111 protein-coding genes (2 of these 111 cut by a window edge) are annotated in these 110786 nt (G+C 68.8%); 66 read left to right on the top strand and 45 right to left on the bottom strand.

Going from position 1 to position 110786, the window contains the following annotated elements; genetic code table 11:
* Positions 1–223: the end of a hydroxymethylglutaryl-CoA lyase gene (locus tag EL288_RS13705; protein WP_003810801.1), read on the top strand. It extends 704 nt beyond the left edge of the window; only the last 223 of its 927 coding nucleotides appear in the window; the start codon falls outside the window, past its left edge; it ends in the stop codon at positions 221–223.
* A 12-nt stretch (positions 224–235) separates the two neighbouring features.
* Positions 236–1234, top strand: coding sequence for a Bug family tripartite tricarboxylate transporter substrate binding protein (locus tag EL288_RS13700; protein WP_003810803.1), 999 nt, complete (start codon positions 236–238; stop codon positions 1232–1234).
* A gap of 21 nt (positions 1235–1255) precedes the next feature.
* On the opposite strand, the gene EL288_RS13695 is transcribed toward EL288_RS13700, so the two are convergent.
* Positions 1256–1480: a hypothetical protein gene (locus EL288_RS13695; RefSeq protein ID WP_003810805.1), complete on the bottom strand. Its 225-nt coding sequence runs from the start codon at positions 1478–1480 to the stop codon at positions 1256–1258.
* 252 nt (positions 1481–1732) lie between these two features.
* Here EL288_RS13695 and EL288_RS13690 point away from each other — a divergent pair, with 252 nt between their 5' ends.
* The gene (locus EL288_RS13690) at positions 1733–2464 is read left to right on the top strand and encodes an META and DUF4377 domain-containing protein (RefSeq protein ID WP_003810807.1); all 732 of its coding nucleotides are present in this window, start codon (positions 1733–1735) and stop codon (positions 2462–2464) included.
* A 39-nt stretch (positions 2465–2503) separates the two neighbouring features.
* On the opposite strand, the gene EL288_RS13685 is transcribed toward EL288_RS13690, so the two are convergent.
* The 4 genes from EL288_RS13685 to EL288_RS13670 all read right to left on the bottom strand — a co-directional run bounded on the left by EL288_RS13685 (position 2504) and on the right by EL288_RS13670 (position 5730).
* On the bottom strand, positions 2504–4078 hold the full coding sequence (locus EL288_RS13685; protein ID WP_003810809.1) for an amino acid permease: 1575 nt from the start codon (positions 4076–4078) through the stop codon (positions 2504–2506).
* Positions 4079–4233: 155 nt separating this feature from the next.
* Positions 4234–4677, bottom strand: coding sequence for a DoxX family protein (locus tag EL288_RS13680; RefSeq protein WP_033458753.1), 444 nt, complete (start codon positions 4675–4677; stop codon positions 4234–4236).
* A 234-nt stretch (positions 4678–4911) separates the two neighbouring features.
* Positions 4912–5148, bottom strand: a complete 237-nt coding sequence (locus tag EL288_RS13675) for a hypothetical protein (protein ID WP_223851083.1) — start codon at positions 5146–5148, stop codon at positions 4912–4914.
* Between the two features lie 243 nt (positions 5149–5391).
* Positions 5392–5730 (bottom strand): tRNA-binding protein, encoded by a 339-nt coding sequence (locus EL288_RS13670; RefSeq protein WP_003810814.1) that lies wholly within the window; start codon positions 5728–5730, stop codon positions 5392–5394.
* A gap of 449 nt (positions 5731–6179) precedes the next feature.
* Here EL288_RS13670 and EL288_RS13665 point away from each other — a divergent pair, with 449 nt between their 5' ends.
* From EL288_RS13665 to EL288_RS13650, 4 genes are all read left to right on the top strand, one after another.
* On the top strand, positions 6180–7691 hold the full coding sequence (locus EL288_RS13665) for an EAL domain-containing protein (RefSeq protein ID WP_225665774.1): 1512 nt from the start codon (positions 6180–6182) through the stop codon (positions 7689–7691).
* A gap of 159 nt (positions 7692–7850) precedes the next feature.
* Positions 7851–9509, top strand: a complete 1659-nt coding sequence (locus EL288_RS13660; protein WP_003810818.1) for a methyl-accepting chemotaxis protein — start codon at positions 7851–7853, stop codon at positions 9507–9509.
* Between the two features lie 438 nt (positions 9510–9947).
* Entirely contained in the window at positions 9948–11285 is a 1338-nt protein-coding gene (locus EL288_RS13655) for a GGDEF domain-containing protein (protein WP_225665789.1), read from the top strand.
* 67 nt (positions 11286–11352) lie between these two features.
* On the top strand, positions 11353–12324 hold the full coding sequence (locus EL288_RS13650) for an arsenic resistance protein (RefSeq protein WP_003810823.1): 972 nt from the start codon (positions 11353–11355) through the stop codon (positions 12322–12324).
* 12 nt (positions 12325–12336) lie between these two features.
* On the opposite strand, the gene EL288_RS13645 is transcribed toward EL288_RS13650, so the two are convergent.
* Both EL288_RS13645 and EL288_RS13640 read right to left on the bottom strand, forming a co-directional pair.
* Positions 12337–12612 (bottom strand): hypothetical protein, encoded by a 276-nt coding sequence (locus EL288_RS13645; protein WP_223851080.1) that lies wholly within the window; start codon positions 12610–12612, stop codon positions 12337–12339.
* A complete protein-coding gene (locus tag EL288_RS13640) occupies positions 12609–12992 on the bottom strand; it encodes a hypothetical protein (protein WP_033453087.1) in 384 nt (127 codons plus the stop codon). The genes EL288_RS13645 and EL288_RS13640 overlap by 4 nt, the downstream gene beginning before the upstream one ends.
* Before the next feature lie 149 nt (positions 12993–13141).
* Here EL288_RS13640 and EL288_RS13635 point away from each other — a divergent pair, with 149 nt between their 5' ends.
* Together EL288_RS13635 and EL288_RS13630 are read left to right on the top strand one after the other, a co-directional pair.
* Complete coding sequence (locus tag EL288_RS13635; protein WP_126438273.1) at positions 13142–13390, top strand: hypothetical protein; 249 nt, start codon at positions 13142–13144, stop codon at positions 13388–13390.
* A gap of 54 nt (positions 13391–13444) precedes the next feature.
* Positions 13445–15031: a BB3111 family autotransporter gene (locus EL288_RS13630; protein ID WP_126621973.1), complete on the top strand. Its 1587-nt coding sequence runs from the start codon at positions 13445–13447 to the stop codon at positions 15029–15031.
* A gap of 96 nt (positions 15032–15127) precedes the next feature.
* On the opposite strand, the gene EL288_RS24455 is transcribed toward EL288_RS13630, so the two are convergent.
* Entirely contained in the window at positions 15128–15595 is a 468-nt protein-coding gene (locus tag EL288_RS24455) for a hypothetical protein (RefSeq protein WP_232018729.1), read from the bottom strand.
* Between EL288_RS24455 and EL288_RS13625 the strand changes: the two genes are divergently transcribed.
* From EL288_RS13625 to EL288_RS13600, 6 genes are all read left to right on the top strand, one after another.
* Positions 15576–17444: an autotransporter outer membrane beta-barrel domain-containing protein gene (locus EL288_RS13625; RefSeq protein WP_231844148.1), complete on the top strand. Its 1869-nt coding sequence runs from the start codon at positions 15576–15578 to the stop codon at positions 17442–17444. The two genes, EL288_RS24455 and EL288_RS13625, sit on opposite strands and share 20 nt — an antisense overlap.
* A gap of 293 nt (positions 17445–17737) precedes the next feature.
* The gene (locus EL288_RS13620) at positions 17738–17959 is read left to right on the top strand and encodes a hypothetical protein (RefSeq protein WP_003810829.1); all 222 of its coding nucleotides are present in this window, start codon (positions 17738–17740) and stop codon (positions 17957–17959) included.
* 159 nt (positions 17960–18118) lie between these two features.
* The gene (locus tag EL288_RS13615; protein ID WP_003810832.1) at positions 18119–18331 is read left to right on the top strand and encodes a hypothetical protein; all 213 of its coding nucleotides are present in this window, start codon (positions 18119–18121) and stop codon (positions 18329–18331) included.
* 119 nt (positions 18332–18450) lie between these two features.
* A complete protein-coding gene (locus EL288_RS13610) occupies positions 18451–19569 on the top strand; it encodes an AGE family epimerase/isomerase (protein ID WP_010926733.1) in 1119 nt (372 codons plus the stop codon).
* Between the two features lie 96 nt (positions 19570–19665).
* Complete coding sequence (locus EL288_RS13605; protein WP_003810837.1) at positions 19666–19881, top strand: hypothetical protein; 216 nt, start codon at positions 19666–19668, stop codon at positions 19879–19881.
* Positions 19882–20074: 193 nt separating this feature from the next.
* Positions 20075–20326 carry a hypothetical protein gene (locus EL288_RS13600; protein WP_003810839.1) on the top strand — a complete coding sequence of 84 codons (252 nt, stop codon included), beginning with the start codon at positions 20075–20077 and terminating at the stop codon, positions 20324–20326.
* Between the two features lie 9 nt (positions 20327–20335).
* Here EL288_RS13600 and EL288_RS13595 read toward each other — a convergent pair whose 3' ends face one another.
* Positions 20336–20719: a Rieske (2Fe-2S) protein gene (locus tag EL288_RS13595; RefSeq protein WP_003810840.1), complete on the bottom strand. Its 384-nt coding sequence runs from the start codon at positions 20717–20719 to the stop codon at positions 20336–20338.
* A 54-nt stretch (positions 20720–20773) separates the two neighbouring features.
* Positions 20774–22591 carry an ABCB family ABC transporter ATP-binding protein/permease gene (locus tag EL288_RS13590; RefSeq protein ID WP_080561928.1) on the bottom strand — a complete coding sequence of 606 codons (1818 nt, stop codon included), beginning with the start codon at positions 22589–22591 and terminating at the stop codon, positions 20774–20776.
* Between the two features lie 146 nt (positions 22592–22737).
* Here EL288_RS13590 and EL288_RS13585 point away from each other — a divergent pair, with 146 nt between their 5' ends.
* Both EL288_RS13585 and EL288_RS13580 read left to right on the top strand, forming a co-directional pair.
* On the top strand, positions 22738–23565 hold the full coding sequence (locus EL288_RS13585; protein WP_010930068.1) for an aldo/keto reductase: 828 nt from the start codon (positions 22738–22740) through the stop codon (positions 23563–23565).
* A gap of 46 nt (positions 23566–23611) precedes the next feature.
* Positions 23612–24592 (top strand): aldo/keto reductase, encoded by a 981-nt coding sequence (locus tag EL288_RS13580; protein ID WP_003810847.1) that lies wholly within the window; start codon positions 23612–23614, stop codon positions 24590–24592.
* Here the strand turns inward: EL288_RS13580 and EL288_RS13575 are convergent.
* Positions 24589–24801, bottom strand: coding sequence for a hypothetical protein (locus tag EL288_RS13575; protein WP_003810850.1), 213 nt, complete (start codon positions 24799–24801; stop codon positions 24589–24591). The genes EL288_RS13580 and EL288_RS13575 overlap by 4 nt on opposite strands.
* On the bottom strand, positions 24798–25979 hold the full coding sequence (locus EL288_RS13570) for a PepSY-associated TM helix domain-containing protein (protein WP_003810851.1): 1182 nt from the start codon (positions 25977–25979) through the stop codon (positions 24798–24800). The genes EL288_RS13575 and EL288_RS13570 overlap by 4 nt, the downstream gene beginning before the upstream one ends.
* Before the next feature lie 163 nt (positions 25980–26142).
* Between EL288_RS13570 and EL288_RS13565 the strand changes: the two genes are divergently transcribed.
* A complete protein-coding gene (locus tag EL288_RS13565) occupies positions 26143–26877 on the top strand; it encodes a metallophosphoesterase (RefSeq protein WP_003810854.1) in 735 nt (244 codons plus the stop codon).
* 1 nt (position 26878) lies between these two features.
* Here the strand turns inward: EL288_RS13565 and EL288_RS13560 are convergent, their stop codons facing one another.
* The gene (locus EL288_RS13560; protein WP_003810856.1) at positions 26879–29491 is read right to left on the bottom strand and encodes a penicillin-binding protein 1A; all 2613 of its coding nucleotides are present in this window, start codon (positions 29489–29491) and stop codon (positions 26879–26881) included.
* A gap of 135 nt (positions 29492–29626) precedes the next feature.
* The gene (locus EL288_RS13555; protein ID WP_003810859.1) at positions 29627–31540 is read right to left on the bottom strand and encodes a S9 family peptidase; all 1914 of its coding nucleotides are present in this window, start codon (positions 31538–31540) and stop codon (positions 29627–29629) included.
* A 159-nt stretch (positions 31541–31699) separates the two neighbouring features.
* Between EL288_RS13555 and EL288_RS13550 the strand changes: the two genes are divergently transcribed.
* Positions 31700–32152, top strand: a complete 453-nt coding sequence (locus EL288_RS13550) for a BPTD_2524 family lipoprotein (RefSeq protein ID WP_003810861.1) — start codon at positions 31700–31702, stop codon at positions 32150–32152.
* Positions 32153–32154: 2 nt separating this feature from the next.
* Here EL288_RS13550 and EL288_RS13545 read toward each other — a convergent pair whose 3' ends face one another.
* A complete protein-coding gene (locus EL288_RS13545) occupies positions 32155–32565 on the bottom strand; it encodes a PaaI family thioesterase (RefSeq protein WP_003810864.1) in 411 nt (136 codons plus the stop codon).
* A 97-nt stretch (positions 32566–32662) separates the two neighbouring features.
* On the opposite strand from EL288_RS13545, the gene dinB reads away from it, so the two are divergent.
* Positions 32663–33748: a DNA polymerase IV gene (gene dinB, locus EL288_RS13540; protein ID WP_003810865.1), complete on the top strand. Its 1086-nt coding sequence runs from the start codon at positions 32663–32665 to the stop codon at positions 33746–33748.
* A gap of 23 nt (positions 33749–33771) precedes the next feature.
* Here dinB and EL288_RS13535 read toward each other — a convergent pair whose 3' ends face one another.
* A complete protein-coding gene (locus EL288_RS13535) occupies positions 33772–34236 on the bottom strand; it encodes a GatB/YqeY domain-containing protein (RefSeq protein ID WP_003810867.1) in 465 nt (154 codons plus the stop codon).
* 146 nt (positions 34237–34382) lie between these two features.
* Here EL288_RS13535 and hmpA point away from each other — a divergent pair, with 146 nt between their 5' ends.
* The 3 genes from hmpA (at position 34383) to EL288_RS13520 (ending at position 37480) form a co-directional block, all read left to right on the top strand.
* A complete protein-coding gene (gene hmpA, locus EL288_RS13530; protein ID WP_010930799.1) occupies positions 34383–35591 on the top strand; it encodes an NO-inducible flavohemoprotein in 1209 nt (402 codons plus the stop codon).
* A 43-nt stretch (positions 35592–35634) separates the two neighbouring features.
* On the top strand, positions 35635–36072 hold the full coding sequence (locus EL288_RS13525; protein WP_010930798.1) for an Rrf2 family transcriptional regulator: 438 nt from the start codon (positions 35635–35637) through the stop codon (positions 36070–36072).
* A gap of 118 nt (positions 36073–36190) precedes the next feature.
* On the top strand, positions 36191–37480 hold the full coding sequence (locus tag EL288_RS13520; RefSeq protein WP_003810872.1) for a D-amino acid dehydrogenase: 1290 nt from the start codon (positions 36191–36193) through the stop codon (positions 37478–37480).
* A gap of 64 nt (positions 37481–37544) precedes the next feature.
* Here EL288_RS13520 and EL288_RS13515 read toward each other — a convergent pair whose 3' ends face one another.
* The 3 genes from EL288_RS13515 to imuA are packed head-to-tail and all read right to left on the bottom strand — an operon-like array spanning position 37545 to position 42821.
* The gene (locus tag EL288_RS13515) at positions 37545–40703 is read right to left on the bottom strand and encodes an error-prone DNA polymerase (RefSeq protein WP_126621971.1); all 3159 of its coding nucleotides are present in this window, start codon (positions 40701–40703) and stop codon (positions 37545–37547) included.
* Between the two features lie 8 nt (positions 40704–40711).
* Entirely contained in the window at positions 40712–42097 is a 1386-nt protein-coding gene (locus EL288_RS13510; protein WP_010928130.1) for a Y-family DNA polymerase, read from the bottom strand.
* A 16-nt stretch (positions 42098–42113) separates the two neighbouring features.
* On the bottom strand, positions 42114–42821 hold the full coding sequence (imuA, locus tag EL288_RS13505) for a translesion DNA synthesis-associated protein ImuA (RefSeq protein WP_003810879.1): 708 nt from the start codon (positions 42819–42821) through the stop codon (positions 42114–42116).
* 110 nt (positions 42822–42931) lie between these two features.
* On the opposite strand from imuA, the gene ypfH reads away from it, so the two are divergent.
* Complete coding sequence (ypfH, locus tag EL288_RS13500) at positions 42932–43636, top strand: esterase (RefSeq protein WP_003810880.1); 705 nt, start codon at positions 42932–42934, stop codon at positions 43634–43636.
* Positions 43637–43642: 6 nt separating this feature from the next.
* On the opposite strand, the gene EL288_RS13495 is transcribed toward ypfH, so the two are convergent.
* From EL288_RS13495 to EL288_RS13470, 6 genes are all read right to left on the bottom strand, one after another.
* Positions 43643–45064 (bottom strand): efflux transporter outer membrane subunit, encoded by a 1422-nt coding sequence (locus EL288_RS13495; protein ID WP_003810882.1) that lies wholly within the window; start codon positions 45062–45064, stop codon positions 43643–43645.
* Positions 45065–45091: 27 nt separating this feature from the next.
* Positions 45092–45985: an efflux RND transporter periplasmic adaptor subunit gene (locus tag EL288_RS13490; protein WP_126621970.1), complete on the bottom strand. Its 894-nt coding sequence runs from the start codon at positions 45983–45985 to the stop codon at positions 45092–45094.
* 4 nt (positions 45986–45989) lie between these two features.
* Entirely contained in the window at positions 45990–46202 is a 213-nt protein-coding gene (locus EL288_RS13485) for a DUF1656 domain-containing protein (protein WP_003810887.1), read from the bottom strand.
* The gene (locus EL288_RS13480) at positions 46199–48244 is read right to left on the bottom strand and encodes an FUSC family protein (protein WP_010926730.1); all 2046 of its coding nucleotides are present in this window, start codon (positions 48242–48244) and stop codon (positions 46199–46201) included. Before EL288_RS13480 ends, EL288_RS13485 begins: the two co-directional genes overlap by 4 nt.
* A complete protein-coding gene (locus EL288_RS13475; RefSeq protein WP_003810890.1) occupies positions 48241–48714 on the bottom strand; it encodes a MarR family winged helix-turn-helix transcriptional regulator in 474 nt (157 codons plus the stop codon). The genes EL288_RS13480 and EL288_RS13475 overlap by 4 nt, the downstream gene beginning before the upstream one ends.
* Positions 48715–48962: 248 nt before the next feature.
* Entirely contained in the window at positions 48963–49583 is a 621-nt protein-coding gene (locus EL288_RS13470) for a helix-turn-helix domain-containing protein (RefSeq protein ID WP_003816586.1), read from the bottom strand.
* 135 nt (positions 49584–49718) lie between these two features.
* Here EL288_RS13470 and EL288_RS13465 point away from each other — a divergent pair, with 135 nt between their 5' ends.
* Positions 49719–50519: an aldolase gene (locus EL288_RS13465; protein WP_076879805.1), complete on the top strand. Its 801-nt coding sequence runs from the start codon at positions 49719–49721 to the stop codon at positions 50517–50519.
* A gap of 54 nt (positions 50520–50573) precedes the next feature.
* Positions 50574–51665, top strand: a complete 1092-nt coding sequence (locus tag EL288_RS13460) for a TRAP transporter substrate-binding protein (protein WP_003810897.1) — start codon at positions 50574–50576, stop codon at positions 51663–51665.
* A 21-nt stretch (positions 51666–51686) separates the two neighbouring features.
* On the opposite strand, the gene queD is transcribed toward EL288_RS13460, so the two are convergent.
* Together queD and queE are read right to left on the bottom strand one after the other, a co-directional pair.
* On the bottom strand, positions 51687–52130 hold the full coding sequence (gene queD, locus EL288_RS13455) for a 6-carboxytetrahydropterin synthase QueD (RefSeq protein ID WP_003810899.1): 444 nt from the start codon (positions 52128–52130) through the stop codon (positions 51687–51689).
* Positions 52131–52158: 28 nt separating this feature from the next.
* Positions 52159–52791, bottom strand: coding sequence for a 7-carboxy-7-deazaguanine synthase (gene queE / locus EL288_RS13450; RefSeq protein ID WP_033471992.1), 633 nt, complete (start codon positions 52789–52791; stop codon positions 52159–52161).
* Positions 52792–52901: 110 nt separating this feature from the next.
* Here queE and arfB point away from each other — a divergent pair, with 110 nt between their 5' ends.
* The 3 genes from arfB to EL288_RS13435 all read left to right on the top strand — a co-directional run bounded on the left by arfB (position 52902) and on the right by EL288_RS13435 (position 54484).
* Positions 52902–53318, top strand: a complete 417-nt coding sequence (gene arfB, locus EL288_RS13445; RefSeq protein ID WP_003810909.1) for an alternative ribosome rescue aminoacyl-tRNA hydrolase ArfB — start codon at positions 52902–52904, stop codon at positions 53316–53318.
* Entirely contained in the window at positions 53311–54003 is a 693-nt protein-coding gene (locus EL288_RS13440) for a DUF2238 domain-containing protein (RefSeq protein WP_003816581.1), read from the top strand. The genes arfB and EL288_RS13440 overlap by 8 nt, the downstream gene beginning before the upstream one ends.
* Positions 54004–54109: 106 nt before the next feature.
* Positions 54110–54484: an MAPEG family protein gene (locus EL288_RS13435; protein ID WP_010928900.1), complete on the top strand. Its 375-nt coding sequence runs from the start codon at positions 54110–54112 to the stop codon at positions 54482–54484.
* Positions 54485–54663: 179 nt separating this feature from the next.
* Here the strand turns inward: EL288_RS13435 and EL288_RS13430 are convergent, their stop codons facing one another.
* Positions 54664–55473, bottom strand: coding sequence for an IclR family transcriptional regulator (locus EL288_RS13430; RefSeq protein ID WP_014905911.1), 810 nt, complete (start codon positions 55471–55473; stop codon positions 54664–54666).
* A 95-nt stretch (positions 55474–55568) separates the two neighbouring features.
* Between EL288_RS13430 and EL288_RS13425 the strand changes: the two genes are divergently transcribed.
* Entirely contained in the window at positions 55569–56513 is a 945-nt protein-coding gene (locus tag EL288_RS13425; protein ID WP_003810917.1) for a dihydrodipicolinate synthase family protein, read from the top strand.
* Between the two features lie 47 nt (positions 56514–56560).
* Positions 56561–57523: a Bug family tripartite tricarboxylate transporter substrate binding protein gene (locus EL288_RS13420; protein ID WP_033446816.1), complete on the top strand. Its 963-nt coding sequence runs from the start codon at positions 56561–56563 to the stop codon at positions 57521–57523.
* A gap of 90 nt (positions 57524–57613) precedes the next feature.
* Here the strand turns inward: EL288_RS13420 and EL288_RS13415 are convergent, their stop codons facing one another.
* Complete coding sequence (locus EL288_RS13415) at positions 57614–58051, bottom strand: carboxypeptidase-like regulatory domain-containing protein (protein ID WP_003810921.1); 438 nt, start codon at positions 58049–58051, stop codon at positions 57614–57616.
* Positions 58052–58109: 58 nt separating this feature from the next.
* Entirely contained in the window at positions 58110–58913 is an 804-nt protein-coding gene (locus EL288_RS13410) for an NRDE family protein (protein WP_033446814.1), read from the bottom strand.
* Between the two features lie 159 nt (positions 58914–59072).
* Between EL288_RS13410 and EL288_RS13405 the strand changes: the two genes are divergently transcribed.
* From EL288_RS13405 to EL288_RS13385, 5 genes are all read left to right on the top strand, one after another.
* Complete coding sequence (locus EL288_RS13405; RefSeq protein WP_003810926.1) at positions 59073–59765, top strand: type 1 glutamine amidotransferase domain-containing protein; 693 nt, start codon at positions 59073–59075, stop codon at positions 59763–59765.
* Positions 59766–60014: 249 nt separating this feature from the next.
* Entirely contained in the window at positions 60015–60875 is an 861-nt protein-coding gene (locus EL288_RS13400) for an amidohydrolase family protein (RefSeq protein ID WP_003810928.1), read from the top strand.
* Between the two features lie 32 nt (positions 60876–60907).
* Complete coding sequence (locus EL288_RS13395; protein WP_003810930.1) at positions 60908–62290, top strand: FAD-dependent oxidoreductase; 1383 nt, start codon at positions 60908–60910, stop codon at positions 62288–62290.
* Positions 62287–63306, top strand: a complete 1020-nt coding sequence (locus tag EL288_RS13390; protein ID WP_010926728.1) for a tripartite tricarboxylate transporter substrate binding protein — start codon at positions 62287–62289, stop codon at positions 63304–63306. Before EL288_RS13395 ends, EL288_RS13390 begins: the two co-directional genes overlap by 4 nt.
* On the top strand, positions 63303–64172 hold the full coding sequence (locus EL288_RS13385) for an SDR family oxidoreductase (RefSeq protein ID WP_003810933.1): 870 nt from the start codon (positions 63303–63305) through the stop codon (positions 64170–64172). Before EL288_RS13390 ends, EL288_RS13385 begins: the two co-directional genes overlap by 4 nt.
* Positions 64173–64179: 7 nt before the next feature.
* Here EL288_RS13385 and EL288_RS13380 read toward each other — a convergent pair whose 3' ends face one another.
* The 3 genes from EL288_RS13380 to EL288_RS13370 form a co-directional block, all read right to left on the bottom strand.
* The gene (locus tag EL288_RS13380; RefSeq protein WP_003810935.1) at positions 64180–64920 is read right to left on the bottom strand and encodes an IclR family transcriptional regulator; all 741 of its coding nucleotides are present in this window, start codon (positions 64918–64920) and stop codon (positions 64180–64182) included.
* A gap of 80 nt (positions 64921–65000) precedes the next feature.
* A complete protein-coding gene (locus EL288_RS13375) occupies positions 65001–66605 on the bottom strand; it encodes a glycerol-3-phosphate dehydrogenase/oxidase (RefSeq protein ID WP_126621969.1) in 1605 nt (534 codons plus the stop codon).
* Positions 66606–66644: 39 nt separating this feature from the next.
* The gene (locus EL288_RS13370) at positions 66645–67433 is read right to left on the bottom strand and encodes a DeoR/GlpR family DNA-binding transcription regulator (RefSeq protein WP_033446819.1); all 789 of its coding nucleotides are present in this window, start codon (positions 67431–67433) and stop codon (positions 66645–66647) included.
* A gap of 125 nt (positions 67434–67558) precedes the next feature.
* On the opposite strand from EL288_RS13370, the gene EL288_RS13365 reads away from it, so the two are divergent.
* From EL288_RS13365 to EL288_RS13340, 6 genes are all read left to right on the top strand, one after another.
* Positions 67559–68641: an ABC transporter ATP-binding protein gene (locus tag EL288_RS13365; RefSeq protein ID WP_010926726.1), complete on the top strand. Its 1083-nt coding sequence runs from the start codon at positions 67559–67561 to the stop codon at positions 68639–68641.
* Complete coding sequence (locus tag EL288_RS13360) at positions 68641–69729, top strand: ABC transporter ATP-binding protein (RefSeq protein WP_003810943.1); 1089 nt, start codon at positions 68641–68643, stop codon at positions 69727–69729. The genes EL288_RS13365 and EL288_RS13360 overlap by 1 nt, the downstream gene beginning before the upstream one ends.
* Positions 69726–70616, top strand: a complete 891-nt coding sequence (locus EL288_RS13355) for a carbohydrate ABC transporter permease (RefSeq protein WP_126621968.1) — start codon at positions 69726–69728, stop codon at positions 70614–70616. The genes EL288_RS13360 and EL288_RS13355 overlap by 4 nt, the downstream gene beginning before the upstream one ends.
* On the top strand, positions 70609–71421 hold the full coding sequence (locus EL288_RS13350) for a carbohydrate ABC transporter permease (RefSeq protein ID WP_003810948.1): 813 nt from the start codon (positions 70609–70611) through the stop codon (positions 71419–71421). The genes EL288_RS13355 and EL288_RS13350 overlap by 8 nt, the downstream gene beginning before the upstream one ends.
* 12 nt (positions 71422–71433) lie before the next feature.
* Complete coding sequence (locus EL288_RS13345; protein ID WP_126621967.1) at positions 71434–71742, top strand: DUF2160 domain-containing protein; 309 nt, start codon at positions 71434–71436, stop codon at positions 71740–71742.
* 117 nt (positions 71743–71859) lie between these two features.
* Positions 71860–73590 carry an ABC transporter substrate-binding protein gene (locus EL288_RS13340; RefSeq protein ID WP_003810951.1) on the top strand — a complete coding sequence of 577 codons (1731 nt, stop codon included), beginning with the start codon at positions 71860–71862 and terminating at the stop codon, positions 73588–73590.
* Position 73591: 1 nt separating this feature from the next.
* Here the strand turns inward: EL288_RS13340 and EL288_RS13335 are convergent, their stop codons facing one another.
* The 3 genes from EL288_RS13335 to EL288_RS13325 all read right to left on the bottom strand — a co-directional run bounded on the left by EL288_RS13335 (position 73592) and on the right by EL288_RS13325 (position 76118).
* A complete protein-coding gene (locus EL288_RS13335) occupies positions 73592–74737 on the bottom strand; it encodes a lipoprotein (protein WP_003810953.1) in 1146 nt (381 codons plus the stop codon).
* Between the two features lie 128 nt (positions 74738–74865).
* Positions 74866–75534 (bottom strand): DUF502 domain-containing protein, encoded by a 669-nt coding sequence (locus EL288_RS13330; protein ID WP_033446889.1) that lies wholly within the window; start codon positions 75532–75534, stop codon positions 74866–74868.
* A 116-nt stretch (positions 75535–75650) separates the two neighbouring features.
* Positions 75651–76118, bottom strand: coding sequence for a winged helix-turn-helix transcriptional regulator (locus tag EL288_RS13325; protein ID WP_003810957.1), 468 nt, complete (start codon positions 76116–76118; stop codon positions 75651–75653).
* 135 nt (positions 76119–76253) lie between these two features.
* On the opposite strand from EL288_RS13325, the gene EL288_RS13320 reads away from it, so the two are divergent.
* The 3 genes from EL288_RS13320 (at position 76254) to EL288_RS13310 (ending at position 81386) form a co-directional block, all read left to right on the top strand.
* Positions 76254–77558, top strand: coding sequence for a D-amino acid dehydrogenase (locus tag EL288_RS13320; RefSeq protein WP_003810959.1), 1305 nt, complete (start codon positions 76254–76256; stop codon positions 77556–77558).
* Between the two features lie 76 nt (positions 77559–77634).
* On the top strand, positions 77635–78756 hold the full coding sequence (locus tag EL288_RS13315) for a metallophosphoesterase family protein (protein ID WP_010926724.1): 1122 nt from the start codon (positions 77635–77637) through the stop codon (positions 78754–78756).
* The gene (locus tag EL288_RS13310) at positions 78753–81386 is read left to right on the top strand and encodes an AAA family ATPase (RefSeq protein WP_126621966.1); all 2634 of its coding nucleotides are present in this window, start codon (positions 78753–78755) and stop codon (positions 81384–81386) included. Before EL288_RS13315 ends, EL288_RS13310 begins: the two co-directional genes overlap by 4 nt.
* A 69-nt stretch (positions 81387–81455) precedes the next feature.
* Here the strand turns inward: EL288_RS13310 and EL288_RS13305 are convergent, their stop codons facing one another.
* Complete coding sequence (locus EL288_RS13305; protein ID WP_033456636.1) at positions 81456–82439, bottom strand: Bug family tripartite tricarboxylate transporter substrate binding protein; 984 nt, start codon at positions 82437–82439, stop codon at positions 81456–81458.
* Positions 82440–82861: 422 nt separating this feature from the next.
* Here EL288_RS13305 and EL288_RS13300 point away from each other — a divergent pair, with 422 nt between their 5' ends.
* From EL288_RS13300 to EL288_RS13255, 10 genes are all read left to right on the top strand, one after another.
* On the top strand, positions 82862–85795 hold the full coding sequence (locus tag EL288_RS13300; protein WP_003810967.1) for a monovalent cation/H+ antiporter subunit A: 2934 nt from the start codon (positions 82862–82864) through the stop codon (positions 85793–85795).
* Positions 85795–86139, top strand: coding sequence for a Na+/H+ antiporter subunit C (locus tag EL288_RS13295; protein ID WP_003810969.1), 345 nt, complete (start codon positions 85795–85797; stop codon positions 86137–86139). Before EL288_RS13300 ends, EL288_RS13295 begins: the two co-directional genes overlap by 1 nt.
* The gene (locus EL288_RS13290; RefSeq protein WP_003810971.1) at positions 86136–87764 is read left to right on the top strand and encodes a monovalent cation/H+ antiporter subunit D; all 1629 of its coding nucleotides are present in this window, start codon (positions 86136–86138) and stop codon (positions 87762–87764) included. Before EL288_RS13295 ends, EL288_RS13290 begins: the two co-directional genes overlap by 4 nt.
* Positions 87761–88240, top strand: coding sequence for a Na+/H+ antiporter subunit E (locus EL288_RS13285; RefSeq protein ID WP_003810973.1), 480 nt, complete (start codon positions 87761–87763; stop codon positions 88238–88240). Before EL288_RS13290 ends, EL288_RS13285 begins: the two co-directional genes overlap by 4 nt.
* Entirely contained in the window at positions 88237–88521 is a 285-nt protein-coding gene (locus EL288_RS13280; protein ID WP_003810975.1) for a K+/H+ antiporter subunit F, read from the top strand. The genes EL288_RS13285 and EL288_RS13280 overlap by 4 nt, the downstream gene beginning before the upstream one ends.
* Positions 88518–88844 carry a monovalent cation/H(+) antiporter subunit G gene (gene mnhG, locus EL288_RS13275; protein ID WP_003810977.1) on the top strand — a complete coding sequence of 109 codons (327 nt, stop codon included), beginning with the start codon at positions 88518–88520 and terminating at the stop codon, positions 88842–88844. Before EL288_RS13280 ends, mnhG begins: the two co-directional genes overlap by 4 nt.
* A gap of 100 nt (positions 88845–88944) precedes the next feature.
* Positions 88945–89499, top strand: a complete 555-nt coding sequence (locus EL288_RS13270; protein ID WP_010928886.1) for a hypothetical protein — start codon at positions 88945–88947, stop codon at positions 89497–89499.
* 97 nt (positions 89500–89596) lie between these two features.
* Positions 89597–90445 (top strand): haloacid dehalogenase-like hydrolase, encoded by an 849-nt coding sequence (locus EL288_RS13265; RefSeq protein WP_003810982.1) that lies wholly within the window; start codon positions 89597–89599, stop codon positions 90443–90445.
* Complete coding sequence (tadA, locus tag EL288_RS13260; protein ID WP_003810985.1) at positions 90438–90944, top strand: tRNA adenosine(34) deaminase TadA; 507 nt, start codon at positions 90438–90440, stop codon at positions 90942–90944. Before EL288_RS13265 ends, tadA begins: the two co-directional genes overlap by 8 nt.
* Positions 90941–91942 carry an LD-carboxypeptidase gene (locus EL288_RS13255; RefSeq protein WP_003810987.1) on the top strand — a complete coding sequence of 334 codons (1002 nt, stop codon included), beginning with the start codon at positions 90941–90943 and terminating at the stop codon, positions 91940–91942. The genes tadA and EL288_RS13255 overlap by 4 nt, the downstream gene beginning before the upstream one ends.
* 12 nt (positions 91943–91954) lie before the next feature.
* On the opposite strand, the gene EL288_RS13250 is transcribed toward EL288_RS13255, so the two are convergent.
* From EL288_RS13250 to EL288_RS13235, 4 genes are all read right to left on the bottom strand, one after another.
* Complete coding sequence (locus EL288_RS13250; RefSeq protein WP_003810989.1) at positions 91955–92749, bottom strand: enoyl-CoA hydratase/isomerase family protein; 795 nt, start codon at positions 92747–92749, stop codon at positions 91955–91957.
* Between the two features lie 48 nt (positions 92750–92797).
* Positions 92798–94699, bottom strand: coding sequence for a TRAP transporter large permease (locus EL288_RS13245; protein ID WP_003810990.1), 1902 nt, complete (start codon positions 94697–94699; stop codon positions 92798–92800).
* Positions 94696–95319, bottom strand: a complete 624-nt coding sequence (locus tag EL288_RS13240) for a TRAP transporter small permease subunit (protein WP_003810992.1) — start codon at positions 95317–95319, stop codon at positions 94696–94698. Before EL288_RS13240 ends, EL288_RS13245 begins: the two co-directional genes overlap by 4 nt.
* A gap of 126 nt (positions 95320–95445) precedes the next feature.
* Positions 95446–96570, bottom strand: coding sequence for a TRAP transporter substrate-binding protein (locus tag EL288_RS13235; protein WP_003810994.1), 1125 nt, complete (start codon positions 96568–96570; stop codon positions 95446–95448).
* Between the two features lie 379 nt (positions 96571–96949).
* Between EL288_RS13235 and EL288_RS13230 the strand changes: the two genes are divergently transcribed.
* The 6 genes from EL288_RS13230 to EL288_RS13205 all read left to right on the top strand — a co-directional run bounded on the left by EL288_RS13230 (position 96950) and on the right by EL288_RS13205 (position 102848).
* Positions 96950–98554, top strand: coding sequence for an ABC-F family ATPase (locus tag EL288_RS13230; protein ID WP_033447525.1), 1605 nt, complete (start codon positions 96950–96952; stop codon positions 98552–98554).
* Between the two features lie 154 nt (positions 98555–98708).
* Positions 98709–99485, top strand: a complete 777-nt coding sequence (locus tag EL288_RS13225) for an ABC transporter ATP-binding protein (RefSeq protein ID WP_003810999.1) — start codon at positions 98709–98711, stop codon at positions 99483–99485.
* An 84-nt stretch (positions 99486–99569) separates the two neighbouring features.
* Entirely contained in the window at positions 99570–100568 is a 999-nt protein-coding gene (locus tag EL288_RS13220; protein ID WP_003811001.1) for an ABC transporter substrate-binding protein, read from the top strand.
* Positions 100565–101338: an ABC transporter permease gene (locus EL288_RS13215; protein WP_003811003.1), complete on the top strand. Its 774-nt coding sequence runs from the start codon at positions 100565–100567 to the stop codon at positions 101336–101338. Before EL288_RS13220 ends, EL288_RS13215 begins: the two co-directional genes overlap by 4 nt.
* Before the next feature lie 27 nt (positions 101339–101365).
* Positions 101366–102223 (top strand): type 2 periplasmic-binding domain-containing protein, encoded by an 858-nt coding sequence (locus tag EL288_RS13210; RefSeq protein ID WP_010926720.1) that lies wholly within the window; start codon positions 101366–101368, stop codon positions 102221–102223.
* Positions 102224–102260: 37 nt separating this feature from the next.
* Positions 102261–102848 carry an IMPACT family protein gene (locus EL288_RS13205; protein ID WP_003811006.1) on the top strand — a complete coding sequence of 196 codons (588 nt, stop codon included), beginning with the start codon at positions 102261–102263 and terminating at the stop codon, positions 102846–102848.
* Between the two features lie 18 nt (positions 102849–102866).
* Here EL288_RS13205 and EL288_RS13200 read toward each other — a convergent pair whose 3' ends face one another.
* The 3 genes from EL288_RS13200 to EL288_RS13190 all read right to left on the bottom strand — a co-directional run bounded on the left by EL288_RS13200 (position 102867) and on the right by EL288_RS13190 (position 105909).
* On the bottom strand, positions 102867–103250 hold the full coding sequence (locus tag EL288_RS13200; RefSeq protein WP_010926719.1) for a thioredoxin family protein: 384 nt from the start codon (positions 103248–103250) through the stop codon (positions 102867–102869).
* A 135-nt stretch (positions 103251–103385) separates the two neighbouring features.
* Positions 103386–104411: an LLM class flavin-dependent oxidoreductase gene (locus EL288_RS13195; protein ID WP_003811009.1), complete on the bottom strand. Its 1026-nt coding sequence runs from the start codon at positions 104409–104411 to the stop codon at positions 103386–103388.
* A gap of 205 nt (positions 104412–104616) precedes the next feature.
* Positions 104617–105909: an NCS2 family permease gene (locus EL288_RS13190; RefSeq protein ID WP_003811011.1), complete on the bottom strand. Its 1293-nt coding sequence runs from the start codon at positions 105907–105909 to the stop codon at positions 104617–104619.
* A 134-nt stretch (positions 105910–106043) separates the two neighbouring features.
* Here EL288_RS13190 and tsaD point away from each other — a divergent pair, with 134 nt between their 5' ends.
* The gene (gene tsaD / locus EL288_RS13185) at positions 106044–107084 is read left to right on the top strand and encodes a tRNA (adenosine(37)-N6)-threonylcarbamoyltransferase complex transferase subunit TsaD (protein ID WP_003811013.1); all 1041 of its coding nucleotides are present in this window, start codon (positions 106044–106046) and stop codon (positions 107082–107084) included.
* A 44-nt stretch (positions 107085–107128) separates the two neighbouring features.
* Here the strand turns inward: tsaD and plsY are convergent, their stop codons facing one another.
* Entirely contained in the window at positions 107129–107776 is a 648-nt protein-coding gene (plsY, locus tag EL288_RS13180; protein ID WP_003811015.1) for a glycerol-3-phosphate 1-O-acyltransferase PlsY, read from the bottom strand.
* A gap of 125 nt (positions 107777–107901) precedes the next feature.
* Between plsY and surE the strand changes: the two genes are divergently transcribed.
* The 4 genes in view from surE to EL288_RS13160 are tightly spaced (at most 17 nt apart) and all read left to right on the top strand, a layout consistent with a single transcriptional unit that may run on beyond the window.
* Positions 107902–108660 carry a 5'/3'-nucleotidase SurE gene (gene surE, locus EL288_RS13175; protein WP_003811017.1) on the top strand — a complete coding sequence of 253 codons (759 nt, stop codon included), beginning with the start codon at positions 107902–107904 and terminating at the stop codon, positions 108658–108660.
* The gene (locus tag EL288_RS13170) at positions 108645–109424 is read left to right on the top strand and encodes a protein-L-isoaspartate(D-aspartate) O-methyltransferase (RefSeq protein ID WP_010928874.1); all 780 of its coding nucleotides are present in this window, start codon (positions 108645–108647) and stop codon (positions 109422–109424) included. The genes surE and EL288_RS13170 overlap by 16 nt, the downstream gene beginning before the upstream one ends.
* Before the next feature lie 17 nt (positions 109425–109441).
* Positions 109442–110323, top strand: a complete 882-nt coding sequence (locus EL288_RS13165; RefSeq protein ID WP_033451096.1) for a peptidoglycan DD-metalloendopeptidase family protein — start codon at positions 109442–109444, stop codon at positions 110321–110323.
* Positions 110320–110786, top strand: partial view of a 3'-5' exonuclease gene (locus EL288_RS13160; RefSeq protein WP_010926717.1) — the 5' portion only. 313 nt of this gene lie beyond the right edge of the window; 467 of the gene's 780 nt are visible here — the first part of the coding sequence; the start codon lies at positions 110320–110322; the stop codon falls past the right edge of the window. Before EL288_RS13165 ends, EL288_RS13160 begins: the two co-directional genes overlap by 4 nt.

Raw genomic sequence — 110786 nt, 5'->3', positions numbered from 1 at the left:
TATCGGCGGCTGCCCGTTCGCGCCGGGCGCGGCGGGCAACCTGGCCACCGAGGATCTGGTGCTGATGGCCGAGCGCAGCGGCTTTGCGTCGGGGATTTCGCTCGACGGCCTGCTGCGCGCGGTCGATGCCGCACAGGCGCAATTGCAGCGTCCGCTGGGCGGGCGCTCGATGGCGTGGCTGCGGCGCCAGGCAGGCAGTGCGGTTCGAGTCCAACAACCATAAAGGGAGACATCGATGCTAGGGAAATCTGCAGGCAGGTGGAGCTTGGGGCGCGTAGCCGGCGCGGCAATGCTGTGCGCGGCATGGGGCTGGAGCGCCGCGGCCGGCGCCGAAGCCTATCCGGACAAGCCGATCAGGCTCATCGTGCCGTTCGCGCCCGGCGGGGTCACGGACACCGGCGCGCGCGTGGTGGCCGACAAGCTGGGCCAGCGCCTGGGACAACAGGTGGTGGTGGACAACCGGCCGGGCGCATCGGGCAACATCGGCACGCAGATGGCGGCGCGCGCCGCGCCCGACGGCTATACGCTGGTGGTCGGGTTCGACGGCACGCTGGTCATCAATCCGCACATCTACCGCGACCTGCCGTTCGACCCGGTGCAGGACTTCGCGCCGGTCAGCAAGATCGGCGACGCCGTGCTCATCATCGTCACCAACCCCAAGGTGCCGGCGAAGAACCTGCAGGACCTGCTGGCCTATTCCAAGTCGCTGCCGGCCGGCGTGTCGTACGGCAGCGCCGGCATCGGCAGCACGCCGCACCTGGCCGGCGAGCTGCTGAAGATGCGCACCGGCGCCAATTTCGTCCACGTGCCCTACAAGGGCGGCGGGCAGGCCATGGCCGACCTGGTCGGCGGCACGCTGCCCATGCTGTACACGGCCGTGGCCGGGGCGTACCCGTTCATCCAGAAAGGCCAGGTCCAGGCCATCGCGGTATCGAGCCGGCAGCGCCTGGCCTCGCTGCCCGACGTGCCGACCGTGGCCGAGTCCGGCGCGCCGGGGTTCGAGTCCAGTTCCTGGATCGGCATCCTGGCGCCCAAGGGTACGCCGCAGCCCATCGTCGACAAGCTGCAGCGCGAACTGCACGCGGTGGTCAGCGAGCCGCAGACGCGCGAGCGCCTCGCCGCGCTGGGCATTTCCGCCTCGGGCAACACGCCGGCCGAGTTCGGGCAGGAAATCCAGGCCGATCTGCAACGCTATGGCGAGATCGTGCGGGCGGCGCAGATACGGGTGGACTAGCCAATGGGGCGGGCGCAGCGTCTAGGGGCGCATGCGCTTGAGGGCCTGGACCAGGCGCGTGCCCCACCACGCCAGGTCGTCGAACAGTAGCGCCAGGCACAGGACGATGCCGCCCACCATCGCGCCGTAGAGCAGGGCGTGGCCCCAGGACGGGGCCGCCTGGCGCAGCCAGCCCGCCACCAGCGCGGAGGCGAGGAAGGCAAGGACGAAGGCGCAACGCCAGAATGTCGATCGGAACCGGCTCATGCGCCTAGCATAGCCGCAAACGGGGCCCGCGACGGCGGGCCGCCTGCTCACCGCGACACGCAATGAAAGATCGTGTGACAAGTGCGGGTCAGGCCCCCGGGTAGAATCAGTCGCGTCCACAGCCCGTGTGCCACGGGCTGTCCCCATGTTCACGATCCGGAAGCCATGAAGCGTATTCTTGCCCTATCCGCGTTGGCAGTGCTGCTGCAAGCCTGCTCGTCGTCCCCAACCGCATCCGGAGATCCAGCCACGATGCCTGCCCGCTCATCCACGGCGGCCGCCCAGCCGGCCACGCTGACCACGCACACCTGGCGGCTGGCCGCGGCGGTCGACCGGCAGGGCCAGCCCATCGCGCCGCTGCAGATCGGCCTGGAGCGGCCGCTGCGCCTGGCCTTCTCCGAGCGCGCCATCAACATCAGCGGTGGCTGCAACGCGCAGTTCGGCGGCTACACGTACGGCAAGGGCCGGCTCGAGATCGCCAACCTGGCCGCCACGATGAAGGCATGCGAGGCCGGCTTGATGGCGCTCGATGCCGCGGTTGGCGAACGCCTGAAGGGCAGCCTGCGCGCGACCCTGGGCGAGCAGGCCGGGCAGCCCCGGCTGGTGCTGGTGGCGGACAACGGCGATACGCTCAGCTTCGACGGCGAGCCCACGCCCGAGACCCTGTACGGCAGCAAGGGCGAGACCGTGTTCCTGGAGGTGGCCGCGCAGCGCGTGCAGTGCAGCCATCCCATGATCCCCCAGCATCGCTGCCTGCAGGTGCGCGAGCGCCGCTACGATGCGGCGGGCCTGCAACTGCCCGCGCAGGACGACTGGCATCCGCTGTACCAGTCGGTGCAGGGCTACGAGCACCGCGACGGGGTGCGCACGGTGCTGCGCACCAAGCGCTACGAATGGAAGAACCCGCCCGCCGACGCGCCGTCCACGGTGTATGTGCTGGACATGGTGGTCGAGCAGGAGATGGCGCCTGGCGGCAAGCGCTAGCGCCAGGCCGGCGCGGGCCCGCCGGGCGGCCCGCGCGGCCTAGCGGCGGGGCTCGGCGCAGTCGCCGCTGAGCATGGCGTTCAACTCGCGGTTGCGCATGCGCAGGTCGGGGAACTGCATGTCGCGGTAGCGCACGAAGCGCGAGCCGCGCACCAGGCGATAGCCCGCCCAGATCGCCAGGAACAGCGGAATGCCGACATAGGTGGCGGCCGCGCCGGTCCAGTCGATGCGGTCCTGCAGGAAGGCGTGGTAGTTCTGGCCCAGCGTGATGACCAGGCACAGGACGAACGCGAACAGCGGGCCGAACGGGAAGAAGGGCGAGACATACGGCAGGTCAGCCAGGTTGTTGCCCTGGGCGACATAGCCGCGGCGAAACCGGTAGTGGCTGATGGCGATGCCCAGCCAGGCGATGAATCCGGTCATGCCCGAGGTGTTCAGCAGCCAGATGTACACCGCCTTGGGGCTGAACAGGAACGACAGAAAACACAGCGCGGCGACCGCGGTGGTGGCCAGCAGCGCCCACAGGGGCACGCCGCTGCGCGACAGGCGGCCGAAGCGCGCCGGCGCCTTGCCGTCGCGGGCCAGGCTGTACAGCATGCGGGTGGCGGCGTACATGCCGGAATTGCCTGCCGACAGCACCGACGTCAGCACCACCGCATTCATGATGGAGGCGGCCGCCAGCAGGCCGGCGCGCTCGAAGATCAGCGCAAACGGGCTGACGCTGACGTCGGACACCTCGTTGCGCAGCAATTGCGGATCGGTATAGGGAATCAGCAGGCCGATGACGGCGATGGCCAGCACGTAGAAGAGCAGGATGCGCCAGAACACCTGGCGCACGGCGCGCGGCAGGTTGCGGGCCGGGTCCTTGGATTCGCCGGCGGCGATGCCGATCAGCTCGGTGCCCTGGAACGAAAAGCCCACTACCATGGCCACGCCGATCAGCGCGGCGAATCCGCCGGCGAATGGCGCGTCGTCCAGGGTCCAGTAGGCCAGGCCGCCGTGCTCGCCGCCGCGGATGATGCCCAGCAGCATCAGCACGCCCATGGCAATGAACGCCAGCACCGCGATCACCTTGATCAGCGCGAACCAGAACTCGGCCTCGCCGAAGCCGCGCGCCGACAGGGCGTTCAGCCCGACGATCAGCGCCAGGAAGGCGGCGCTCCAGAGCACGCCGGGCATTTCGGGAAACCAATAGGCCATGACCAGCTGCGCGGCAACCAGGTCCACCGCGACGGTCACGGCCCAGTTGTACCAATAGTTCCAGCCCAGCGCGAAGCCGAAGCCTTCGTCGACATACTTGGCGCCGTAGGTGGAGAACGAGCCCGCCACCGGCATGCTGGCCGCCAGTTCGCCCAGGCTGGTCATCAGGAAGTACACCATGATGCCGACCAGCAAGTAGGCCAGCAGGGCGCCGCCCGGGCCGGCCTGGGCGATGGTGGCGCCCGAGGCGACGAACAGGCCGGTGCCGATCGAGCCGCCGACCGCGATCATGGTCAGGTGGCGCGCCGACAGGGTGCGGCGCAGGCTCGTCGGTTCGGGCAGGCGCGTGGCGGGCCGGGCGTCATGGCGGTGGCCGTTCGCCGGGCTGGGGACGACGTGGTCCGGTGGAGCCATTGTGTTTCCTTTGCGTCATGGGCGCGCGCCTGGCTTGTGGCCCGGGCGCCCTTCGAGAATTCCAGGCAGCCGGCGAGCATAACGCAAAGCGGCCCCTCTCCGCGAACCGAAAAGGGGCCAGATGAGGGCGCGTGGCCCGGGCGCGTCGCGCCGTGTCAGCGCGACAGCCAGCGCAAGGCGGCAGGCAGGCGCGGCAGCAGCAGGCGGTCGAGCGACCAGCGGCCGCCTCCCGACAGCACGAAGGACAGGCAGATGAAGGTCCACATGGCGGGGAACTCCCAGCCGCCGCCGGGGTTGGCCCAGGTGAAGCCGAGGTGCTGGTGGTTGCCGATGAACAGCGCGATCACCAGGTACGCCGCCGTGCCGGCCGCCGCGACCCGGGTGAACAGGCCGAATGTGAAACCGATGAAGGCGGCGAACTCGCACAGGCCGGCAAGCAGCAGCATGGACTGCGGGTTGGCGGTGACGGTAGAGAAATAGTGCAGGACGTCGGCGTATGCCTGCGCGCCAAGCAAGCCGAACTTCTCGGCGAAGTGATGGGTGAAGTCCAGTCCGATATAGACACGTATCAGTGTGAGCTGAATTTCTCTGGCCGGCATCAGGTGCTCCTCCCGGGCCGGAACGCCATCCGGCCGCGTATGGTTTTCAGGAGGCGCCATTATCGGCATCGCGCGGCGGGTGTATACGGGCTTGCCGGGGTATCGGAAAGAACCTTCGTAACCAAAGCGCCGCCTGACTCGTGGGTTCCTCATGGCGACGGCATGGGCGAGGGGGCGCAACGTGGCGGCGCAGGCGCATGCCCCGGGGGCCTGTCCGGCCGCGCCGGCGCCGGATCAGTCCTCGGCGGGCGGGATGGGCGCGGGCCGTGGCACGGCCACGCGTTGCCGGCTTTCCTGGATGCGCGCGGCCAGATGCGCCAGCAGGGCGGCGGACGTAGGCGGCCTGGCGGCCTGGGCCTCGTACCAGGCGGCCGCGAGGGCCGCGCACGTGGCTTCCTTGTTGCCGGTACGGATTGCCCACCGCCGTGCGATGGCGCAGGCCTGTTCGATGCTGCCGATGATTCTTTCCATGTGTGCCACCGCCTTGCTGGTCGAGCGCGCCGCGCAGCACACTTATATTCTCATCGCGGCCGCACGGGGATAGGGCGCAGGCGTAGTTGCGCAGGCACGACAGGGCGCGCGGACACGGCGGCGGTATGCGCCGGCCGCTCACGCGCGCGGGCGCGCGCTGGCGGGCTGGTCGTCATTCCGATGGACGAGGGGGGCGTGCTTATGGACGATGGCGCGGCAGCCGGAACCGTCGCGCGCGGCGGCCTAGAGCAGCTTGGTGCCCAGCGGGACGTCGCGGTCGGGCACGCACAGCGCGACTTCGCCCTGCGCGTTATGGAAGCCGGTGACCAGGCATTCCGACTGCAGCGGGCCGATCTGCTTCTTCGGAAAATTGACCACGGCGACCACCAGTCTGCCCAGCAGCGTCTCGGGCTGATAGAGGTGCGTGACCTGCGCGCTGGACTTCTTCACGCCGATCTCGGCGCCGAAGTCCACGTGCAGGATATAGGCCGGCTTGCGGGCCTCGGGAAACGGCAAGGCCTGCACGATGCGGCCGACCCGCAGTTCGACCTTGGCGAAATCCGTCCAGTCTATGAGTTGCATTGTTGGTTCGATCCGTTGCTAGTAGGCGGGCGCTGATCTTAACGCGCGCTGCCGCGCCGGCGCGCGCTATATTGCTTCACCATCCTTGACATGGCCCGGGCAGGACGCGAGGCCCCGTATCCACGGGATCGCGCGCATCGATGGCCGGGCCGCGGCCGCCGCGGCGGCAGGCCGGATATCCGATCGATCTTGACTATTCTTGGCAAATCAACGACGGTTATGGGCGCTTGAAACGAAGCGCATCTTCACCAGTGCCGCAACGCGTGCGAGGAACGGCGATACCCTCGGTGCGCAGTCGCGTTCGCGGGCGGGAAGATCAGCATAATACGAACCGGCGCCGTCAGCGATGCCAGGCGCAGCAGTGCGACTCAGCTTTGGGACAAACGATGTACTTTCCCTTGCGCAAGGCCTTGTTAACCGGGTTATGGACTGCTGCCGCGTTGGGCGCGGTGATCGGACCAAGTCTGCTCGCCGTGGACATGGTGCGCGAGTACGGGCTGCGGCAACAGCGCGAGCAGGCCCAGGTCCTGGCGCAACGGTTGCTGGGCCGCATCGGCCTGACCGCCGACCGCCTGCTGCGCATCCATCGCGAGCTGGTGCACACCGGTGGCTCCAGCCCTTGCGCGCCTTACTCCACCTACCTGATGCAGCAGCAGGTGCTGCGTTTTCCGGATGTGCGCGCCGTCGCCTACGTGGAAGAGGGCCGCGTGCTCTGTTCCTCGCTGGGCGACACGGTGACCGGCGTCGATCTGGGGCCGAGCGATTTCACCACCGGCAACCGTATCTCGGTGTGGAACTCGGCCGTGTTGCCGGCCGCGCCCGAGACGCCGTTCAGGGTGTTCGCCAAGGAAGGCTACGCCATCATCATGGAGCGCGAAAGCACCAACCAGCTCGGTGGCGCGGTGCCGCAAGCGATGGCCGCGGTCTCGTTCTCGGGGACGCCCGACGATGCCATCGTATGGGGCGAACTGCCGCGCGCATGGTTCAAGCGGGCGCGCGAGAGCAACGCGTTCGTCGACGACAAATACGTTGTTGCGGTGCAGCGTTCCACCGCCCAAGGGCTGGTGGCGCTGGGCGCGGTGGCCTCCTCGCAGGGCGCAGAGGCCTTGCAGCGGCTGGCCATCCTGCTGGTGCCGCTGAGCGCGGCGGCCGGGCTGGGCCTGCTGGTCGGGGCCGTGATCCTGGCGCGCAGGCAGTTCAGCCTGCCTCAGCTGATCCGCTCCGGGCTGCGGCGCAACGAGTTCTACATGGTCTACCAGCCCATGGTCGAAGTGGGCACCGGCCGCTGCGTGGGGGCGGAAGCCTTGATCCGCTGGAGGCGCCGCAACGGCGACCTGATCGCGCCCGACGTGTTCATCGACGAGGCCGAGCGCGTGGGGCTGATCGGCAAGATCACCGAGCGGGTATTCGAATTGGTGTCGAGCGATGTGCAGCGCTGGCGCGGCCGCCTGGGCGATCTCTACATCAGCATCAATGTATCGGCGGCCGACATGGCCTCGGGCGCGGCCGAGCGCCTGCTGAGCGAAATGTTCGCGCGCACGGGGCTGACGCCGTCGCAGGTGGTGGTCGAGCTGACCGAACGGGCGCTGCTGCACTCCGACGAGGCGGTGGCGGCGATCAAGATCATACGCAAGATGGGGGTACGGGTCGCCATCGACGACTTCGGCACCGGCTATTCCAGCCTGGCGTATCTCACCTCGTTCGAGGTCGATGGCCTGAAGATAGACAAGCGCTTCGTCGACGCCATCGGGCGCGATGCGCCCAGCAGCAGCGTGTCGGTGCACATCATCGAAATGGCCAAGTCGCTGGGCCTGCGCGTGGTCGCCGAGGGCGTCGAGACCGCCGGGCAGCAGCGCTTCCTGAGCGAGCATGGGGTCGACTATGCGCAGGGCTGGCTGTTCGGGCGTCCCATGCCGCTCAACGAGCTGCTGGCGATGGCGCGCCGGCCGCCGCCCGGCTAGGCAAAACGAAGCATCATCCTCCCGCGCGCGGGCGGCAGATATCGGGATAAGTGGCCATGCGTGGCATCTGATCCTCGAATTGGCCCCAGGCGGCGCCGATACACTGGGCCCAGACAAAGAGCAGCCGGGTGCCGGACCACCCGCCACGAGGGGGATGCCATGCGCAGGAATTTGCCCGTCACCGGGCACGAGTTCGTATTGCAGGATGACCAGTATCTCATTTCCAAGACGGACTTGAAGGGGCGCATCACCTACTGCAACCCGGCCTTTATCGCCATCAGCGGATTCTCGCGCGAAGAGCTGCTGGGCCAGCCGCATAACATCGTTCGCCACCCGGACATGCCCGAAGACGTGTTCGCGGACATGTGGGCCACGCTGCAGGCGCGCAAGCCCTGGCTGGCGGTGGTGAAGAACCGGCACAAGTCCGGCGGCTTCTACTGGGTGCTCGCCAACGCGATGCCCGTGATCGAGGCGGGCAACGTGACGGGCTATGCCTCGGTGCGGGTCAAGGCCACGCAGGCGCAGATCGAGGCCGCCGAGCACTTCTATGCCCAGGTGGAAAGCGGCCGGATGGGCGGCCATGGATTGCGCCACGGTCAACGCGTGCCGCGCGGCTGGCGGCGCGCCGCCCGCGCGCTGGCGTTTCCGTTGCGCAAGGGCGTGCGGCCTGCCTTGCTGCGGCTGGCGGCCGCCATGTGCGGCCTGGCGGCCATTCCCACCTACTTCGCCATCGGCGCCATGCCGCCGGAGGCCGCGCCGTATGGCTGGGGCGCCTATGCGCTGGGTGCGCTGGGCGCGGTGCTGGCCGCGATGGCGCTGGGCGGCCGGTTCGGCAGGCAACTGCGCAATGCCGAGGAGGTGGCGCGCCAGATCGCGGCCGGCAACCTGGTCAACGAGGTGGACTCGGGCGTCGGCGGCGAGATGCGCAATCTCTATTTCTACCTGGACATCATGCGCAAGAGCCTGATCGGCATCTCCACCGAGGTCATCGGCAAGACGTCCGAGCATGTGCATACCATCTCGCGCCTGCGCGAGGACAGCCAGGGCCTGGCCGCGCGCACCGAGGCGCAGTCGGCGGCGCTGCAGGACACCGCCAGCAGCGTGGAGCAACTGGCCGAGACAGTCACCCGCAACGCCGAAAGCGCCGGGGTGGCGGCCCGGCTGACCCAGGAAAGCAGCGAGGTGGCCGCGCAAGGCGGCGCCGTGGTCGGCGAACTGGTGGCGACCATGCAGGGGCTGGACGCGAGTTCGCGCAAGATGGCCGAGATCGTATCCGTGATCGAAGGGATTGCCTTCCAGACCAATATCCTGGCGCTGAACGCCGCCGTCGAGGCGGCGCGGGCCGGCGAGCAGGGCAAGGGCTTCGCGGTCGTCGCGGCCGAGGTCCGCAGCCTGGCGCAGCGCACCGCTCAGGCCGCCAAGGAAGTCAAAGTGCTGATCGACGATTCGGTGGGGCGCATGTCCACCGGCTCGGCCCAGGCGGGCCGGGCGGGCGAGACGATGCGCGAGCTGGTGCAGTCGGTCGAGCGCGTGACCGCCTTGATGGCCGAGATTTCCACCGCCTCGGGCGAGCAATCGACCGGCGTGGCGCAGATCAGTTCCGCCGTGCACCGCATGGAGGAGGTGGTGCAGCAGAACGTCTCCATGGTGGGCGAACTGACCCACGTCGCCGAGCACCTGGGCCAGGAGTCGGGGTCGCTGGTCGAGGCCATCGGCGTATTCCGCACCCCCGGCGCGGGCGCGCGCGCGATCGGCATGCCGGAGCAGGCGCCACGGCGCGCGCCTGCGCGCACCCTGTTGCTGGCCGAGCACCCCTGAGCCTGCCGGCGCCTCGCGCGCCGGATCTGCGCTTGCCTCCACACGCGGGCAGGGCACTCATGCCCGCCCGCGTTTTGCCGTGCCCGCCGGGGAATAAATCGCCCTGAATGTAACAATTTGCGTAATATATCGCGGCAATTGCTGGCAATTTCCGCCTCCGAGGGCGTCTGGTCGGGGCTCTCTGGCGTGGCTTTGCCAAAATTGACAATACCAAATTGTTCATACTCGTATACTTTAGTTACTGCAGCTTCGGGCCGGCCATCAACCCCGCCGTCCGGAGCCGCGGCAATGACCGGGGGACGTTGCGCCACCGGGAACGTCAGGCCTTCTTTCCGAGCACCTTGCAATATGGCCATATCCGATGCGAATCGCGGCGGCGCGCCAGGCGCTGCGCCGGGTCCCGACCCGGCTCATATCCTGCATGAACTCGCCGGATTGATGGCCATTTCTCCGGGGCGGGACTTCCTGGACGAGCTGGTCAACCGCGCCGTCCAGCGCCTGGGCGTGGACTATGCGTGGGTGGTGTTGCATGGCGCCAAGGGCGAGCATGCCAGGACCGTGCTCAGCGCCAACTGCCGCATGCGCTGGAACGGGGCGGAGAGCTACCTTGCCACGGGCCAGAGCGCGCTGGCCGGCGTGCTGTCGCACGCCACGCAATATGTGTGCGCGCGGGACCTGGAGCGGCACGTGCCGGGCGACCTGGCGCTGCGGCGCCTGGGCGCGCAGGCCTGCGTGGCGCATGCCTTGCGCGACGAGTCGGGATTGCAGCGTGGGCATGTCGCGTTCGTGTTCAGCGAGCCGCTTGCCGACCCGGCCATCTATGTGAGCGCGCTGAGCGCCTGCGCGACGTTCACCGAGCGGGCCGTGCTCGCGCTGGACGCCGAGCGCAAGGCGCGCCAGGAAGCGCTGCAGCTTGCCAGCCGCTACCAGGCCTTGTTCGAGAAGGCGCCGGTGCTGATCAATGCCTTCGACGCGCGCGGCAAGTGCATCCTGTGGAACCTCGAGTGCGAGCGCAAGTTCGGCTGGTCGATGGAGGAAGTCAACAACCATCCCGAGCCGCTGGCGCTGTTCTACCCTGATCCGCAGACGCGCGCGCGCGTGGTGGCCTCGGTCAGCCAGGCGCCGGGCCGAGCCTTCGAGGAATGGCATCCGGTCACCCGCGCCGGCAAGGTGCTGTCCACGCTGTGGTCCAACATCGTGCTGGAGTCCGGCACGGTCGTGAACATCGGGTTGGACATTACCGAACGCAAGCGCGCCGAACTGGCGCTGACCCGGCTGGCCACGATAGACAGCCTCACCGATTGCTGGAACCGCGCCGAGATATTGAAGATCCTGCGCCAGGAAATCACGCGGCTGCGCCAGCATCCCGACCAGCCGCTGGCCGTGGTGATGCTCGACCTGGATCACTTCAAGCAGCTCAACGATCTCCACGGCCATCTGGTCGGCGACGCGGCGTTGCGCTATTTCAGCGACCAGTTGCGCTCGAACCTGCGCGGCACGGATTTCGTCGGCCGCATCGGCGGGGAAGAGTTCCTGGCGCTGTTGCCGGGCTGCGACGGCGACGCCGCGCTGGCCATGGCCGACCGGTTGCGGGCGGCGCTGCGCAACGACCCGTTCACCACCGAAGGCCAGGCCGCGCCCTTGTCGGTCAGCGTGGGCATTGCGTTCGCGACGCCGGAAGACACCGCGGTGTCCGACGTCATGCGGCGCGCCGACACCGCGCTGTACGAGGCCAAGCGGCGCGGCCGCGACCGCGCCGTCGTCTACTTCGGCTGACCGGCCCGCCGCGCGCGCCGGCGCCGTCTGCTATAAGGCAGGACGGCACATATCGGTGGAAGGCATCATGCAGCGCTTGCAGGCGTCGCTCGAACGACGGCAGGTCGGTATCTATTTCGCGGCGATGGCGCTGGGCGCCGTGCTGGCCTGGCACCGGCCCGGCCTGCAGGTGGGCGAGGCCACGCTCAATCTCATGCTGGCCGGCATGCTGTTGGCGACCTTCATGCAGGTGCCGCTGGCCGGCTGGCGCGCCACGCTGCCCGGCATGCGGTTCCTGGGGGTGCTGCTGAGCGTGAACTTCGTGCTCGTGCCGGCCCTGGTCTGGGGCCTGGCCGCGCTGTTGCCGGCCGACCCCATGATCCGCCTGGCGGTCCTGCTGGTGCTGCTCGCGCCCTGCATCGATTATGTCGTGACGTTCGCGCAATTGGGCCGTGCCGACGCCCGGGCCCTGCTGGCGGCCACTCCGGTGCTGCTGTGCGGGCAGATGCTGCTGCTGCCGCTCTACCTGAACGTCATGCTGGGCAGCGATGCGGCCGCGCTGATTCGTCCCGGTCCGTTCGTGCAGGCCTTTGTCTGGCTGATTGCCTTGCCATTGGCGGCTGCAACGGGCGTGCAGTGGGCGGCCGCGCGGTCGGCAGCCTGGCGCGGCGCGGCCAGCGTGGTCGGGCTGTTGCCGGTGCCAGCGACCGCGCTGGTGCTGGCGACCATCGTGGCCGCTGTCGCACCGCGCATGGCGCTGGCCGGCGAGGCCGTATCGCGGGTCGTCCCGGTGTATCTGCTGTTCGCCGTCATTGCGCCGGCCGCGGGCTGGCTGGCCGCGCGCCGCGCCCGTCTGGCGGCGCCACAGGCGCGCGCGGTCGCGTTCAGCGCCGGTACGCGCAATTCGCTGGTGGTGCTGCCGCTGGCCCTGGCGGTGCCCGGCGGTGTGCCGCTGTTGCCCGCGCTGATCGTGGCGCAGACGCTGGTCGAACTGTGCGCCGAGCTGCTCTATGTCCGGGTGCTTGGCCGGGCGGGCAAGGACCGCGCCGGCGAGGGCTGAGGCGCGCGCGGATCAGGACCGCAGCGTGCTGTCGGGCACCACGTGTGCGACCGTGCCGTCCGGCAATTCGTAGGTCTGCTCGTCGATACAGCGCACCACGCCGCCGCCGGCCAGCCGGCAATAGATGTAGTCGATGCCGCCGACCAGATCCGGATGGCCGCCTTCGATGCGATGGCGCTCGACGCGATACAGCCTGCCTTGGGCGTCCTGCACCAGCAGGTCGGCCAGGCGCCGGCCGACGCGGTTGCTGGTGTTGCCTTCGGGAAGAATGGCGCACAGCAGGTTCATAGACTGGTATGGAACGTCTTTTGCAGGCATTCGCCGATGATGCGCTGCTTGGTTCGGGCGATGGCGGCGGGGGTGGCGTCGCGGGCGGCGGCATCGCCATCGTGCGCGGGCGTGGACTGAAAGTCGCCGATGCGGATGTTGGCTTCGTATTCGCAGCGCGCGCGCGCTGCCGCTTCCTTGGAGTAGTGGCCGTCGGCGCGGCTGGTCGAGGTGGAGGAACAGGCTGTGCAAGCCATCACGGCGAGAGCGCACAGGATGCGTGGCAGGATAGGCATGGCGATCACCAGGTGGGCGAGAGGCCATGGCAGTGTCCCACCGCGGTTGCGCCACGCACTATCGACCATATGGCCGAAATCGGTCCTATCGTCCGAATGGTCCATGCCGCGCCTGCGGCCAGGCATAAAAAAAATCCCGGCGCCCCTCGGCCGGGATATCAACTTCGCTGTAGGAATGTGCCAGCCTGGCAAACGGGCGAGGCAAGGTCAGCCAGACGAGTACTAGCGCAGTGTAGACGTTCGGCAGGGATGTCGTGATCAGTCCTTTTGTGAATTTCCTGTATGAATTTGAACATCATCGAGTGTCATTTCTCTTTCATTTGCAGGATATCTGCCGCGACGCGTTGATCGCGGAAGGCGACTACGTACGGTCAGGCCGAGAGCTGCTGGCCTGTCGCCGCGAGCCAGGCGAGACTGGTGCGGCCCGTCAATCCAACATCTTCTTCGTGCTGCGCCGCCGCCGGGGCGCCGGCATGATGACGCAGCCTCGATATCCCGCATGAATCGCCCCGCATCGCTCGACTTGTCTTCCCGCTTCGTGCCGCGCGCCGGAAGCTGTGCCATCAACGGATGGCGCATGTTTCCGTAGGCGTGCCGGCCCGCAAGTGTGCGGGCCTGGAGTGCCTTGTTCATTGAGGCGTCGATCGTTCATGAGTCCGTTTCACCATGCGCCGCGCCGCCGCGCCGCGCACATCCAGGTATTGCTGTTGAGTATGAGCGCATTGCTGTGGCTGCCTGCGGCCCAGGCTCAATACTGGTCACCCGGCGCGCAGGCGGGGCCCCACAATGTGGGGACCGACGGCGTTTTCGACGAAGACGAAGAACCCGGCCCGCGGCCTCCCTTGCCGAAGGAAGACCTGGAGGCCCTGGAGGACTTGTTCGGTTCGGGCGACACGCCGCCCGAGCCGCCGCCAGCGCCGCCGTCGCCCGGGCCCATGGCGCCGAACGTGCCTGAAGACGCGTCGCCGCACCTGCCCGATCACGCCGGCGGCGATGCCATGCCTCCTGCATCGCCGCCCGCGCCACCCGAGGCGCGACCCAAGCAGCCCGAGGCGCGACCCGAAGCCTTGCCCGAAGCGCCGCCGCAGGCGCAACCCGAAGCGCCGCCGCAAGCGCAACCTGAGGCGCCGCCTGTCGTGCCGCCACCGGCCGAGCCGCCGGCAGCTCGACCGCCGGCCGTTCCACCTGCGCGGCCGGCCGGCGACGCGGTGTACCTGCCTGGTACGCATACCTTGAGCAATCCGGCCAACGCGGCGGTGGGCACGGCCAGCGCCGCGCAAGGTTTGTGGCAGGCCGAGATGAACGCGCTGGGCAAGCGCATGGGCGAGCTGCGCCTGACGCCCGCGGCGGGCGGGGTGTGGGGGCGGGCCTTCACGCAGCGCCAGAAGCTGGACAACGGGGTGGCGCGGGAGTTTCGCCAGACGGTGGGCGGCTTCGAGGTGGGCGCGGACACGGCGCTGGCGGCGGCCGACGGGCGCTGGCACATCGGCGCGGTGGCTGGCTACAGCCACGGCAAGCTGAAGTTCGGCCGCAGCGGCACGGGCGAGGGCGACAGCGTGCACGTGGGCGCTTACGCGACCTACATCGAGGATGGCGGGTTCTATATGGATGGCATCGTGCGGGTGGCGCGCTATGCGCACGAGTTCAAGGCGCCCGATGCCAAGGGCCGGCGCGTGCGGGGCAAGTACCGGGCCAATGGCGTGGGCGCGTCGCTGGAGCTGGGCAAGCGCTTCACGTGGGCCGGCGCCTGGTACGTGGAGCCGCAGCTGGAGATGGCGGTGTTCCATGCGCAAGGCGGCAGCTACCGCGCGGGGCAGGACTTGCGCGTCAAGGACAACGGCCTGACCTCGTTGCTGGGCCGGGTGGGCCTGCACGTGGGGCGGCAGTTCGACCTGGGCGATGGCCGCGTGGTGCAGCCGTACGCGAAGCTGAGCTGGCTGCAGGAGTTCGACGGCAAGAACACGGTGCGCACCAACGGCGTGCGGCACAAGAGCCGTCTGGACGGCGGTCGCGCCGAGCTGGACCTGGGCGTGGCTGCGCAGCTGGGCAAGCACGGCAGCCTGTACGGCTCGTACGAGTACGCCAAGGGCAGCCGCCAGACCATGCCGTGGACCTTCCACATCGGCTACCGCTACACCTGGTAGCGGAGATGCGGCGCCTGTCCCGGCAGGCACAGGCACAGGCGCCGGAGTTTTCTGCGCGGCGATTGGCGCGCCCGGTGCGTGATGGGTTGGTTTCGCTCAAGTGCTTGGGGCTATTCCGATTTTCGGAAAGAAAACACAACAGCCTTTCAAGGCATTGCCGGTGGTTTGTCGAAGAGAAGCAAAAGACACTGGCCCATGGTGCAAGCGGCTCGATTTTCCCGGTGTCTCGTGGCGCTTGTCCAATCCATCATTTTGTCGCTTGAGCGTTGTGCCTTCGCGCAACTGCAGGTCAACCATGACATCAAAAAACATGATTTCTCTTACACGCGATCGAACCATGAAACGCGGCGCCGTTGCTTCGCGGCGTGTCCGTGGCGTCTTGGCTGCCAAGTCCTTGCCGGCCCTCGAGCTTGCGCTGGCCAGTGCGGGCCTATGGGTTGCTGCGCCCTCTCTGGCGCAGGGCATTGATCTGAGTCCGTCTGCCTGGGTCGTCGACGAATCTCCGCTGACGGACGAAGAGTTGGCGGCGGTATTGCCGACCGGCATGACCTTGGAAGAGTTCAAGAGGGGTATGGAAGCCTGGGCTCCTGGCAGCGTCGCATCGTTGCAGCCTTCGGCGCCCAAGAACGGGGCTGCGGGGGCAGTTGGTGGTGAGCATGGTCATTCATCGGATTCCCCCAAGGTCAATGTGCCGTCTTCCGAACCGTCTGTCGGCGATGCGTCAGTTGGGGGGGGGGGGGGGGGCTCCAATTCTCGACATGAAAATGGCGATGGCGGCGTAGGAAATGGGAAGGGTGGGGCTGGGGGTTCTGCTTCGGGTCCCGGCGCCGTTGCCGGGACTGCGCCCGGCGGGGCAAAACATTCCGATTCCGGCCCGTCGGCTGGCGCTCCCGTTTCGCCCGGCGTTGCGCCGGGTCCTGGGGCGGGCGTAGCGTCCGGGATGGGGGCGTCGGGGAGCGCGGGTGAAGCGCATTCTCCGCCGGACAAAAAGGTGCCGGCAGAGGGAGGCCAAGGGAAAGGCCCGGGAGCTGGGACTGGCGGGGCCGGTGGGTCGCCAGTGCCTGGCAGTGGCGGCGGCGGTAGCGTGCCATCGGGAGCGGCCGGCGGTGACAGTCCTCCCAAACCTCCTTCGACCGGGGGCAAGCCCGGTGGCGGTGATCAGCCGCCGCAGAAAGGCGAAGGCAACGCGAATGGACAAGCGCCCGATGGCGGGATGGATCCCGTGCCTCCTCGGGATGGCGATGCAGGGGCGAAGCCGCCCGGTAGCGGCGCAGATCCGGATCGCCCCGAGGGGGGCGGCGGCGACGGCGCGGTTCCGAACCTGCCCGAGGCCGGCGGTAATGGCCCTCGGCCGCCCGCAGGCAACGACGACGCGGGCCCGCGACCGCCGCAGGGCGGCGACGGGAACGACGCGCCGGCAGTGCCTCCCGCGCCGCCGGCTCCTCCCGCACCGCCGGCGCCGCCCGCGGGCAACGGTGTCTATGACCCGGGTACGCATACCTTGACCACGCCGGCCTCTGCGGCGGTGAGCCTGGCCAGCAGTTCGCATGGCGTCTGGCAGGCCGAGATGAACGCGCTGAGCAAGCGCATGGGCGAGTTGCGCCTGACGCCGGTTGCGGGCGGCGTATGGGGCCGCGCTTTTGGCCGGCGCCAGGATGTCGATAACCGCGTGGCGCGCGAGTTCCGCCAGACCATCAGCGGTTTCGAACTGGGCGCCGATACCGCCTTGCCGGTGGCCGACGGGCGCTGGCACGTGGGCGCGGTGGCTGGCTACACCAACGGCCGCATCAAGTTCGACCGGGGCGGCACGGGCGATGACGACAGCGTGCACGTGGGCGCTTACGCCACCTACATCGAGGACGGCGGTTTCTACATGGATGGCATCGTGCGGGTCAGCCGCATTCGCCACGCGTTCAAGGTGGACGACGCCAAGGGCCGGCGCGTGCGCGGCCAGTACCGCGGCAATGGCGTGGGCGCGTCGCTGGAACTGGGCAAGCGCTTCACGTGGCCCGGCGCCTGGTACGTGGAGCCGCAGCTGGAGGTGGCCGCCTTCCATGCGCAAGGGGCCGACTACACCGCCAGCAACGGCCTGCGCATCAAGGACGACGGCACGAACTCCATGCTGGGCCGCCTGGGCCTGCACGTGGGGCGGCAGTTCGACCTGGGCGATGGCCGCGTGGTGCAGCCCTACATGAAGCTGAGCTGGGTGCAGGAGTTCGACGGCAAGGGCACGGTGCGCACCAACGACATCCGGCACAAGGTGCGGCTCGATGGCGGGCGCGCCGAACTGGCCGTGGGGGTGGCCTCGCAGCTGGGCAAGCACGGCAGCCTGTTCGGCTCGTACGAGTACGCCAAGGGCAGCCGCCAGACCATGCCGTGGACCTTCCACATCGGCTATCGCTACGCCTGGTAGCGCATCGTATGGCGGGGGTGCCTGTCCCGGCGGGGCCGGCACCCTTGCCGCACCAGGGACAGGCGGCGCAAGCACCGCGCAAATGGAAGAACGCCCCAGCTCGCGGATGAGTCTGGGGCGTTCTTGCCGGCCTTCGCACGCATGGGTGTCAGAAGACCTGGCAAGTTCAATGTAGTGCCGGCGGGCAGGCGCCGCAAGCGCAAAATTGTTTCCGTGGCATCCAGGGGAAAATCACAGCTAGCCAACGGCTACCCACGTGATATCGTTCGCGCATCAAGGTAACGTAGGCGCAAGTGGGTGACGTGATGCAGCGAGGCGAATTGGCATATTGGTTGAACGTCGTGGCCGAGAACGGCGAGCCGGGCGCGCCGCAGATACCGGTGCCGGAGCAGTTCGTGACGGCATTGACCACGCTGCGCTGCATCGAACGCAATGCACAAGGCCAACTGGTTGTAACCGAAAAGGGGCGCCTGGCCTTGCATATGGAGGAGCCTGGGGCCCTGCATCGCCAATAACAGTTTCTTTTCCCGCGAATTGTTGCAGGACACGCATGAGTGAGATGGAACTTGTGCGTGGCAGCATAGTCCAATTACCAGAAGCGGGATTAGCACCACCCGCCGACGTCGCGCGTTGCAGCCGCACGCGTTTTGCAAGTAACGGACTGGGAGGGCGCCATGCAGCATCGTGACCAGGAAGTACTGATCGACGTTTCGACGGCCGCCATGGATACTGGCGGGTACGGCGTGCTGTTGACGGTGACTGCCGAAGGCGGCACCGAAGTCGATGCAGCGTTTTCTTATCTTGGAACCTGCGCCTCGCTGGATGAGGCGCGCGATCGGGCGGAGGCGTTCGCGCAGGATTGGCTGCGCGAGAACATCTACCGCTGACCGGCGCGGGAGCGCCGGCAATGGCAGGGCAAAAGGCGCTTGGGCGGTGGCTGCGGCGATTTGGGTTATCGTCGCGGTTGCGCCACCTGGAGCGCCTTTTGCATGCGCGTCGTACTCCCATGTCAGCCGCCTCTTTCCACACTGATCTGCCTGCTCTCGTGGCGCAGTTGCGCCAGCATTTCAATACCGTCATCGTGCCGCTCTGGCTCGGGCGCGGCTTCGACGCCGGCCTGGGCCTGCCTTGCGAGGCGCTCGACGCCCATGGCGCGCCGCTGCCCGCGCAGCGCTATCGCGCCATGGCGTGCGCGCGCCAGCTGTATGTGTTTTCCCGTACCGACGGCGCGGCCGCCGCGGCGCATGCCGAGCGGCTGTTCTCGTCGCTGTTGCGGTATTTCCAGAACGCCGCGCACGGCGGCTGGCGCCATAGCGTCGATGCGCAGGGGCAGCCGCTTGACGACACGCAGGACCTCTACACGCATGCCTTTGTCGTGTTCGCCTGCGCGGCGTATTTCGCCCGCACGCGCGATGCGCGGGCGCGCAAGACCCTGCTGGCCACCGTCGACGTCATCGAGCAGCGTTTCCGTACCCGCCAGGGTCTCTATGTGGCGGCCCTGTCGGCCGATTGGGCGCAGGTCGTGCGCGGCCCGGCGCAGAATCCGGTCATGCACCTGACCGAAGCCTATCTGGCCGCCGCGGGCGTGGTCGAGCCGGCGTGGTTTGCGCAGACGCTGGGACGCCTGACGCAGGACGTCGCGTCGACGTTTCTGTACGCGCCACGGCTGTGCATCGCCGAAGAGCCGCTGGACCAGCCGCCGCGGTTCGAGCCCGGCCACCAGTTCGAGTGGTACTCGCTGCTGCATGGCGCGCCGGACCTGTTCGGCGACCTCGAACTGGGCAGCGCCTTGCAGCGGGGTTGCGCCTGGGTGCGGCAACATGGCGTGGACGCGCACAGCCATGGCGTGGCGGCGGTGCTCGACGAGTCGGGCGCCGTGCGCGACGCCACCCAGCGCATCTGGGCCCAGACGGAGTACGCCCGCTACCTGGCCCTGAGCGGGCAGTGGCCCGAGCTGGCCACGCAACTACGCGCGTTCCAGGCGCGCTTCCTGCATCAGGACGGCTGGCACGAGTGCCTGGACGCCCAGGGCAATGTGAGCCGCGCCGACATGCCGTCCACCACGCCTTACCACCTGGCCACGTGTTACGCCGCGCTGGAGGATGCGCTGGCCGGGCAGGGATGAATCTTCCGCTCCGGCAGCAGTCGCATAAAGTTACGCCAGCAACGTGATTCGCCGAAATCCTTTACAATTTGGCTACCAAATGTGTAGGAGTGGGCGATGAGCGTCATGTGCCCGGCATGCCAGGCCATCAATGCAGGCTCGTCCGGCGTCGAACCGCATCCGCGGTTGGGCCACCAGGGTTTCACGAATCCCAGCCAGAAGGGGCGCGAGGCCAACCGCGAAGACCATTTCCGTTGCATCGAGTGTGGCGCCAAGTGGTTGAGGGAGACCGATCGCTGGGGCGTGGACCTCGGATTCAGACTGGCGCCTTGAGGGGCGCGCGACGGGCAGCCGGCAGGCTGCCCGTTTGCATTTCGCCCGGCCGCCGCGTGCCGTGCGGCCAGCGCACCGGGATCGCCGACGGCGCTGTTCGAGGCGCGGTTGCTGGCGCGCCGGCTTAAGTTCCGGGCGTAGCCTGCCGTAATGGGGGTACCGCGGCGAGCGCCGCCAATCAGGCCAGGGCGCCATGGTTCAGAAGGTCCTCAACGGTTTCGCCGTCGTGGCGTTCGCCACCCAGCCCGAGCACGGCATGCCGCCGCGCGCGTTCATCCAGACCGCGCCCATGGACGGGGCCGGGCAGGCCGAGCCGCAGGTGTTCGAGATTTTCCTGGCGCGGCGCTTTCGCAGCGCGGTGGAGGCCATGTCGGCGGCGCGCAACGCGCTGGATCGGGTGGTATCGGTAGACCAGGACGGCGTACCGGCGCCGCTGCCGGACTGAAGCAATGCGCTAGCCGCGCGGCTGGATCTTGCCGCTGGGCAGCCAGTACACCGCCATGCCACCGGCATCCGGCCGCTCGTCGACCTGCAAGGCCGTCAGGCGGCCGTTCCTGCACGGGCCGCCGATACAGAGGCCGGTGTCCGGTTCGTAGGTGGCGCCATGGCGCGCGCACATGATGAGATCGCCCGCGCGCGTGAAAAAACTGTTCTCCCAGTCCAGCTCGACGCCGACGTGCGCGCAGCGGTTCAGATAGCCGTAGACCTGGCCGCGGTAGCGCACGAAGAACGCGCTGGCCTGGCCGGCGCCATCGGTGACCGGGACTTTCACGCCCAGGCCGCCGTCGACCAGGTCGGCGGCGGCGCAGACGCGTACGGCGGGCGTGGAATCAGTCACGGCGGGGGCAAGGGGCGGCGAAAGCGCGCATCTTGGGCGTCGCGGGGGCGCTTGTCAATCGTCCAGGGCCACGGCGGCCGGACGGGTGGCTTCCTGCTGGCGCGCCCACATGCCGGCGTAGATGCCGCCCTGGGCCAGCAGTGCCTGGTGGCGGCCGCGCTCGACCACGCGGCCATCGCCCAGCACGATGATTTCATCGGCGTCGGCAATGGTGGAGAGGCGATGGGCGATGATCAGGGTGGAGCGGCCCTGGCTGACCTCGCGCAGGTTGGCCTGGATTTCGCGTTCGGTATGCGTGTCCAGGGCGCTGGTCGCTTCGTCGAACAGGAAGATGGATGGGTTCTTGAGCAGCGTGCGGGCGATGGCCACGCGCTGCTTTTCGCCGCCCGACAGTTTCAGGCCGCGTTCGCCCACCATGGTGCGGTAGCCGTCGGGCATGGCCATGATCAGGTCATGGATGTGGGCCAGCCGCGCCGCCGCCTGGACTTCGCCGTCGCTCGCGCCGGGCCGGCCATAGGCGATGTTGTAGTGGATAGTGTCGTTGAACAGGACGGTGTCCTGCGGCACGACGCCGATGGCCGCGCGCAGGCTGGCCTGGGTCACGCCGCGCACGTCCTGGCCGTCGACCAGGATGGCGCCGCGGTCGGCATCGTAGAAGCGAAACAGCAGGCGCGCCAGCGTCGACTTGCCGGCCCCTGAGGTGCCGACCACGGCCACGGTCTTGCCGGCCGGGATGCGGAAACTGACGCCCTTGAGTATGGGGCGGCGCGGGTCGTAGCCGAAATACACGTCGCGGAATTCCACCGCGCCGCCTTCCAGCCGCAGGGCGAGCGCGCCGGGCGGGTCGGCGATCTCGCGCCCTTCGCCGAGCAGTTCGAACATGCGCTCCATGTCGATGAGGGCCTGCTTGATTTCGCGGTAGATGAAGCCGAAGAAGCTGAGCGGATCGTACAGCTGCAGCAGATAGGTATTGACCAGCACGAAATCGCCCAGGGTGTAGCGCCCCTGCGCGATGCCGCGGGCGGCCATCCACATGACCAGCGTCAGGCCGGCCGAGATGATCACGGCCTGGCCGATGTTGAGAATGGACAGGCTGACCTGGCTGCGTACCGCGGCGCGTTCGTAGCGGCGCAGCGAGGCGTCGTAGCGTTGCGCCTCGTGCTCTTCGTTGCCGAAATACTTGACGGTCTCGTAGTTCAGCAGGCTTTCGACCGCCTTGGTATTGGCCTCGGAGTCGGTCTCGTTCATCTGGCGGCGAAAGCGCGTGCGCCATTCCGTGACCACCAGCGTGTAGGCCAGGTACAGGGTGACCGTCGCGCCGGTGGCCAGGGCAAGCCAGCCGTCGAACATTTTCCACAGCACCGCACAGACCAGGCCGATTTCGAACAGCGTGGGCAGCACGTTGAACAGCAGGAAGGTCAGCAGGGTCTGGATGCCCTTGGTGCCGCGCTCGATGGCGCGCGTCAGGCCGCCGGTCTGGCGCGCCAGGTGAAAGCGCAGCGCCAGCGCGTGCAGGTGCCGGAAGATCTGCAGGCCCACCGCGCGGATGGCGTGCTGGCCGACGCGGGCGAACACGGCGTCGCGCAGCTCGGAAAACAGCAGCGACAGCACCCGTGCGGCGCCGTAGGCCAGGATCAGCCCCAGCGGCACCGTGACGGCGCCGGGCGCGCCGCCGCCGAGCTGGTCGACCGCCGACTTGTAAAGAATAGGTACATAGACGACGGCCGCCTTGGCCGCCAACAGGCACAGAATGGCGATGACGACCCGGGCCTTCAGGCCGGGGCGGTCGGCGGGCCAGAGAAAGGGCGCCAGCGTGCGCAGGGTGTCCAGGCTGTTACGCCCGGCAGGCGTCGGAGAGGGGGAGGGCATCAAGGGCAGGGGCGCCGGTCTGGGAAACCGGGCCGGAAACAGGCTTTCACATTGGCATTATGGGCCACGGGGTTATCATCCGCGAGAATGTCCTGCAAGAGTGTCGGATTTTTCATCCCGTCAGATTCGTCAACACCAGGGAGGGTTTTATGGCGCAAGTACCGGTACTGAAGCTGAACGACGGTAATGCAATGCCCCAGCTGGGCCTGGGGGTGTGGCAGGTTCCCAACGACCAGGCGGCCGCCAGCGTCAAGGCCGCATTGGCGGCCGGCTACCGCTCGATCGACACGGCTGCCATCTATGGCAACGAGGCCGGCGTGGGCGAGGGGCTGCGCGCTGCGGGGGTAGCCCGCAAGGATTTGTTCGTCACCACCAAGCTGTGGAACGACCGGCATGGCTACGACGAGGCGCAGCGCGCCATGGACGAGAGCCTGCGCAAGCTGGGCCTGGCCTATGTCGACCTGTTCCTGATCCACTGGCCGGTGGCCGGCAGCGACAAGTTCGTCGATGCCTGGCGCGCCATGGTGGCGATGAAGGAGGACGGGCGCGCCCGCTCGATCGGCGTGTCCAATTTCACGATCGCCAATCTGCGGCGCCTGGTCGACGAGACCGGCGTGGTGCCGGCGGTCAACCAGGTCGAACTGCATCCGGGGTTCGCCCAGCGCGAGCTGCGCGCCTTCCATGCCGAACAGGGCATCGCCACCGAATCCTGGAGCCCGCTGGGCCAGGGCGCCGTCATGCACGACGCGACGCTGGCCGGGATCGCCGCGCGCCACGGCAAGTCGGCGGCGCAGGTGACGCTGCGCTGGCATCTGCAGAATGGCCTGATCGTGATTCCCAAGTCGGTGACGCCGGCGCGCATCCAGGCCAACATCGACGTATTCGACTTCGAATTGTCGGCCGACGAGATGGCCGATATCGACGCCTTGCCGGAAGGCCCGCGGCTCGGACCCGACCCCGCCACCTTCACCGGCTGATACCCGCGGCGCCGCCCCAGGGGGGCGGCCAAGGAGCTTGGAGACCATGGAATACGTACGACTGGGCAGCACCGGACTGAAGGTGTCGCGCCTGTGCCTGGGATGCATGACCTACGGCGAGCCGGCGCGCGGCAACCACGCCTGGACGCTGGACGAGACGCAGAGCCGGCCGTTCTTTCGGCAGGCGCTGGATGCCGGCATCAATTTCTTCGATACCGCCAACAGCTACTCGGACGGCACCAGCGAGGAATTCCTGGGACGCGCCTTGCGCGAGTACGTGCCGCGCGACGAGGTGGTGGTGGCGACCAAGGTGTTCTTCCCCTTGCGCAAGGAACCCAACAGCGGCGGGTTGTCGCGCAAGGCCATCATGCGCGAGATCGACGCCAGCCTGCGGCGGCTCGGTACCGACTACGTGGACCTGTACCAGATTCACCGCTGGGACTACGACACGCCCATCGAGGAGACGCTGCAGGCGCTGCATGATGTGGTCAAGGCCGGCAAGGCGCGCTACATCGGCGCTTCCTCGATGCATGCCTGGCAGTTCGCCAAGGCGCTGTACCTGGCCGACCGGCATGGCTGGACGCGTTTTTCCACCATGCAGAACCACTACAACCTGCTGTACCGCGAGGAAGAGCGCGAGATGCTCAAGCTGTGCCGCGCCGAGGGCGTGGGCGTGCTGCCGTGGAGTCCGCTGGCGCGCGGGCGCCTGACGCGCGACTGGGCCGAGGGCAGCGCGCGCGCCGACACCGACGATGTGCTCAAGCGGCTGTACAGCGCCACCGAGCAGGCCGATCGCGGCGTCATCGACGCGGTGGGCGAGGTGGCGGCGCAGCGCGGCGTCTCGCGCGCGCAGGTGGCCATGGCCTGGCTGCTGCGTCAGCCGGCGGTGACCGCGCCCATCGTGGGGGCGAGCAAGCCGCGCCACCTGGAGGACGCGGTGGCGGCGCTGGCCCTGCGCCTGACCGACGAGGAGGCCGCGCGCCTGGAAGCGGCCTATGCGCCGCATCCGGTGGCCGGATTCGCCTAGCCGCCGCGGCGCGGGCCGGGCGCGGGACGGCGTTCGCGCGGGACGATCCAGAAGCGCGCGATCACCACCAGCAGCCAGGCCAGCGCCAGCCACGAGGCCCAGTGCCACACGCCGGTGCCCAGCAGGGCGGCGAGCAGCCCGAACACGCTGAGCGCGCCCAGCACGATGGGCATGCCCCAGACGAAATAGAAATGCTGGCGCGGCGTCATGCGGGCGTCCTTTGCGGTTCGGCTGCCTGCTGGTGGCGGCGCACCAGCTCGGCCACGCGTGCGTCGGTGGCCTTGCGGCGCGCCAGCCACAGGTAGAGGCCGCTGCCCAGCACCACGATGGTGATCAGGTCGAGCAGGGCCCAGATGATTTTCAGCGGCATGCCGCCGTAATCGCCGAAATGCAGCGGGCGCGACAGTTCCAGGACGGTGAGGTACCACGGCATTCTGGCGACGGCGGCCAGCTCGCCGGTCTTGCCGTCGACCAGCACCGGCGTGTTCAGCTTGGAGGTCAGCGGCGTATTGCCCTTGAGCCAGACGATGTAGTGCTGCGGGCTGCCGAAGGCATTGCCGGGATACGAGATGCCGGTCAGGGCGCGGTCGGGCACGGCCGCCAAGGCCGTGTCGGCGGCGCGCTGCGGCGCCGACAGCTCGGCCGGCCGCGGGACGGGCTTGCCTTGGTAAGGAGCCGTCATGGCCTGCAGTTCGGTCTGCTGCCAGAGGCGGAACAGCGGCGTGGACAACTCGTTGATGACGCCGGTCAGGCCGACGACGAAGGCCCAGACCAGGGTGACGATGCCCAGCAGGTTGTGCAGGTCCAGCCACTTCAGGCGGTTGGAGCGCGAGGCGCGCACCGTGCCGAAATCCAGCTTCTTCATGAACGGACCGTACAGCACCACGCCCGAGACGATGGCGATGACGAACAGCAGGCCCATCAGGCCGAGAAACAGCTCGCCGGCCAGCCCGGCGTAGAGGTCCACGTGCAGCGCCAGCATGATGCCCATGAAGCTGAAGCGGTCGGCCGAATACTTGGGGCCGTCGTGCAGGATGTCGCCGGTGCGGGCGTCCACGCGCACCGCGTGGCCGGCCTCGACCGCCTGGCCCAGCTTGGGCGTGAAGCCGACATAGACCTGGGGTTCCTCGTCATCCAGGAAAACGTAGTCGATGTATTCGTCGGGGTAGAGCGCATGGGCGCGGGCGACGATGGTGTCGAGGCTGGCGTCGGGCGTGCCCTCGGCCACCTGCGCCACGGGCTTGCCCTCGTCGAGCAGGTGCTCGATCTCGTGGTGGAAGACCAGGGGCAGGCCGGTGATGCAGATGATCAGCAGGAAAAGCGTACAGACCAGGCTGGTCCATTTATGGACCAGGTACCAAGTCTTGATGGTCGACGCTGTACTCATGGAATAGTGGAAGTAGGTCTAAAAGCGGAAAAGTATCACGAATAATATTTATTCTCATCAGTTTTTTGTAAGCTGGGCATGCGCGCCCGCGCCGGCCGGCCCGCCGCCATCCGGGTTACAGTGACCGTACCGCTTTTTTCCAGGGATCCGGCCCTGGCTTGCGATGGCCCCGAACCTGCAGTACCCCGCTTTCCTGCGCCTGCCGCGCAACCCCGCCGGACGCGACTTCGCCGTGGGCGATATCCATGGCCATTTCTCCCGCCTCGAGCAGGCGCTGGACGAATGCGGCTTCGATCCGCGGCGCGACCGCCTGTTCTCGGTGGGAGACCTGATAGACCGGGGGCCGGACAGCGAGGCCGCGGTGCAATGGCTGGCGCATCCGTGGTTCTACGCCGTGCAGGGCAACCACGAGGACTATGCCATCCGCCATGTGCGCACCGGCCTGGTCGACCAGGACAATTGGCGCAGCTATGGCGGCGGCTGGTTTCTCGATGCCGCGCCCGAGCGCCAGCGCGCCTGGGCCGGCGCGTTCGCGGCCTTGCCGGTGGTGATCGAGGTGGCGACGCAGGCCGGCCCGGTGGGCTTGCTGCACGCCGATTGCCCGGTGCGGGACTGGAGCCGGCTCGAGTATTTCCTGCAGGCGCGGCCCAAGCGGGCGCGCTCGGTCTGCCAGTGGTCGCGCGAGCGGCTGGCCAGCGGCGACGCGCGCGGCGTGGACGGCATCCGCGCCGTGGTGGCGGGCCATACGCCGGTCAGCGAGCCCGTGGTGCTGGGCAATGTCTATCACATCGACACCCAGGGCTGGCGTCCGCATGGCTATTTCACCTTGCTCGACCTCTCTACGCTGAGCGCCTGGCCGCGCCCGGCGCAGGCCGGCGCGCCGGCCGCGCGCGGCTGAGCTAGAGCGGCGTGGCGCCGACCCTGCCCGGCAGGGTGACGGGCTGGGCCGAGGCGCCGCCGTGCGCGGGCGCGGCAGGCGGTGCGGAGGCGGCCGCGGGCGGCGCGCCCAGCGGCAGGCTGGCCGGCGTGGCCTGCCCGTCGGGCAGGTCGGCGCGGGGCACCGGAATCGGTGGAATGGGAGGTTGCCCGCCCGACGAGGAGCCGGCGGGCGGCTGCCCGGGCTGCTGCACGCGCGCGGGCGCGCCGTCGCTGGGGCGCATGTTGTTCAGGAAGTCGGTCAGCTCGTCGCCGCTGGACAGATCCAGCGCGGCCACGGCCTGCCCGGGCGGGAATTCGCTGAAGTAGTACTCGCCGTTGTCGACGATCAGGCCCTGGGGCCGCGGCGCGCGCGGCGCCTGGGGCGTGCCCTTGAGCGTGGGCTGTTCGTAGTCGAGCCAGGTGGACAGCGCCAGCCCGCTGCCGAATTCGTTGGTGCCCAGCGAGCGGGGCTGGTCGAACCCCATCCAGACCGTGGTGGTCTGCTGCGCGGTGTAGCCGGAGAACCAGACATCGACCGCGTCGTTGGTGGTGCCGGTCTTGCCCGCGATGTCGTTGCGCTTGAGCGTGCGGTAGACGCGCGCGGCCGTGCCCTTGGTGGTGGTGTCGTGCATGATGTCGTCGATCACCCAGGCCGTGCGCGGGTCGATGGCGCGCGCGGTTTCGTCGCCGGCCTTGACCGGCGTGGTCTGCATCAGGACCTTGCCGGAACGGTCGGTGACGCGGTCGATCAGGTAGGGGGTGACGCGATAGCCGCCGTTGGCGAACACGCTGTAGGCGTTGGCGACCTGCAGCGGGGTGGCGCCGCCGGCGCCCAGCGCCAGCGGCAGCACGGCGGGCCAGCGCGCCTGCTCGAAGCCGAAGCGGGTGAGGTAGTCGCGCGCGTACTCGGGGCCGATGGCCTGCAGGATGCGGATCGACACCATGTTCTTGGACCGGTACAGCCCTTCGCGCAAGGTGAGCATGGGCTCGTAGCGGTTGCCGTCGTTCTTGGGCTGCCAGGCGCGCGAGCCGGTCTGCTCGGCGGTCAGCATGAAGGGCTGGTCGTTGACCTGGGTGGCCGGGGTCATGCCGCGCTCGAGCGCGGCGGCATAGACGAACGGCTTGATGGTGGAGCCGGGCTGGCGCCACGCCTGGGTGACGCGGTTGAACGAGCCGCGGTGGAAGTCGAAGCCGCCTATCATGGCGCTGATCGCGCCGTCGGCCGGCGACATCGATACCAGGGCCGCCTGCAGCGCGGGCATGTTGATGATTTCCCAGGTGTCGCCGTTCTTGTGCAGGTACACCACCGAGCCGCGCCGGATGCGCAGCGCATCCTTGGCGTTGGGGGCCAGCGCGCGGGCCACGATGGCCAGCGCTTTCTTGTCGTCGACGGTGACGATGTCGGTGGCGGTGCGGGCCACGGTCACCGAGGTGGGGCTGGCCGACAGCACCACGCCGGCCAGCAGGTCGTCGCTGTCGGGCGCCTGGTCCTGCACGCTGTCGAGGATTTCGTCGAAGGCCTGGGCGTCTTGTTCGATGCCGTCGGGCAGGTCGATCTGCGCCTGCGGGCCGGGATAGGGCGCGCGCCGGGTGTAGTCGAGCACGCCCGCGCGCACCGCGCGATAGGCGGCCTGCTGGGCCTTGGAATCGATAGTGGTGTAGACGTCGATGCCGTGCGTATAGGCGCCGTCCTGGTAGATGCTGTACATCAGCTGGCGCACCAGCTCGGCGGGATACTCGCCGTGGATGGCGAAGCCATGCGCCGGGCCGCCCTCGCTGCCGCGCAGGACGATGGTCTGCGCGCGCGCCTCTTGCACCTGCTCGGGCGTCAGGTAGCCCAGCGTCTGCATGCGGCCCAGCACATATTGCTGGCGCGCGGTGGCGCGCGGCAGGCTGGCCAGCGGGTTGGCGCGCGAGGGCGCCTTGGGAATGCCGGCCAGCATGGCGGCCTCGGCCGGGGTGACCTCCGACAGCGGCTTGCCGAAATAGGTGCGCGACGCGGCGGCAAAGCCGTATGAGCGGTGGCCCAGGTAGATCTGGTTCATGTAGAGCTCGAGGATCTGGTCCTTGGTGAGCTCGGCTTCTATCTTGTAGGTGAGCAGCAGTTCATAGAACTTGCGCGAGTACGTCTTTTCGGAGGACAGGTAGAAGTTGCGCGCCACCTGCATGGTGATGGTGCTGCCGCCCTGGCTCTTGGACAGCTTGACCATGTTGGTCAGCACGGCGCGCGCCACGCCCATCCAGTCCACCCCGCCATGCTGGTAGAAGCGGTCATCCTCGGCGGCCAGCACGGCCTGCTTCATGACCTGCGGGATTTCGTCGGCGCGCAACACGTTGCGGTGTTCTTCGCCGAACTCGCCGATCAGCACGCCATCGGCGGTATAGACGCGCAAGGGCACGCGCGGCCGGTAGTCGGTCATGGCGTGCAGCTCGGGCAGGCTGGGCCAGGCCAGCGCCAGGGCCAGCCCCAGCGCCAGCGCGCCCGCGGCGCCCAGGCCGGCCACGGCCACGCCCGCTTTGATCAACAGGGATTTGCGAAACAGCCGCGGCCCGCCGGGCGGGGGCGGCTTGGTGGATTGCGAAGACGTATTCATCGGTGCCGATTCTAGGGCAGAACACCATAGACCGGCATCTGGGGGAATTGGTTTCCGTAACCAAACGTGCACGGCGCCGCGCCGGCGTAATGCGGGACGGATCGGACCGATCCCCCGCCGGGGCGGGGGCCGGACTCAGGGCTTGAGGTGCTCGGTGAAGAATTTTTCCATGGCGGCGTAGAACTCGAACTTGTTCTCGTCGTTGTGGAAGCCATGGCCTTCGTTGTCCTTGACCATGTACTCGACCTCGACGCCGCGCTGGCGCAGCGCCTGGACGACCTGGTCGCTCTCGGCCTTGTTGACGCGCGGGTCCTTGGCGCCCTGGGCGATGAACAGCGGCGTCTTGATGCGGTCGACGTGCAGCGCGGGCGAGGTGGCTTCCAGGCGCGCCTTGTCGCGCACCGGGTCGCCCACCATGTCCTGCATCTTGGCCAGCAGCGGCTTCCAGTAGGGCGGTATGGTGTTCATGAAGGTGAACAGGTTGGATACCCCCACGTAGTCGACCGCGGCCGCGTACAGGTCGGGCGTGAAGGCGACGCCGGCCAGCGTGGCGTAGCCGCCATAGCTGCCGCCGTAGATGCCGATGCGCCGCGGGTCGGCGATGCCCTGGTCGATCAGCCATTGCACCCCGTCGGTGATGTCGTCCTGCATCTTCAGGCCCCATTGGCCGAAGCCGGCTTCCCAGAACTTGCGGCCGTAGCCGGTCGAGCCGCGGAAGTTCATCTGCAGTACGCAGAAGCCGCGGTTGGCCAGGAACTGCACTTCCGGGTTGTAGCCCCAGCCGTCGCGCGCCCAGGGCCCGCCGTGCGGGTTGACGATGCAGGCCAGGTTCCTGGGCGCGCGTCCGGCCGGCAGGGTGAGATAGCCGTGGATGGTCAGGCCGTCGCGGCTCTGGTAGCTGACGGGCCGCACCGGCGCCATGTCGGCCTCGGGAATGGCGGGATTGATGTCGGCCAGCTTGTGCAGGCTGTCGCGCCGCGCGTCGTACAGATAGCGCGACCCCGGCGTGCGGTCGTTGTAGGCGGCCACGATGAAGGTGTCCTCGTCGCGGTTCCAGCCCTGCAGCGCGAAGTCGTAGCCGGGCAGGGCGCGCGCCAGCCGGGCGTACAGGGCTTCGGTCTCGGCGTCGAAAAACCGGTGGCGCGGCTTGTCGGTCTGGTAGGAGGCGACGGTCAGCACCTTGCGCTTGCGCGAATAGCCGGCCGCGTCGAGGTCCACCTCGTCCGGTTCGAATACGGGTTGCTCCACGTCGGGCGTGGCCGGGTCGATGACCACCAGGGCCAGCTTGTCGCGGCCGCGGTTGCTCAGGGCGTACAGCTTCCTGTCGTCGAAGGTGAAGAAGGCCGGGCTGACGCTCACGCGGTAGTCGGTGGTGATGAGCGGGCGAAACGGCGCGGCCTCGTCGTCGCGGTAGAGCAGGGTGGTGTTCAGGCCGTCGCTGGTGATGGCGGCGCGCACCTTGCCGGCATGGTCGGTCTGCCAGCCCACCACGTTGCCCGGGTTCTGCGCGACCAGTTCGGCCGCCCCGGTGCGCACATTGACGCGGTAGACATCGAACACCTGCGGGTCGCGCCGGTTGTGGCTGATCAGCACGTGGTCGGGGTCGTCGGGCAGGTCGTCCTCGATCGAGGCGCGCACCCCCTCGTAGGGGGTGAGGTCGGCGACCTGGCCGGTGCGCGCGTTGACGGCCAGGACGTGGAAATTCTCGTCGCCGCCGAAGTCTTTCTGGTAGAGCACGGTGTCGTCGCCCTTCCAGAAGAAATTGCTGATATCGCGCGCGGTTTCGCTGGTCAGCTTGCGCGGCTCGCCGGCCGGCACGCCGTCGGCCAGCGCCTGCACGTAGATGTTCATGCGCGGCGGCTGGCCGTCGATGCTGACCGGCTGCATGAAGCCCAGCGTCTTGCCGTCGTCGGCCAGGCGGAAGTAGCCGCGCTCGGGGTTGCGGAAGAAGTCCTTGAGCGGATAGGCGCGCGGGGGCTGGGCGGCCGCGCCCAGCGTGGTGCCGATCAGGCCGGCGGCCAGGACGGTGCGCTTGATGAGGGTGAGCAAGGGGAACCTCCGGAGAATGCGGGCGCGGCGCGGCCGCGCGATACGGCGTTGGGCGTGCCGCCGGCGCCGGCGACCGTGTCGATCATGCCACAGGCGCGCCGGCAGTGTCGAACGGCCCCGATATGCGGGATAATCGCGCCCATGTCATCGGGAGAAATCATGCGCATTGCACGGATTGCCGCGGTTGCGGGGGTGGTGGGGCTGGCTGGCTGCTCGGTGGGCACCGCGCCAGGGGCCGGCGCCGTGTCGGGCAACTACAAGCTGCAGACCAACTATCAGGACGCCTATCGCTACGCGACGGTGCAGGCCGAGCGCTGCCTGGTGGGCCAGGGCGGCTACCGGGTGGTGGGCGAACTCGACGACAACGCGCGCACCGGCCTGGTGCGGGTCGTGGCGCCGTTCTTCGACGGCGAGATGGCGCGCGTGGAGATCGGCGCCATCGATGCGCACAGCTCCAACGTCTATATCGGCATGTGGGGCAAGAGCATCTGGAATACCGACGCGCTGCGCGCCATGCGCGAAGCGGTCGTGTACGGAGTGCCGTCCTGCGTGGCCTATATGCCGGGCGATCCGGCGCCGACCGAGGAAGTCTGGCGCCTGCCCAACCGCTAGGCTCAGTCGCCGCCGGGGCGGCGCTGGATGATCTTGAACGTGGCGGTGGCCTTGGCCACCAGTTCACCGGCGCTGTCGCGGATCTCTCCTTCGCAGAAGGCGATCGACGCGCCGCGGCGCAGGCAGCGCGTTTCGATGACCAGGTCGCCGCGCCCCGGGGACATGAAGCTGGTGTTCATGTCGATGGTGGCCACGCCGACTTCGGGGGTGTCGCCGCGGATGGCGGCGCCCAGGGTGAAATCCAGCACGCTCATCAGCGTGCCGCCGTGGATGTCGCCGCGGCTGTTGACCAGGTCGGCGCGCGCCGGCAGCCGGGTGCGGGCGGTGCCGTTGCCCGAGTGCTCGGGAACCACCCCGAGCAACTGCATGAAGGGAATGGTCAGGCCGAAAAAGTCGGTGTGTGGTGTCGACATGATGGGTAGCTGTTGCGTGACAGATCTGTGGTGAAGGTAAGAGGCGGGCCATAATATCGCTTTTTCCGGCCGCGGCAGGCGGCGACGCTTTTCAGTCATGTCCCAGCTCCAGCGCAAAATCGTGCACATCGACATGGATGCGTTCTATGCGTCGGTCGAGCAGCGCGACAATCCGGCATTGCGCGGCCTTCCGGTCGTGGTGGCCTGGACCGGGCCGCGCTCGGTCGTGTGCGCGGCCTCGTACGAGGCGCGGCGCTATGGCGTGCATTCGGCGATGGCGGCGGCGCGCGCTCAGCGGCTCTGTCCGGACGCGGTCTACGTTCCCCCCGATTTCAATCGCTACCGCGAGGTGTCGCGCCAGGTGCGCGCCATTTTCGCGCGCCACACCGACCTGATCGAGCCGCTCTCGCTGGACGAGGCCTATCTGGACGTGACGTGCAACAAGCTGGGCCTGGCCTCGGCCACCGAGGTGGCGCAGATCATCCGGCGCCAGATACGCGAGGAGACCGGCCTGACCGCCTCGGCGGGCGTGGCGCCCAACAAATTCCTGGCCAAGATCGCCTCCGACTGGAACAAGCCCGACGGCCTGTTCGTGATCAAGCCCTCGCGCGTGCTGGACTTCCTGCAACCCTTGCCGGTGCGCAAGGTGCCGGGCGTGGGCAAGGTCATGCAGGCGCGCCTGGAGCAACTGGGCATCCAGACGGTGGGCGACCTGAGCCGCCATTCGGTGGCCGAGCTGGAGCAGCGTTTCGGGCGCTATGGCGTGCGCCTGTACGAGCTGGCGCGCGGCATCGACGAGCGCGCGGTGCAGGCGGACCAGCCGGCGCAGCAGGTTTCGGCCGAGACGACGTTCGACACCGACCTGGCGCTGGAGGCGCTGGGCGAGGCGCTGGAGCGGCTGGCGGCCAAGGTATGGGAGCAGGGCGCGAAGAAAGGGCGCATCGGGCGCACCACGGTGTTGAAGCTGAAGACCGACCGCTTCCGCATCCTGACGCGCAGCCTGACGCTGATGCAGCCGCCGGGCTCGGCGGCGGAGCTGGCGGCGATCGCGCGCCAGCTTTGTACCCGCGTGGACCTGCCGGCGCACACGCGCTACCGGCTGGTCGGGGTGGGGATGAGCAATTTCCCCGACGCGCAGGCCGAGGCGCCGCGCCAGGCGGAGCTGTTCGGCGACGCCTTCTAGTCGACCAAGACCGGACGCGCTCCCTAGGGGAGCAGGCGCGCCTTGACCTGCTGCGACAGCGCGGCCATGTCGGCGCGGCCGGCCAGCTTCTGCTTCAGGATGGCCATGACCTTGCCCATGGCGGGCGCGCCCGTGACGCCTTGCGCGCTGACTTCGGCCAGCGCGGCATCGACGGCGGCGGCCACTTCCTCGGGCGCGGCCGCCTGGGGCAGGAATTCCTGCAGCACGGCCAGCTCGGCTTTCTCGTGTTCGGCGGTTTCGGTGCGTCCGGCCTGCTCGAACGCGGCGATCGATTCGCGCCGCTGCTTGACCTGCTTCTCGATGACGGCGGTGATTTCCGCGTCGCTCAGTTCGCGGCGCTCGTCGACTTCGCGCTGCTTGATGGCGGCCAGCAGAAAGCGCAGCGTGGCCAGGCGATCGGTGGCCTTGGCGCGCATGGCGTCCTTGACCGAGTCGGACAGGCGGGCTTTGAGCGTATCGTGGCTCATGACGGAATCCTTGGATAGGTGACGGCAAACCGCTATTTTCGCCGCCCGGGGGCGGGGCCGCAAACGGCGCGCGATACGGGCCTTTTAAAAGATGTAGAATAAATGCATGTTTTAATTTTTCGCAGCCACATCGAAGGAACCGCAGTATGTTGAGCCCCGAAGTCCGCGCGCTGGTCAAGGCCACCGCGCCCGTCCTGAAAGAACACGGCGAGGCGCTGACGCGCCATTTCTATACGCGCATGCTGGGCGGCAACCCAGAGTTGCGCCAGCTGTTCAACCAAGGCCACCAGCAAAGCGGCCAGCAGCAGCAGGCGCTGGCCGCCGCGGTGGCGGCCTATGCCGAGCATATCGACGATCCCTCGGTCCTGCTGCAGGTGGTCGAGCGCATCGCCCACAAGCACGTCAGCCTGGGCGTGCGCGCGGAACACTACGCCATCGTCGGCAAGCATTTGCTGGCCTCGATCCGCGAGGTGCTGGGCGAAGCGGCCACCGACGAACTGATCGACGCCTGGGCGGCCGCCTATGGCCAGCTGGCCGATCTGCTGATCGGACGCGAGCGCGCGCTGTACGCCGCCGCTGCTTCCCGCGACGGCGGCTGGACCGGCTGGCGCGCCTTCAAGGTGGTGCGCAAGACGCCGGAAAGCGCCGAGATCACCTCGTTCTACCTGGCGCCGGCCGACGGCGGCGCCACTCCCGACTACCTGCCGGGCCAATACGTATCGGTGCGGGTCTACGTGCCCGAGCTGGGCCTGATGCAGCCGCGCCAGTACAGCCTGTCCGAGGCGCCGGGCATGCCGGGGCAACTGCGCATTTCGGTCAAGCGCGAGGCCGGCTCGCCCGCCGGCATGGTGTCGGGCACGCTGCACAATCGCATCAACGAGGGCGATGTGCTGGACGTGTCGCCGCCGCAGGGCGATTTCACGCTGGACGCCGAGGACGGCCGGCCGGTGGTGCTGCTCAGCGGCGGGGTGGGGCTGACGCCGATGGTGTCCATGCTCAACCACCTGACGGCGCGCGACGACGGCCGGCAGATCCGCTTCGTGCATGCCTGCCGCGAGGCCGGCGTGCATGCGATGAAGGAACATATCAACGCGCTGGCCGCCAAGCGGCCGAATGTGCGCAAGGCGGTGTTCTACGAGCGCGTGGGCGCGGACGACCGGCGCGGCGTCGACTACGACTACGAAGGCCGGGTCGATCTGCATGCGATCCGCGACGAGGTGATCCTGCCCGACGCGGACTACTACCTGTGCGGTCCGTTGCCCTTCATGCAGGCGCAACGGCGCGCCCTGGCCGACCTGGGCGTGGCCGAGCACCGCATCCATGCCGAAGTGTTCGGCACCGGCGGCGTGGCATAGCGGTGTATGCTTGCCGCGTTCCGCCGCCCATCCCGCGCCAGCCATGCAACTGAACCGTTTCACTGACTTCGGCCTGCGCGTCATGATGTACCTGACGCAATGCCGCGACCGCACCGTACCCGTGACGATTCCCGAAATCGCCGCGCGGTTCGAGATTTCGCGCAACCATCTGGTCAAGGTCGTGCATTTCCTGTCGCAGCAGGGCTGGATCGTGGCGACGCGGGGCAAGGGCGGCGGACTGCGGCTGGCGCGCGACGCGGTCGAGTACCGCATCGGCGAACTGGTGCGCGTGCTCGAAGACCAGGGGGCGCTGGTCAATTGCGCCCAGCCTCCCTGTGTGCTCAATGGCGCCTGCCGCCTCAGCGGTGCGCTGGCCGAGAGCCTGCAGGCGTTCTACCGCACGCTGGACGGCTATACGCTGGACGACCTGGTGCGCGCGCCCACGGCCCTGGCCATCGTGCGCCTGCACCGGGCCGCGTAGGTCCGGCCGCGCCGGCGGCGGCCAACCTTAGGTTATGGCCGCTGTCCGGATTGCTATTTGGCGCGGCGCGCGCCGCTATCCCACAATGACGCCTGGATGATTTCTTGCGGGATATGACATGCGCGTCTGCGTCGTTGGCGCCGGTGTGGTGGGGGTGACGTCGGCCTATTTCCTGGCGCGCCAGGGGCATGAGGTGGTGCTGGTCGACAGCCATGCGCAGCCGGCCGAGGCGTCGAGCTACGCCAACGGCGGGCAGCTCAGCTACAGCTATGTGGCGCCGCTGGCCGGCCCCGGCGTGCTGCCCAGCGTGCCGGGCTGGCTGCTGCGCAGCGATTCGCCGCTGCGCTTGCGGCCCAGGCTCGATCCGCATCAGTGGCGCTGGTGCCTGCAGTTCGCGCTGGCCTGCCGCGCTTCGGTGGCCGAGCGTTCGACCGCCCAGCTGCAGACGCTGTCCTACCTCAGCCGCGACGTCATGGACGGCCTGCTGGCGCAGGAGGAACTCGAATTCGGCCATGTGCGCAACGGCAAGCTGATCGCCTATCGGGACCATGCCTTGCTGGAGAAGGCCCGTCGGCTGGTGGCCTACCAGGCTTCGCTGGGCGCCGAGCAGCAGGTGCTCGATGCCGCGCAGACGCTGGCGCTGGAGCCGGCCCTGGCCGGGCTGGGCGCCAGCCTGGCCGGCGCCGTCTACACCCCGAGCGAAGAGGCCGGCGATTGCCGCCAGTTCACCGAGGCGCTGTTCGCACGCCTGCAGCAGCTGGACAACGTGCAGTGCCTGATGTCCAACCCGGTGCGCGGACTGTGGCGCGAAGGGCGGCGCATCGTGGCGGTGCAGGCCGCGCAGGGCGATATCGGCGTGGACGCGGTGGTGCTGGCCACCGGCGTGGGCACGCGCGCCTTGCTCAAGCCGCTGGGCCAGGACGTGCCGCTGTATCCGCTCAAGGGCTACAGCCTGAGCGTGCCGCTGCCCGTCGGCGATACGACGGCGCCCGCCATCAGCGTGACCGATTACGAACGGCGCATCGTCTACGCGCGCATCGGCCGCGTGCTGCGCATCGCCGCCATGGTGGATATCGGCGGCGCCGACGCCGCCATCGAGCCCGCGCGCATCGACCTGCTCAAGCGCCAGGTGGCCGAGGCGTTCCCGCAGCTGGACCTGAGCCAGGCCGTGGCCTGGGCGGGCCTGCGGCCGGCCACGCCGACCGGCAAGCCGCTGATCGGCGCCAGCCGCGCGGCCGACAACCTGTGGCTGAATATCGGCCAGGGCGCGCTGGGTTTCACGCTGGCCTGCGGCAGCGCGGCGCTGCTGACCGCGCAGATGTCGGGCCTGGAACTGCCCATCGACGCCACGCCGTTCGAACCCCACCTTCGGCGTGCCTGTCCCCGCACGGGGACAGGCACCCGCTGAATCTGGGCGTGCCTGCATTGCACGGGGACAGGCACCCCACCGGCACCTGCTGCGTTTTCCGCGTTCAGTGGAAGTTGCGGCTGGCGGCGGCCAGGCCGTCCTGGCTGAGCTGGCCCAGCAGGCTGCTCAGGTCCACCAGGCGCTGCGCCACCAGGTGGCGCACGCCATCGACGCTCTGCCAGGTGCCGTAGATGCCCAATAGCGTGGCGTCCAGCAGTTCGCGGCGCTGCCGTTCGATCAGCTCGGGACGCACCACGGCATTGATGGGGCCGGTTTCGTCTTCGAGCGTGACAAAGATGGTGCCCTTGGCGGTCTGCGGCCGCTGGCGCACCGTGACGATGCCGCAGGCGCGCGCCAGCCGGCGATTGGGGTAGGTATTGAGGACCGCGGCGGTCTGGAAATTGCGCGCGGCCAGTTGCGGCCGCAGCAGCGCAAGCGGATGGCGGCCCAGGGTCAGCCCGACGCTGCGGTAGTCGGCGGCGACGGTCTGGCCTTCGGACGGCGCCGGCAGCGCGGGCGTTTCGGTTTCGACGATCACGGCTTCGCGCAGCAGGTCGCGGCTTTGTGCGCTGGCGGCCGCTTGCCAGCTGGCCAGGCGGCGATGGCCGGCCAGGGTGCGCAAGGCATCGGCGGCGGCCAGTGCGTCGAGCGCCTGGCGCGGCAGCCCGGCGCGGCGCGCCATGTCGGCGGTATCGGCGAAGGGCCGGCGCACGCGCGCCTGTTCGATGGCGCGCGCGCTGTCCTCGCGCAGCCCCTTGACCAGGTTCAGGCCCAAGCGCACGGCGGGCCGCGCCGCGCCGGGCGCGTCCTGCAGGCTGGCCTCCCAGCCGCTGTACAGCACATCGGCCGGCAGCACCCGCACGCCATGGCGGCGGGCGTCCTGCACCAGCTGGGCCGGCGCGTAGAACCCCATGGGCTGAGAATTCAGCAGGGCCGCGAGGAAGGCCTCCGGTTCATGGCATTTGAGCCAGGAGCTGGCATAGGCCAGCAGCGCGAAGCTGGCGGCATGGCTTTCGGGAAAACCGTATTCGCCAAAGCCTTCGATCTGGCGAAACAGGGCCTGCGCGAAGTCGGCCGTATAGTTGCGTGCCAGCAGGCCGCCCACCAGCTGGGCGCGGAACTTGTCGACGCCGCCCTTGCGCCGCCAGGCCGCCATCGAGCGGCGCAGCGCGTCGGCCTCGCCGGGGGTAAAACCGGCGGCGTCGACCGCGATCTGCATGACCTGCTCCTGGAAGATCGGCACGCCGAGCGTGCGCGCCAGCGCCTTGCGCACCGCCGGCCCGGGGTAGGTGATGTCTTCGCGCCCCTGGCGCCGCCGCAGGTAGGGGTGCACCATGCCGCCCTGGATCGGGCCGGGCCGCACGATGGCCACCTGCACCACCAGGTCGTAGTATTGGCGCGGCCGCAGGCGCGGCAGCATGCTCATCTGCGCGCGCGACTCGATCTGGAACACGCCTATCGTGTCGGCCGCGCAGATCATGTCGTAGGTGGCGTCGTCGTCGGGCGGAATCTCGTGCAGCGCCAGCGGCCGGCCACGCCGCTGGCCGGCCAGCGCCAGCGCGCGGCGCAGCACCGACAGCATGCCCAGCGCCAGCACGTCCACCTTCAGCAGCCGCAGCGCGTCGAGATCGTCCTTGTCCCATTGCACCACGCTGCGCCCGGGCATGGCGGCGTTTTCGATCGGCACCAGGCGCGACAGCTTGCCGCGCGAGATCACGAAGCCGCCGGGATGCTGCGACAGGTGGCGCGGAAAACCCATCAGCGTTTCGGCCAGCTCGGCCCATTGGCGCGCCACCCGCGAGGCCGGATCCAGGCCGCAGGCGGCGAGCGAGCGCAGCATTTCCTTCTTGCCGTCCCACCATTGGTGCGCCCGCGCCACGGCGTCGATGATGCCGTTGTCCACGCCGAGCGCGCGCCCGGTATCGCGCAGCACGCTGCGCGGCCGGTACGAGATGACCACGGCGGTCAGGGCGGCGCGCTGGCGGCCGTATTTCTCGTAGATGTACTGGATGACTTCCTCGCGCCGCTGGTGTTCGAAGTCGACGTCGATATCGGGCGGTTCGTTGCGCTCCTTGCTGATGAAGCGCTCGAACAGCGTGTTGCCGCGCGCGGGATCGACCGCGGTGATGCCCAGGCAATAACAGACCGCCGAGTTGGCCGCCGAGCCGCGGCCCTGGCACAGGATGCCTTGCGAGCGGGCGTAGCCGACGATGTCGTAGACCGTGAGGAAATAGGCCTCGTAGCGCAGTTCGTTGATCAGGGCGAGCTCTTTTTCGACCTGGGCGGCGACCGCCGGCGTCATGCCCTCGGGAAAGCGTTGCCGGGCGCCCAGGTAAGTCTGCTGGCGCAGGTAGGAGGCGGGCGTATGGCCGGCGGGCACGATTTCGTCGGGGTATTCGTATTGCAATTCGTCCAGCGAGAAGGTGCAGCGCCGTGCGATGGCCAGCGTCTGGGCCAGGGCCTGGGCCGGATAGAGGCTGGCCAGGCGCAGGCGCGAGCGCAGGTGGCGTTCGGCGTTGGCGGCCAGGTCATAGCCGCACTGGCCGACGCTGCGCCCGGTGCGGATGGCCGCCAGCGTGTCGTGCAGGGGCTTGCGCGAACGGCGGTGCATCTGCGCCTGGCCCAGTGCGACGATGGGCAGGCCGCTGGCGTGGGCGGCGTGCTCGACGGCGGCGCGGTGCAGGTCGTCGCGGCAATGGTGCAGCAGGGTCAGGCCGATCCAGGCGCGGCCGGGGCATTGCGCGGCCAGCCAGCGCGCTTGTTCGGCCAGGCGTTCGGCGGCCAGGCCGGGCAGCGGCGCCAGGATGGCCAGGCAGTCGGGCATGCCGCGCAGATGCGCGTTGTCGCCGGCGGGCGCTTCGATGTCGGCCGGCGTCAGCAGGTACTGGCCCTTGGCGGCGCGGCCGCGCCCCAGCGTGATCAGTTCGGCCAGGTTGCCGTAGCCTTCGCGGTTCTGCGCCAGCAGGGTCAGGTCCAGCGGCGGCGCGTCGGCACCGGCCTGCAGGGTGAAGCTGCTGCCGATGATGAGCGGCAGTTTCTGTTCGCGCGCCTCGACGTGGGCGCGCACCACGCCGGCCAGCGAACATTCGTCGGTCAGGGCCAGCGCGGCGTAGCCGAGTTCGCCCGCCCGCGTGACCAGTTCCTCGGGATGCGAGGCGCCCTGCAGGAACGAGAAGTTCGATTGGCAATGCAGTTCGGCGTAGCCGGGCAGGATGGCGGACATGGCGCTTCTCAGGCAAACAGGCCGTGCAGGAACCAGCGCGCCTGGCGGGCGTCGCGTTCCCGGTACAGCCAATAGCGCGCCCCGGCGGCGTCCTCGGCCACGAAGTAGTCGCGCACGGTCAGGGCGGCGTCCCACCAGCCGCTTTCGATGCGTTCGGGGCCGCGCACCAGGCGCAGCGCCTGGCCGTTATAGGTGGGGCGGTGCTGCTGGATGCTCAGGGGCAGGGCGGGAGACAGCAGCCAGAAGGGGCGCTCCAGCCGCTCGGGCTGGTCCGCGGCGGGGTCCGCCGGGGGCGGGTCGTGCGCGGCCTGCCAGCGATTGGCCTGTTCGGGGCGGTGATCGGCCGCCGGCCGGGCGCGCCGCACCCGTTCGCGGCCCAGGCGGGCGCCCAGCAGGTCGAGCAGGCGGGCATGATCGGCCGGCGTGCCGCCGGGCTCGGGAAACAGGCAGGTGCTGGCGGCCGGTTGGGGCACGGTGTCGGGCGCGTGCAGGCCGACGGCGATGGCCGGCGCGGGCAGGACCAGGCGCCCCAGCCGCTCGCGCAGCAGGCCGAGCAGATGGTGCGCCTGCCAGGCCGGCTGGGCCAGTGCCAGCGTCAGTTCGGTGGGCGCGCAGGCGTGCCGGCCGCGCTCGTGGTCCAGGCGCAGCACGATGCGCTCGACCGCCCGCTGGTGCGCCGCCAGCCAGCCGCCGAGCTGTTCGCACAGGCGTTGCGCGACATGCAGCAGGGCAGGCGCGTGTTCGACATAGTCCGTCAGTTCGATGCGGCGCGTGAAGCTGGCGGGCGGCTGGACCCAGGCATGGGCCTGGGCGGCCTGGCCATAGGCGGCGTCCAGCGCGCGCAGCAGTTCGACGCCGCCGCGCCGCTGCAGGCCGCCGCGCGGCAGGGCGCGCAACTGGCCCAGCGTCTGGCAGCCGATATCGTGCAGCCAGTCCAGCCGCGCCTGGGCCTGTGGCAGCAGCGCGGGCGGCAGGCGGTCGAGGCGGCGCGCCAGCGTGGCGTCGCGCAGGACGCGGCGCGGCGCGCCGCGGGCGGGGTCGCGCGCCAGCAGCCAGGCGCCGGCCGCATGCGGCGCCATGCCCAGGCTGGCATCCAGGCCGAGCGTGCGCAAGGTGGCGGCGATACGCCGGTGCAGGGCGCGCGGGCCGCCAAAGACCTGCAGGCTGGCGCCGACGTCCAGCAGCACGCCGTCTTTGGCCAGGGCCACCTGCGGGGTGTATTGCAGCAGCGCCAGCGCGGCATCCTGCCGGGCCTGCGCTTCGGCCGCCGGCGAGCGTTCCAGCAGGACGGCCTGCGGGGCAATGGCCAGCGCGCCGGCGCGCCGCATGCCGGGCCGGATGCCGGCCAGGCGCGCGGCGGGCGAGCAGGCGCCCACGCATTCGCGCTCGAGCACGGCGCACGCGTCCTGGTCACGAGACCAGTGCGGGCGTACGGCGTCCAGCGACAGGCTGCGCAGGAAGACGGCGATCCAGAGGCGCATGGGGAGCGGGAAAAACGGACAGGCCGGCGCCGGCTTCGAGGCCGACATGGACAGGGTGCTCGCAGGCGGGGCCGCGGCGCTTGACGATGCGTATCGACAGGCCGCCAGGCGCCGGCGCCAGCGCCAGGCGCAGCACGGCCGGCGAAGCGTGCTGTTCGGCGGCGGCCGGGCGCAGGGCCACGAACAGCGCATCGCCGCCCTGGGCGGCCAGGTGCAGGCGGCGCAGCGATTCGGGGCGTACCTGCGGCAGCCAGCACAGCAGGGCGGCGCAACTGCCGGCCTTGAGGATCTGCTCGGCCGCCCACAAGGCGTCGGCGGGCCGTTCGGGCGCCACCCACAGCAGCTGGCGCGGATCCAGCCGCCAGCTTGCCCAGCTGGCGATATGCGGCGCATGCGGCGGCTGCACCAGCGCGATGGCGCGGCGGGCCTCCAGTTGGGCCAGGGCGGGGCGCAGCAGGCGGATCTCGCCGCTGCCCGGCTGGGGCAGCAGCAGTTCGACCAGGGCGCCCAGCGGCCAGCCGCCGCCGGGCAATTGTGCCGACAGGTCGGCGTAGCCGGTGGGCAGTTTGCGCGTCGGGCCATGCGCCAGTTGCGTGGCGCGCCAGAGGGCGGGATGGATGCGTTCGGGGGCCAGCATGGTCAATCTCTATTTCACTGTATAAATATACAGTATTTTCCTGATTGCCAGGAGCCGGCGCGCTATAGAATGGAAAATTCCAGGGCCTGGCGGCCCGCCTGGAGTCGTGCATGGTGTCGAGCGCTTCCATCGAAATTCTGCCCAATCCCGATATTCCCGTTCGGCAGCTGTTCATCCTGCTGCATGGCGCCGGCGGCGCGCCGGATGACATGGCCGCGCTGGCCCGGGCGCTGCGCGCCGCCTTCCCCGCTTCGGCGGTGATGATTCCCGAAGGCTTCGAGCCCTGCGACGGCGGGCCGCGCGGACGGCAGTGGTTCGCGCTGCAAGGGATCACCGACGAGAACCGTCCCGAACGGGTGGCGCGGGCCATGCCGGCGCTGTTCGATTATGTCCGGGCCGCGCAGCAGCGCCTGGGCCTGCTGCAGTCCGATACGGCGCTGGCCGGCTTCTCGCAGGGCGCGATCATGGCGCTGGAGGCCGTGATCGCGCACGACGGGCTGGCCGGGCGGGTGCTGGCGTTCTCGGGCCGCTACGCGCAACTGCCGCGCAGCGCGCCGCAGTACACCACCATTCATCTCCTGCACGGCGCGGCCGACGCGGTCATGAGCGTGGCGCATGCGCAGGCCGCCCAGGAACGCCTGGACGCCCTGCATGGCGATTCGACCATCGACGTGGCCACGCAGGTGGGCCATCAATTGCATCCTGCCCTGATCCAGCGCGCCATCGTGCGCCTGCAGACCTGCGTGCCGCTGCGCAGCTGGGAAGAGGCGCTGGGCCTGAAGCAGGCTCCGCCCGACGGCTCCACGCTGCACTGAACGCGTTCATTCCCAGCCGCCGCCCAGCGCCAGGAACACGGCGATCTGGTCGCCGGCCAGTTGCGCCTGCGAGGCCGCCAGCGCGCTTTCGTTGCCGGCCAGCGTGCGCTCGGCATCGAGCACGGTCAGGTAATCGGTCTTGCCCAGCCGGAACAGCTGGCGGGCCTGCGCGGCGGCCTGCGCGCCTTGTTCGCGCGCGGCGCGCAGCGCGGCGTCGCGGTCGAGCTGGCGCGCATAGGTGACCAGCGCGCTTTCCGTTTCGCGCAAGGCATTGAGCACGGTGGCGTCGAAACGCGCCAGCGCGCCCTTGGTCGAGGCCTCGGCCTGGGCGATGCGCGCCTGGGCGGCGCCGGTGTCGGGCAGGGTCCAGCTGATCAGCGGGCCGACGCTCCAGCTGAAGGTGCCCGGCTCGCCGAACAGCGCGGCGGGACCGGCCGAGGCGCCGGACAGACCCAGCGAAATCTTCGGATAGAGATCGGCGGTGGCCACGCCGATGCGGGCGGTGGCGGCGGCCAGGCTGCGTTCGGCCTGGCGGATGTCGGGCCGGCGGCGCAGCAGCGCCGCGCCGTCGCCCACCGGAATGGCCTGGGCCAGCCGCGGCGGGCGGACACAGGCCAGCAGGCTTTGCGGCAATTCGGCCGGGGCGTGGCCGGTCAGCGCCGCCAGGCGGTACAGCGCGGTGCGCTGGCCTGCCTGGAAGGGCGGCAGTTCGGCCTGCAGTTGTTCGAGCTGGCTGCGCGCGCGCGCGACGTCCAGCGTGGTGCCGCGGCCGGCGGCCAGCAGGCGCTGCACGGCATCGACCGATTGCTGCTGCACCTGCACCGAGTGGCGCGCCGAGTCCAGTTGCATGCCGGCGGCGCACAGGTCGGCATAGGCGCGCGCGGTTTCGGCGGCCACCGTCACGCGCGCGGCGTCATAGGCCGCCTGGGCGGCCTGGGCGTCGTCCTGCGCGGCCTCGATGGCCCGGCGGATCTGGCCGAACAGGTCCAGCTGGTACGACACGCCCAGTCCGCCCGAGTACGACCAGCTGTCCTGCGGGCGCAGGCCGGGTTGCAGCTCCTGCACGCCCGAGGCATGGCCGAAGGCCGGCGCCGCGCTCACATCCACCGTGGGCTGCTGGCGCGCCTGGGCCTGGCGCGTGACGGCCTGGGCGCGCTCCAGGTTGGCGGCGGCGACGCGCAGGTCGGCGTTGGCCGCCAGCGCCTGCTCGACCAGGCTGTCGAGCTGTCTGTCCTGGTACAGGCGCCACCAGTGCGGCGGCAGTTCGTCCTGGCGGTAGACCGCCTGCTCGCGCGCCTGCACGAACGGCGCGGCGGCGGCCGGACGCTTGGCCGCCGCCTGCTCGGGCAGGCGATAGTCGGGACCGACGGCGGCGCAGCCGGCCAGCGCCAGGGCCGGGATCAGCGGCAGGAGAGAGCGTATGGACATGACAGCAACGATGCGAAAAAAGCGGAATCAGGATGGGCGGGGGCCGGCTTGGTCGATGGCGACGGTGGCGGTCTGGCCGGCCACCAGCCGCACGCCGGCGGGCACCTGGTCGATCCGTACGCGCACCGGGATGCGCTGGGCCAGCCGCACCCAGTTGAAGGTCGGATTGACGTTGGGCAGCAGATTGGCGCCGGTGCTGCGGTCGCGGTCGGCGATGCCCAGCGCGATGCTCTCGACATGGCCGTGGATCGCGCGCGAATCGCCCATCAGCGTGACGGTGACGCCATCGCCTTCATGGATGCGCGCCAGCTTGGTTTCCTCGAAATAGCCTTCGACGTAGAACGAGCCGGCGTCGACCAGCGCCATCACGGGCTTGCCGGCGCTGGCGTAGGAGCCGGCGCGCAGGTCCAGGTTGGTGATCCGTCCGGCCACGCCCGCCACCACGCGGCTGCGCGCCAGGTTGAGCCGGGCGGTGTCCAGCTGCACTTCGGCCTGCGCGCGCGCGGCCTCGATCTGCTGCAGGCGCGCCTGGCTCTGTTCGAGCGCTTCGGCGGCCACCAGCTGGCCCAGGGCGCGATTGCGCTTGACGTCGCGCAGCGCCTGCTCGTGCGCCACCTGCTGCGCGCGCAGCGCCGCCTGCGCCTGGTCGCAGGCCAGCTGGAAGCGCGCCCGGTCGATCTCGAACAGGACGTCGCCGGCCTGCACGTCCTGGTTGTCGCGCACCGGTACGGCGGTCACCAGCCCCGAGACGTCGGGGGCAACCTGCACCACATAGGCCTTGACCCGGCCGTCGCGCGTCCAGGGTTCGAGTTCGTAATGCGCCCATAGCTGCCAGCCGGCATACACGGCAGCGGCCACGACGACAGCGGTGACGGCGAATTTGCCGAGCGCGGCGGCACGCAGCGATTGCGGGAATTTCATCTTCTTATCTCTGGAAAATATGCGGGGAAATCAGCGAGGCGCCATACAGCAGCACGATGAACAGCGCCAGGTCGAACAAGGCCGGATGCCACACCAGCCGGTAGAAGCCGATGCGTGCCAGCGCGCGCCGCGCGATCCAGGCCACGCCCAGCGTCAGCACGCCCAGCACCAGCAGCCAGGGGAAATAGACGCCGTACAGATTGAATTCGCCGATCATGATGCAGGGGACTCCACGTCGCGGCCCGGACGGTAGGCGGCGGCCTCGGGAAAGAACGCGCGGCGCAGCCCGACCAGCGCCACCACGGCGCGTTCGCGCGCCGCATGCGCGACCGGCGTGTTGCTGACGCTGTACAGGGCCCGGTCTATGGTTTGCAGCAGTTCGGCCGGCCGCTCGCCGCCGAGGCGGCCCGGGCGCTTGCGGAACAGGCCGGCCAGCGTGCGCAGCACCGGCTGGATGGCCGGATCGGCCATGGGCAGGTGGCGGCGGGCGCGCTGCAGTTCCGCGATGTCCTTGCCGACTCGCAGGTCCTGCAGCGCGTCGTCGGCCAGTTGGTCGTCGCGCCGCTTGCTCAGCGCCAGCCGCGGCTGCAGCAGGCCGATGCGGTCGAGCATGCGGGCGGTGAAATCGAGGCGGGCCGGCGCGCGGCCCGCGCCGGCCAGCGCGGCCAGCTCCTTCCAGTTGGCGGCCTGGATGCGGCGCGCGCTCCATTCGGCGCTGACGGTGCGGAACACCGCCGCGATGATGGCCGCCACGGCCACGCCGATGATCTGCGCCACGATCGTATCGACGAACGACACCAGGTCGGCCGCGTGCGTGTCCTGCAGCGCCAGCGTGCCCGACAGGCCGAAGAACACGGCCATGGCCTTGCCGGTGGTGGTGGGGCGCGCGATGTAGACGCCGGTGACGAAGGCCACCGGGAAGATGGCCAGCGCGAGCATCTCGAACGAATGCAGGGCCGGCATGATGCCCAGCAGATACAGCGCCGACAGGGGGATCGAGTAAATCGTGTAGGTCAGGAACTGCATGATGCCGGGGACGGGGTTGTCCTGCGCGGCGAAAAAGCAGCTGAAAATGGCGGCCATCATGGCGGCGGTGGCGCCGTTGGTCCATGCGGTGCCGATCCAGAACAGACAGCACACCGAGATGGCCAGCGCGGCGGCCAGCGCCGACAGCAGGGCCAGGCCGTGGTCGCGATGCAGGGCCGCGCCGCGCGTCAGGCGGCGGGTGCGGCCGGTCGGCGCGCCGCCCAGGCCGGCGTGGATATCCTGGCGCAGCACCAGGCAGGCGTCGTAGCTGTCGACCAGTTCGCGCAAGCGCGCGACCAGGCTGGCCAGCAGCGCGTCGTGCCAGCCGGACTGCCGGTCGATCGCGGGCGCCAGGCGCGTCAGCGCGGCGCGCAGCTGCACCGCTTGCTCGCGCGTGGCGTGGGCACTGTCGTCCATCCAGGCCGAGATGTCGGCCAGCACCCTGGCCGCCGGCGGCGGCAGCGCGCGGCCCTGCGCCTGCAGGGCTTGCAGGCGGTCTTCGACGGCCGAGACCGCCGGCGTCAGCGCGGTGATGTGCTCCTGCATGGCGCGCAAGGCGTTGGCGGTCCAGCGGATGTTGCCGGTGTCGAACGGCACGTGGGTCGACAGCAGGCGCAGCTGGGTGATGTCGTTGGCCAGCGCGCGGCGGTCCCTGGCGTGCTGCGCGGCGCCGCGCTGGTTGAGTACATCCTGGATCCAGCTGCGCGCGTCGCGCACGGTGGCGTCCAGGCGGCCCATCATGGCGCGGCCGATGCCGCGCGGCAGCACCACGCTGTGGACCAGCGTGGCGCAGATGATGCCCAGGCTGATTTCCTCGACGCGCGCCAGCGCGGTGTCGAACACCAGCGCCGGGTCGGTCACGCTGGGAAAGCCGATCATGGCGGCGGTATAGCCGGCCAGCATGAAGAGATACGAGCGCGGCGTGCGGTCGAGCACGGCGATGTACAGGCACAGGCCGACCCACAGCACCATGGCCAGCGTCATCAGCACGGGGTAGTTGGCCAGGCGCGGCACGGTATAGATCGTCATGGCCGAGCCGAAGAAAGTGCCGCCCAGGCGGTACACCGCCTTGGAGCGCACGGCGCCGGACCACGGCTGCGCAACGACATAGGCCGTGGTCATGGCCCAGAACGGACGCGGCAGCCCGATGGAGTACGCCAGGTAGAGCGCCAGCATGGCGCCCAGGTAGCACTTGATCGAGAACACCGCCTCATCGGCGGTAGGCAGCTTCATGGGCGGTAGTCCTCCCGCGCGGCGGCCGACTCCCGTCCCAGCGCCGACTTGAGCGAATCGAACACGCGCAGGCAGGTCTCCAGGTCGGCGTCGGCGATGCCCTGGAAAAGCTGGCGGCGCAGTTGCACCAGCACGTTCTCGACCTGTTCGCGCAGGGACTGCCCGGCGGGGGTGAGATGCAGGGTGCGGGCGCGGCGGTCCTGCGGGTCTTCGCGGCGCTCGATCAGGCCGGCGGCGACCAGCTGATCCAGCACGCGCACCAGCGACGGGCCTTCGACGCCCAGCGCCTCGGCCAGCGCGCCCTGGCGCACGCCATCGCCCAGCCGGCCGGTCAGGATGACCGGCCAGGCGGTGGCCTGGGACAGGCCGAAGTCGGCCAGGGCCTTGTCGGCTGCGCTGCGATAGGCGCGCGAAAGCACCATCAGGTTGGCGGTCATGGCCATGAGGCGGTTGTCGGTGGCGGTTTTCATGATCTAGATTGTATCCTATTTAATAGCATCCTATTAATTAGTTTGTATGGATAATTGGCGGGCATTGTGCCGGGCGGGACAATCCGGGGCGTGGCGGGGACGGGCGCGGGTGTGCCTGTCCCCGCTGGGACAGGCACACTGCCGTACGCCATCGACGCTTGACGGGGTGCCTGTCCCAACGGGGACAGGCACCCTTGCCGCTGCGGGGACAGGCGCCCGTGCATGCGGATGCACGCCGGGCAGGGGGATCAGCCGCTGGCGATGACGACCAGGGCGCGCGCCAGCTTGCGGCCTTCGGCGCTCAGGCTGTGCGGCAGGTAGCCGGGAAAGCGCACGCTGTCGTCGCGCTCGAGCAGCACCGTGTGCCCGCCGAAATGCACCCGGATGCGCCCGTCGAGCACGAAGATCAGTTCGTCGCCGCCGTGGTGGGCCTCGGTGTGCGCGCCGTGCGTGCCGACCTCGACCACCATGACCGACAGGCCGCTGTGCGAGCTGCCCAGGGTGATGGCTTCATAGATGTGTTCGCCCGGCCCGGGGGCGGTCGTCATGCGGTGCCGGTCGGCGGCGCGCACGATCTGGATCTCGGTCTGCGGATCGGCTTCGCCCAGCAGGGCCGACAGGCTGCTGCCCAGCGCGCCGGCCACGGTATGCAGGGTGCCGACCGAGGCTGACTTCTCGCCGCGCTCCAGGCGCGACAGAAAACCCTTGTCCAGCCCGCACTGCGCCGACAGCCAGGCCAGGGTGCGTTTCTGCCGCTTGCGCAAGGCCCGGATGCGCAGGCCGATCTGTTCGGGGCTGGGCGCGGGAATGGGCGGCGATTTGGCGGTCATGGGCGGTGGCGGGGAATGCGTCAGCACGCATGATGCCATTTTTGGGCGCGGCCCGCCGTCTTGCGGGTTTTCCCTCGTTGAGTGTTTGGGCAATTATTTGTATGTTGGGCAACAAGTTGCCTATAAGGCAATAACAAGGCAATAAATTGCTCTCGCTTGGCGAGGCGGAACCGAATGGAAAGCATGATGTCGTCTTCTTATACAGTGCAGGACAAGGATGTATTGCGCGCGCGCGTCGACCGCGAAATCGAGTCGCGCGTGAGCGAGCCGCAATGGACGCGCGCCCAGAAAATGGCGCTGGCCTGCCGCATGCTGGCCGAGCAGGGCCACTGGCATGGCGGGCTGGCCGGCCAGATCACGGCGCGCGGCGACGAGCCGGGCACGTACTGGACGCTGCCGTTCGGCGTGGGCGCCGACGAGGCGCGCGCCAGCGAACTGATCCTGATCGACGAGGACCTCAATCCGCTGGACGGCAAATCGCTGCCCAATCCCGCCAATCGCTTCCACATCTGGATTTACCGGCACCGGCCCAACGTGCAGTGCATCGTCCATACCCATCCGCCGGCCGTCTCGGCGCTGTCGATGGTGGGCGAGCCGCTGGTGGTGGCGCATATGGACGCCACGCCGTTCTACAACGATTGCGCCTATCTGCCGCAATGGCCGGGCCTGCCCATCGGCGACAACGAGGGCGAGGTGATTTCGGCCGCGCTGGGCGAGAAGCGCGCCATCCTGCTGGCCAACCATGGCCTGTTGACCGCCGGCAGTTCGATCGAGGAATCCGCCGTCATGGCGCTGTGGATGGAGCAGGCGGCGATGCTGCAATTGCGCGCGCGCGCCATCGGGCCGGTCAAGGCGGTGCCGGGCGAACTGGCGCAGGAATCGCACGACTTCCTGGTCAAGCCCAAGATCCAGTCGCTGACCTTTGCCTATTTCGCGCGGCGCGTGCTGCGGGCCGCGCCCGACTGCCTGGATTGACGCGCGCCGCCGCCAGTTTTTCAGCCATAGACCAAAGAAAGAGGGATCATCATCATGCAGCGACGTCGTTTTCTGACCGCCGCGGCCGCCGGCGCGGGTAGCGCAGTGCTGGCCGCGCCCGCGGTGGCGCAAGAGGCGCCCACCATACGCTGGCGCATGCCCAGCAGCTTTCCGCGCTCGCTCGACACGGTATGGGGCGCGGCCGAGGCCATTACCGCCCGCGTCAGCGAGCTGACCGACGGGAAGTTCGCCATCCGGGCCTTTCCGGCCGGCGAAATCGTGCCGCCCCTGCAGGTGCTGGACGCGGTCCAGAACGGCACCACCGAGTGCGGCCATACCGCCGGTTTCTACTACATGGGCAAGGAGCCCGCGCTGGTGTTCGATACCGGCGTGCCTTTCGGCCTGACGCCGCGCCAGCACAGCGCATGGGTGCTGCAAGGCGGCGGCCAGGCGCTGATCGACGAGCTGTACGCGGGCTTCAACGCCATCGCGATTCCCTGCGGCAACACGGGCGCGCAAATGGGCGGCTGGTTCCGCAAGCAGATGCGCACGCCGGACGATTTCAAGGGCCTGCGCATCCGTACGCCCGGCCTGCTGAGCATGGTGTACCAGAAGCTGGGCGCGATTCCGCAGCAGATCGCCGGCAGCGACATTTATCCCGCGCTCGAGAAGGGTTCGCTGGACGCCGTCGAATTCGTCGGTCCGTACGACGACGAGAAGCTGGGCTTCGCCAAGGTGGCGCAGTACTACTATGGCCCAGGCGTCATGGAGCTGGGCGCCAACCTGTGCCTGAACGTCAACCGCGAGAGCTGGCAGTCCTTGCCCCCGCGCTACCAGGTGGCGCTGCGGGCGGCCTGCGCCATGGCCGGCGAAGAGCTGCTGGCCAAGTACGACGCCCACAACATCCCGGCGCTCAAGCGCCTGGTGGGGCAGGGCGCCAAGCTGCAATCGTGGTCGCCCGAGATCATGGCGGCCATGCAGAAGGCCACGCGCGAGGTGCTGGAAGAGTACGCCGGCAAGAATCCGCGCTTTGCCAAGGTGCTGGAGTCGTGGCGCGCCTTCCGCGCCGACCAGCTGCTGTGGGCCAGCGTCAACGATGGCGCCGCCGAGCGCTACCTGCTGGCCACGCGCGAGAACGGCCTGTAGGCGGCCGCGCGCCGGGGGCCGTCAGCTGCCGCAGTCGGCCCAGCAGTTCGGCGTTTCGTACAGGCGCACCCGGGTCAGGCGCAGGTCCGCGCCATAGTGCCCGTGGTAGTGGGGCGCCAGCGTCGCGAAAATGATGCTGGCCAGGTTCTCGGCCGTGGGAATGCGGTCGAGCACCACCGTCTTGTGGTCCGGCAGCGTATCGAGAAAGCCGCGCACGGCATGGTCGCCCTCGTAGACCAGGAAGGCGTGGTCCCAGACGTCGACGATATGCGTCCTGGCGATGCGCTTGATCTCGGAAAAATCCATCAGCATGCCATTGTCGGAGGCGCCGGGCGCCTGCACGACGTCGCCGCTGAGCGTGACCTCCAGCACGTACCGGTGCCCGTGCAGGTTGCGGCACTGGCTGTTGTGGTCGGGGATGCGGTGGCCTGCGTCGAATTCGAGTCGGCGGGTGACGGAAATCATCGCGCATCTCCCGCGATGGGACGGACAGTCATGGAATACCTATGTATTTATGGGTTTGCAGGCTCAGGCGCCATTGCGGGTGGTCGAGGCAGTACTGCACGGCCTGGGCGGTGTGGGCCGCGCGCGCGGGGCCGTCCATGGGCTGCAGGAAGAAGTGCTCGAACGCCAGGTGGGCGAACGCCTCGGGGCGCGCGTCGGCCTGCGGAAACACCAGCTTGAGCTCGTGGCCGCGCTCGACGACCACCGGCGCCCGGCCCTTGGGGCTGACGCAGATCCAGTCGATGCCAGGCGGCGGCGGCAAGGTGCCGTTGGTTTCGATGGCCACCGTGAAACCCTGCGCGTGCACGGCCTGCAGCAGGGCTTCGTCCAGCTGCAGCAGCGGCTCGCCGCCGGTGAAGACGACGTAGCGGTCGGCGGGGTGCTTGCCCCAGCATGCCGCGATGGCGTCGGCCAGGCCGGCCGCGTCGGCGAATTTGCCGCCGCCCTGGCCATCGGTGCCGACGAAATCGGTATCGCAGAAGGTACAGGCGGCGCCGGCGCGGTCGCTTTCGCGTCCGGTCCAGAGATTGCAGCCCGCGAAGCGGCAGAAAACCGCGGCGCGGCCGGCCTGCGCGCCTTCGCCTTGCAGGGTCTTGAAGAGTTCTTTGACGGAGTAAGCCATGATGCTGGTCCGGCGTTGCCAGGGCCAGGAGAGGTGAATCGACCCACTATTTTACCGGGCGGCGGCCCGGGCGTTTGCCGCCTTCGGCAACAGGCGTAGACTGGCGCCCTATGCTGCATGTATTGGGTTCCCTCTATCTGGACGAACGCGAGCTGGATTTCGACATGATCCGGGCGCAGGGCGCGGGCGGACAGAACGTCAACAAGGTGTCCAGCGCCATTCATCTGCGCTTCGATGTGCGCGCTTCGTCGCTGCCCGACAGCGTCAAGGAAACGGTGCTGGCATTGGCGGACCGGCGCATTTCCAGCGATGGCGTCATCGTCATCAAGGCGCAGACGCATCGCAGCCAGGAGAAGAATCGCGCCGATGCCGTCGAGCGCCTGCTGGCGCTGCTGCGCGAGGCCCTGCGGCCGGTGCGACCGCGCCGCGCCACCCGGCCGACCCTGGGCTCGCAGCGCCGGCGCGTGCAGCGCAAGGTCCAGCACGGCGAAACCAAGCGCCTGCGCGGCAGGGTGCGCGATGACTGAAGCGCGCGCCGGGCTGTTTGCCCGCCGGCGCTATCTGCCGGCGCTGGCCGTGCTGTATGCGGCGCTGTGGCTGGCGCTGGCCATCGAGCCCCATGACCGCTCCGACTGGCTGCTCGAGAACGCCCTGGTGCTGGGGTTCGGCGTCGCGCTGTATGCGACGCGGCGCTGGTTCGTGTTCTCGCGCGTGTCCTACACCTTGATCTTCCTGTACCTGTGCCTGCACGCTGTGGGCGCGCACTACACCTATTCGCTGGTGCCCTACGATGCCTGGTGGCAACGCCTGACCGGCCACAGCCTGGACCAGCTGCTGGGCTGGGAGCGCAACCAGTTCGACCGGCTGGTGCACTTTTCGTATGGCCTGCTGCTGGCCTACCCGATCCGGGAGATCTTCCTGCGGGTGGTGGAGGTGCGCGGCTTCTGGGGCTATCTGCTGCCGCTGGACGTGGCCTTGTCGACCTCGGCCCTGTACGAGCTGATCGAATGGGGCGCGGCCGAATTCTTCGGCGGCGAACTGGGCGTGGCATACCTGGGCACGCAGGGCGATATCTGGGACGCGCAGAAGGACATGGCGCTGGCCGGGCTGGGGGCGCTGATCGCCATGCTCCTGACGGCGCTGTTCAATCGCGGCGCGCGGCGCGATCCGGCGCGCGATTGGGTCGACCGCATGAAGCCGGGGCATACGTAGCGGGACGCCGCCATTGACGCGCCATGGCCGGCGGCGGCAAGATCGAAGCCTTTGGGCTTCGGCCCTGGACCCACCAGGCGCGCGCATGGCGCCGCAAAGGACTTCCATGAACGCAACCGCAGCATTCCTGCTCGCGGCGGCCTTGTTGCCGCTGGTTCCCGCGATCGCGGCCAAGGCCGGCGGCCGCCGCTACGACAACAATGATCCGCGCCCCTGGCTGGCCGGCCAGGCAGGCTGGCGGGCGCGCGCCAATTCGGCCCAGGCCAATACCTTCGAGGCCTTGCCGTTTTTCTTTGCGGCGGTGCTCTACGCGCTGCATAGCCAGGCGCCCGCCGCCACGCTGCATGTGCTGATGGGGGCATGGCTGGTGGCGCGCCTGGTCTACGTGGCGCTGTACATCGGCGGCCGGGGCAATCTGCGTTCGCTGATATGGCTGGCCGCGCTGCTGGTCAACGTGGCGATACTGCTGGCCGGGTCTTGAGCGCGGCGCCTGCCCGCGCAGTGCGCCTGTCCCCGCATGGAGACCGGCGCCTGCGGCATGGTGTGCCTGTCCCCGCCGGGACAGGCACACCGCTCTACGCCATGAACGGTTGACTGCCAAGACGGTATCTGTCTCCGCCGGGACAGGCACACTGCACGGGCAGGCGCCGCGGCATCCGCTCAGCCGCCGTAGCCGGGCCGGCTCGACGGGCCCTGCAGTTTCCGGTGTATCTCATGCATTTCCGCGCGCAGCGCACGCGCGATGCCGGGCCATCTGTCGGCGGGCATTCTGTGGCTCACGGCGGACACGCTGAGCGATCCGATCGGCCGTCCGTCCTCGATGCAGATCGGCACGGCAACCGCCGTCACGCCCAGCGTCACCCAGTTGCCGCACACCGCGTAGCCGCGCTCGCGCGTTTCCTGCAGCAGCATGCGCATGATGTCGGTGCTCATGCGGTTGTACCGGTCCAGCTTGGATTCGCTGGCCTGGATGACGGTTTCCGCTTCTTCCTCGGGCAGGCAGTCCAGTATGGCCAGCCCCGCGGCGCCCACGCCCAGCGGGCGGCGGCTGCCGATGTCCAGCGTCAGCACGCGTATGGGCGACGCGCCCTCGCGCCGGTCGATGCACACGGCATCGAATCCGCTGCGCATGGTCAGGTAGCAGGTGTCCTGCGTTTCGGCCTGCAACCGGTCCAGCGAATCGCCGCACAGGCCCCGGATGTCGCAATGTTCGGCCGCCGCCAGGCCCAGCTCGAAGGTCAGCGTGCCCAGCCGGTATATCTTGGTCGCGGGATCCCACGCGACCATGCCCAGGCCGGTCAGGTGGCGCAGCAGCCGCAAGACGGTAGGGTGCGGCAGGCCGGTCATTCTGGATAGTTCACTAAGTGAAAATCCTCGCTTCATTGGTGCGGACAAGGCCTTCAGGATTTCGATCGATCTGCGCAGGGATTGCGCGGTATCGCGTGGGGCGGATGCGGGGATGTTTTTCATGTTTACTTAGTGGACAATTTAATTGAGGCTGCCTGGTGATTTTCCTATAGTCCGCCTGCGTTTTGTGTATTGTTTTCGGAAACTCAGGAGCATTCATGGCAGCAAGATTTCCCGGTTACGTACCCGCGGGCGTGATCCCCGCGGCGCTGATGCCGTTCAACGAAGACCTTTCCATCGACGAGAAGTCCCTGCGCGCGCATATCCGCGACCTGGCGTCGGTCCGCGGCATTTCCGCGCTGTGCGTCAACGGCGTCTCGCAGGAGATCCCGGGGCTCACGCTCGACGAGCAGCGCCGCGCATTGGACGTGATGGCCGACGAGGTCGGCGACCAGGTCCCGCTGATGCACGGCGTGTATGCGCACGGTCCGCTGGACGCCGCGCGGATCGCGCGGCAAGCCGAGGCCGGCGGCGCTTCCTGCCTGCTGGTGTTTCCGCCGGCCGTGTTCGCGCGCGGGGCGGCCATGTTGCCCGAGATGACGCTGGGCCACTACAAGGCCATCGCCGACGCCACCGATCTGCCGCTGATCGTTTTCCAGTACGAGACCTCGACCGGCATGGCGCATCCGCTGGACACCCTGGTCAAGCTGGCCGAGGCAGTGCCTTCGGTGATGGCCATCAAGGACCGCAGCAACAATCCCATCGAGCACGAACGCAATATCCGCGTGCTGCAATCGCTGGCGCGCCCGGTCAACGTGCTGACGACGCACAGCGCATGGCTCATGCCCTCGCTGGTGCTGGGCTGCAACGGCATCCTGTCGGGCTCCGGCAGCGTGCACGCGGACTTGCATGTCGCGCTCTGGGAGGCGGTGCAGGCCAACGACCTGGCGGCCGCGCGCGCCATCAACGACCAGATCTATCCCATGGCCAGCTGCTTCTACAGCGCGCCGACGCTCGACATGCACACGCGCATGAAAGAGGCCCTGGTCATGCTGGGCCGCCTGCCCAGCGGCCGCGTACGCCTGCCGTGGGTCGACCTGAGCGACGCGGAGCGCGCGCGCGTGCGGGCCGCGCTGGTCCAGGCGGGCAGGCTGCCGGCCTGAGCGACGGCCGATCCACGAAACCATACAAGGAGAAAAGGGTGAGAGTGATGCAGAAAGGCCTGATGGCCGCGCTGCTGCTGGGCAGCGCCTTGGCGAGCGCGGCAGCGGCGGATTCGTTTCCGCAACGGCCCGTGACCATCGTGGTGCCGTTCACGCCGGGCGGCGCCGTCGACATCGTTGCCCGCACGGTGGCGGCGGGCTTGTCCGAGCAGTGGTCGCAATCGGTCGTGGTCGAGAACAAGGCCGGCGCCGGCGGCGCCATCGGCATCCAGTCGGTGGCCCGCGCCAAGCCCGACGGGTACACGCTGCTGCTGGGCTCGGTCGGGCCGGTCACGGTCAACCCCAGCCTGGGGCCGGTCGGCTACGACGTGGCCAAGGAGCTGGCGCCGGTGGTGCTGCTGGCGAAGACGCCGGCGGTCCTGGTGACGCTGCCCTCGGCGCCCGTCGACGATGTCGCGCAATTCGTGAAGCAGGCCAAGGCGCAGCCGGGCGGCCTGAACTATGGCTCGGCGGGAACCGGCAACATCACCCACCTGGTCAGCGAGTACTTCCTGAGCAGCGCCGGGCTGGCCGCCAACCACATCCCCTACAAGGGCAGCGCGCCGGCCATTACGGACATGCTGGGCGGCCGGCTCGACTTCATGTTCGATGTCGTGCCCACCGCCCAGCCGCTGATCAAGTCGGGCAAGTACAAGGCGCTGGCCGTCACCACCATCAAGCGCTCCGATGTGCTGCCGGACGTTCCCACCCTGGACGAGCTGGGATACAAGGGGTTCGACGTCAGTTCCTGGTTCTCGCTGATGGCTCCGGCCGGCACGCCGGACGCGGTCATCGGCCAGATCAATGCGGCCGTCAACGAGGTGCTGCGCTCGGATGCGTCGCGCGAACGCCTGGCCGCCATCGGGGCCTACAGCGCCGGCGGCACGCCCGAGCAACTGGGTGAGTTCGTGCGGTCCGAAACCGCACGCTGGAAAAAGCTGATCGACGAGCGCGGGATCCGCGCGAATTGACGGCTGCGGCCTGGTGCCGGGGCCGTGGGCGCCTGTCCCAACCAGGGGGCTGGCGCCCGTGGCCCGCCGCGCTTCAGCGCCGGTACGGCCTCAGTCTTTCCATTCGAACACCGCGCGTGCGGTGCTGCCCGGACGCACGCTGACCTGGCGGGTCTGTTCGACGCCGCCCGAGGTGGCCTTGACGCGGTAGGTGCCGGCCGGCAGCTTGGCCAGCAGGTAGGGGCCGTCGGCCTTCGCATCGAGCACGGGTTTGCCGGTCCGGTCGAGGATCTGCACCGCGACGTCGGCCAGGTACAGGCCGGCGCGGCCATCGCCGCGCGCCGCGAAGGTCAGGGCCAGCGGATAGTCCTTGCTGGCGGCTTTCATGGCCTCGGATTCGTCCAGGCCGACGCCGCCGGTAACGAATTGGACACTGCCTTGTTGTTGCACCGCGGGCAGCGCGCCCTGCGCCTGCACGGCGCCGCCCAGCGCAATGCTGCCGGCGGCCAGCGCCGCCGCCATCCATGCGCGTTCATGACGTTTGTTCATGGAAAGTTCTCCTGTAAGGCGGGCGCGCGGGCCGGCCGCGCGCGCCAGTCGGAACTGCTTAGACACAGGAGGCGCGGTGAAGTTCGGCGCGCGCGGCGCGCCACGGGAAGTCCAGGTCGGCCTGTCCGGCGATGGCGCCGTCGGGACGGAAGCGCCGCTCGTGCAATTCGCCCCGGCCATCGTCATGCAGCGCCAGGATGCAGGCGCTGCGGGTGCCATAGTCGGGGCTGACGATGAAGGGGCTGCTGAGCAGCCGTTCGCGCTCCAGGGCGAGGCCGGTGGCCGGCAATTCGTGGTCGGCCGCGGGCGTGGGGTCGGCCAGGGCCGCATACAGCGCGGCCAGGTCGGGTTGCGGCGTGGCGGCGATGATGCGTTCGAAGGCGGCCTTGGTGCGCGCCAGCTTGGGCCAGGGCGTGTCGAGCAAATGGTTCGACAGGGCGTAGACGCCCGCGGCCAGGCGCCGCGGCGCGCCGTCGCGGTTGCTGCAGTACCAGGCGCCGCCGGCGTCGCCGACGATCAGGTTGAAACCGTTGTAGCGCGCGCCACGGGCATGTACGTCGCGCAGGTACTCCTGCGCGCTGGCCGCGCCGCGCAGGAAGGCTTCCACCAGGGCGCCGCGCGAGGGGGCGTCGGGCTGGATGTTGCGGGGATCGCGGAAATTGGTGACCACCGCATAGCGGCCCTGGTCGCTGACGCCCATCCAGGTGCCGCCGGCCTGCAGGTCGCGGCCGGCGTATATGGCGGGGCTGCCGGGCCAGCGCGTGGCCTCGGCAGTGGGGCGGGCATGGAATTCGTCGCGGTTGGCGGCGATCAGTACCGGCAGGCCGGGAATGGCGTGCAGGGCCAGGACGGCAAGACACATGGCGGATTTCCGGGAAGCGAGCAGGCTCGATAGGGCGATGATACGCCGCAGGCGTAAGAATTCTTGTGTCTTTCCCATGGCGTCGCCGGCCGATGGTGTAATGGACGGGTCATGGCCGGCCGCCCACGCCGCGGACCGCCTCTTCCCCAGGAGCGACGCATGAAAATACTGATGGTGCTGACTTCGCATGACCAGCTGGGCGACACCGGCCGCAAGACGGGGTTCTGGCTCGAGGAGTTCGCCGCGCCTTATTACGTATTCGTCGACACCGGCGCCCATGTCACGCTGGCCTCGCCGGCCGGCGGCCAGCCGCCGCTGGATCCCAAGAGCGACGAGCCCGACGCCCAGACCGAGGCGACCCGCCGCTTCGCGGCCGACCCCCAGGCGCAGCAAGCGCTGGCGCACACGGCGAAGCTGGCCGATATGCGCGCGGCCGATTTCGACGCGCTGTTCTACCCGGGCGGACATGGCCCGCTGTGGGACCTGGCCGAAAGCGCGCATTCGACCGCATTGATCGAGACCTTCCTGGCCGGCGGCAAGCCGGTGGCGGCCGTGTGCCATGCGCCTGGCGTGCTGCGGCACGCCCGCGCCGCCGACGGCGCGCCGCTGGTGGCCGGCCGGCAGGTGACCGGCTTCAGCAACACCGAGGAAGCGGCCGTGCAATTGACCGAGGTGGTGCCGTTCCTGGTGGAAGACGAATTGGTCGGCCTGGGCGCGCGCTACAGCAAGGCCGAGGATTGGCACGCCTACGTGGTCAACGACGGACTGCTCATCACCGGCCAGAACCCGGCCTCGTCCGAGCGCGCCGCCCGCGCCATGCTGACGGCCCTGGACAACGGCCGCGGGGGCTGACGCCCCGACGTGGCGACACGCGCCCGCAAGGGGCGCGTGCGCTGCGCGCGCTTTCTTTTTCACTCGCCATTCGTTGACGTGTCATTTTTGCCGCCCTATAATTTGTCCAATAAATAGACATAGCGTCTAAATAATGGACATTCAAGGCGCGGACCAGCCCGGCCAGGGCCGGCCGCCATCCAGGGAGGGGCACATGGCGTCGAGTCATCGAGCGGTGCGGCCGGGCAATCCGGCCGGGGAGAGCGTGCAATGATTGTCGATATGCGGTTGCGCCCGCCTATACCGGGCTTTGCGCGTTCCACGCTGTACCAGGCCGGCCCCAAGACCAGCCATCCCGACTTTCCGGTCGAGCCGTCTGTCGGGCAGTGCTCGCTGCCCCTGCTGATCTCCGAAATGGACGCGGCCGGCGTGGCGGTCGGCGTGGTTCCCGGCCGGTATTCGATGGAGCCCTTCGGCATCGTCTCCAACGATGAGCTGGCAACCCTGTTTGCCGATCATCCGGGCCGGTTCGTCGGCTTCATGGGCCTGGATCTGGGCTGGCCCATGCAGCGCATGCTCGATGAGATCGATGCCCGCGTGGGCACGCCGGGTTTTCGCGGCGTCGCGCTGGAGCCGACGATTTCCGCCGATGCCAGTTTCTGCGGCATGAACGACAAAAGGCTCTATCCCATTTACGAAGCATGCGTAAAGCATGGCGTGCCGGTCAGCGTGACGCTGTCCGCGGTGCTGCAGGCATTCACGAAGCGGCCTTATGAACACAGCAACCCGGTGCAGGCCTATCAGGTGGCGATCGATTTCCCCAGCCTGGATATCGTGATCGCCCACGCGGCCTACCCTTGGGTGATGGAGATGATCGGCGTCTGCCTGACCTGTCCCAATGTCTGGCTGTCGCCCGACCTTTACCTGACGAACGTGTTTCCCGGCGCGCAGGAGTACGCCAAGGCGGCCGCGACGTATCTGCCTCGGCGTACGCTGTTCGGCACGGGTTATCCAGCCAAGCCCTTCAAGCCCATGATCGATGCCTATGCCGCCTGGGGGTGGCCGCAGGATGTCGTCGCGGCGATCCTGGGCGGCAATGCCGCGCGCCTGCTCCGGCTGGCAGACCAATGAGCACGCGAACCACTTGATCAAGGAGGCGGGAAATGAGTGCCCAGGAAGTGAAGGAAGTGGATGTCGTCGTCGTCGGAGGCGGGCTGGCCGGGCATAGTGCGGCGATCGAGGTGTCGAAGGCGGGAAAGAGCGTGGCGGTGCTGGAAAAAATGCCCGACATCGGCGGAAGCACCGTGCTGAGCGGCGGGTCGTTCGCCTTTGCCGGGACGCCGGAGCAGGCCGGGCAGGGCATCGACGACAGCCCCGAGCGGCTGCGGCGCGACCTGCTCGCCTGCGCGGCGCGCGAGCAGGCGCGCGAGCTCATCGACGTTTACGTGGCGCACCAGCTCGACGCCTATCGGCTGCTGCGCCACCTGGGCGTGGTGTTCGACCCGATCCAGTTTTCGTCCAACCAGTCGGTGCCCCGCAGCCATCCGACTTCGCCGGCGCGGGTCATGGCGTTAATGAACGAGCATTTGCGCCAGCAATACGGCGTCGCCGTGCAGACCTCGGCGCCGGTCTCGGCCTTGCACCGCGACCCGGCCAGCCGGCGCATCGTCGCGGTGACGGCGCGGCATGCGGACCGCGCCGTCGAATACCGCGCGCGGCAGGGCGTCATCCTGGCCAGCGGTGGCTTCTCGCAAAGCCCCGAGCTGATGTCGATGCTGGCGCCGCACCTGGAGAACGTGCTGCTGACAGGCGGGGCGGGCAACCAGGGCGACGGCTTGAAAATGGCCTGGGCGCACGGCGCGGCGATCGCGGACATCGACGCGCTGGTGCCCACGTTCGGGGCCTTGCAGGAGGCCGTGCCGAGCGAGCCCAACACGATTCTGCTTGCGTACTATCGCGGCGGAATCGTCGTCAACAGCGCGGGCGAGCGCTTCGTCGACGAATCGAAATCGTACAAGGCGATAGGCAAGGCAAGCATGGACCAGGCCGGCGCGCGCGGCTTCCAGATCTTCGACCAGAAGGTGATGGACCTTTCCGTACGATCGCCCAAGACGCTGGACTTCCAGCGGGCTTTCGACCTGGGGCGGGTGACGGCGGCGGACACCATCGTCGAGCTGGCCGAGCGGATCGGCATCGATCCGCAGGCGCTGGCGCGCACCGTGTCCGAATACAACGACGGGATACGCCAGCAGCGCGACAGGTTCGGCCGCAGGCATTTGTCCAACCAGGTCGGCGAGGCGTTCCCCCTCGAACATCCCCGTTACTACGCCTACGCCACGGTTCCCTATATGGCAACCACGTATGCCGGCATCAAGGTCGACCGACGGATGCGGGTGGTCGACGTATGGGGCAAGCCCATCGACGGCCTGTACGCCGCCGGCGAGATCATCGGCGGCGCCCACGGGCGTGGCTATATGACCGGCGCGTCGCTGGGCAAGGCCCTGATATTCGGCCGCGTGGCGGCATGGTCGGCGATATCGGGTTGAGCGGCGCCGCGCCGACAACCCGCGAGGAGACAGGAAAAATGAAGACATCCATGCATTTCGTGCGTACCTGGTGCGGCGCCCTCTGCGCACTCGTCGTCCTGGCTGGCGCTTCGCTGCCCGCCAGGGCGGAGTACCCGACCCGCAGCGTCACGCTGATCGTGCCGTTTCCCGCCGGCGGCTCCGTGGACATGTTGGCCCGGCTGTTTGCCGCGCACGTCGGCGAGCCATTCAAGGACAAGGTGGTCGTCATCAACCGCCCCGGCGCCAGCGGCGTGGTCGGCGAGACGGCCATGGCGCGCGCCGAACCCGACGGCTACACCATCATGTTCCAGGGGGCGCCGGCCGCCATCAATGCGGAGATCTACAAGCAGCCGCTCTACGACGCGAAGGACCTGCAACCCGTGGGGCTGATCATGACCGCGCCCTTCGTGGTCGCGACCTATCCGGAAAGCGAAATCAAGACACTGGCCGATATCAAGACGGTGGCGGCCGGCATGCCCAATGGCCTGACGACCGCCGAGGCGGGGATATCGACCCGGCTGGTCGCGGAAATGTACCGCCTGATCACGAAGGACAAGCTGTACCTGGTGCCCTACAACGGCGGGCCGGCGGCAGCCATGTCGTTGGTGCGGCATGAGACCGGCCTGTATTTTTCCGACCTGACCTCGGTCACGCCGTATATCCTCTCGGGCCAGTTCCGTCCGCTGGCCGTGACTTCCGCCAAGCGCGTCAAGGACCATCCCACGATTCCGACCACCGCCGAAGCTGGCGTTCCCGAGTTCACGCCGCAGACGTGGTTCGGTGTATTCACCCGCACGGGCACGCCGCCGGAGATCGTGCAGGCACTGAACCAGGCGGTCGACGGTTTTCTCAGGAATCCTGCGGTCATCCAGAAGATCGAACAGGTCGGCGGTACGCCCACGCACATGTCGGTTGCGCAGTTCGAGGATTACTACGGCCGCCAGCGCCTGTTGTGGCGGGATGTGATCAAGCGGGCCGAGATTCCGCTGCAATGATGGCCACGCCAGCGGGCACGGAGGATGAGGCTGGGCAGCGCGCGCGCCGCACCTACGTGGTCAGCGGCAGCGCGTCGGGCATCGGCGCGGCGACGCGGCGCGCGCTCGAGGCGGCGGGCGCGACGGTGATCGGGATCGATCTGCGCAATGCGGAAATCGAGATCGACTTGTCCGATGCCGGGCAGGTCGGCCTGGTCGGGGCGCGCCTGGCCGCGCAGGGTGTCTCGGTGGTCGATGGCGTGCTCACGTGCGCGGGCGTGAGCGGAAAAACCGGCAGCCCGGAAGCGATCGTGGCGGTCAACTACTTCGGCACCACAGGCGTGCTCGAACAATTGCACCCGTTCCTGCGCCGTTCTGGTCACGGGCGCGCTGTGGCCCTGTCGTCCATCGCCATGCTGCGCCAGGCCCACGCCGGCCTTTATGCCGCATGCCTGGATGGTCGTCGCGCCGACGCGCTGGATCTGGCCCGGGCCGGCGGCCTGCACCCGCGCACGGCGTACGAAACGACCAAGCGCGCTGTCTCGGCCTGGATACGGCATCAGGCCCTGCAGGACAGATGGGTCCGGCATGGCGTCCTGCTCAATGCCGTGGCGCCCGGGATAATCGATACGCCGCTGACGCGGCACATCGTGCAGGATCGCCAGGCGCTCGACATGGCGCTGGCGCGCGCGCCGCAGGCCTTGGGCGTGGGCAGGCCGGAGCACGTGGCCGCGCTGGCCGCGTTCCTGGCCGGTCCGGCCAATGGATTCATCACGGGGCAGACGATATTCGTCGACGGCGGCCATGAGGCGCAGGTCGGGGCCGGCCTGCCGGCACTGTCGGCGCAGGCCCAGGCGGATTACGACGCCTTGGCCTCGCGCGCTTGAGCGCGCGTCAGCCGCCAATACGGCGCGACAGCTCGCGGGCGGCCTCGACCAGGACCGGCGCGTAGCCGTCCAGCTTTTTCAGCGTCACCCGGGTATCGGGGCCGGTGACCGAGATCGCGCCGAGCGCTTCGCCGCCCGGTGCGGTGATCGGCACGCCCAGCGAATTCACGCCCTCGCGCCATTCGGACGTATTGATGGCATAGCCCCGCTCGCGGGCGATGGCCAGTTCGGCGATGAGCGCGTCGCGCGTGGTGATGGTCTTGGCGGTGTAGCGTTCGAATTTCTCGGGCAGGGCCAGCAGCTCGCTGTGCGAGCAACGCGACAGGATGGCCTTGCCCGGGGCGGTGCAATGCACCGGCGCCCGCGCGCCCAGCAGCACGAACGTCCCGACGGGCTTTTCGGTCTGGATCTTGTCCAGGAAGCAGACTTCGAGCCGCTGGCGCACCGCCAGCAGGATGGTTTCGCCGGTATGCGCGGCGAGCGCCTGCATGGTGGGATAGGCCTGCTTGCGGATGTCGAAGCGCTGCACGACGACGTTGCCCAGCTCCCAGAGGCGCAAGGTGGGGCGGTACTTCGCCGAGTCGGCGATGGCCTCCACGTAGCCTGCATGCGCCAGGGTCTGCAGGGTGCGATGCACGTTGCTGCGCACCAGGCCCAGCTCCTGGGCGAGTTCGCCGGCCGACCGGCTTTCGCCCGAGCGCACCAGCGCCTCGAGGACAGTCAGGCCTTTCAGCGTTGTCGTATCCATGCTTGCGTCCTACCTCGTACCGGGACCGGGCCCGCGCCCCAGCGCTGCAGGGCGCTGCGAAATCGTCGGGGCTAACTATATCAGGCCAGCCGGTAGTGCGCGGCCACGGCCTCGAACTCGGCCAGCGTGGCGCGGCTCCAGGCTTCGTCGTGGCCGAGTTCCTGCGCCAGGATGCGGGCCACTTCGGGCGCGGCCAGCAGGGCGGCCTCGGCGTCCAGGAACAGGGCGCGATTGCGGCGGGCCAGCACGTCCTCCACGGTGCGCGCGAGTTCGTGGCGGGCGGCATAGCGCACGTGCGCCTCGGTCAGGGTGCTGGCCTTGACCAGCATGCGGTCGGCGCCAGGCAGCGCGCGCAGCGTCGCCAGGTCGGTGCCGTAGTAGCTGTCGGGCGTGCCGTGGGGCGCGCCGTTGGGCTGCCCGTCGGTCGGCGCGCCATGCAGCGGCAGCTCGGACGTGCGGCATGGCGCCGCGGCCAGCAGCTTGTGCTGGATGGCGGTGTCGACCACATCCTGGGCCATCTTGCGGTAGGTGGTCCATTTGCCGCCGGTGACCGTGACCAGCCCGCCCTTGGAGACCACGATGGTGTGTTCGCGCGACAGCGACTTGGTCGAGGCTTCGCCGGTGGCCTTGACCAGCGGGCGCAGGCCGGCCCACACGCTGGTCACGTCGGCGCGGGTGGGCTTGCGGCTCAGGTAGCGCGCCGCGGTGGCAAGGATGAAGTCGATTTCGTTCTGGCCGGCCTGCGGATCGAGCGGCAGGTCGGTGCGTGGCGTGTCGGTGGTGCCGACGATGGTGTGGCCGTTCCAGGGCACCACGAACAGCACTCGGCCGTCGTCGGTCTTGGGTATGAGAATGGCGTCTTCGCCGGGCAGGAAGTCGCGCGGCAGCGTCAGGTGCACGCCCTGGCTGGGCGCCACCATGGTCTGCGCGGCGGGGTCGTCCATGCGGCGCACCGCGTCGACCCACACGCCGGTGGCGTTGACCACGCATTTGGCGCGCAGCGTCACGCGCAGCTCGCCCAGCGCGTCGGCCACCGTCACGCCGTCGACGCGGCCGTCCGTGCGCGTCAGGCCGACCGCGCGCGCATAGTTCAGCGCCACGCCGCCCAGGTCGTACAGGGTGCGCATCAGGGCGATGGCCAGGCGCGCGTCGTCGAACTGGCCGTCGTAGTACAGGATGCCGCCGCGCAAGGCTCGTCCATTGACGCGCTCGGCCACGGTGGCGGCGTGGCGCAGCGTTTCGCCGCGCGACAGCCAGCGGCTGGGCGCCAGGTTCAGCTTGCCGGCCAGCATGTCGTACATCTTCAGGCCGACGCCGTAGAACGGCTGGTCCAGCAGGCTGTAGGCCGGCACGACGAAGCCCAGCGGCCACACCAGGTGCGGCGCGTTGCGGTTGAGCAGGCCGCGTTCGTGCAGGGCCTCGCGCACCAGGCTGATATTGCCCTGCGCCAGGTAGCGCACGCCGCCGTGCACCAGCTTGGTGGCCTTGCTGGAGGTGCCCTTGGCGAAGTCGGCGGCCTCGACCAGCAGGGTGCGGTAGCCGCGCGCGGCGGCATCGACGGCGGTGCCCAGGCCGGTGGCGCCGCCGCCGATGACGATGACATCCCAATCGGGGGCGCCTTGCAGGTCGGCAAGCAGTTGCGCGCGCGCGGGCGGGTCGATGGGAGCGAGGGTAGGGGCGGTCATGGATTCTGTTCGGGGCGGGAAAAGGGGCTGGGCAGGCGCTCAGGCCGTGGCGGCGCCTGCCGACTGCGCGGCGACGTCGCAGCGCACGCCGGCGTCCTGCAGCACCTGGGCCAGCGACTCTTGCGGCTGGGCGTCGGTGAAGAAGCGGTGGATGCGCGAGACATGCACCAGCTCGACCATGGCCTGGCGCTGGAACTTGCTGCTATCGGCGGCCAGCCAGACCTCGCGCGATTGTTCGATGATGGCGCGCGCCACGCGCACCTCGCGAAAGTCGTAGTCGCGCAAGGTGCCGTCGGCCTCGATGCCGGATATGCCGATCAGGCCGATGTCGACCTTGAACTGGCGGATGAAGTCCAGCGTGGCCTCGCCGACGATGCCGCGGTCGCGCGAACGCACCACGCCCCCGGCCACGATGACTTCGCAATCCGGGTTGTCGGACAGGATGTCGGCCACGTGCAGGTTGTTGGTGATGACGCGCAGGCCGCGATGGCGCAGCAGGGCGCGCGCGATGGCTTCGGTGGTCGTGCCGATGTTGATCAGCAGCGAACAGCCGTCGGGCACCGCGCGGGCCACCGCCTCGGCGATGCGGCGCTTGCCCTCGGCGTGCAGCCCCTGGCGCTTGCGGTAGGCGATGTTCTCGATGGTCGACGACTCGATCCGCACGCCGCCATGAAAGCGCGACAGCATGCCTGCTTCGGAAAGCAGGTTGACGTCGCGCCGCACGGTCTGCAGGGTAACGTCGAAATGGCGCGCCAGCGCTTCGATGGTGGCCGAGCCCTGGGTGCGAACCAGTTCGACCAGGGCGCTTTGTCTGGGATTGAGGGTCATGTTCGCATCATAAAACAACAAAACCGAAAAATAATGACGCGGTGCAAGATTGTTTTTCTTTCGCTTGTTCGTTAAAACGCAAAGAAAGCAACGAAAGCAATCGTACCGCGTTTGCCGGAGGAGAGATGCAGCTGGTTCTGGACGGAATTCAACTGCGCGCGGGGTCACAGGTACACCTGTACCCGCTCAGCTTGCAGCCCGCGCCGGGCGCCATGACCGTGCTGCTGGGGGCGACCCTGGCCGGCAAGACCTCGGTGATGCGCATCATGGCCGGGCTGGACCGCCCCACCGAGGGCAAGGTGCTGGTCGACGGGGCCGATGTCACCGGCGTGCCGGTGCGCCAGCGCAACGTCGCCATGGTGTACCAGCAGTTCATCAACTACCCGTCGATGCGGGTGGCCGACAACATCGCCTCGCCGCTGCGCCTGCGCGGCGCCGCCGATATCCCGGCGCGCGTGCGGGCCATGGCCGAACGCCTGCATATCGAGCACCTGCTGGAGCGCTATCCGTCCGAACTGTCCGGCGGCCAGCAGCAGCGCGTGGCGCTGGCGCGCGCGCTGGTCAAGGATGCGCCGCTGGTGCTGCTGGACGAACCGCTGGTCAACCTGGACTACAAGCTGCGCGAAGCCTTGCGCGAAGAGCTGGCCGGCCTGTTCGCCCAGGGGCGCTCGACCGTGGTCTATGCCACCACCGAGCCCGCCGAGGCCCTGCTGCTGGGCGGCCATACCGCGGTGCTCGACGCCGGCCGGCTGCTGCAATACGGTCCGACCGCCGAGGTCTTCCATCGTCCCAATTCCATCCGGGTGGCGCGGGCCTTCAGCGATCCCCCCATGAACCTGTTCCCGGCGCGACGCGCCAACGGCGGTTTCATGCTGGCCTCGGGCGTGATGGTGCCGTGCGCGCTGCCGCCGCCGGAGACCGGCGACGATGCGCTGACGGCGGGACTGCGCGCCGGGGTGTTCCGCACCGAGGCGCGCGCCGCCGACGTGGCCTTGCCGGGCGTGGTGGAGCTGGCCGAGATTTCCGGATCGGATTCGTTCGTGCATGTGCGCACGCCCGCCGGCCCGGTCGTGGCGCAATTGACCGGCGTGCACCGCTATCCGCTGGATTCGCGCCTGACGCTGCATTTCGATCCGGCCGACAGCTACGCCTTCGGGCCGGACGGCGCGCTGCTGGCGGCGCCGCGCCGCGCCGGGGAGGAGCGCTGATGGCCAGCATCGAGCTCGACCTGGCGCACGCCTATGGCCCCGATCCGCGCGGCGAGGACGACTACGCGCTGCTGCCGCTGCGCTTCACCTTCGAGGACGGCGGGGCCTACGCCTTGCTGGGGCCGTCGGGCTGCGGCAAGACCACCTTGCTCAATTGCGTGTCCGGCCTGCTGCGGCCTTCGCAGGGCCGGGTGCTGTTCGACGGCCAGGATGTGACCGGCCGCACGCCGCAGCAACGCAACATCGCCCAGGTCTTCCAGTTTCCGGTGGTCTACGACACGATGACGGTGGCCGACAACCTGGCCTTTCCGCTGCGCAACCGCGGCGTGCCGCAGGCGCATATCCGCGAGCGGGTCGGCCGCATCGCCGAAATGCTGGAGCTGTCGGCGGTGCTGGAGCGCCGCGCCAGCGGCCTGACGGCGGACGCCAAGCAGAAGATCTCGCTGGGGCGCGGCCTGGTGCGCAGCGATGTGTCGGCCATCCTGTTCGACGAGCCGCTGACGGTCATCGACCCGCACCTGAAGTGGGAGTTGCGGCGCAAGCTGAAGGAAATCCACCACGAGTTCAAGCTGACCCTGATCTATGTCACGCACGACCAGACCGAGGCCCTGACGTTCGCCGAGCGGGTGATGGTGATGTCGCGCGGACGCGCGGTGCAGGTGGGCACGCCCGACGACCTGTTCGAGCGGCCCGCGCATACGTTCGTGGGTCATTTCATCGGTTCGCCCGGCATGAATTTCCTGCCGGCCGAGTGGCGCGACGGCGCCCTGCGCATAGGTTCGCAACGCCTGGAGGGGCTGACGGCCGGCCAGGCAGAAGCGCTGGCCCAGGGCGGGCCGGTAAAGCTGGGCGTGCGGCCCGAGTACCTGCGCCTGGTCGCCCCGCACACGCCGGGCGCGCTGCCGGTGCGGGTGGCGCGGGTGCAGGACGTCGGTACCTATGCCTTGCTGGGCGCCGAGTTCGAATCCAACGCGCTGCGGGCGCGCCTGCCGCTGGATGCGGCGCTGCCCGGCGCCGGCGACACCGTCTGGCTGGCGGTGCTCAATCGCCATACCTGCTTTTACCGCGACGAGGAGCTGATCCGATGAAACCGATCGATCACCGGGCCTGGCTGCTGGTGCTGCCCGTGGTGCTGTGCGTGGCGTTCTCGGCCATCCTGCCGCTGATGACCATCGTCAACTACTCGGTGCAGGACATCATCGCGCCCGACCGGCGCGTCTTCGTGGGCACCGAATGGTTCGCCGCGGTATTGCAGGACGAAGAGCTGCATGGCGCGCTGTGGCGCCAGATCGGCTTTTCGCTGGCGGTGCTGCTGATCGAGATCCCGCTGGGCATCCTGCTGGCGCTGGCCATGCCGGCCAGCGGCTGGCGGGGTTCGGCCGTGCTGGTCGTCATCGCGCTGTCGCTGCTGATTCCCTGGAACGTGGTGGGCACCATCTGGCAGGTGTTCGGGCGCACCGACATCGGCCTGCTGGGCGCGGCCCTGGCGGCGCTGGGGCTGGACTACAACTACACCGGCGACGCGCTGGACGCGTGGCTGACCGTCCTGGTCATGGACGTATGGCACTGGACCCCGCTGGTGGCGCTGCTGTGCTACGCCGGCCTGCGCGCGATTCCGGACGCCTATTACCAGGCCGCGCGCATCGACGGCGCGTCGGCCTTCGCGGTGTTCCGCTATATCCAGCTGCCCAAGCTGCGCGGCGTGCTGATGATCGCCGTGCTGCTGCGCTTCATGGACAGCTTCATGATCTACACCGAGCCTTTCGTGCTGACCGGCGGCGGGCCGGGCAACGCCACCACCTTCCTGTCGCAGTACCTGACCCAGAAGGCGGTGGGGCAGTTCGACCTGGGCCCGGCGGCGGCGTTTTCGATCGTCTACTTCCTGATCATCCTGCTGCTGTGCTTCGTGCTTTACAACTGGATGCAGCGCGCCGGCACCGCCGGCGGGCTGGACGAGGAGAGCCGCCATGGCTGAGCGCCGTTCGTCCTGGCGCGGGATCTTTCTCGCGCTGTACCTGCTGTTCGCCGTGCTGCCGCTGTACTGGATGGTCAACATGTCGTTCAAGACCAATACCGAGATCCTCGGCAGCCTGACGCTGTGGCCCAGCGACTTCACGGTCGAGCACTATCGCACCATCTTCACCGATCCGGCCTGGTATTCGGGCTACATCAATTCGCTGATCTACGTGCTGATCAACACGGTGATCTCGCTGGCGGTGGCGCTGCCGGCCGCCTATGCGTTCTCGCGGTATCGCTTCATCGGCGACAAGCACGTGTTCTTCTGGCTGCTGACCAACCGCATGACGCCGCCGGCGGTGTTCCTGTTGCCTTTCTTCCAGCTGTACACCTCGCTGGGACTGATGGATACCCACCTGGCGGTGGCGCTGGCGCACCTGGTGTTCAACGTGCCGCTGGCGGTGTGGATCCTGGAGGGGTTCATGTCGGGCGTGCCGCGCGAGATCGACGAGACGGCCTATGTGGACGGCTACAGCTTCCCGCGTTTTTTCCTCACCATTTTCCTGCCGCTGATCAAGGCCGGGGTGGGGGTGGCGGCGTTCTTCTGCTTCATGTTCAGCTGGGTGGAACTGCTGCTGGCGCGCACGCTGACCTCGGTCAACGCCAAGCCCATCGTGGCCACCATGACGCGCACCGTGTCGGCCTCGGGCATGGACTGGGGCGTGCTGGCCGCCGCGGGCGTGCTGACCATCGTGCCGGGCGCCATCGTGATCTGGTTCGTGCGGCACTACATCGCGAAGGGCTTCGCGATGGGCCGGGTCTGAGGGGAGGGCGCCATGTTCGGCTGGATGGTATGGACGACGCCGGTGGCGGTGTTCTTCGCCTGCATCGCGCTGATGCTGGCGGGCATGACGATCTGGGAGCTGCGCTCGCCCACGCGCCTGCGCAAGGGGTTCCTGCCCATTGCCACCACGCGCGGCGACCGCCTGTTCATCGGCCTGATGATCGTGGCCTGGATCAATCTCGCCTACGTGGGGCTGGGCAGCAAGGCGATGGAGTGGTTCGCGCTGGACCAGCCTCCCACGGTCTGGATCGGTTTTGTGCTGTCGATGGTGGTGCTGGCGCTGGTGATGCGCAAAGGGTAGCGGCACGCATCCGCTGCCCCGGAAAATCGTTGGGGGTCTTACCAGGACAACGGCCCAGCCTTCCCCGGCCCGGCGTCCCGCAGCAAAGACAGGGGAGGCGCATCGAGGAGACAAGTCATGAAAATGCGCATGCATGCCATGGCGGCCGCCATTGCCCTGATCGGGACGCAGGCGGCCTGGGCTGGCGAGCCGGAGGCGAGGAAATGGGTGGACAGCGAGTTCCAGCCCTCGTCGCTGTCCAAGGACCAGCAGATGGCGGAAATGAAGTGGTTCATCGACGCGGCCGAGAAGCTGAAGGCCAAGGGAGTGAGCGAGATCAACGTGGTGTCCGAGACCATCACGACGCACGAGTACGAAGCCAAGACACTGGCGCGCGCCTTCACCGAGATCACCGGCATCAAGGTCAACCACGACCTGATCCAGGAAGGCGACGTGGTCGAGAAGCTGCAGACGTCCATGCAGTCGGGCAAGTCCATCTACGACGGCTGGATCTCCGATTCGGACCTGATCGGCACGCACTACCGGTATGGCGCCATCCTGCCGCTGTCGGACTACATATCGGGCGCGGGCAAGGAGTACACCAATCCCGGACTGGACCTGAAGGACTTCATCGGCACCAAGTTCACCACGGCGCCCGACGGCAAGCTGTACCAGTTGCCCGACCAGCAGTTCGCCAACGTATATTGGTTCCGGGCCGACTGGTTCGCGCGCAAGGACCTGCAGGACAAGTTCAAGGCCAAGTACGGCTACGAACTCGGCGTGCCGACCAACTGGTCGGCCTACGAGGACATCGCCGAGTTCTTCTCCAACGACGTCAAGGAGCTCGATGGCAAGCGGGTCTATGGCCACATGGACTACGGCAAGAAGGATCCCTCGCTGGGGTGGCGCTTCACCGACGCCTGGCTGTCGATGGCCGGCGCGGCCGACAAGGGCCTGCCCAACGGCATGCCGGTCGACGAATGGGGCATCCGCGTGGCCGACGACAAGTGCACGCCGGTGGGCGCCTCGGTGGCGCGCGGCGGGGCCACCAACAGCCCGGCCGCGGTCTATGCGCTGACCAAGTACGTGGACTGGATGAAGAAGTACGCGCCGCAGCAGGCCACCGGCATGACCTTCTCCGAATCCGGCCCGGTGCCGGCGCAGGGGCAGATTGCCCAGCAGATCTTCTGGTACACCGCCTTTACCGCCGACATGACCAAGAAGGGGCTGCCGGTGGTCAACGAAGACGGTACGCCGAAGTGGCGCATGGCGCCGTCGCCCTATGGACCGTACTGGAAGGATGGCATGCAGAACGGTTACCAGGACGTCGGTTCGTGGACATTCTTCAAGTCCACCGACGCCAACCGCCTGGCCGGCGCGTGGCTCTACGCGCAGTTCGTGACGTCCAAGACGGTGTCGCTGAAGAAGTCCATCACCGGCCTGACCTTCATCCGCGACAGCGACATCAACAGCGAGTTCTTCACCAAGAACGCGGCCAACTACGGCGGCCTGGTCGAGTTCTACCGCAGCCCGGCGCGCGTGGCGTGGACGCCCACCGGCAACAACGTGCCCGACTATCCCAAGCTGGCGCAGCTGTGGTGGAAGAACGTGGCCACCGCGGTCACGGGCGAGAAGACGCCGCAGCAGGCCATGGATACGCTGGCCAACGAAATGGATCAGGTGCTGGCGCGGCTGGAGCGCGCCGGCATGGCGCAGTGCGCGCCCAAGCTGAACCCCAAGAGCGATCCGGCCAAGTGGCTGTCGGACCAGCACGCGCCATGGAAGAAGCTGGCCAACGAAAAGCCCCAGGGCCAGACCATCGCGTATGAAAAGCTGCTGCAGGCCTGGAAGGAGGGCAAGGTGCGCTGAGTCAGGCGGGCCGGGGGAAGTCGGGCAGCACGATGTCGGTATGCCCCGGCCCGACCCAGCGCGCGCATTCGCGCGTGGCATCGATGCAGCCGCCCTCGGCGTAGATGCCCTGCGGATCGCGGATGCGCACCATGCGTTCGAGCACGCGCGCGGTGGCCTGCGGGTCGGCCATGGTCGCGTGCACGCGCGCCTCGACGATGGACTCGTCGATGATCAGCTTGCCGGCCTCGTTGCGGCGCGCGCCGTGGCGCCAGTGGTAGATCTCCACGCATTTGCCGGCCAGCGTGTACGGCTGGTCGCGCTTCCAGAAATTGTTGAACAGCCCCGAGCCCAGGTAGAACACCCACGACCCTTCGTAGCCTTCGACGTTGGACGAATGCTCGTCCGGGTTGCGGAACCACAGGCGGTCGCCCGGCACGTAGTAGCGCGGCGGCAGCGGGTCCTGCAGCGAGCCGTATTCGCGCAGGAACGTGTCGTGGAACAGCCCGGACATCACCGCGCGGGTTTCCCACTGGCGCTGCAGGCGCGCGGCCAGTTCGGGGTTGCAGGCCTGCAGCTCCTGGGCGATCCCCAGCACGGTTACGTATTCGGTGGCGCGGTAACAGGAGAACGAATACAGCCGGCCCGACTCGTCGGGCTGGGTGGCCTTGCGCAGCGCCTCGACCAGCGGGCGGCCCGGCAGCACGGTGAAACCGCGCTGCTCGTCGTAGACCCAGTCGTCCTGCGGCCGCTCGGCCTGCTCGGTGTCGAACGCCAGCGCGGTGCGTCGCGCCGCCTGCACGATGTGGCGGCGGATGCGCACCGCCGAGGCCAGCTCGGCAGCGTCGGGCAGGGGAAAGGCCACCGGGCTGGCGAGGATGGCAAGCAGGATCTCGCGCTCGAGGTCGCCGCTGTCGTGCTCGGGACGCAAGCCCAGCGAGGCGGCGATACCGGTCGTGTCGTGGCCGGGCGCATGGCGCGCCTGGAACGCGGGCGCCAGGGTCATCGACAGGGCCGCGGTCTCGCCGCGCCGGATGCAGGACAGCGTGACCGCGTCGGCCAGGCCCAGGCCCTGGACATATTGCAACAGTGCTTGCTGGCTGGCGTCGGCCGCGGCGGCGGCGCATGCGATCAGAATGCCGCCCGGGACGGGCGCTGCGGTGGACATGGATAGGCTCCCTGAGCCGTCGTGGCGCCGGAGGGGCCCGGCGCGGGAGGCAATCATTGCCAATCGGCGCGAAATCCGCAAGAGGCGGCGCGCCGATCCGCCCCGCCGGCGCGCGGGCCTGGGGCGGATCAGGCCTGCGGGCCGCCCGCCGCCGGCGGGGCGGGGGGCGCGGGCGGCGCCGGCGGCGCGGCCACCGTGCCGCTGGCCGCGCCGTTCTCGGCGCGCGCCATCCAGGCGATCAGGGACGAGCGCATGGCTTCCTCCACCGACATCTGGATCGGATGCACCCACTCGGTGGGCACGAATACGGTGTAGCCGCCGATCATGTAGCCCATGGGCAGGTAGACGGCCACGCGGTCGCCCTGCGTGAACCCGTCCGGCAGGCCCTCCAGCGTGCGGCGGGTGACCAGGCCCACCAGTTCCAGCGGATTGCCCGGCATGCGCAGGATCACGACCTGCTGCGAGCTGGTCTTGGCGCTGGGCGAAAAATAATCGGCGAAGCTCTTGAGCGACGAATAAATGCTCTTGACCACCGGCAGGTTGGTAAACGGCATTTCCAGCAGCAGCAGCCAGCGCTGCACGCGCTGTTTCGACACCAGGTAGCCGATGGCCAGGATGCCGAGGATGCCCAGCGCCAGGCCCATGCCCGGGATATAGAAACTGCCGATGAACGGGCGCAGCAGGGTGAGCGCCAGCGCTTCGGTCCAGGCCAGGAAAATGAACAGCAGATACAGCGTCAGCGCGATGGGCAGGACGGTGATCAGGCCGCGGAAGAAATATCGGTACAAACGGCTCATGGATGAGGCTCCTGCGCCGCGCCGGCGGGCGCGGACGGCGGGCATGAAATGAAATACGGCTCAGAATGGTACAGAAAAAAGATGAAGCGTCCCCGATTCATGGCGGGCGGCGGGATTCAGCGGTCCACCGGCAGGTAGAGGGTTTCCTTGATTTCTTCCATGACCACGTAGCTGTGCGATTCCGCCGAAGCGGGCAGGCGCTTGAGAATCTCGCCCAGCAAGCGGCGGTATTCATTCATTTCCGATAGCCGCGCCTTGACCAGATAATCGAAATCGCCCGAGACCAGATGGCATTCCATGACCTCGGGCACGTACAGAAGTTCCTGCTTGACCTTGTCGAACACATCGCCGGACTTGGCCGAAAGGCGGATTTCCAGGAATACCAGCAGCGTCTTGCCCAGCGCCGCCGGATTGATGCGCGCATGGTAGCCGGTAATCACGCCCTCGCGTTCCAGGCGCCGGACGCGCTCGGAACAGGGCGTGGCCGACAGGCTGATTTTCTCCGCCAGTTCGGTAATGGATATACGCCCTTCACGTTGCAGAATATCGAGGATTTTGCGATCGATGCGGTCCAGTTCGCGCATTTCACTTCCAAAGGTAAGAAAACCCGCGGCGGCCAGTGGAAAGGCCGGCGTTTCGGAATGATTTTAGTGATTATCACTGCCTGGGGCCTCCTAGACTACAGGAATTCACGTATGTAAAAGAGTGTGGGAGATTCTATGCACGTCATCGTCCTGGGCAGCGGCGTCATCGGCACGACGACCGCCTATTATCTGGCGCGCCAGGGCGCGCAGGTCACGGTGCTGGAGCGCCGCGCCGGGCCGGCCGACGAAACCAGCTACGGCAATGCCGGCCAGGTGTCGCCGGGCTACTCCACGCCGTGGGCGGCGCCCGGCATCCCGCTCAAGGCGCTGAAGTGGATGTTCCAGAAGCATGCGCCGCTGGCCATCCGCGCCGACGGCAGTTTCTACCAGTGGCGGTGGCTGGCGGCGATGCTGGCCAATTGCTCGGCCGGCCGCTACAGCGTCAACAAGGAACGCATGCTGCGCCTGGCCGAATACAGCCGCGACTGCCTGCGCACCTTGCGCGCCGATACCGGCATCCAGTACGAGCAGCGCACCCAGGGCACGCTGCAGCTGTTTCGCACCGCCGCGCAGATGGAAGCCGCGCGGCGCGACATTGCCGTGCTCGAAGAGTGCGGCGTGCCGTACGAATTGCTCGACCGCAACCGCCTGCCCACCGCCGAGCCGGCGCTGGCGCGCGCGCTGGACAAGCTGGCCGGCGGCCTGCGCCTGCCCAACGACGAAACCGGCGATTGCCGGCGCTTCACCCTGCAGCTGGCCGACAAGGCCAAGGCGCTGGGCGTGCAATTCCGCTTCAACCAGCAGGTCGAGGGGCTGGACGTGCGCGGCGGGCAGGTGGCTGGCGTGCGCGTGGGCGGCGAGCAACTGGCGGCCGACCGCTACGTCGCGGCGTTCGGCAGCTATACGCGTGGCTTTCTGCGTCCGCTGGGCCTGGATCTGCCGGTCTACCCGGTCAAGGGCTATTCGCTCACCATCCCCATGACCGACGAGTCCGCCGCGCCGGTTTCCACCATCCTGGATGAAACCTACAAGGTCGCGGTCACGCGCTTCGACCAGCGCATCCGCGTCGGCGGCATGGCCGAGCTGGCGGGCTTCGACCTGCGCCTGAAGGAGGCGCGCCGCAAGACCCTGGAGCTGGTGGTCAACGATTTGTTCCCCGGCAGCGGCGCGGTCGAGCAGGCCGAGTTCTGGACCGGCCTGCGGCCGATGACGCCGGACAGCACGCCCATCATCGGCGCTACCAAGTATGGCAACCTGTTCCTGAACACCGGCCACGGCACCCTGGGCTGGACCATGGCCTGCGGGTCGGGCCAGTTGGTGGCCGACCAGGTGTGCGGGCGCCAGCCGGCCATCCGCGCCGACGACCTCGCGCTGTCGCGCTACGGCGCGGGCGGGCAGGCGGGCGGCGGCGTGGCGCGCGCGCAGCACAACGCGGCCTGAGCCGTCGGCGCGCGCCGGCGCCTGTGCCACAATCCGGGCATGACGACAGGCGCGGCGCGCGCCCGACCGGAGCTTCGTGACCCGATTCATTCATACCGCGGATTGGCAGATCGGCCGCCAATACGGCCAGTTCGACAGCGATGACGCGGCCGTGCTGGCCGAGGCGCGGCTGGAGGCCGTGGCCCGCATTGCCGCCCAGGCCAGCGAACTGGCCGTCGACGCCGTGCTGGTGGCCGGCGACGTCTTCGATACGCAAAGCGTTTCCGATCGCACGATCCGGCGCCTGTTCGGCGCCATGCAGGCCTACGAGGGCCCGTGGGTGCTGATCGCCGGCAACCACGATGCGGCGCTGGCCGACAGCGTCTGGTCGCGCGCGCGCCGGCTCGAGTGCATCGGCACCAACGTCCACGTTCCCCAGGGCACGGCCGCGGTCGAGCTGCCGCAGGCGGGGCTGGCCGTGCTGGCCGCGCCGCTGACCCAGCGCCATACCTATGACGATGTGACCGCCGCGTTCGACACCATGGACAGCGCCGCGGGCCTGGTGCGCGTGGGGCTGGCGCACGGCAGCGTGGCCGACCGGCTGCCCGAGCAGGCCGATGCAGCCAACCCGATCGCGCCGGACCGCGCGCAGCGCGCCCGGCTGGACTATCTGGCGCTGGGCGACTGGCATGGCTGCCTGCGCATCGACGAACGCACCTGGTATGCCGGCACGCCCGAGCCCGACCGCTTTCGCGGCAATACCCCGGGATATGCGCTGCTCGTGGAGGTGGCCTCGCCAGGCGCGCCGCCGCAGGTGCGCCAGCTGGAGGTCGGCAAATATCGCTGGTCGCACTGGGTCGAGCGGCTGGACCTGGCTTCCGATGCCGAGGATCTGGGCCACCGGTTGGCAGGCCTGCAGGCCGGCGACGTGCTGCGCCTGGAACTGCACGGCGCGCTGTCGCTGGCGCGCTGGGACGCATTGCGCCGCGATGTCGAGCGCGCCGCGGCGCGCGTGCGCGCGCTGGTCGCCGACAGCGCCGGACTGGTGCTGGAGCCGGATGCGGCCGACCTGGCCGCGCTTTCGGTCGATGGCTACGTGGGCGCGGCCGCCGCGCGCCTGCAGGCCATGCAGGGCGACGGCGCGCAGGCCGCCGCAGCGCGCGTCGCGCTGCGGCTGCTGCTGCAATACCAGCGCGAACTGGCGGAGGGCGCTTCGTGAAGCTGCGCCGCATCGCCCTGGAGGCGTTTCGCAAATTCCGCCAGCCTGTCGCGCTGGAAGACCTGGACGGCGGCCTGAACATCATCGTGGGCCCCAACGAGGCGGGCAAGAGCACCTTCGTCGCGGCCCTGCGCGCCGCGTTCCTGGAGCGCTACGCCACCAACAAGCCGCTGGCCGACCTGGCGCCCTGGGACATGCCGGACGCGCGCCCCTCGGTGACGGTGGATTTCACGCACGACGGCCACGCGTATTCGCTGCGCAAGCAGTTTCTGCACCGCGCGCGCTGCGAGTTGCTGATCGACGGCGGCGCGCAACGCCATGAAGGCGAGGAAGCCGAGAACCTGCTGGCGCGGCTGCTGGGCTACGAGTTCGCGGGCCGCGGCCTGAGCCGGCCCGAGCACGCGGGGGTGCCGGGTCTGTTGTGGATCCAGCAGGGCGAAGGGCAGACCCTGCTGGCGCCGGCCGGGCATGCCGGCATGCACGTGCGCGCGGCGCTGACCGAGGTGTCGGGCGAGCTGGCCGCCACCGACGGCGATCGCCTGTTCGAGCGCGTGGCGGCCGAGCGCGCCGCCTTGCTGGATGCGCGCGGCGGCAGGCCCAAGGGGGCCTACAAGGAAGCCGAGGAAGCCTGGGCGCGGGCCCGCGAGCAATGCGAGACGCTGGCCGCCGCCAAGCGCCAGGTCGACGACGACGTCGACCGGCTGGCGCGGCTGCGCGCCGAGTATGAGCGGGCCCAGCGCGAACAGCCCTGGCAGGCAATGGCCGAGCGGGCCGCGCAGGCGCGCCAGCGCCTGGAAGGCATCGCGCGCGAACGCCAGGCCCTGGAGCAGTTGCAGCGCGAACTGGCGCAGGCCGGCGAGACCCTGGCGCTGCTTGCCGAGCAGGTCGGGCGCGACCAGCATGACGCCGAGGCGCTGGCCCAGTTGCGCAACGACGCGCAGGCCGCGCAGCAGGCCATGGAGCCGGCCCGGGCCGCGCTCGAGCGCGTGCAGGCCGGGCAGGGCGAGCTGGCTGCCCAGGTGGCGCACTGGCGCGAACGCCTGGCCGGCGCGCAGGCCGGCGCCGAACGCGGCGATCTGGCCGAGCAACTGGCTCGCCTGCAGGCCGATGCGCAGCGCCAGCAGCAGGCCTTGCAGCAGGCTGCCGAACTGGCGGCGGCGGTCGCCGGGCATCAGGCGCAATTGGCGGAGTCGGCCATCGATGCCGATACCGTCGCGCGCCTGCGCGAGCAGGAGCGCCTGCTCAACGAATTACGCGCGCAGCAGCGCGCAATGGCCACGCGCCTGCACCACCGGTTGTTGCCGGGCAAGCAGGTCGAACTCGACGGCGTGGCGCTGGCCGGCGACGCGCAGGTGCTGATCACCAGCGCGGCGCGCGTGCGCATCGACGGGGTCGGCGAACTGGAAATCCTGCCCGGCGGACGCGACCTGCCGGCCCTGCTCGACGAGCTGCGCGCGCGCGGCGCCGAACGCGATGCGCTGCTCGGCAAGCTGGGCGTGCCCGACCTGGCCGGCGCCGAGGCGCGCCTGGCGGCCAGCGAGCAGGCCCGGCGCGACCTGGACATGGCGCGCAAGGCCTTGCGCATCCACGCTCCCGACGGTGTGCCGGCCCTGCAGGCCGAGCAGGCCGCCACGGCCCGGCGCCGCGACCAACTGCAGGCGCGCCTGCAGGCCTTGCCGCCGGCGGCGGGGGACATGCCGCCGCTGGCCGAAATCCAGCAGGCGCTGCGGGCGGCCGAACAGGCTGCCGAGCATGGCGCTCGGGCAACGGTGGCGGCGCGCACCGAACTGGACGCCCAGGCCGCCCGCGCACAATTGCTGCAGGCCCAATGGCAGGCGCGCCAGCAGGATTACGCGGGCGAGCAGCGCAGCGCGCAGCGCGCCCAGCGGGGCTTGCGGCTGGTCGAGGCGCGCGCCTTGCGCGACAGCCTGGCCCGCCGCGCCAAGGAGGCCGGCGCGACGCTGGCGGCGCACCAGCCCGAACTGGTCGAACAGGATCTGCAGCGCTACGAGCGTTCGGCCGCGCTGGAGCGCGAGGCCCAGCATCGCCGCCATGGCGAGTTGCTGCAATTGCAGGGCCGCCTGGAGCAGGCCGGCGCCCAGGGACTGGGCGAGCAGTTGCTGCTGGCCGAGGCCGACTTGCAGCGGCTGGCCCGGCGGCGCGCCGAATACATGGAACGCGCCGAGGCGCTGGACTTGCTGTGGCGCCTGCTCGACGAACACCGCACCGCCGCCACCCAGCGCCTGCTCGAACCCCTGGCCCGCCGCCTGCAGCACTACCTGGCGCTGCTGTTCCCGGGCGCGCAATGGCGCCTGGACGAGACGCTGATGCCGGTGGCGCTGCGGCGCGACGGCCTGGAAGATGGCCTGGAGGCGCTCAGTTTCGGCACGCGCGAGCAACTGGGCGTGCTGGCGCGCCTGGCCTACGCGGATCTGCTGGCGCAAGCCGGCCGGCCCGCGCTGCTGGTGCTGGACGATGCGCTGGTCCATGCCGACGACGCGCGGCGCGACCTGATCAAGCGCGCCCTGTTCGACGCCGCCTCGCGGCACCAGGTGCTGCTGTTTACCTGCCACGCCGAAGCCTGGCGCGACATGGGCGTTCCATTGCGGGAACTGCCGTCGGGCGGGTGAGGCAAGCATCCAGCAGGTGCCTGTCCCCGTATGACGGGGTGCCTGTCCCCGCGGGGACAGGCACCCCAGTCAGTTGAGCTGGATTTTCTGTTCGGTGGCGATGCGTTTGCGCAGTTCCAGTTCGCGCTTGATGAGGCTGGCGTATTCGGTGGGGGTGCTGCCTTCCACGATGGAGCCGCCGTCTTCCAGGCGCTTGCGGATCTTCGGGTCCTGCAGGGCCTTGACGGCCGCGTCGTGGACGCGCTTGACGACTTCGGGCGGTACGCCGGCCGGCGCGACCAGGCCGTACCAGGCCATGTTGTCCATGGCGGGGTAGCCGGCTTCGCCGAAGGTCGGCACGTCGGGCAGGGCGCTGACGCGCTTGGGCGCGGCCACGGCCAGGGCGCGCAGCTTGCCGGCCTGGATGTGCGGGATGGACGACGGCAGATTGTCGAACTGCGCGTTGACCTGCCCGGCGATGGTGTCGTTGAGCGCCGGCCCCGAGCCGCGGTAGGGCACGTGGACCATGTCGGTGGCGGTCAGCGATTTGAACAGCTCGCCGTCCAGGTGCGAGATGCTGCCGGTGCCCGACGAGGCATAGCTGTACTTGCCCGGGTTGGCCTTGACCAGGGCGATGAATTCCTTGAGCGTCTGGGCCGCGATCTTGGGGTTGACGGTCATGACGTTGGGCACGCTGACCAGGTTGGTGATGGGCGTGAAGTCCTTCAGCGGGTCGTACGGGGTCTGGGGGTTGGTGGCCGGGTTGGTCGCCATCGTGCTGACCGTGGCCACGCCCAGCGTATAGCCGTCCGGGGTGGCCTTGGCCAGCGCGTCGGCGCCGATCGCGCCGCCGCCGCCGCCGCGGTTTTCCACCACGACCGGCTGCCCCAGCTCGCGTCCCAGCCCCTCGGCCACGATGCGGGCCACGATGTCCGTGGTGCCGCCGGCGGCAAACGGCACGATCAGGCGCACCGCATGGTTGGGGTAGGGCTGGGCCTGGGCGGCGGCGCCTGTGACACAGGCGCCGGCCACCAGCGCGCCGAGCAGGATCTTGATGGAAGCGGGTTTGCGCAAGGTTGTCTCCTGGTTGTTCCAGAGGGGCTGCATGGGCGGCCGTTCGTGACGGCCGCGTCCTGGGGTGCGCCATTGCACCGAAAATGCAGACAGGCGGAAATGCGGATCAACCCCAACATGCGATAACCTGCTTTCAGCTGGTAGACAGCTACGGGAAAACTGCCGCAAACAGCCCGCTTTTGCATAGATCCGTGCGTAACTTACAAGAATCTGATATTTTTCGGGTGAGATTCTTGGCCGGTCTTGCCAGAACGCTACCCGATATTTCGATTGACAGCGCTTGTTCTCCGGGCGATCTTGCCTTCGAGACGCGTGGGTGTGAGTTGTTGCGACGTGCTGGGCCAGGGTTCCGCCGATAGCCCCCCGGCCACGCTCGCCTTTCGCCGCCGCGAGAGAGAGGGCCGGACCCTTCCCGGAGCGCCATGTCGCTATTACTAGTACTCGCCCTGCCGTTTCTCGGCAGTCTGTGTGCCGCTTTGCTGCCGGCCAATGCCCGCAATGCGGAAGCCTGGCTGGCCGGCCTGATCGCCCTGGCCTGCACCTTGCTGGTGGCCAGCCTCTATCCCCAGATCGCCGCCGGCGGCGTGATCCGGGCCGACCTGCCGTGGGCGCCGGCGCTGGGGCTGCAGTTCACCCTGCGCATGGACGGCTATGCCTGGCTGTTCGCCCTGATCATCTCGGGCATGGGCGCGCTGGTCGTGCTGTACGCGCGCTACTACATGTCGCCGGAAGACCCGGTGCCGCGCTTTTTCTCGTTCTTCCAGGCGTTCATGGCCGCCATGCTGGGCGTGGTGATGTCCGGCAACCTGATCCAGCTGGTCATGTTCTGGGAAATGACCAGCCTGGCCTCGTTCATGCTGATCGCCTATTGGCACCACCGGCTCGATGCCCGGCGCGGCGCGCGCATGGCCCTGACGGTCACTGGCGCCGGCGGCCTGAGCCTGCTGGCCGGCGTGCTGATGCTCGGCCACATCGTCGGCAGCTACGACATGGACCAGGTGCTGGCCGCGGGCGATATCGTGCGCGCCGATCCCTGGTATCCGGCGGTGCTGGTCCTGATCGCGCTGGGCGCGCTGACCAAGAGCGCCCAGTTCCCGTTCCAGTTCTGGCTGCCCAACGCCATGGCCGCGCCCACGCCGGTGTCGGCCTATCTGCACTCGGCCACCATGGTCAAGGCGGGCGTTTTCCTGCTGGCGCGCTTCTGGCCCGTGCTGGCGGGTACCGACGAATGGTTCTGGATCATCGGCGGCGCCGGCCTGTGCTCGCTGGTGCTGGGCGCCTACGCGGCGATTTTCCAGCAGGACATGAAAGGGGTGCTGGCCTATTCGACCATCAGCCACCTGGGGCTGATCACGCTCATGCTGGGCTTGAACAGCTCGCTCGGCCTGGTGGCGGCGATCTTCCACATGGTCAACCACGCCACCTTCAAGGCCTCGCTCTTCATGGCCGCGGGCATCGTCGACCATGAAACCGGTACGCGCGACGTCGGGCGCCTGAGCGGCCTGTACGGGGCCATGCCCATCACGGCCACGCTGGCCATGGTGGCGGCCGCCTCGATGGCCGGGGTGCCGCTGCTCAATGGCTTCATCTCCAAGGAAATGTTCTTCGCCGAGACCACCTTCGTCAGCGGCGACGTGCTGGTGCGGTGGGGCCTGCCGCTGATGGCGACGCTGGCCGGCGCGTTCAGCGTGACCTATTCGCTGCGCTTCATCCTGCAGGTGTTCTTCGGCCCGCCGGCCGAAGACCTGCCGCGCGCGCCGCACGAGCCGCCGCGCTGGATGCTGCTGCCCAGCGCCTTGCTGGTCATGGTGTGCCTGGTGGTGGGCGTGCTGCCCGGCGTGACGCTGGGGCCGATCCTGCACCTGGCCGCCAGCAGCATCCTGGGCGAGCACATGCCGCAGTACAGCCTGTCGGTGTGGCATGGCTTCAACCTGCCGCTGGCCATGAGCTTCGTCGCGCTGACCGCCGGCGTGCTGCTGTACCTGGCGCTGCGGGCGCGCCAGCGCGCCCATCCGGGGCTGGTGCCGTTCATCTATCGCTTCGACGGCCGGCGCACCTTCGAGTACCTGCTCGATGCCTCCAGCGTGGCGGCCGCCTGGCTGCTGCGCTACCTGGCGTCCTCGCGCATGCAGGTGCAGATGCTGGTCATCGTGCTGGGCACCCTGTGGGTGGCCTGGCTGCCGCTGCGCGCGGGCGGCTGGCTGTCGGGCCAGGCGCGCCTGACGCCGGCCGACCCCGCGTTCGCGATCCTGTGGGTGGTCGGGGCGGCCTGCGCGCTGGGCGCGGCCTACCAGGCCAAGTATCACCGCCTCGCATCGCTGACGCTGTCCGGCGGCGCGGGGCTGATCACCTGCCTGACCTTCGTCTGGTTCTCGGCGCCCGACCTGGCGCTGACCCAGCTGGCCGTGGAGGTGGTGACGGTGGTGCTGCTGCTGCTGGGCCTGCGCTGGCTGCCGCGGCGCATCCAGACCGGCGGCGACGAAGAGCGTCCCGACCTGCGCGCGCGGGTGCGCCGCCTGCGCGACCTGGGGCTGGCGGGCGTGGCCGGCGCCTGCATGGCCGCGCTGGCCTACGCGGTGCTGACGCGTCCGGTGGGCGACACGATCTCCAGCTTCTTTACCGAGCGCGCGCTGCCCGATGGGGGCGGGACCAACGTGGTCAACGTGATCCTGGTCGATTTCCGCGGCTTCGATACCCTGGGCGAAATCACCGTGCTCGGCATCGTGGCATTGACGGTCTACGCGCTGCTGCGCCGCTTCCGTCCGGCGCCCGAAAGCGTCGAGCTGCCGCATCAGCAGCGCGAGCAGGACGGCATGCCGACGGTCGACGAGACCGGCGAGCGGCCGGCGCCGGACACCAAGTCGCCGTTGCCGGCCGGGCCGATGATGATTCCGGCCGTGCTGGTGCGGCTGCTGCTGCCGGTGGCGGTGCTGGTGTCGGTTTACCTGCTGCTGCGCGGCCACAACCTGCCCGGCGGCGGCTTTGTCGGCGGCCTGGTCATGGCCACCGCGATCATCCTGCAGTACATGGTCGGCGGCGTGTACTGGGTCGAGTCGCGCAGCCGCCTCAATCCGCAGCACTGGGTCGGCCTGGGCCTGCTGGCCGCCGGCGGCGCCGCGGTCTCGGCCTGGCTGGCGCTGCGGCCGTTCCTGTCGGCGCTGGCCTGGGACGTGGCGCTGCCCGTCGTCGGCCATGTGCACCTGTCCAGCGTGCTGTTGTTCGACCTCGGCGTCTACATGCTGGTGGTCGGCGCCACGGTGCTGGTGCTGGTGGCGCTGGCCCACCAATCGTTGCGCGCGCAACGCCAGGCGGCCGTCGAGGCCCAGGCGGTCGCGCAAACCGGGAGTCCTGCCTGATGGAAGTCGTTTATGCCCTGGCCATAGGGGTGTTGGCCGGTTCGGGAGTGTGGCTGCTGCTGCGGCCACGCACCTTCCAGGTCATCATGGGCCTGTCGCTGCTGTCGTACGCGGTGAACCTGTTCATTTTCGGCATGGGGCGCCTGACGGTGGGCAGGCCGCCCGTGGTCAGCGCCTCGGCGCCGGTCGACGCCGCGGCTTATGCCGACCCCTTGCCGCAAGCCCTGGTGCTGACCGCGATCGTGATCGGTTTCGCCACCACGGCGCTTTTTCTCGTGGTGCTGTTGGCCTCGCGCGGGCTGACCGGCACCGACCACGTCGACGGCCGGGAGCCTGAATCTTGATCGACTGGCTGCAACACCTGCCTATCTACCCCATTACGGTGCCCCTTATCGCGGGCGCGCTCATGCTGTTGCTGCCCGATACGCAGCGCAAGACCCGCGCGGGTATCGGTTTGCTGTCCTCGCTGCTGCAGCTGGTCAGCGCCATCGCCTTGCTGAGCCTGGCCGCCGGTGCCGGCGGCCTCTGGCCCGACGGCATCGGCGTGTACCTGCCGGGCGATTGGCCGGCGCCGTTCGGCATCGTGCTGGTGGTCGACCGCCTGGCCGCCGTCATGCTGGCGCTGACCGCCGTGCTGGGCCTGGCCGCGCTGATCTACTCGCTGGCCCGCTGGGACCGCGCCGGGGTGCATTTCCATTCGCTGTACCAGTTCCTGCTGATGGGGCTGAACGGCGCCTTCCTGACCGGAGACCTGTTCAACCTGTTCGTGTTCTTCGAGGTGCTGCTGGCGGCGTCCTATGGGTTGATGCTGCACGGCTCGGGCATCGCGCGCGTCACGGCCGGCCTGCAATACATCGCGGTCAACCTGGTGGCTTCGTTCCTGCTGCTGATCAGCATCGCGCTGATCTACGGCGTGACCGGCACGCTCAACCTGGCCGACCTGGCCTTGCGCGCCGGCACGCTGACGGGCGGCGAGCGCAGCCTGTTCGAGGCCGGCGCGGCCATCCTGGGGGTGGCCTTCCTGGTCAAGGCCGGCGCCTGGCCGCTCAACTTCTGGCTGGTCAAGGGGTACGGCTCGGCGGCCGCGCCGGTGGCGGCGCTGTTTTCCATCATGACCAAGGTCGGCATCTACGCCTTGCTGCGCATCGGCTCGCTGCTGCTGCCCACCGGCGCGCCGGCGGCTTTCAGCCTGGACTGGATGTTCGCGGCGGGACTGGCCACGCTGGTGTTCGGGGGACTGGGCCTGCTGGCCAACCAGCAGCTCGAAAAGCTGACCGGCTATTGCGTCATCGTCTCGGCCGGCACGCTGCTGACGGCCTTGGGCATGCCCGGCGTGACCTTGACCGGGCCGGCGCTGTTCTACCTGATCAGCTCGGTACTGGCCACCGGGGCGCTGTTCATGCTGGTCGAACTGATCGAGCGCACCCGCAGCTTCGGGGCCAACGTGCTGGCCGTCACCATGGACCTGTTCGACCTGGACGATCCGTCCACGCCCAACCGGTCCGACGACGTCGTGGGCGTGGCGATTCCGGCCGCAATGGCCTTTCTCGGCCTGGCCTTCGTGTCCTGCGCCTTGCTGGTGACGGGGCTGCCGCCGCTGTCGGGCTTCGTGGCCAAGTTCTCGCTGCTGTCGGCGGCGGTGACGGCGGCCAATACGCCGTCCGTGGCGCTCGATGCCTGGGTGTTGGTGGCGCTGGTGCTGTTGTCGGGCCTGGCCGGGCTGATCGCGCTGGGCCGCGTCGGCATACGGATATTCTGGAGCTCCGATGACCGGGTCACGCCTCGCCTGCGGCTGATGGAGGCCGGGCCGGTCGCGGTACTGCTGCTGCTGTGCGTGGTGCTGGCCGCGGGCGCCGGGCCGGTATCGGCCTACCTGGACGCTGCCGCCCAGTCGCTGGACCGGCCCGCTACCTACGTGAACGCGGTGCTCGCCAAGCAGCCGGCGCGCGCGCTGTCGGAGGGCCTGTGATGCGGCGCTACTACCTTGCCTTGCTGCCGCTGGCCATGCTGGCGCTGTGGCTGATGCTCAACCAATCCGCCTCGGTCGGCCAGCTGGCGCTGGGCGCGGCGCTGGCGCTGTGGCTGGGCTGGGCGTCCAGCCGGTTGCGGCCGCTGCGCGGCAAGCCGCGCCGCCTGTGGCTGCTGCCCGGGCTGGCCGCGCGCGTGTTCGCCGACATCGTCCGCTCCAACGTCGCGGTGGCGCGGCTGGTGTGGCAGCGGCGCCCGGATTTCTCGCCCGGCTTCATCGCCATTCCGCTCGACCTGCACGACCCGCACGGCCTGGCCATCCTGGCCTGCATCGTGACCTACACGCCGGGTACGGTGTGGGTCGACATCATTGACGGCAAGCTGGTCCTGCACGTGCTGGACCTGCAGAATGAAGAGGCGTGGATCGCGCTGGTCAAGCAGCGCTACGAACGCACCCTGATAGAGGTATTCGAATGATGAACATCGTCCTGTACTGGTCGGCGTCGTTCGCCTTGCTGTGCTTTGCGCTGGCGATGGCCTGCGCGGCGATCCGGCTGCTGCGCGGGCCGACCGCGCAAGACCGCGTGCTGGCGCTGGACTCCCTGTACGTCAGCGGCATGCTGACCATGCTGGTGTTCGGCATCCGCGCCGGCACGCCGGTGTATTTCGATATCGCGCTGCTGATCGCGCTGTTCGGCTTCGTCGGCTCGACCGCGATGGCGAAGTTCCTGCTGCGCGGCGAGGTGATCGAGCCATGATCGACGTCGACATTCCGCTGTGGGCCGGCATCCCGGCCGCCATCCTGCTGGTGCTGGGCGGGCTGCTGACCCTGACCGGCGCGCTGGGCATGCTGCGTTTCGGCCATTTCTACGCCCGCATCCATGCGCCCACGCTGGGCAACACCATGGGGGCGTGCAGCGTGCTGACCGCCTCGATCCTGGTGTTCTCCAGCCTGTCCATGCGGCCGGTGGTGCACGAATTCGTGATCGGCATGCTGCTGGTGCTGACTTCCCCTGTCACCGGCATGCTGCTGATGCGCGCGGCCGTGTACCGCGCGCGGCGCGCCGACGACAGCGCCTGAGGGCAGGGCGGCGCCGGTTTACGTGTGCCAGGGTCTTGTAACATTTTCGTAGCCCAGGCGACCGGGTAATCCCTTATGGTAGAAAGGTCAGCGGCAGGCCATGACGGCCGCCGCCTACTTCAAGGAGCGAAACATGTCGAAGATTCGTATCCAACGATGGTGCGGGGCCCTGGCGCTGGGCGCGGGCAGTCTGATGGCCTTCGGCGCGCATGCGGCCGGCACGGGTTCCGGCCAGAGCCAGTACCAGATGGACGTGCAGCGCTGCAATAGCGGCGACACCAGCCAGGACCGCGCCACCTGCCTGCGCGAGGCCGGCGCCGCGCGCCAGGAAAGCCAGCGCAACCGGCTGGACGACAAGCAGGAAGGGCGCTACCAGGACAACGCCATGATGCGTTGCAAGAACCTGCCCGCCTCGCAGCAACAGGATTGCATCACGCAGATGACCTCCGGCAACACCACCACGCGCGGCAGCGTCGGCGGCGGGGGCGTGCTGCGTGAAACCGTCATTCAGGTGCCGGCCGGCACGCCGGGCTCGACGCCGGGCACGCCGATGCCCGGTGGCCAGATGCCCAGCGGCCAGATGCCTGGCGCCGCTCCGGGCGGGCTGCAGCCGCCGCCCGCCGGTACGGTGGCGCCGCCGCCGGTCATGCGCTGAACGGACACGCCCGGATGCGCGAGCGGGCCCGGCCAGTGCCGGGCCCGCTCGCATTCAGGCAAAATGTCGGCTGTCCGACCCTTTAAGTCCTTTATCCATGTCCGACGTCATCGCCCTGGTTTTCGATTTCGACGACACGCTGGCCTCCGACAGCACCACCGGCTTTCTCGAGAGCATCGGCGTCGATACGGCGTCGTTCTGGAAAGACCAGGTCGATCCGCTGCTTTCGCAGCAGGACTGGGATCCGGTGCCGGCCTACCTGTACCAGATGATCCAGCTGTCCAGGCAGGGCAGCCACGGCCTGATCACCCGCGAGCGCCTGCGCGAATGGGGCGCCCGGCTGGCGTTGCACGACGGCGTGCAGACGCTGTTCGGCCGCCTGCGCGCCGCGGTGCGCGCCGAGCACCCGAAGGTCCAGCTGGAGTTCTACCTGATTTCCAGCGGCATCGGCGACGTGGTGCGCGCCACGCCGATCGCCCACGAATTCACGGAAATCTGGGCTTCCGAGTTCGTCTACGGCGAAGACGGCGGCATCAGCTTCCCGCGCCGCATCGTCAGCTTCACCGACAAGACGCGCTACCTGTTCCATATCCAGAAGGGCCTGATCGGCCGCGAATACCGCAACAAGCCGTTCGAGGTCAACCGCAAGGTGCCCGAAGACCGTCTGCGCGTGCCATTCGACCAGATGGTGTTCGTGGGCGACGGCTACACCGACATCCCGTGTTTTTCGCTGATCCGCAGCGCCGGCGGCTTTGCCTTCGGCGTCTGGGATCCCAAGCACCGCGACAAGCGCAGCCGGGCCTGGGGCTTCATCGAGGAAGGGCGCGTGTCCAACCTCAACCAGGCCCGCTACGACGAGCAGGCCGAGCTGTACCAGTGGCTGGAAGAGGCCGTCACCAGCCTGGCCGGGCGCATCGCGCTGAAGTCGCGGGTCTATCGTGGCTGATGCGCTCGTGAGCGAAACCGATCCCTGCGTCGCCGACGACGCGCGCCTGATGGCGCTGGCGCTGGAGCAGGCGCAAGAGGCCGCGCGCCTGGGCGAAGTGCCGGTCGGCGCCGTGGTGGTCGATGCCCAGGGCGAGGTGCTGGGCGCGGGCTACAACCGCACCATCATCGACCGCGACCCCACCGCGCATGCCGAGATCGTGGCGCTGCGCGCCGCGGCGCGTCGGCTGGACAATTACCGGTTGCCAGGCGTGTCGCTGTACGTCACGCTGGAGCCCTGCGTGATGTGCATCGGCGCCATGCTGCACGCGCGCCTGGCGCGGGTCGTCTACGGCGCCCGCGATCCCAAGACGGGCGCCTGCGGCAGCGTGCTCGACGTGGGGGCCGTCGGCCAACTGAACCATCACACGACCATTACCGGCGGCGTGCTCGCCGAGCCCTGCGGCGAATTGCTGCGTGGTTTTTTCCGCGCCCGCCGCGCCAAGGAATCCCCAGTATGACCAAGAAGAAAAACCCGCCGGCCTCCCACGGGCACGACCACCACGAGCATCACGGCCACGAACCTGGCCATGTCTGCGACGCGGGCTGCGTCCACGCGCCGGCGCAGGCCAGCGGCATTTACCTGGTATCGCCGTCGTCGGCGGTGCGCGACGCGGCCGAGCTGGAACTGGCCTGCCAGCGGCTGGCCGCCGAGGGGTTCCAGGCCAAGGTCGACCGCGCCGCGCTGGCGGTGCACCAGCGCTTCGCCGGCACCGACAAGCAGCGCGCGGCCGGCCTGCAGCGGGCGATCAAGCAAAAGCATCCCATCGTGATGGCCACCCGCGGCGGCTACGGCCTGATCCGCCTGCTGCCCATGATCGACTGGCGCGCCATGGCCGACAGCGGCAAGCGTTTCGTCGGCATGAGCGATTTCACCGCCTTCAACCTGGCCTTGCTGGCCCAGACCGGCGCGGTCAGCTACAGCGGCGCGACCGCCGTGCGCGACTTCGGGCTGGCGAAAACCGATGAACTGACCGTGGCGCTGTTTGGCGAGATCATGCGCGGCGAGCTGGAGATCCTCAGCTTCGAGACGCGCGACGCCGATGCCTTCGACGGCCGCGGCGTGCTGTGGGGCGGCAACCTGGCCACGCTGGTGTCGCTGCTGGGCACGCCGTACATGCCCAAGGTGCGCGGCGGCATCCTGTTCCTCGAAGACGTGGCCGAGCATCCGTACCGGGTCGAGCGCATGCTGGCCCAGCTATGGCAGGCTGGCGTGCTGGAGCGGCAGAAGGCGATCGTGCTGGGCAGCTTCTCCGACTACCGGCTGGCCGCCCACGACAATGGCTACGACATGCACGCGGTGGTGGGCTGGCTGCGCAAGACGGTGAAGGTGCCGGTCGTGACGGGCCTGCCGTACGGCCATACCGATACCAAGGCCACGCTGCCCATCGGCAAGAAGGTGGGCCTGGCCACCGAACGCGGCATGGCCCACCTCGTCATCGACGAGCACACCCACTGAACGCAGGCCCCGCTACTGGTCCTGCTGGGGCACCCAGGCGGGCTGGCGTTTTTCCAGGAAAGAGGCCAGGCCCTCGCGGCCGTCGGCGCTGGCGCGCTGCTCGGCGATGCGGGCGGCGGTTTCTTCCAGCAGGGCGGCGTCGATCGGCGCGCCCGCCACGTCGCGGATCAGCCGCTTGGCCTGCGCCACCGCGTGGGGCGAGGTCAGCATGAAGCTGCCCAGCAATTCGTTGATCTGGCCGTCGAGCCGGTCCGCCTCGCACAGTTCGTGCACCAGCCCGATGCGCCAGGCCTCGGTCGCCTCGAAGGCCTCGGCGCTCAGGAACCAGCGGCTGGCGGTGCGGGCGCCCATGGCGCGCAGCACGTAGGGCGAGATCACCGAGGCGATCAGCCCCAGGCGCGTTTCGGTCAGGGCGAAGCGCGCCTCGTGCGAGGCCACGGCAATGTCGCAGGCCGCGGCCAGACCCATGCCGCCCGCCATGCACGGGCCGTGGATGCGCGCGATGGTGGGCTTGGGGCAGGTGTAGATCGTGTGCAGCATGGTCGCCAGCGTCTGCGCGTCGGCGCGGTTCTCGGCGTCGCCGGCCTGCGCGCTGCGCCGCATCCAGTTGAGGTCCGCGCCGGCGCAGAACGCCTTGCCGCGCCCGGCCAGGACGATGGCGCGCACCTCGTTGTCGGCCCCCAGCGCCATGAAGGTCTCGGTCAGCTCGGCGATCATCCGAGGGTCCAGCGCATTGCGCACATCGGGCCGGTTCAACCAGACCACTGCGGTCTGCGGCCCGTAGGCAACTTCCAACGTTTGCAGCATATGACGACGACTCCATGAAACGGGGACCGGCCACGCGGGGCAGGGGTTCTAGCGGTACAGGACCGTGGGCAGCCACAGGCCGATGCCAGGGAACATGTACAGCAGGAAGATGGCCAGCAACTGAATGCCCATGAACGGCATCATACCCAGGAAAATCTGGTTCAGCGTCACGTGCGGCGGCGCCACGCCCTTCAGGTAGAAGGCCGACATGGCCACCGGCGGCGACAGGAACGCCGTCTGCAGGTTCAGCGCCACCAGCAGGCCGAAGAACAGCGGGTCGATGCCGAAGGCCTTGAGCAGCGGCACGAAGATCGGCATGAAGATCACGATGATCTCCGTCCACTCCAGCGGCCAGCCCAGCAGGAAGATGATGATCTGCGCCAGCAGCATGAACTGGATCGGCGTCAGTCCCAGCGACAGCACCCATTGCTCCACGAGACCCTGGCCGCCCAGCAGCGCGAAGGCCGCCGAGAAAATCGACGAGCCGACGAACAGCCAGCACACCATGGCGCTGGTCTTGGCCGTCAGGTATACCGACTCCCTGAGCACCGGCATGGTCAGGCGCCGGTAGGCCAGCGCGAGCAGGGCGCCGCCCAGCGCGCCCATGGCGGCCGCCTCGCTGGGCGTGGCCAGGCCGAACACGATCGAGCCCAGCACCGCCACGATCATCAGGGCCAGCGGGAAGAACGAGCTCATCAGCAGCCGGACCACTTCCAGGCGGGTCCAGTTCAGCAGCGCATAGAAAACCGCCAGCAGCGCCACGCAGACCGCGAAGAAGACCCAGAATCCGTAAGGCGCCGGCAAGCGTTCGGCGGCGGCGTCCTCGGCGGCCTCGGCCGCCTCGGCCTGCGCGGCCGCGGCCTCGGGGGCGGCGGCCGCGCCGGGCGGCTCGGCCAATCCGCCGTCCTCGCTGGGCGGCTCGGCCAGTCCGCTGTCGAAGCTGTCGCCGCTGCCCAGCCGCAGTTCGTCCGGGATCTCGTAGACGACAGGCGGTTCGGTCACCGTGCTGTAGGTGGCGCCGGTGATCAGCACGAAGGCCGCCAGCGGCGCGGCCACCAGCATCAGGTTGCGCGCCAGGAAGCTGCCGGTGATTTGCGGGTCGCGGCGCTTGAACAGCCCCGCCAGCAGCCCCGGCACGGCGTGGCGATAGCCTTGGCGCCGCAGCGCCTCGGCGCCCGGCTGCAGGGGGATATGGCGTTCCTCCTTGGACAGCGGCGGCGCCATGTCCGGGCGCAGCTTGGCCACGATCATGACGTACAGCACATACAGGCCCGCCAGCATGATGCCCGGGAAGAACGCGCCGGCGTACAGCTGCACCACCGACACGCCGGTGGTCGCGCCGTAGACGATCAGCATGACCGAAGGCGGGATCAGAATGCCCAGGCAGCCGCCGGCCGTGATCGAGCCCGCGGTCAGGCGCACGCTGTAGCCGGCCTTGAGCATGGCCGGCATGGCCAGCAGGCCCATCAGCGTGACCACCGCGCCGACGATGCCGGTGGCGGTGGCGAAGATGGCGCAGGTGATCAGGGTGGCCACGCCCAGCGCGCCGGGCAGGCGCGCCAGCGCCAGGTGCATGGAGCGGAACAGCCGTTCGATCAGGTTGGCCCGTTCCACCAGATAGCCCATGAACACGAACAGCGGCACCGAGATCAGCGAGTCGTTGGTCATGGTGGCGTACGTGCGCTGCACCATCAGGTCCAGCGTCTGGCGGACCGCGCGCGCGCCGTCCTCGTGCTGCATGAAATAGGCCAGGAAGGTGAACAGCACGCCCATGCCCATGAGCGTGAAGGCGGTCGGAAAGCCCAGCATGATGGCGACGACGATCAGGGCCAGCATCAGCAGCCCGATGTGCCCCGTGGTGAGGTGATCCCACGGGGTCAGGAAAGCGATCATCAACAACACCAGCCCGATGCACGACAAACCGAACCACAGTGCTTTGTGGATTTTCATCGGGTCTGCTCTCCCTTTTCAACGTATTGGTCCAGCTCGGCGATGTCTTCGTCCTTGACGTGCACCATTTCCTTGAGCTTGTCGACGTCGACCTCTTCCACGTCCTCGGCGCGCGACGGCCACTGGCCCTTGCGCAGGCACAGCAGGCAGCGCGCGATCTCGGCCAGGCCCTGCAGCAGCAGGAACGCGCCGGCGATCGGGATGAAGGCCTTGAACGGATAGATGGGCGGCCCGTTGGCCATCAGCGACGAGTGTTCGCGGATGGCGATCGACTCGCCGGCGTAGTACCAGCCGGCCCACACCATGGCGACGACGCCGGGAATGAAAAACAGGATGTACAGCAGCAGGTCCAGTCCGGCCTGCACGCGCGGCGGCAGAAACCCGTAGAGGATGTCACCGCGTACGTGGCCGTTCTTGGCCAGCGTATAGGCGCCCGCCATCATGAACAGGATGCCGTAGTACATCAGTTGCAGGTCGAAGGCCCAGGCGCTGGGCGTGTTGAGGATGTAGCGCGCCGAGACTTCCCAGCATATGTGCAGGGTAAGGACGACAATGAGCCAGGCAAAGGCCTGGCCCACGAAAGTGGACAGCCTGTCTACCAAACGTATCAATCGCAGCATGAGCGCGGGCCCCGTTCATGGGATGGGAGGAGTAACGCGCTGCGCGGGCGCGTCGCGACGCGGCACGGCTTGCGCCGGCGCTGCGCGCCGTGGGACGGCGGGCAGCGCCGGCGCAAGGCGGTCCGGTCAAGCGGGTTGCTTGCGGGCGAAGTAGTGATTGAACGCCATGCGGAAATTGACGTTGGTATCGTTGCTCCAACGACCGGCGCGTTCGGCGAACTGGCGTTGCGAATCCAGCACTTTCTTGAACAACGGATTCTCGGCCGAGCGCTTGGCGATCATCTCGTCCCAGATCTTGAGCTGCTGCTGCAGTATCGCGTCGGGCGTCTTGTAGAACTTGACGTTGTGGTCCTTCTGCAGCTTGATGTAGTCCTTGGAGTAGCGGTCCGCGGCCTTCCACGACATGTCGGCGCTGGCCGCCTGCGCGGCGTACGCCAGGATGTGCTTGAGATGCTTGGGCAGGGCGTCGTACTTGTTCTTGTTGAACAGGATCTCGAACTGTTCCGCGCTCTGGTGGAAGCTCTGCAGCATGCAGATCTTGGAGACGTCCTGGAAACCCAGCGCCAGGTCGGACGAGGCGTTGTTGAATTCGGCGCCGTCGAGCAGGCCGCGGTCCAGGGCGGGCACGATTTCACCGCCGGGCAAGGCGTTGACCGCCGCGCCCATGGCGCTGTACATGTCGATGGCCAGGCCCACGGTGCGGAATTTCGCGCCCTTGACGTCGTCGGCCTTGGTGATGGGTTTCTTGAACCAGCCGAACGGCTGGGTCGGCATGGGGCCGTACATCAGCGAGGTCACGTTCACGCCCATGGCCTTCTGGATTTCAGTCAGCAGTTCCTTGCCGCCGCCATATTCGTGCCAGGCCAGCAGCATGTTGGCGTCCATGCCGAACGAGGGGCCCGAACCCCACAGCGCCACCGCCGTATTCTTGCCATACCAGTACGCCACCACGCCGTGGCCGCCGTCCAGCGTACCGGCCGATACCGCGTCGAGCAGGTCGAAAGCCTTGACCACCGCGCCGGCCGGCAGCACCTCGATCTTGAGCTGGCCTTCGGCCATGTCGTTGACCTTGCGGGCGTAATCCTGGGCGAACTCGTGGAAAATATCGTTGGCGGGCCAGGTGCTCTGGAACCGCAGGCTCACCGGGGAGCCCTGGGCGCGCGTGACGGCGGGAAATCCCAGCACGGCGGTCCCCGCGACCGCTCCGGCACCGGAAATGAATTTGCGACGGGACTGCGTAACGTGTTGCATGGCGTGTTGTCTCCTGAGTGGACTACAAGGACCAGCTTTTTGTTACTGCGGTAAGTCTGCGCGAGGGATCGCGCCGCTGCGCGAGCCGATTGGTATTGAATACTGAAGGGCACTGGCAGCGCCGGACGGGGTATGCAAACATTTGCATACAAAACCGTGTTTCTTTCAGTAGCCTTTCATTATCAATCGGCCCTGGGGGATTAAACCTTGCATGGCGCTGCCTGACAATCAGCCTAACGTCGGGAATAACCCTAGCACCTGCACAGATATCTCCGCGGCGGCAGCGGCGGCGCGTTGGCGAGGCGAGCGGCGCAACTTGGTACACTACCGGGTTTATCTCCATTGCGCCCTTGCGGCGCGTCAGGCTCGCACATACACCGTGATTTCCACTGCCAATCTCACTATCCAGTTCGGCCCCAAGCCGCTTTTCGAAAACGTCAGCGTCAAGTTCGGGGAAGGCAACCGGTATGGTCTGATCGGGGCCAACGGTTCCGGCAAGTCGACCTTCATGAAAATCATCGGCGGCGACCTCGAGCCCTCGGCGGGCAACGTGTCGCTCGAACCCGGCGTGCGGCTGGGCAAGCTGCGCCAGGACCAGTTCGCCTTCGAGGAGGTACGGGTGCTGGACGTGGTCATGATGGGCCACACCGAGATGTGGGCGGCCATGTCCGAGCGCGACGCGATCTACGCCAACCCCGAGGCCACCGAAGACGACTATATGCGCGCGGCCGACCTGGAAGCCAAGTTCGCCGAATACGACGGCTACACGGCCGAAGCGCGCGCCGGCGAACTCCTGCTGGGCCTGGAGATCGCCGTGGACCAGCACAACCTGCTCATGCGCGAAATCGCGCCCGGCTGGAAGCTGCGCGTGCTGCTGGCGCAGGCGCTGTTCTCCAACCCCGACGTGCTGCTGCTGGACGAGCCCACCAACAACCTGGACATCAATACGATCCGCTGGCTGGAGAACGTGCTCAACGGCTACCAGAGCACGATGATCATCATCAGCCACGACCGGCACTTCCTGAACCAGGTCTGCACCCACATGGCCGACGTGGACTATGGCGAGATCCGCGTCTACCCCGGCAACTACGATGACTACATGCTGGCCTCCACCCAGGCCCGCGAGCGCCTGACGGCCAACAACGCCAAGGCCAAGGAGCGCATCGTCGAACTGCAGGACTTCGTGCGCCGGTTCGCGGCCAACAAGTCCAAGTCGCGCCAGGCCACGTCGCGCCTGAAGCAGATCGACCGCATCAAGGCCGATCAGGTCGAGGTCAAGCCCTCGTCGCGCCAGAACCCGTACATCCGCTTCGAGCAGAACAAGGTCATGCACCGCCTGGCGGTCACGATCGAGAAGCTGTCCAAGTCGTACGACCAGCCGGTCATCCGCGATTTCTCGGCCATGGTCGACGCCGGCGAGAAAGTCGCCATCATCGGCGCCAACGGGGTGGGCAAGACCACGCTGCTGCGCATGCTGGCGACCGACCTGGCGCCGGATTCGGGCACCGTCAAGTGGTCCGAGAACGCCGACATCGGCTACATGGCCCAGGACGTGTCCGACCAGTTCCAGCAGGGCGACATCAACCTGTTCGACTGGATGGCCGAGCATCGCCAGCCGGGCGACGACGACCAGTCGATCCGGTCCGCGCTGGGCCGGCTGCTGTTCTCCGGCGACGATCTGCCCAAGGCGCCCAAGGTGCTGTCCGGCGGCGAGAAGAACCGCATGACCTTCGGCCGCCTGATGTTGGGCCGGCACAACGTCATGCTGCTCGACGAGCCCACCAACCACCTGGACATGGAATCCATCGAATCGCTGCAGTTCGCGCTGGAAAAGTACGAAGGCACGCTGATTTTCGTGTCGCACGACCGCGAGTTCGTCTCGGGGCTGGCCACGCGCATCATCGAGATCCTGCCCGACGGCGAGCTGGTCGACTACCGCGGCGGCTACGAGGATTACCTGGCTTCGCGCGGCATCGAGGCGTAAGCGGGGCGCCCGCGCGCGGCCTGGCCGGCCGCCCGCGGCGTGCTTATAACGACAGGTAGTTAAAACATTCTATAAATATAGTTTGTGTTCATATAACCGATTGTTAGATTAGGGCCTGTCCTTTCGTTTGGCGCCGCGGCGCCCGAGCAAGCCCATGAATCTGACTTTCGATCACGTCCACAAGAGCTTCGGCTCGCTCAACGTCGTGGACGGCTTTTCCAGCGAATTCAAGACCGGCGAGCTGGTTGCGCTGGTCGGTCCCTCGGGCTGCGGCAAATCGACCCTGCTGCATCTGGCGGCCGGCCTGGAGCAGGCCTCGCAGGGCCGTGTGCTGGCCGACGGCAAGCCGGTGCAGGGGCCGCACCCCAGCCGCACCCTGGTGTTCCAGGAGCACGCCCTCTATCCGTGGCTGACGCTGCGCGACAACGTGGCGCTGGCGCTGGAATTCCAGAACGCGCCCAAGGCGCAGGCGCGCCAGCAGGCCGTGCACTGGCTCGAGCGCGTCGGCCTGGGCGGTTTCGACGCCTACTATCCCCATCAGGTTTCCGGCGGCATGCGCCAGCGCGCCGCCTTGGCGCGCGCCTTCATCGCCCAGCCGCAGACGCTGCTGATGGACGAGCCTTTCGGCGCGCTGGATGCCCTGACCCGGCTGAGCCTGCAGGACGTGCTGCGCCAGCTGATCGAGCAGGAGAAGCCGTCGGTGGTGCTGGTCACCCACGACGTCGACGAAGCCCTGTTCCTGGCCGACCGCATCGTCGTGTTCAGCCAGCGCCCGGCCCGCGTGCTGCGCGAATTCAACCTGGCCCACCGCGCCAGGAGCCACGACCTGTCCGACCTGGCCAGCGAGAAGCGGGAAATCCTGCGTCTGCTTGGCATCGAAGTCGACAGCCATGGCCACGGCCATGGCCCCAAGGTGGCGCTGGCCGCCTGAGGCAGGCCTCGTTCCGTCATACCGATACCGTGTCGCGGGCCCGCCGGCCCGCGGCCTATTTGCCGATCCCTGGAGACTCGCATCATGAAACTGAAGCAATGGCTGTCCCTGCCGCTGGCCGCGGCGCTGCTGGCCGCCGCCCCGGCGATGGCCGCCGAGAAATTCCGCGTGGGCTATCTGCGCGTGATGGACGATGCGCAGGCCATCGTCGCGCAAGAGGGCGGCTACTACAAGAAGGCCGGGCTGGACTCGGAGCTGATCGAATTCAAGTCGGGCACCGACCTGATCAAGGCCATCGTGGGCGGCCAGCTCGACATCGGCGTGCTGGGTTTCACCAACGCCGTGGCCTGGGCCTCGAAGGGCGCCGACCTGAAGGTGGTGGGCGGCGCGCAGCAGGGCTACCATTCGCTGCTGGTGCGCGACGATTCCGGCATCAAGGATATCGCCGGCCTGAAGGGCAAGACCCTGGCCTCGCAGGCCGAAGGCAGCACCGCCGACGTGGTGCTCAAGGGCGTGGTGCTCAAGGAAGGCAAGCTGGGCGCCGACGACGTCAATGTCATGGGGGTCAGCCCCGCCGTCGCGGTGCAGTCGCTGGTCGGCAAGCGCGTGGACGCCGCGTTCCTGTTCGAGCCGTACGACCGCATCGCCCAGCTGGTGGCGCCGGTCAAGCAGATCTACGAAGTGGGGCAGGCCTGGCCGTTCCCCTGCATGGTGGTGATCACTTCCGGCGATGTGCTGGCCAAGCGCAAGGATGACGTCTGGAAGGCGCTCGACGCGCAGAAGGAAGCCATCGACCTGCTGCAGAACAAGCCGGCCGACGCGTCGCGCCTGATCGCTTCCTATTTCATCGCCGAACCCACTCTCAAGACCCTGACCCGTGGCGAGCTGCCGCGCGAGACGGTGATCTCCGAGGCCATCAGCACGCAGGTGTTCACGCCCAAGCTGACCGACAAGGACACCAACCGCATGCAGGAGATCGCCGATATCCTGCAGGCCCAGGGCTCGCTCAAGACGCGCGACGGCAAGCCGTACGACGTCTCGAGCATCGTCGACCTGTCCTGGCAAGAGGCGCGTAAGCTTTGAGCTCCTCCACCCGTGTAACCGGCGCACGCAAGCACCTCGCCGGGGTGCTGGGCGTGCTGTTCATCCTGGCGCTGTGGCAGGCGGCGGCCTGGGTCCTGCCTGATTTCCTGATGCCGGGCGTGCCCACCGTGGCGCAGCGCCTGGTCGAGGACCTGGGCCAGGCTTCGTTCCACCAGAGCCTGCTGGGCACGCTGGGACGCCTGGGCGCGGGCTACGGCCTGGCGCTGGCCGCCGGTATCGGCTTCGGCCTGGTCGCCGCGGTGCTGTTCTTCTTCCGCGAAGTGCTGCGCAGCGCCATCGTCATCCTGCAGTCGATCCCGTCGATCGCCTGGGTGCCGCTGTTCCTCATCGTGATGGGCTTCGGCAACACGCCCATCATCGTGGTGGTGGCGCTGTCGGCGTTCTTTCCGGCCGCGCTCAGCGTCATGAACGCGACCGAGTCCGTGCAGCGCGTGCACGTCTCGGCCGCCCGCGTGATGGGGGCGACGCGCTGGGGGCTGGTCAAGCGCGTCTACCTGCCGGCGGTCATGCCCGAGCTGATCACCGGCGCGCAACTGGCCTTCGGCAATGCCTGGCGCGCGCTCATCTCGGCCGAGATGCTGATCGGCTTCGGCAAGGGGCTGGGCCGTTCGCTGGCCTACTCGGGCGAGATCGCCGACATGACCGGCGTGATGACCAACATCCTGGTCATTGCCGTGCTGGCCGCGTTGATCGACCAGTTCGTGCTGGAAAACCTCAAGCACCGCCTGTTGCGCTACCAATACGTCTGAACCACGCGCGGGCCTGGCGCCCGCGCCTTGATCGCCATGACCGCGCCGTCTACCTCCCATCTTTCCCGCCTGTGCCTGGCCGCGCTGCTGGCCGTGGCGCTGCCCGCGCTGCCCGGCGCGGCCGCGCAGCCCGGCGCCGCGGCCGACCCGCTGGCGGCGGCACGCGCGCGCGGGGTGCTGGTCGTCGGCGTGCCGTTCCTGGCGGATGCGCCGCTGGCCGGCGCGAAGGTGCGTACGCCCGAACGCCTGGACGGCGTAGCGGCCGAACGGCTGGCCCGGCAACTGGGCCTGCCGCTGCAGTTGCGCCGCCTGGCGGCCGGCGACGCCGCCGCGCAGTTGGCGTCGGGCGCGGTCGACCTGGTGCTGGCCGATCGGCGCGATGGCGCGCCGCTGGCCGCGCAGGCGCCCGGCATGGCGGTGGTGGGAACGGGATATGCGACCGCGCCCAAGGCGGTCATCCGCGGCGATACCGCATTGCGGCGCTGGCAGGACGTGGCCGGGCACAGCGTATGCATGGCCGATGCCGCGCAGGGCGCGCAGGCGCTGGCGCAACGCCATGGCGCGACCGTGCGCACCTATCGCGCGCCGTCCGATGCGTTGGTGGCGGTGCGCGAAGGCGCCTGCGACCTGGCGTTGATCGACGACGCGGTATGGGCGCCGCTGATGAAGTTTCCCGAGTGGAAGAAATTCTCGGCCACGTTGGCGCCGCAGGGGCCGCGCGCCGAACTGGTATGGGTGGCCGCGCCCGCCGACGCGGCCTGGCTGGCCGCGCAGATGCAGGCCTGGCGCCGCGAGGGCGCCTGGACGGCCATGACGGCCAAATGGGCGCGCGACGTGGCCTTCGACGTGTACCTGGACCAGGAAGTGCCCGACTGCCACGGCTAGGGGGTATCCGGCGCGCCGCCACGTACAATGGCGCCGTATGATGCACACGCTTGCCGCCGCCTGCCGCCACCAGGAAGAAATCAAGAAAAGCCGCTTTGCCGCCTATGCCGCGCCCGTGGGCACGATCGCCGAGGCCATGGCGCATTTCGCTGCGCACAGCGACCCGGCGGCCACGCATAATTGCTGGGCCTACCGCATCGGCAACGAATACCGCTTCAATGACGATGGCGAGCCGGGCGGCACGGCCGGGCGGCCCATCCTGCAGGCCATAGACGGGCAGGGGCTGGACCGCGTGGCGGTGCTGGTGGTGCGCTGGTTCGGCGGCATCAAGCTGGGCGCAGGCGGCCTGGTGCGCGCCTATGGCGGCTGCGCCGCCAACTGCCTGCGCGCCGGCGAGCGCTTGCCGGTCATCGCGCTGGCGACGGTGCGCTGCCGCTGCGGCTTCGCCGAGCTGCCGCTGCTGCAGGCGCGGCTGGCGCAGGCGGGCGCCAGCGTGCGCAGCGAAACCTTCGACGCCGACGGCGCGCAACTGGAGCTGGACGTGCCGTGCGCCGCGCTCGAAGAGCTGGCGCGCACGTTCGCCAACATCACCCGCGGGCGCGGCGGCTGGGACGTGCAGGCCTGAGCCAGGCCCGCCGCGGCCTCAGGCCTGTTCGCCTGCGCCGTTTTCGCGCGCCTGCGCGATATCGCGGTGCACCTCGGCCATGTCGACTTCCTTGACCTTGGTCAGCAGCTCGCCGAGCTGGCCGGCCGACAGGGCGCCGGGTTGCGAGAACAGCAGGACCTTCTCGCGAAACACCATCAAGGTCGGGATCGAGCGGATGCCCAGCGCGCCGGCCAGCTCCTGTTCGACGTCGGTATTGACCTTGGCGAAGGTCACGTCGGGGTGTTGCTCGGCCGCCTGCTCGAACACGGGGGCGAAGCCGCGGCACGGGCCACACCAGGGGGCCCAGAAGTCGATGATCAGGGTGCCGTCGGGCGTGATGGCGTCCTGGAAGGTGTCCTTGGTCAGTTCAACGATGCTCATGCGTGTCGTCCTTGCCGCCCGCGTAGGGTGGCGTCTGGGGCCCGTGGGCCCGGTTGGCGCGGCCGGGGCCGCGCAGTGGATGTTCCGTCCGTGGTCGGTGGGCGAAACGCGTGGCGCGATCGCGCGCCGTGCCGGTCAGGCGTTCGCGGTGCGGGTCGATACGCCTGCGTCCTGCTTGAGCGAGGCGACGATCTCGTACGAACGCAGCCGATCGGAAAAGTCGTAAAAATCGGAAACGATCATCACCTCGTCGGCCTGGGTCTGCGCGACCAGGCTCTCCAGTTCGCGCTTGACCGTATCGGGGCCGCCAACGATGGCCGCGCCCAGTCTCTGTTGGACCGCGGAGCGCTCCCACTCGTTCCATATGCCGTCCATGCTTTCCACGGGCGGCTGCAGCGGCAGGCGGTTGCCGCGGATCAGCGACAGGAATTTCAGTTGCTGGGTGGTGGACAGGAAATGCGCCTGCTCGTCGGTGTCGGCCGCCACCACCGGCACGCCTATCATGGCATGGGGGCGCGCCAGCGTCTGCGACGGCTTGAACAGTTGCCGATACAGGCGCATGGCGGCCATGCCTTCGGGCGAGAAGTGGCCCGCGAACGAGAAGGGCAGGCCCAGCTCGGCGGCCAGCCGCGCGCTGAAATCGCTCGAGCCCAGCAGCCAGATGGGCACGTCGGTGCCGGCGCCGGGAATCGCGCGCACCGGCTGGCCCGGCCGCGCCGGCGCGAGGTACGCGCGCAGCTCGTGCAGCAGTTCGGGAAAGTCCAGGCCGCTGCGCGGCCCGCGCCGCAGCGCCTGCTGGGTGGCCCCGTCGCTGCCGGGCGCGCGGCCCAGGCCCAGGTCGATGCGGCCGGGAAACAGGCTCTCCAGGGTGCCGAACTGCTCGGCGATGATGAGCGGCGCGTGGTTGGGCAGCATCACGCCGCCCGAGCCCACCCGCAGCGTGCTGGTATGCGCGGCGACGTGGCCGATCAGTACCGCCGTGGCGCTGCTGGCCACGCCGGTGATGTTGTGGTGTTCGGCCAGCCAGAAGCGGCGATAGCCCCAGCCTTCGACGTGGCGCGCCAGGTCGACGGTGTTGCGAAACGCCTGCGCGGCCGTGCCGCCCTGCACGATGGGGGCAAGGTCGAGGACCGAGAACGGCACGCTGGCCAATACACTCATGCGGGTGCTCCGGTTGTGTCGCGGCGCGGCGCGCCCGACGGGTCAGGAATATATGGAGAGTGTATCGGCGATTTCAACCGCGCACCCGAACAACCTTGGGCGCCATCGGGTCGATAGTCTCGCTGTATCGCGGCGATTGAAGGCCTCGAAAGCAGGCAGGCCGCGCGAGGCGGCCTGCTTGCGGGGCGAGGCGCGCGGCCCGGCCTTATTCGGGGAAGAAGGCGTAGCGGACGATGAACAGGATCGCCACCAGCCAGGTGGCCGGGTGCACCTCGCGGATGCGGCCGGTGCAGGTCTTGAGCACCACGTAGCTGATGAAGCCGAAGGCCAGGCCGTTGGCGATGGAGTACGTGAACGGCATGACCAGGGCGGTCAGCGCGGCCGGCGTGGCCTCGGACACGTCGTTCCAGTCGATGTCGATCAGCTCGCGCATCATCAGCCCGGCGACATACAGCAGCGCGGGCGCGGTGGCGTAGGCGGGCACCGAGCCGGCCAGCGGCGCGATGAACAGCGCGGCCAGGAACAGCAGCGCCACGACCAGCGCCGTCAGGCCGGTGCGTCCGCCCGCCTGTACGCCCGAGGCGCTTTCCACATAGGCGGTGGTGCTGCTGGTGCCCAGCATCGAGCCGGCCACGATGGCGGTGCTGTCGGCAAACAGCGCGCGTCCCAGGCGGTTGGGGCGGTCTTCCGGCACCAGGCCGGCGCGCTTGGCGATGCCCATCAGCGTGCCGGTGGCGTCGAACACCTCGACCAGCACGAACACCAGGATCACGTGCACGAAGCCGGTGTGCAGGGCGCCCAGGATGTCCAGTTGCATGAACGTCGGGGCCAGGCTGGGCGGCGAGGAGAAGATGCCGTTGAACTGGTTGTAGCCCAGCAGCATGGACAGCACGGTCACCGACAGGATGCCGATCAGGATCGCGCCGCGCACGCGCAGCGCATCCAGCGCCGCGATGATGAAAAAGCCCAGGATGGCGAACAGCGGGCCGGGCTCGCGCAGGTCGCCCAGCGTCACCTTGGTGGCGGGGTGCGCGACGACGATGTTGGCGTTGGACAGCGCGATGATGGCCAGGAACAGCCCGATCCCGGCGGCGATGGCGCTGCGCAGCGAGTGCGGGATGCCGCGGATGAGCCAGGCGCGGATGCCCGAGATGGTCAGGAACAGGAAGATGACGCCCGAGATGAACACGGCGCCCAGCGCCTGCTCCCAGGTGTAGCCCATGGTCTTGACCACGGTGAACGCGAAGAACGCGTTCAGGCCCATGCCCGGCGCCATGCCGATCGGCCAGTTGGCCACCAGCGCCATGATCAGCGAACCCAGGGCGGCGGCCAGGCAGGTCGCCACGAACACGGCATTGCGATCCATGCCGGTGCTCGACAGGATGTCGGGGTTCAGGAAGATGATGTACGACATGGTGAGGAATGTCGTCAGCCCAGCCACGATCTCCGTGCGTACGGTCGTGGCGTGGTCACGCAGTTGGAATAGCTTCTCCAGCATGGAAGTCCCCGGGGGTTTGAGAGCGGTTGTTGTGTGCTTGCGCCGGCGCCGCCTGCCGCGCAGGCGATAATGTAAGCGCAAAACCCGTATTTTTGCACCAGGGCCCGCGGACCCTGGTTGTAAACTCTGCGCCCATGATCATTCTCGGCTTTGAAAGCTCGTGCGACGAAACCGGCGTGGCCGCCGTCTGCACCGAGCGCGGCCTGCTTGCGCACGCCCTGCATACCCAGATCGCCATGCACCAGGAATATGGTGGCGTGGTGCCCGAACTCGCCTCGCGCGACCATATCCGGCGCGTGGTGCCCCTGACCCGCCAGGTGCTGGCCGAGGCCGGCCTGACGCTGGCCGACGTGGGCGCGGTGGCCTACACCGCCGGGCCGGGCCTGGCCGGCGCCTTGCTGGTGGGCGCCAGCGTGGCCCAGGCGCTGGCCTGGTCGCGCGCGCTGCCGGCCATCGGCATCCATCACCTGGAAGGACATCTGCTGTCGCCGCTGCTGGCCGAGCCGCGTCCCGAGTTTCCGTTCGTGGCCTTGCTGGTCTCGGGCGGGCATACCCAGCTGATGCGGGTCGACGGCGTGGGCCGCTACGAACTGCTGGGCGAGACGCTGGACGACGCCGCCGGCGAGGCCTTCGACAAATCGGCCAAACTGATGGGCCTGGGCTATCCGGGCGGCCCCGCGCTGGCGCGCCTGGCCGAGCAGGGCGACGCCAGCCGCTACGACCTGCCGCGCCCCATGCTGCACAGCGGCGACCTGGATTTCAGCTTCAGCGGATTGAAGACCGCGGTCCTGACCCGTGTGAAAGCGGCCACGCGCGATGGCGGCGAACTGGGCGAACAGGACCGCGCCGACCTGGCGGCGGCAACGCAGGCCGCCATCGTCGAGGTGCTGGCGGCCAAGGCGATCCGCGCCTTGAAGCAGACGGGCCTGCGCCGCCTGGTGGTGGCCGGCGGGGTGGGCGCCAACGCGCTGCTGCGCGCGCATCTGGCGCGCGCGCTCAAGCCCTTGCGGGCCGAAGCCTATTTTCCGCCGCTGTCGCTGTGCACCGACAATGGCGCCATGATCGCGTTCGCGGCGGCCGAGCGGGTCAAGGCCGGACTGGCCGACCTGCGCGAGGGCGACCACGCCTTCACGGTGCGGCCGCGCTGGGACCTGGCGGATATCCAGGCCGGGTAGGCTGACGGGGGGCCTGTCCCCGCGGGGGCAGGCTCCTGAGTGGGTTACTTCTTCTTCCCGATGCGGCTTTCGGTGCCCTTGAGCAGCCGCGCGATGTTGGCGCGGTGGCGGTAGAACAGCAGGGCGCTGATGACGGCGATGGCCAGGCCGACTTCCAGCCGCGCATGCCAGGCTGCGCCCGAGCCGAATACGTAGTAGACGGGCGCGAAAAATGCGGCGACCAGGGCCGCCAGGGACGAATAGCGCGAGAACACGGCCACGATCAGCCAGGTTGCGATGGTGGCCACGGCCAGCCATGGCTCGATGGCCATCAGTACGCCCAGCGCCGTGGCGACGCCCTTGCCGCCCTTGAAGCGCAGGAACAGGGGGTAGAGGTGGCCGAGGAACACCGCCAGCGCCACCAGCGCGTAGGCGCCCCAGGAGAGTTCGGGGACCAGCGCGCGGGCCAGCCACAGCGCGAACCAGCCCTTGGCCGCGTCGCCCAGCAGGGTCAGCGCGGCGGCGGTCTTGTTGCCGGTGCGCAGCACATTGGTGGCGCCCGGATTGCCGGAGCCGTAACTGCGCGGATCCTGCAGCCCCATCAGCTTGCTGACCACGACGGCAAAGGGGATGGAGCCGATCAGATAGGCCAGGACAATCAGTGCCGAACTGGACAGGAGCGAAGGGGCGGTCAGGACCATGGTGGCAGGCATTCCGTTACGGTTGCGTCGTTTGGCTGCGGATTCTACCTCGGGCGGCGATTCTGACGCGATGATGCCGCTTCATGACGGTACAATCGGTCGCGGTTTGTGGCGATCCCCACGATTCAGGAAGATTGATGCGTATTCTGGTTTCAAACGACGATGGTTACAACGCCCCCGGGCTGGAAGCGCTGGTCGAGGCGCTGTCCGGGCTGGGCGAACTGACCGTGGTCGCGCCGGAGACGAATCACAGCGGCGCCTCGAATTCCCTGACCCTGAACCGGCCGCTGACGGTGCGCACCGCTTCCAACGGCTTCATCTACGTCAACGGCACGCCGTCCGATTGCGTGCACGTCGCCCTGACCGGCCTGATGGATGCGCGCCCCGACCTGGTGGTGTCCGGCATCAACAATGGCGCCAACATGGGCGACGACACGCTTTATTCCGGCACGGTGGCCGCGGCCAGCGAGGGCTACCTGTTCGGCATTCCCTCGATCGCCTTCTCGCTGATCGAAAAAGGCTGGCAGCACATCGAATCGGCCGCGCGCGCCGCCCGCCAGGTGGTCGAGCGCCAGATCGCGCAGCCGCTGGCCGCGCCGGTCCTGCTCAACGTCAATATCCCCAATCGCCGCTACGAAGACATGAAAGGCTACGCCGTCACGCGGTTGGGCAAGCGCCATCCGTCCGAGCCGGTGGTGCGTACCACCACGCCTTATGGCGACACGGTGTACTGGATCGGCCCGGTCGGCCTGGCCGCCGACGCCACGCCGGGGACGGACTTCCACGCCACGGCGCAGGGGCAGGTCTCGGTGACGCCGCTGCGCCTGGACCTGACCCAGCACAGCCAGCTTGACGATGTGCGCAACTGGGCGGAGCCGCTATGCGTAAACGCGTAGACCCGCCGGCCGGCGGCCGCCTCGCGCCCGGCATCACGCCGGCCAACAGCAACACCCGCATTTCGGCCGGCGCCTTGCCGCGCGCGCCTGCGCAGCCCGCGCCGCTGGCCAGCGGCAACCTGGGCCTGAACTCCGACCGGCTGCGCCAGGCGATGGTGCAGCGGCTGCGCACGCAGGGCATCGTCGACGAACGGGTGCTTAACGCCATGGCGGCGGTGCCGCGCCATCTGTTCGTCGATGAAGCGCTGGCCAGCCGTGCCTACGAAGACGCGGCGCTGCCCATCGGGCACTCGCAGACCATTTCGCAGCCGTGGGTGGTGGCCCGCATGATCGCCGCCGTCTGCGAGGACCGTGCCCCGGCCCGGGTGCTCGAGGTTGGCGCCGGCTGCGGCTACCAGGCGGCGGTACTGGCCCAGATCGTGCGCGAGGTGCATGCCATCGAGCGCATCCGCGGCCTGTACGAGCTGGCGCGCGGCCATCTGCGGGCGCTGCGCCTGGCCACCCGGGTGCGCCTGATCCATGGCGACGGCATGCTGGGCGTGCCCGGCGTGGCGCCGTTCGATGCTATTGTTGTGGCTGCGGCGGGCCTGGCCATTCCGCAGGCCTTGCTGGATCAGCTTGCGCCGGGCGGGCGGCTGATCGCGCCCGAAGGGTCCACCCACCAGCGGCTGGTGCTGATCGAACGCACCGGGGCCACCGCCTGGAGCCGAAAAGAACTCGAAGCTGTACGTTTTGTGCCCCTCAGGGCCGGAATACAATCTTGAGCAAACAGGAGAATCGTATGCTCAACGGGCAGTTGCAACTGACCGAATCCCAATCCGTGGCTGGCGCATCCGCCGCCGCTTCCCGACCCGTTCTCTGGGCGGGCGTGTTGGCCATCGCCTTGCTGGCCGGCTGCGCCTCGAAGGGCCCGCGCGCGCCCGTGGTCGACCTCACCGGACAGCCCGGCGCCTCCGGCCCGACCGACGGCAGCTATGTCGTCAAGCCTGGCGATACGCTCTACAAGATCGCGCGCGCCAACAATGTCGATATCGAAAACCTCAAGCGCTGGAACAACCTCACCGATCCCAACCAGATCAGTGTCGGCCAGGTGCTGCGCCTGTCGAGCTCGGGCGCCGGCGGCGCGCAGACCACGCCGGTGACCTCCTCCAAGCCGCAACCCAAGCCGCTGGACCAGGGAAGCGCCGAAACGCCGGCCGGCGGCATGGAAGCCGGCGCCGGCGGCGAAACCGGCGGGGCCACCACCCCGCCCGCGGCAACGGTGCCCGATCCCAAGCCCGCGCGCGCGGCCGATGCCGCCGTCATCAACTGGGGCTGGCCGGCCAATGGCGCCATCCTGCAGACCTTCAACAGCAACACCAAGGGCATCGACCTGGCCGGCTCGCTGGGCGATCCGGTGATCGCGGCGGCCGATGGCAAGGTGATGTACAGCGGCAATGGCGTGCGCGGCCTGGGCAACCTGATCATCATCAATCACCAGAACGGCTTCATCACGGCCTATGCGCACAACCGCGCGCTGCTGGTCAAGACCGGCCAGAACGTCAAGCGCGGGGCCAAGATCGCCGAGATCGGCGAGACCGACACCACGTCGCCGCGCCTGCATTTCGAGATCCGCCGCCAGGGCACGCCGGTCGACCCGATGCAGTATCTGCCGCCGCGATGACGCCCACGCTCGTTTTCGACCTGGAGACCATCCCCGACGTGGCCGGCCTGCGCCGGCTCAACGACTGGGGCGGCGAGGTGTCCGACCTGGAAGTGGTCGAGCGCGCTTTCGCCGCGCGCCGCGAAGCGGTGGGGCACGACTTCCTGCCCCTGCACCTGCACCAGGTCGCGGTGGTCGGATGCGTGTTTCGCGACGACCAGGGTTTCCGCGTCAAGACGCTGGGCCAGCCCGACGATCCCGAGGCGGCGCTGCTGTCGGGTTTTTTCAAGACCATCGAGCGCTACACGCCGCGGCTGGTCAGCTGGAACGGGTCCGGTTTCGACCTGCCGGTGCTGCACTACCGCAGCCTGATCCACGGCGTGCCGGCGCCGCGCTATTGGGATACGGGCGACGAAGACCGCGATTTCAAGTTCAACAACTACATCAGCCGCTACCACAACCGCCACATCGACCTGATGGACTT

The sequence above is a fragment of the Bordetella bronchiseptica genome (assembly GCF_900636925.1).
GTDB classification, from domain to species: Bacteria; Pseudomonadota; Gammaproteobacteria; order Burkholderiales; family Burkholderiaceae_B; genus Bordetella; species Bordetella pertussis.
The sequence above is the reverse complement of the archived record's forward strand: the minus strand, read 5'-3'. Positions and strand labels throughout refer to the sequence as shown.

What these genes read in the sequence shown, in the direction of transcription:
- EL288_RS13700 (WP_003810803.1), top strand. Translation starts at nt 236, where the DNA reads ATGCTAGGGAAATCTGCAGGCAGGTGGAGCTTGGGGCGCGTAGCCGGC.
- EL288_RS13695 (WP_003810805.1), bottom strand. Translation starts at nt 1,480, where the DNA reads ATGAGCCGGTTCCGATCGACATTCTGGCGTTGCGCCTTCGTCCTTGCC.
- EL288_RS13690 (WP_003810807.1), top strand. Translation starts at nt 1,733, where the DNA reads ATGCCTGCCCGCTCATCCACGGCGGCCGCCCAGCCGGCCACGCTGACC.
- EL288_RS13685 (WP_003810809.1), bottom strand. Translation starts at nt 4,078, where the DNA reads ATGGCTCCACCGGACCACGTCGTCCCCAGCCCGGCGAACGGCCACCGC.
- EL288_RS13680 (WP_033458753.1), bottom strand. Translation starts at nt 4,677, where the DNA reads ATGCCGGCCAGAGAAATTCAGCTCACACTGATACGTGTCTATATCGGA.
- EL288_RS13675 (WP_223851083.1), bottom strand. Translation starts at nt 5,148, where the DNA reads ATGGAAAGAATCATCGGCAGCATCGAACAGGCCTGCGCCATCGCACGG.
- EL288_RS13670 (WP_003810814.1), bottom strand. Translation starts at nt 5,730, where the DNA reads ATGCAACTCATAGACTGGACGGATTTCGCCAAGGTCGAACTGCGGGTC.
- EL288_RS13660 (WP_003810818.1), top strand. Translation starts at nt 7,851, where the DNA reads ATGCGCAGGAATTTGCCCGTCACCGGGCACGAGTTCGTATTGCAGGAT.
- EL288_RS13655 (WP_225665789.1), top strand. Translation starts at nt 9,948, where the DNA reads ATGGCCATTTCTCCGGGGCGGGACTTCCTGGACGAGCTGGTCAACCGC.
- EL288_RS13650 (WP_003810823.1), top strand. Translation starts at nt 11,353, where the DNA reads ATGCAGCGCTTGCAGGCGTCGCTCGAACGACGGCAGGTCGGTATCTAT.
- EL288_RS13645 (WP_223851080.1), bottom strand. Translation starts at nt 12,612, where the DNA reads ATGAACCTGCTGTGCGCCATTCTTCCCGAAGGCAACACCAGCAACCGC.
- EL288_RS13640 (WP_033453087.1), bottom strand. Translation starts at nt 12,992, where the DNA reads ATGGACCATTCGGACGATAGGACCGATTTCGGCCATATGGTCGATAGT.
- EL288_RS13625 (WP_231844148.1), top strand. Translation starts at nt 15,576, where the DNA reads ATGACCTTGGAAGAGTTCAAGAGGGGTATGGAAGCCTGGGCTCCTGGC.
- EL288_RS13615 (WP_003810832.1), top strand. Translation starts at nt 18,119, where the DNA reads ATGCAGCATCGTGACCAGGAAGTACTGATCGACGTTTCGACGGCCGCC.
- EL288_RS13610 (WP_010926733.1), top strand. Translation starts at nt 18,451, where the DNA reads ATGTCAGCCGCCTCTTTCCACACTGATCTGCCTGCTCTCGTGGCGCAG.
- EL288_RS13605 (WP_003810837.1), top strand. Translation starts at nt 19,666, where the DNA reads ATGAGCGTCATGTGCCCGGCATGCCAGGCCATCAATGCAGGCTCGTCC.
- EL288_RS13600 (WP_003810839.1), top strand. Translation starts at nt 20,075, where the DNA reads ATGGTTCAGAAGGTCCTCAACGGTTTCGCCGTCGTGGCGTTCGCCACC.
- EL288_RS13585 (WP_010930068.1), top strand. Translation starts at nt 22,738, where the DNA reads ATGGCGCAAGTACCGGTACTGAAGCTGAACGACGGTAATGCAATGCCC.
- EL288_RS13580 (WP_003810847.1), top strand. Translation starts at nt 23,612, where the DNA reads ATGGAATACGTACGACTGGGCAGCACCGGACTGAAGGTGTCGCGCCTG.
- EL288_RS13575 (WP_003810850.1), bottom strand. Translation starts at nt 24,801, where the DNA reads ATGACGCCGCGCCAGCATTTCTATTTCGTCTGGGGCATGCCCATCGTG.
- EL288_RS13570 (WP_003810851.1), bottom strand. Translation starts at nt 25,979, where the DNA reads ATGAGTACAGCGTCGACCATCAAGACTTGGTACCTGGTCCATAAATGG.
- EL288_RS13565 (WP_003810854.1), top strand. Translation starts at nt 26,143, where the DNA reads ATGGCCCCGAACCTGCAGTACCCCGCTTTCCTGCGCCTGCCGCGCAAC.
- EL288_RS13560 (WP_003810856.1), bottom strand. Translation starts at nt 29,491, where the DNA reads ATGAATACGTCTTCGCAATCCACCAAGCCGCCCCCGCCCGGCGGGCCG.
- EL288_RS13550 (WP_003810861.1), top strand. Translation starts at nt 31,700, where the DNA reads ATGCGCATTGCACGGATTGCCGCGGTTGCGGGGGTGGTGGGGCTGGCT.
- EL288_RS13545 (WP_003810864.1), bottom strand. Translation starts at nt 32,565, where the DNA reads ATGTCGACACCACACACCGACTTTTTCGGCCTGACCATTCCCTTCATG.
- dinB (WP_003810865.1), top strand. Translation starts at nt 32,663, where the DNA reads ATGTCCCAGCTCCAGCGCAAAATCGTGCACATCGACATGGATGCGTTC.
- EL288_RS13535 (WP_003810867.1), bottom strand. Translation starts at nt 34,236, where the DNA reads ATGAGCCACGATACGCTCAAAGCCCGCCTGTCCGACTCGGTCAAGGAC.
- hmpA (WP_010930799.1), top strand. Translation starts at nt 34,383, where the DNA reads ATGTTGAGCCCCGAAGTCCGCGCGCTGGTCAAGGCCACCGCGCCCGTC.
- EL288_RS13525 (WP_010930798.1), top strand. Translation starts at nt 35,635, where the DNA reads ATGCAACTGAACCGTTTCACTGACTTCGGCCTGCGCGTCATGATGTAC.
- EL288_RS13520 (WP_003810872.1), top strand. Translation starts at nt 36,191, where the DNA reads ATGCGCGTCTGCGTCGTTGGCGCCGGTGTGGTGGGGGTGACGTCGGCC.
- EL288_RS13515 (WP_126621971.1), bottom strand. Translation starts at nt 40,703, where the DNA reads ATGTCCGCCATCCTGCCCGGCTACGCCGAACTGCATTGCCAATCGAAC.
- imuA (WP_003810879.1), bottom strand. Translation starts at nt 42,821, where the DNA reads ATGCTGGCCCCCGAACGCATCCATCCCGCCCTCTGGCGCGCCACGCAA.
- ypfH (WP_003810880.1), top strand. Translation starts at nt 42,932, where the DNA reads ATGGTGTCGAGCGCTTCCATCGAAATTCTGCCCAATCCCGATATTCCC.
- EL288_RS13495 (WP_003810882.1), bottom strand. Translation starts at nt 45,064, where the DNA reads ATGTCCATACGCTCTCTCCTGCCGCTGATCCCGGCCCTGGCGCTGGCC.
- EL288_RS13490 (WP_126621970.1), bottom strand. Translation starts at nt 45,985, where the DNA reads ATGAAATTCCCGCAATCGCTGCGTGCCGCCGCGCTCGGCAAATTCGCC.
- EL288_RS13485 (WP_003810887.1), bottom strand. Translation starts at nt 46,202, where the DNA reads ATGATCGGCGAATTCAATCTGTACGGCGTCTATTTCCCCTGGCTGCTG.
- EL288_RS13480 (WP_010926730.1), bottom strand. Translation starts at nt 48,244, where the DNA reads ATGAAGCTGCCTACCGCCGATGAGGCGGTGTTCTCGATCAAGTGCTAC.
- EL288_RS13475 (WP_003810890.1), bottom strand. Translation starts at nt 48,714, where the DNA reads ATGAAAACCGCCACCGACAACCGCCTCATGGCCATGACCGCCAACCTG.
- EL288_RS13470 (WP_003816586.1), bottom strand. Translation starts at nt 49,583, where the DNA reads ATGGCATCATGCGTGCTGACGCATTCCCCGCCACCGCCCATGACCGCC.
- EL288_RS13465 (WP_076879805.1), top strand. Translation starts at nt 49,719, where the DNA reads ATGGAAAGCATGATGTCGTCTTCTTATACAGTGCAGGACAAGGATGTA.
- EL288_RS13460 (WP_003810897.1), top strand. Translation starts at nt 50,574, where the DNA reads ATGCAGCGACGTCGTTTTCTGACCGCCGCGGCCGCCGGCGCGGGTAGC.
- queD (WP_003810899.1), bottom strand. Translation starts at nt 52,130, where the DNA reads ATGATTTCCGTCACCCGCCGACTCGAATTCGACGCAGGCCACCGCATC.
- queE (WP_033471992.1), bottom strand. Translation starts at nt 52,791, where the DNA reads ATGGCTTACTCCGTCAAAGAACTCTTCAAGACCCTGCAAGGCGAAGGC.
- arfB (WP_003810909.1), top strand. Translation starts at nt 52,902, where the DNA reads ATGCTGCATGTATTGGGTTCCCTCTATCTGGACGAACGCGAGCTGGAT.
- EL288_RS13440 (WP_003816581.1), top strand. Translation starts at nt 53,311, where the DNA reads ATGACTGAAGCGCGCGCCGGGCTGTTTGCCCGCCGGCGCTATCTGCCG.
- EL288_RS13435 (WP_010928900.1), top strand. Translation starts at nt 54,110, where the DNA reads ATGAACGCAACCGCAGCATTCCTGCTCGCGGCGGCCTTGTTGCCGCTG.
- EL288_RS13430 (WP_014905911.1), bottom strand. Translation starts at nt 55,473, where the DNA reads ATGAAAAACATCCCCGCATCCGCCCCACGCGATACCGCGCAATCCCTG.
- EL288_RS13425 (WP_003810917.1), top strand. Translation starts at nt 55,569, where the DNA reads ATGGCAGCAAGATTTCCCGGTTACGTACCCGCGGGCGTGATCCCCGCG.
- EL288_RS13420 (WP_033446816.1), top strand. Translation starts at nt 56,561, where the DNA reads ATGCAGAAAGGCCTGATGGCCGCGCTGCTGCTGGGCAGCGCCTTGGCG.
- EL288_RS13415 (WP_003810921.1), bottom strand. Translation starts at nt 58,051, where the DNA reads ATGAACAAACGTCATGAACGCGCATGGATGGCGGCGGCGCTGGCCGCC.
- EL288_RS13410 (WP_033446814.1), bottom strand. Translation starts at nt 58,913, where the DNA reads ATGTGTCTTGCCGTCCTGGCCCTGCACGCCATTCCCGGCCTGCCGGTA.
- EL288_RS13405 (WP_003810926.1), top strand. Translation starts at nt 59,073, where the DNA reads ATGAAAATACTGATGGTGCTGACTTCGCATGACCAGCTGGGCGACACC.
- EL288_RS13400 (WP_003810928.1), top strand. Translation starts at nt 60,015, where the DNA reads ATGATTGTCGATATGCGGTTGCGCCCGCCTATACCGGGCTTTGCGCGT.
- EL288_RS13395 (WP_003810930.1), top strand. Translation starts at nt 60,908, where the DNA reads ATGAGTGCCCAGGAAGTGAAGGAAGTGGATGTCGTCGTCGTCGGAGGC.
- EL288_RS13385 (WP_003810933.1), top strand. Translation starts at nt 63,303, where the DNA reads ATGATGGCCACGCCAGCGGGCACGGAGGATGAGGCTGGGCAGCGCGCG.
- EL288_RS13380 (WP_003810935.1), bottom strand. Translation starts at nt 64,920, where the DNA reads ATGGATACGACAACGCTGAAAGGCCTGACTGTCCTCGAGGCGCTGGTG.
- EL288_RS13375 (WP_126621969.1), bottom strand. Translation starts at nt 66,605, where the DNA reads ATGACCGCCCCTACCCTCGCTCCCATCGACCCGCCCGCGCGCGCGCAA.
- EL288_RS13370 (WP_033446819.1), bottom strand. Translation starts at nt 67,433, where the DNA reads ATGACCCTCAATCCCAGACAAAGCGCCCTGGTCGAACTGGTTCGCACC.
- EL288_RS13365 (WP_010926726.1), top strand. Translation starts at nt 67,559, where the DNA reads ATGCAGCTGGTTCTGGACGGAATTCAACTGCGCGCGGGGTCACAGGTA.
- EL288_RS13360 (WP_003810943.1), top strand. Translation starts at nt 68,641, where the DNA reads ATGGCCAGCATCGAGCTCGACCTGGCGCACGCCTATGGCCCCGATCCG.
- EL288_RS13355 (WP_126621968.1), top strand. Translation starts at nt 69,726, where the DNA reads ATGAAACCGATCGATCACCGGGCCTGGCTGCTGGTGCTGCCCGTGGTG.
- EL288_RS13350 (WP_003810948.1), top strand. Translation starts at nt 70,609, where the DNA reads ATGGCTGAGCGCCGTTCGTCCTGGCGCGGGATCTTTCTCGCGCTGTAC.
- EL288_RS13345 (WP_126621967.1), top strand. Translation starts at nt 71,434, where the DNA reads ATGTTCGGCTGGATGGTATGGACGACGCCGGTGGCGGTGTTCTTCGCC.
- EL288_RS13340 (WP_003810951.1), top strand. Translation starts at nt 71,860, where the DNA reads ATGAAAATGCGCATGCATGCCATGGCGGCCGCCATTGCCCTGATCGGG.
- EL288_RS13335 (WP_003810953.1), bottom strand. Translation starts at nt 74,737, where the DNA reads ATGTCCACCGCAGCGCCCGTCCCGGGCGGCATTCTGATCGCATGCGCC.
- EL288_RS13330 (WP_033446889.1), bottom strand. Translation starts at nt 75,534, where the DNA reads ATGAGCCGTTTGTACCGATATTTCTTCCGCGGCCTGATCACCGTCCTG.
- EL288_RS13325 (WP_003810957.1), bottom strand. Translation starts at nt 76,118, where the DNA reads ATGCGCGAACTGGACCGCATCGATCGCAAAATCCTCGATATTCTGCAA.
- EL288_RS13320 (WP_003810959.1), top strand. Translation starts at nt 76,254, where the DNA reads ATGCACGTCATCGTCCTGGGCAGCGGCGTCATCGGCACGACGACCGCC.
- EL288_RS13300 (WP_003810967.1), top strand. Translation starts at nt 82,862, where the DNA reads ATGTCGCTATTACTAGTACTCGCCCTGCCGTTTCTCGGCAGTCTGTGT.
- EL288_RS13295 (WP_003810969.1), top strand. Translation starts at nt 85,795, where the DNA reads ATGGAAGTCGTTTATGCCCTGGCCATAGGGGTGTTGGCCGGTTCGGGA.
- EL288_RS13280 (WP_003810975.1), top strand. Translation starts at nt 88,237, where the DNA reads ATGATGAACATCGTCCTGTACTGGTCGGCGTCGTTCGCCTTGCTGTGC.
- mnhG (WP_003810977.1), top strand. Translation starts at nt 88,518, where the DNA reads ATGATCGACGTCGACATTCCGCTGTGGGCCGGCATCCCGGCCGCCATC.
- EL288_RS13270 (WP_010928886.1), top strand. Translation starts at nt 88,945, where the DNA reads ATGACGGCCGCCGCCTACTTCAAGGAGCGAAACATGTCGAAGATTCGT.
- EL288_RS13265 (WP_003810982.1), top strand. Translation starts at nt 89,597, where the DNA reads ATGTCCGACGTCATCGCCCTGGTTTTCGATTTCGACGACACGCTGGCC.
- EL288_RS13255 (WP_003810987.1), top strand. Translation starts at nt 90,941, where the DNA reads ATGACCAAGAAGAAAAACCCGCCGGCCTCCCACGGGCACGACCACCAC.
- EL288_RS13250 (WP_003810989.1), bottom strand. Translation starts at nt 92,749, where the DNA reads ATGCTGCAAACGTTGGAAGTTGCCTACGGGCCGCAGACCGCAGTGGTC.
- EL288_RS13245 (WP_003810990.1), bottom strand. Translation starts at nt 94,699, where the DNA reads ATGAAAATCCACAAAGCACTGTGGTTCGGTTTGTCGTGCATCGGGCTG.
- EL288_RS13240 (WP_003810992.1), bottom strand. Translation starts at nt 95,319, where the DNA reads ATGCTGCGATTGATACGTTTGGTAGACAGGCTGTCCACTTTCGTGGGC.
- EL288_RS13235 (WP_003810994.1), bottom strand. Translation starts at nt 96,570, where the DNA reads ATGCAACACGTTACGCAGTCCCGTCGCAAATTCATTTCCGGTGCCGGA.
- EL288_RS13225 (WP_003810999.1), top strand. Translation starts at nt 98,709, where the DNA reads ATGAATCTGACTTTCGATCACGTCCACAAGAGCTTCGGCTCGCTCAAC.
- EL288_RS13220 (WP_003811001.1), top strand. Translation starts at nt 99,570, where the DNA reads ATGAAACTGAAGCAATGGCTGTCCCTGCCGCTGGCCGCGGCGCTGCTG.
- EL288_RS13205 (WP_003811006.1), top strand. Translation starts at nt 102,261, where the DNA reads ATGATGCACACGCTTGCCGCCGCCTGCCGCCACCAGGAAGAAATCAAG.
- EL288_RS13200 (WP_010926719.1), bottom strand. Translation starts at nt 103,250, where the DNA reads ATGAGCATCGTTGAACTGACCAAGGACACCTTCCAGGACGCCATCACG.
- EL288_RS13195 (WP_003811009.1), bottom strand. Translation starts at nt 104,411, where the DNA reads ATGAGTGTATTGGCCAGCGTGCCGTTCTCGGTCCTCGACCTTGCCCCC.
- EL288_RS13190 (WP_003811011.1), bottom strand. Translation starts at nt 105,909, where the DNA reads ATGCTGGAGAAGCTATTCCAACTGCGTGACCACGCCACGACCGTACGC.
- tsaD (WP_003811013.1), top strand. Translation starts at nt 106,044, where the DNA reads ATGATCATTCTCGGCTTTGAAAGCTCGTGCGACGAAACCGGCGTGGCC.
- plsY (WP_003811015.1), bottom strand. Translation starts at nt 107,776, where the DNA reads ATGCCTGCCACCATGGTCCTGACCGCCCCTTCGCTCCTGTCCAGTTCG.
- surE (WP_003811017.1), top strand. Translation starts at nt 107,902, where the DNA reads ATGCGTATTCTGGTTTCAAACGACGATGGTTACAACGCCCCCGGGCTG.
- EL288_RS13170 (WP_010928874.1), top strand. Translation starts at nt 108,645, where the DNA reads ATGCGTAAACGCGTAGACCCGCCGGCCGGCGGCCGCCTCGCGCCCGGC.
- EL288_RS13165 (WP_033451096.1), top strand. Translation starts at nt 109,442, where the DNA reads ATGCTCAACGGGCAGTTGCAACTGACCGAATCCCAATCCGTGGCTGGC.